The following is a 114,756-nucleotide window of genomic DNA, read 5'->3' as shown; positions in this document are numbered from 1 at the left end:
GGCGGAGATCAGCGACCTGTCGTAGTCGTCCCACGAGGACCGGGGCAGCGCGAAGAGCCGGGCCCGCTCCTCGAACGACGTCGCGGCGTCAGGGTCAGGGTCGACGAAGATGTGCCGGTGGTCGAACGCGGCCACGAGCCGGATGTGCCGCGACAGCAGCATCCCGTTGCCGAACACGTCGCCGGACATGTCACCGACCCCGACCACCGTGAAGTCGGTGGTCTGGGTGTCGACGCCGAGCTCGCGGAAGTGCCGCTTGACCGACTCCCAGGCGCCCCGGGCGGTGATGCCCATCTTCTTGTGGTCATAGCCGGCGGAGCCGCCCGAGGCGAACGCGTCGCCCAGCCAGAACCCGTACTTCACCGAGATCTCGTTGGCGATGTCGGAGAACGTGGCGGTGCCCTTGTCCGCGGCGACCACGAGATACGGGTCGTCGGGGTCGTGGCGGACCACCTCGGCCGGGGCGACGACCTTGCCGCCGTCGAGGTTGTCGGTGACGTCGAGCAGGGCGGAGATGAACAGCTGGTAGCAGGCGACGGCCTCGTCGCGGTCCCCCGGGTTCTGCTTCAGAACGAAGCCGCCCTTGGCGCCGGTCGGCACGATGACCGCGTTCTTCACCATCTGGGCCTTGACCAGGCCGAGGATCTCGGTGCGGAAGTCCTCGCGCCGGTCGGACCAGCGCAGGCCACCGCGGGCGACCGAGCCGAAGCGCAGGTGCACACCCTCGAACCTGGGCGAGTAGACGAAGATCTCGAACTTCGGCCGGGGCGCCGGCAGGTCGGGGATCGACTGCGGGTCGAGCTTGAACGCCGTGTAGGACTTCGGCCGGCCCGCCTCGCCGCGCTGGAAGAACGACGTGCGCAGCGTCGCCTGGATCAGGGTCAGGAACGAGCGCAGGATGCGGTCCTGGTCGAGGCTGGTCACCTCGTCGAGGTCGGCGTGGATCGCCGAGACCAGCTCCTTGGACTGCACGGCGCGGCTCTCCTCCGACAGCTGCAGCCGCGGGTCGAAGCGGGCCGCGAAAAGCGCCACGAGCTTCGAGGCGATCGCCGGGTACTGCAGCAGCGTGGTCTCCATGTAGTCCTGCGAGAAGACCGTGCCGGCCTGGCGCAGGTACTTGGCGTAGGCGCGGAGGACGACGACCTCGCGCCAGGTGAGGCCGGCCTTGATGACGAGGGTGTTGAAGTTGTCGACCTCGGCCTCGCCCCGCCAGGTGGCGGAGAACGCGTTCTCCAGGTGGGGCCGCACCTCGGCGATCGCCCGCGAGTCGGCGGGCAGCTGCAGGCCGAAGTCGTAGAGGTAGATGGTGCCGTCGGAGCGGACGATCTCGTAGGGCCGCTCGTCGGTGACCCGCACGCCGAGGGAGTGCAGCACCGGCAGGACGGCGGACAGGATCATGGGCTCGCCGTAGCGGTACACCTTGAACCGGATGTCGCTCTCGTCCTGGCGGCGGCGGTAGACGTGCATGACGAGCTGGCCCGGCTCGTCGAGCAGCTCCAGCTTCGCGACGTCCTTCACCGCCTCATACGGCGTGTGCTCGTCCTTGTAGGTCTCCGAGATCGCCGTGCCGTAGCGCTGGTAGAGCTCCTTCGCCTGGTGCTCGTCGTCGAGCTTGCGCTCCAGCACGAGCCGGAAGTCGTCGTCCCACAGGCGGGTCGCCTCCGACAGCCGCTCGGTCAGGTCGTCGACGTCGATGTCGCCGGGCGGGTTGCCGGGCTCGGTGCGCACGATGAAGTGGACCCGCGCGAACTTCGACTCGCCGACCCGGGTGGCGTAGTCGACGCCGATGCCGTTGAGCTCGGCGAGCAGGATCTGCTGGATGCGCAGCCGGTTGGCGGTGGTGAACCGGTCCCGGGGCAGGTAGACCAGGCAGGAGATGAACCGGCCGTAGGCGTCGCGGCGCAGGAACAGCCGCAACTGCCGCCGGCCGGCGAGGCGCAGCACGCTCATCGCGGAGCGGTAGAGCTCGTCGGTGGTGATCTGGAACAGCTCGTCGCGCGGGTAGGTCTCCAGCGTCTCCATGAGGTCCTTGCCGGAGTGGGAACGCGGCGAGAGGCCCGAACGCTCCACCACCTCGGCGACCTTGCGCCTGACCACCGGCAGGTCCCGCACGCTGGTGCGGTACGCCGCGGAGGAGAACAGCCCCAGGAAGCGCTTCTCGCCGGTCACGTTGCCGTCAGCGTCGAAGATCTTGAAGCCGACGTAGTCCAGATACGCCGAGCGGTGCACGGTCGCCCTGGAGTTGGCCTTGGTGATGATCAGCAGGCGCTTCTCCAGGGCCTTGGCGTAGGCCTCGGCGGTCATGGAGCTCAGCACCCGCGGGTGCGGCTGGTCGGCGCGCAGGATGCCCAGGCCGGAGCCGAGGACGGCCTGCAGCAGGTCCTCCCCGTGCTCGCCCTTCACCAGCTTGTACTGCCGGAAGCCCAGGAACGTGAAGTGGTCGTCGGCGAGCCAGCGCAGCAGCTCCACCGAGTCGGTGATGTCCTTGTCGGGCACCGGCAGCTGCGCGCTGCCGAGCTCGTCGGCGAGCGTGAGCGCCTGGGTGCGCATCTTCGGCCAGTCCTCGACCGCTTCGCGCACGTCGTTGAGCACGCGGGCCAGGTCTGTGCGCACGATCTCGAGGTCTTGCTCGTCGCGGATACGGTCGATCTCGATGCGGATCCAGCTCTCGACGATGTCGCCGGGGGCGGCGTCCTCGGGCTCCACCCCGCCCCGGATCTCCTCCAGGGCGCCCAGCGGCTGGCGGTGCACCACGACAAGCGGGTGGACGAGCAGGTTGACGTCGAGGTTGCGGGCCGACAGCGCGCTGGTGACTGAGTCGACCAGGAACGGCATGTCGTCGGTCACGATCTCCAGCGATGTGCCGCCGGTCACACTGAGCCCAAGACGGAGCTTCAGCTCGCCGGGCACCCGCTGCTGGGCGAGCTCGAGGTGCGACCGGGTGGCCGCCACCATCTTCGTCACCTGGCAGCTGGCCAGCTCCTCGTCGGGGACGAGTCGCCAGTAGTGCGCGACGAGTGTGGGATCGGTGTCCTGCGCTGCTGCGAGGACCACCGCCTCGGCGACGAGGTGCTCAGCGTTGGGCACTGGCTGCTCTAACTCGTCGTCCTCGATGGTTGGCTCGGCGACCGCAGTGCGCACCGTTGCCGTGGGCCGGTTCATTGGTCTGTTCTCCCCTCACCCACGACGCTGTGGGTTGTCCCGAACAGCGTAAGACGTACCCCCGACAATTCTGATCGGCCCAGCGTCGGTTAGCCGATCGACCAGTACGCCCCATACCAATTGTCCAACTTTTCCGATCTTGGGGCGTGCGGATCGTGGCTTTCATGACGCAGAATCGCCCCCATGGCCGTTTCATTTCGTCGCATGATCGCCCTCCTCGCCGGGCTGGCGATGCTCGGCGCCCTGCCCGCCTGCTCCAGCAAGCCGCCGGACGACGCGCTGAAGACGTTCCTCGCGGCGTGGGAGAAGGGCAACATCGCCGGGATGAAGTTCGTGGGCACGGACGGCAAAGCGCTCAGCGGTGACGCGGCGCAGAAGCTGTGGACCACCGTCGCCGGCGACCTCGCCGCCACCCCGCCCAAGCTGACGATCAAGGGTGCGCCCGCGGTCAAGAAGGACGAGGCCAGCGCCGTCGTGACGGTGAAGTGGCCGGTCGCCGAGTCGACGTGGGAGTACGACACCACCGTCCAGGCCAAGCGCGTCGACAAGCAGTGGACCGTGGTCTGGGGCGCCAAGACCATCAACCCGGAGCTGGAGCCCACCGACAAGCTCACCGTGAAGAAGTCGGCCGGCCCGCGCGGCAGCATCCTCGACGGCTCCGGCCAGCCGATCGTGAGCAGCAAGCCCGTGGTCATCATCGGTGTCCAGCCACGCTCCGTCACCGACATCAACATCGTGACGAAGAACCTCACCGACGCGTTCGCCGCGGCCAAGGTGCAGGTCGACCTGTCGACCCTGCCCAACAAGGTGAAGAACGCCAAGCCCGACGCGTTCGTCGAGGTCGTGACGCTCCGCAAGGAGGTCTACGACACGATCTCCAACAGGCTCAACTCGACGCCGGGCATCGTCACCCGCAACTCGACGCAGACCCTGGGGCCCTCGGCGCAGTTCGCCCGCGCGCTGATCGGCACGTCCGGCGAGGTGACCAAGGAGATCATGGACAAGAACCCGGGCAAGTACAAAGTCGGCGACGTCGTCGGACTGTCCGGGATCCAACAGAAGTACGACACGGCGCTGCAGGGCAAGCCCGGCGTCTCCGTCATCGTCCCGATGCCGACCGGCACCCCGGACAAGAAGCTCTTCACCACCGAAGCGTCGCCCGGGGCCGCGATCAAGCTCACCCTCGACGTCAACATGCAGAACGCGGCCGAGGCGGCCCTCGCCCTCGACTCCCGCCGGTCCGCCCTCGTCGCGATCCGCATCAGCGACAACTCGATCGTCGCGGTCGCCAACGGCCCCGGCGCGGCCGGCAACAACTTCGCGCTCGTCGGGCAGACCCCGCCCGGCTCGACGTTCAAGACGATCACCGCGCTCGGCGTACTGAACAAGGGCACGACCGGCGAGACGGTGGTCCCGTGCCCGAAGACCCTCACCGTCGACGGCCGCACGTTCAAGAACTCCCACGACATGGAGCTCGGCAACGTGCCGCTGCGGACCGACTTCGCGAAGTCGTGCAACACCGCGTTCGCGTCGCTCGCGCCGCAGCTCGCGCCCGACGGCCTCGCGCAGACCGCGCAGAGCGTCGGCATCGGCATCCCGTGGGACCTGGGCGTCGACGTCTTCACCGGCAAGGTCTCCGCCAACGGCTCCAAGTCCGAGCAGGCCGCGGCCGCGTTCGGGCAGGGCACCACGCTGTCCTCGCCGGTCGCGCTGGCCGGCGCGGCCGCCGCCATCGCCCGCGGCCAGTGGAAGCAGCCGCAGCTCGTGCTCGACCCCGCGCCGAAGAACCCCGCACAGGACGGCCCGCAGCTCAGCCAGGCCGCGCTGGACCCGCTGCGGCAGATGATGCGTGAGGTCGTCACCGTCGGCACCGCCGACCAGCTCAAGAACCTGCCCGGCGACCTGCGGGGCAAGACCGGCACCGCGGAGTACGACAACGACCCCGCCCACACGCACTCGTGGTTCATGGGGTACCGCGGCGACATCGCCTTCTGCGTCTTCGTGGAGAACGGTGGCGCGAGCACCGCGGCGGCCGTCCCGATCGCCGGGAAGTTCTTCCAGACCATCGGCTGACACCCGACCGGCCCCACTCGCCACCGCGGGTGGGGCCGCGTCGTGTCAATGCTGCTTCGGTGTCGGTTCTTCCTCGGGTGTACGAGCGGCAGGCACCACATCGGTCAGCGGCCCTTCGGGCCCCTCGACGGGCGTCCTGGACTGCGCCGGCACGAACGGCACGACGGCGCCATGGCCGGCGGCCGCGGCGTCATCCTCGGGCTGGTCGGCACGCCGGGCGAGCCGCCCCGACGCGGGCGGCGCGGAGATCGGCGCGAGGGTCAGGGCCAGCCGGGGAGCCCGGCGCCCCTTGCGCCCCGGACGCCCGAACGGCAGCGCACCGCCCTGCTCGGCCGGCTCCTCGGCGGGCCGCTCGACGAGCTCGCCCGCGACCTCGGTGACCTCGACGACCTCCGCCGCTTCGGCCGCACCGCCGACAGCCACCCAGCCGCCGTCCACCTCGCCGGACGCCGCCTCGGCATCCACGTCGATCGGCTTGCGGGTGGTGATCCCGATCACGGCGCCGCGACTGTACGCCGGAAGCAACGGCACGTCGGCCTTCCCCTCCTCCGTGCGCCCGGTTCTCCGGCCCGCGGCCAGGTCGACCACCGCCCCGGTCCGCACGTCCACCCAGCCGAGGGGCGGCAGCTCCGCCCCTGCCACCTCGGAACCGCCGGACGTATTGACCAACGTCTGCGCGGGGGCGGGAGGGGCGGCATCTGCCACTTCAGGCCCGTCCGTCGCCTCAGGGCCGTCCGTCACCTCAGGCTCGTCTGCCGCCTCAGGCTCGTCTGCCGCCTCAGGCTCGTCCGCTGCATTGACCAACGTCTGTGTCGGGTGGGCGGAGCCGACGTCCGCGGCATCGGCGTCGACATCGACATCGGCGGCGGCGGACTCTGAGGAAGCTGGCTGCGCCACCTCGGCGTCCACCAGTTCGACGTCCTCGTTCGCTGCATTGACCAACGTCTGTTCGAGATCCGAGGGGGCCGGCTCTGCCCCGTCCTCGGCGACGTCGTGAGGCAGCTCGTCGCCGACCGGCTCGACATCCAGGCCCGGCTCCGAGCCCGCGTCCAGACCCGGCTCCAAATCCGCGCCCAGACCCGGCTCCGAACCCCGGCCCAGACCCGGCTCCACGTCCACGTCCAGGTTCGGGTCCAGGTTCGGGTCCAGGTCCTCGTCCAGGTCTGGCTCCTGAGCCGGTTCCGGGGCGGCGGGCGGCGGTGGGGTGGGGAGCGGCGGGGTGGGGAGCGGCGGGGTGGGGAGCGGTGGGGTGGGGAGCGGCGGGGTGAGCAGGTCCGCGTTCAGCGGCGGGGCCGACACCACCGGGGTGAGATCGGTGGCGGCCAGGGCCGACGACGTGACGAGGGGCTCCAGGCCGGCGACGAGGACGTCGGTGACCTCGCGGGCGTACTGGCCGTCGGGGTCGTAGTCCGGGTCGAAGACGGTGACCTGCACGCCCACGCAGCGCGGGTCGGAGACCAGGCCGCTGAGCAGGATCTCCAGCTCCCGGTAGGCGATCCCGCCCACGTCGGGCGCGTCGACGGCCGGCATCACCGCTGGGTCCAGGACGTCGACGTCGACGTGCACCCAGAAGCCCGCGCAGTCGCGCAGCTGGTCGCGGGCCCACTGGGCGGAGCGGGCCGCGCCGTGCGAGCGCAGCTCCGGCACCGCCCGGGCGACGATCCCCGCGGCCTGCAGATCCAGGCGGTACTCGTCGTGGGTGCGGATGCCCAGCAGGACGACGTCGACGTCGCGGAAGTACGGCCGGCGCTGCTCGATCGAGGCGAGGTTGCTCTGCCCGCGGCCGGTCGCCAGGGCGAGCGCCTCACCCGCGGCGGCGCCGACGTAGGAGGCGTTGCCCTCGTGGCGGAAGTCGGAGTGGCCGTCGACGTAGACCAGGCCGATCCGGCCGGCGAGGTCGGCCGAGTATCGCCGCATCGCCAGCCCCGCGCCGAGCAGGATCGAGCAGTCGCCGCCGAGGACGACCGGGAAGTCGCCGGAGGCGAGGATGGCGCCGATCCGGTCGGCCAGCCGGCGGACGAAGACGGCGATCTCGTCGGCCTGCGCGACGCCGTCGCCGGGCTGCCAGCCGGCCGGGTCATACCGCGAGGGGGTGATGCACCCCGCGTCGCGGGCGCCCAGCCGGGCCAGCAGGCCGCTGTCGCGCAGCGCGCCGGGAGCTTTCGCGCAGCCGGGGACCGAGGTTGCGGTCGGTGGCCGCAACCCCAGGTTGCTCGGTGCGTCGACGACGGCGATCCGGCGCATCCCGCCCCGGCTCAGAACAGCGCGCTCGCCAGCGCCCGGCGGGCTTTGGCGACCGCGGGGTCGTCGGGCCCCGCGACGGTGAACAGCGAGACGAGGTGCTTGCGCACCGTCTCGCGGTCGTCGCCGGGGGTGCGGCGGACAAGGTCGATGAGGCGCTTGTAGGCCAGGTCGGCCTGGCCGGTGAGCACCTCGATGTCGGCGGCGAGCAGCTGGGAGGGGATGTCCTCACCCGCCGCCGCCAGGACCGCCGCCGGGTCGAGCCCGGAGGTGCGGCGCAGCAGGGCGACCTGGGCCAGGCCGGACTCGGCGATCGGGTCGGCCGGCGTGTCGGCGAGGATGGCGCGGTAGGCCCCCTCGGCACCGTCGAGGTCGCCGTCCATGAGGGCGTCGTCGGCGGCGAGCAGGCGCGGGTCGTCGCCGCGCTGGACCTCGATGCCGGCGGCCTTGAGCACCGCGTCGATCCACTGGCGGAGGTGGGTCTCGGGCAGCATCTGGTTGAACGCGTCGACGGGCTGCCCGCCGACGATCGCGACGACGAACGGGATGCCCTGGATGCGGAACATCTGGGCGAGCCGCGGGTTGGCCTCGATGTCGACGCGGCCGAGCAGCCAGGTGCCATCACCTTCGGCGGCGAGCTTCTCCAGCAGCGGGGAGAACTGCTGGTGCGGCTGGCTGCCGGCGACGTAGAAGTCCAGGACGACCGGGGTCGTGACCGAACGCTGCAGGGCGGCGTCCTGGAAGTTGGCCTCGGTGACGTCGAACACGAACGCCGAGCTCGGCGCGGCGGAGGGTTGGGCAGATCGCTGCGCCGCGGCCTGATTGCTCCGGGCCAGGGCTCCGAGGTCCACCGCCCCGCGGGTGAAGATCGACTGGGTCTGCCTTGGGTCGCTCATGGAGCTAGTTTTGCACGTGCCCCAAGTGGTCCGCCGCAAGTGACCGGTCGGATCCCCCTGCCACCAGTGTGACGGCGCCGTCGATGTGCTCCACCGTGAAGAGCGTGCCGGGCGGGAAATCGCCGAGGACCTCCGGCGGCAGCTGGACGGTGCCGTCCCCGGCGACGACGGCGAAGTCCTGCCCGTCGCGGCCTTCGGCGCCGACGCGGCCGTCGCGGATGGTGACGGCGCGGCCGAGGCGGGTGCCCACGTCACCGTCGTGGGTGACGACGACGATGGTCGTGTTGCGCTCCTGGTTGACGGTCTCCAGGGCCTCGAGGACCTCGTCGCGGCCGGCGGTGTCGAGCTGGCTGGTGGGCTCGTCGACGAGCAGGAGGCCGGGCCCGGCGGCGATGCCGACGGCGAGCGCCGCGCGCTGGCGGGCGCCGGGCGCGAGCTCGTCGATGCGGGCGCGGCCGAGGCCGGGCAGGCCGACGAGGTCCAGGATGCGGTCCGGGTCGTCGAGCTTGATGCCCTCGGTGCGGGCCGCGCGGCGCTGGGCGAGCCAGATGTTGCGGTGCAGCGTCGCGTAGGGCAGCAGGTTGCGGGCGGCGCCCTGCAGCACCACGCCGATCTCGGTGCCGCGGAGGCGGGCGATCTCGCCGTCGGAGAGCTTGCCCATGTCGTACGTGCCGATGTTGACCCTGCCGGCGGAGGGCCGCATGAGCCCGGCGAGCAGCGCGATCAGCGTCGACTTGCCGGAGCCGGACGGCCCGACGAGGGCGAGGGTCTCCCCCGGCCCGATCGACAGGTCGACGCCGGCGAGTGCCACGACGTCGCCCGCCTCGGCCCGGTAGATGTGCACGACCCGCCGGCAGGCCACCGCCAACCCGTTCATGAGCAGTCCCCTTATCGCTGTCTGGTCGCGGCACGGAGCCGGGCACCGGCGAGGAGCGCCACGCCGGCGAGGATGAGCACGGCCGCCGCCCAGGCGACGGCGACCGGAAGTGGTGACGGCCAGATCGGCACCGGGAAGGTGCCGGGGTCGTCGGTGAACACCGGAAGATGTTCGCGCACCAGCAGCCAGCTTGCCAGAGCGGCGAACGGCCCGATGACCGCCGCGGTGCCGACCAGCGTCAGGTAGCCGTTGGCGGACGCGTCGCGGCGGGCGACGCCCTGCGCCCGCAGCGCCCGCAGCTCGCCTCGGCGGCGCTGCCGGTCCAGGGCGGTGACGAGCCAGAGCGCACCGCCGGCCAGGACGACGGCGAGGCCGGCGGCGAGCTCGTGGAAGCGCAGCGCGACGGCCGGCCCCTGCTCGTCGAGGGCGTCCCGCAGCGGGCCGATGCGCTGGTCCTTCATCACCTTCAGGCCCTGCGCCTGCACCCGGTCGAGGACGTCGGCCGGGGCGTTGGCGTTGAGCCAGACCTGCGGGGTGATGGTGTCGACGGGCTCGGTGGAGAGCCGCTCGGCGTAGTCGAGGTCGACGATGCCGCCGCGCGAGCCGAGGCGGGGCACCTGGACGACCTCGCCGGCGACCTGCACGGCGGTCTGGGACCCGTCGAAGGTCGCCATGTGATCGCCCATGCCCGCGGTGCGGGCCATCACGACCGGCATCGGCGACGGCACGTCCGCCGGCATGAGCCGGTAGGCGACGTCGGCGCCCTTGTAGTTGGCCACCTCCAGGCGCAGCCCGCCGTCGGCGAGGGACACCTGCGGCACGAGCAGCTTCGGGCCGGGGGTCTCCGGGACCCGCCACTCGTCGGCCTGGCTGAAGTCGGTGACGGTCTGGCCGCGCTGGGCCATGGAGTGCAGGGTGATCGTGGCGTCGAAGCCGCGATCCTCCGGCTGGTCGATGCGCAGCGCGGCGAGGCGGCACTTGTTGACGCACATCGGGAGGTTCTTGACGTACGTGTGGCGCCCCAGCTGCGGCGCGCCGAAGTCGACGGCGCCGGCGGCACCCCCGTCCAGGGGCACCACGGCCAGGATGAACCTGACCCGGAACGCGTCGGCGAGCTTGTCGACGGTGATGTCGAGGCTCACGTCCTTGTTGTCCAGGATGATGCTCTCCCGCGGGACGTCGGGGCGCAGCACGGCGGCGGCCTCGGCGGCGGTGAGGTGGGCGTCGTTCCACAGCGCGACCTTGGCGAGGCGGGTGGAGTCGACGGCGAGCACCGGCGGGACCGCCGAGTCCTCCGACTTCGGCAGCATCGCCGCCGCCATCGCGAAGTCGCCGGCCGGGTCCAGCGCCCGGACCTTCGTGAGCAGCTCGGTGCGGCTGACGGGCTCGACGGTGATCACCCGGTCGGCGCCCTGCTCGACCCTGATCCGCAGGTCACGGTTGTCGTCGGAGGCGGTCGCCGCGGTCGCCGCGAAGCAGGCCAGAGCGATCGCGACCACGAACAGGGCGAGGATGCGCTGGCTGCCGGGGCGGCGGGCCATCGCGTACGCGGCGAGGGTCGGGCCGATCCTGCCGCGGCGCAGGGCGCGCCGGCCGCTGCGCTCGGCGAGGGGCAGCACGCCGCGGGCGGCGAGCAGGCCCGCCGCGATGACGACCAGCGAGGGGCCGAACGTCGCGAAGCCGGTCAGGCCGTTGTCGCCCTCGCGCAGCTGCAGCACGGCGACGACGGCGAGCACCACCACCGCGACCTCGAAGACCGGCGCGCCCCAGCGCGACAGCCGGCTCGGCACGTTGCGCAGCAGGTCGATGGTCTTCTTGGCCAGCTCCGCCCGCTGGGCGAGCACCGCCGCGAACAGGGCGCCGACGAGGGCCATGAGCGCCCACGCGCTGGCGCCCTCGGACAACGGCACGTCGCCGCTGGCGCCCAGCAGCAGCCAGGCGGCGAGCCGGACGAGGTAGTTACCGGCGATGAAGCCGGCGGCGGCGCCGAACAGGATCGGCACGATGCTCTCGCCGGCGGCGAGCCACCAGCGGCGCGGGAAGGTGACCCCGCGCAGGGCCATCAGGCCGAGCTCGAGCCGGCGTTCGGCGGTCGCGGACGCGACGGCGACGAAGAGCACGAACCAGCACAGCAGCACGAGCGGCACCGCGGCGACCGGCACGACCTGGGCGACCAGGCCGCGGTCGCGCTCGATCCTGGTCAGCAGGTGCGGCAGGTCCGCCTTGACCGTCGGCGACCCGGACAGGCCCTGCAGCTGGGACCGGCCGCTCTCGACGGCGCCGTTGACCGCGGCGAGGCTCTCGCCGGTGATCGCGTCGTGGTCGATGACGACGTCGAGGGCCTGCCGCTCGGTCACGCGCTCGATCGACTCCAGCGAGAGCCGGCTGGCGAAGATCGGTGCGGTGACGCGCCGGGCGGACTCCCGGCTGTCGAAGTAGCCGAAGTCGGCCCAGTACTGCTCGGTCACGTCGATCGGCTCGTACGCGCCGACGACCGACATGGCCGTGGGCTTGCCGGACGGCACCCACTCCTGGCCCTCGGCGTCGAACGTGGACCAGTCGACGTCCAGCACCGTCCCGATGCCGACCTTGAGCAGGTCGAGCGTCGGCTTGCTGAGGATGATCTCGCTCGGGCTGATGAAGCAGCGACCCTCGACGATCCGCACGTGCTCGCAGGTGCCGTCGCGGTACACGAACCGGGGCGCGACCGGCTCGACGCCGGGCACGGGGCCGGTCACGTACGTGTTGGTCTCGGCGCTGAACACGGTCGAGAACCCGGGGAAGACGAAGACCTTGGGCGCGAGGTCCTCGAAGGCGCGGTCACCGGCCTTCGTCTCCCGGCGGGCCTGCACGACCAGCTCGTTGACGGGCGCGGCGGCGACCTCGCTCGCCACCACCGCCCGGTCGGCGGTGGTGATGTAGACCGGCGCGCTCACCGCGGCCGCCATGGCGAACATGGCCATCACGAACGCGGTCACCGCCTGCCCCGGCCGCGCCCTGATCATCGACAGCACAAGCCCGATCACGCCGCCACCTCCGCTTCGCTCCGGCGTCGGCCTGATCCAGACACTGCGCCCATGGTTCGCGACCCTCCGCTGCGCTCCGGCTCGGTCATGCCGCCGCCTCCGCTTCGCTGCGGCGCCGGCCTGACTCAAGCGCTGCACCCATGGTTCGCGACCCTCCGCTGCGCTCCGGCTCGCTCACGGATTGCTCCATCCGTCGGCGAAGTAGGGCAGGACGTCACCGATGTAGGTGCGGATGAGCACGACGAGCAGCAATCCGGTGAGGAGGGAGGCGCCGACGAGGATCAGGTAGCCCTCGACGGCGACGCGCTGCACGAGCCGGGCCGGTGCGCCCTGGTGGCGCAGCGCGCTGAGCTCCGCGGACCGCGGCCGGCGCTCGACCGCGGCGACGACGGTGGCCGAGCCGATCGCCAGCGCGACCCCGACGATCGCCGACAGCAGCATGAACTGCAGGGTCAGCGGCGGGCCGAAGGATGCGTAGCGGGCGGCGGTGCCGTCGATCGTCTCCTCGCCCTGCACGATCAGCCCCTGCGCCTCGAGCCGCTTCACGACGTCGCGCGGCGCGTCGGGGGCGAGCCAGACCTGCATCGACTCGCCGGCGCCGAAGTCGGCACCGAGCCGGTCGGCGTATTCGAGGTCGACGAGCACGCCCTGGTCGCCGATGCGCGGCAGCCGGGTCGCGGAGCCGGCGATCCGCTCGGAGATGGACGCCGAGCCGTACGTGACCCGCTGGTCGCCGGCGATGCGCTGCTGGAGCCGCTTGGCCCGGATGGAGGCGATCGGCGCCGGCGTGTCGATCGGGTAGACGCCGGGGTCGGTCGCCGGACCGGGCCTGATCGGTGCCACCCGCAGCAGCAGGCCGGCGGTGGCCGGCGCGACGATCAGGTTGGGCGGCGCCGGCGAGACGGACAGGCGCCATCGGGTCCGGTCACTCAGGGTCTCCTTGCCGAGCACGGGCGACCCGGCCGACAGGCCGCGGACGGTGACCTCGATGCCGGGGCGGGCGGCGAAGAACACCTTCTGGTCGAGGGTGCTCTGGGTGATCGCCAGCGAGCTCAGCCGGCAGCCCGGCGCCTTGGCGCAGGCGGGCACCTGGGCCTTCAGCGTCGCGGGGCCCGCCACGAGCGGGCCGACCCTGGCGACCAGCCGGGCGCCGTCCGGGTCGGCGAGCACGGCCTCGAAGAAGAGCGTCCGGCCCCGCTCGGGGGCGGTCATGGCAACGTCCAGGTCGAACGTCAGCTCCCCGCCGGTGACCATGACGGGGTCGGGCGCCTGCGGGTGCAGGGTGGCCGCGGCCTGCTCGGCGGTCATCCCGTATTCGGGGCGCCAGGCCGCCACGGCCGGCAGCCGCGGGCTGTCCACGAGCAGGACCCGGTCCTGGGCCGAGCGCAGCGACTGCACGACCGCCATCGCCTGCTTGCCCGACGGGTCGGCGGCGCGGACCGCGTGGAGCAGGGCGAGCCGGTTCTCGGCGCGGACGATGAGCACGCGGTCGGCGCCGACCTCCAGCTCGGCCCGGTCGCGCCCGGCATCGACGCCCGCGCTCCAGGTGATGTACGAGGTGCCGAGCAGCGCGACCGTGACGATCATGAGCGCGGCGAGCCGGTGGACGCCGGGCCGGCGCGCCAGGTAGATGGCGGTGAGCGCGCGGGCCGGGCGGCCGTGCCGCAGCGCGCCCTCGACCATCCGGCCGGCGATCGCCGTGATCGCGCGGGACGCGACCAGGGCGCAGGCGAGGGCGGCGAGGCCGGGCGCCAGCAACGCGAGCCCCGCGGCGTCCCCGGAGGCGCGGTGCTTCACCTGGTACACGGCGATCCCGGCGACGATGACCAGCACCAGGTCGAACAGGTCCCGCCAGGCGCGGGCCCGGCCCGGGGCCTGGCGCAGCAGCTCGGCGACGGTCGAGCCGAGCGCGCGGCGCTCCGCGAGCAGCGCGGCCAGCAGCGCGCCGAGGACGGCGACGACCACCGCGCCGACGGACAGCGAAGCGGCCTGCGAGACGACCGCGGGCTCCTGGATCGCGCCGGTGACGGCGGTGGCCACCAGATACCCCAGCGGCAGCCCGATCAGCGCCCCGGCGATCATCGGCACCGCGCTCTGCCCGCCGACGAGGGCCCAGGTGCGGCCGCGGGTGGCGCCGCGCAGCTTGACCAGGCCGACGTCGGGGCGGCGCTCCTCGCCGGTGTACTTGACCGCCAGGTACAGGGCGAACCAGCAGAGCAGGAGCAGCTGGAACGCGCCGACGGGGACGCCGAGGCTGAGCAGCTGCCGGTCCCGCTCGACCCGGTCGGCCGTGACGGTGAGGCTGGTGTACATGCTGAGCCGGTTGTTGGCCGCCTTGACCGTCGCCGCGGCGAGGAACGCGCGGACCTCCGACGGGGTGTTCTCGACGAAGAGCTTCGGCTCGGCGACCATGTCGACGATGAACCGCACCTTGTCCGGTTGCAGCTTGTCGAGCACGGCCGGGCCGGCGAGGACCGCGTCGTCGACCGGCTCCGTGATCTCCGGCGGCGCGCCGGCGGGCAGGTCGACCGCGATCAGCTGGGCGTTGCTGCTCCAGAACGGGTCGGCCGGGTCGACCGGCCGGTAGATCCCGGTGACGGTGAACTGCTGCGCGCCGAGGACGCTGGTCGCCTCGTAGCTGACCTGGTCGCCGGGCTTGACGCCCAGCCAGTGGGCGGTGCGGTAGCTGAGCATCACCTCGCCCGCGCCGGTGGCGCACCGGCCGTCGATGGTGGCCTGATCGCACGCGCCGGTGCGCAGCATCAGCGGCGAGTCGGTCTCGCGCTTCACACCGAGGGCGCTGCCGCCGTCCTGGGGCGCGGCGGAGATCAGCGAACCCGTCAGGTAGGCGCCGGTGTAGGTGGTGAACCCGCCCAGCTCCACGACCGACTGCGTCAGCTGCGCGTTGGCCTCCAGGTGCGCCGCGACGGAGCCGCCCTCGATCTTCCCCTCACCGACGGTTTCGAGGGACCGCTCGGTGATCGGCGCCGACTCGACGTGACGGGTCGCGATGCGCTCCGTGGACGCGAGGACATACCAGGGTGCGGCCGCCGCGGCGGCCGCGGCGAGCGTGCTCAGCAGGAGCAGCGTCAGCGCCTGTGTCCGCCTGGCCCGCAACGCTGCGAGCACGAGTGCCAGCAAGGCCCCTCCCCCGTCGGTCAAGGTCGTTCGTAAGAAGACCAACCGGGAGAGGGACCGGTTGCATTGCGATTAGGTAACTGCCAGCTCAGAACCGTGCGGGCTCGCGGTAGATGCCCCATTCGTCCTTGAGCGCCCCGCAGATCTCGCCGAGGGTCGCCTCGGCACGGCACGCGTCCAGCATCGCCGGGATCATGTTCCCGCCGGTGCGTGCCACCGCCACCATCTCCTGGATCCGCCGCTCCACGAGGGCGTTGTCGCGCTCGGCCCGGCGGGCGCCGAGGAGCTTGTTCTGCTCGGTCTCGACCTCGTGCGAGACCCGCAGGATGTCCAGGTCCCGGGTCAGCGAGCCGGTGTGCACGTTGACGCCGACGACCCGCTTGTCGCCCTTCTCGAGGGCCTGCTGGTAGACGAAGGCGCTGTCGGCGATCTCCGACATGAACCAGCCGTCCTCGATGCCGCGCAGGATGCCGGCGGTGATGGTGCCGTCGCCGCCCATGTCGCGGATGCGCTGGAAGATCGCCTCCGCCTCGGCCTCGATGCGGTCGGTCAGCGCCTCGACATACCAGGAGCCGCCGAGCGGGTCGGCGACGTTGGTGATGCCGGTCTCCTCCATCAGCACCTGCTGGGTGCGCAGGGCGATCTCGGCGGCCTCGTCGGTGGGCAGCGCCAGGGTCTCGTCCAGCGCGTTGGTGTGCAGCGACTGGGTGCCGCCGAGAACCGCGCTGAGCGCCTCGACCGCCGTGCGCACGACGTTGTTGTACGGCTGCTGGGCGGTCAGCGAGACGCCGGCGGTCTGCGTGTGGAACTTGAGCCACAGGGCCTTCTCGCTGGTGGCGCCATACACGTCGCGCAGCCACCGGGCCCAGATCCGCCGGGCGGCGCGGAACTTCGCGATCTCCTCGAAGAAGTCGATGTGCGCGTCGAAGAAGAAGCTCAGCCCGGGCGCGAACCTGTTGACGTCCAGGCCCCGGGACTGGCCGAGCTCCACGTACCCGAAGCCGTCGGCGAGGGTGTACGCCAGCTCCTGCGCGGCCGTCGAGCCGGCCTCACGGATGTGGTAGCCGGAGACGGACAGCGGCTTGTAGCGCGGGATCTCCTTGCCGCAGAACTCCATCAGGTCGCCGATGAGGCGCAGGTGCGGCTCGGGCGGGAAGAGCCACTCCTTCTGCGCGATGTACTCCTTGAAGATGTCGGTCTGCAGGGTGCCGTCGAGCCCGCCGAGGTCGGCGCCCTGCCGCTCGGCCGCCACCAGGTACATGCAGAAGACGGGCACCGCCGGCCCGGAGATGGTCATGCTGGTGGTGACGTCGGCGAGGGGGATGCCGTCGAAGAGCACGTCCATGTCGGCGGCGGAGTCGATCGCGACCCCGCAGTGGCCGACCTCGCCGAGCGACTGCGGGTCGTCGGAGTCGCGCCCCATCAGCGTCGGCATGTCGAAGGCGACGGAGAGCCCGCCGCCGCCCGCGCCGAGCAGCATCTTGTAGCGGGCGTTGGTCTGCTGCGCGTTGCCGAAGCCGGAGAACTGCCGGATGGTCCACGTGCGGCCGCGATACCCCGTGGGGTGCAGCCCGCGCGTGTACGGATACTCACCGGGCCAGCCGATGCGCTCGAAGCCGGGGACGTCGGCACCCTCCGGCGGCCCGTAGACCGGGTCGACCCGGGTCCCGGACAGGGTGGTGAAGTCGGCGTCGCGCTTGCGGGCCTCGTCGTAACGGCGCTGCCAGCGGGCGCGGCCATCGGCGATGTCGTGGGCGTCCATGGGGTGTCGGCGCTCCTCGAGAAACTCGGCGTGATCGGGTTGTCCGTCTCACCGTCGATGGTATGCGCTCCCTGAACGATCGCTAAGGAGGGTGGGACAACTCCCACCCTCCGTTCACGACGACGTTACGCGGCGGAGGCGGCGGCCGACTCCGGAAGCGTGTCGCTCACGTGGACGTCGTCCACGACGATGTCGACGGAGGTGACCTCGAGCCCGAGCAGGTTCTCGATCGCGCCGATGACGTTGGCGCGGACCTTCTCGGCGACGGAGTAGAGCACGAAGCCGTACTCGATCACGAGCGTGACCCGCACGGCGGCGCTGCGGCCCTCCAGGCGGACGTGCACGCCACGGTTGCCGTTCTCCCGCTCCTCGCCGTCGCCGAGGCCAATGCGGTCGCGGACCGAGGCGAACACCCGGGCGACGTCGCCGCCGAGGTCGTACACGCCGGGGACCTCACGGGTGGCGATGCCGGCGATCTTCTCGACCACCTCGTCGGCGATGGTCGTGGTGCCCCGCTCGGCGGCGAGCTCGGCGGAGTTGCGCAGCCGGTCGACGACCTGCGAGGCGATCCGCCCCGACGCGGCGGCGGTCGTGGTGGCGAGCTCACCGACCCGGTCGGCGGTGGTGGCGGCGAACTCGCCGACCCGGTCGGCGGCGTCGGACGCGAAGGCGCTGACCCGCTCGCCGGTGGAGGCGGCGGTGCCCGCGACAGAGCCCGGAGCCGCCGGCTCGATGGAGAGCGCGTCGCCGGTCATGTCGGGATCGTCCACGTCGTTGCGCTGCGCGGGGATGCCCGCGGTCACCTCGGTCATTGCTGCTCCTCCCCTGGGTCCGTCGGCCGAGCGCGAGCGTACTCGCGCCCGGCGAACGCGGACAGGGCCTAGCGGACCAGCTGGGCGACTCCGTCGGACAGGTGGAGCTCGCGGTCGCAGGCGGCCGCGGCCTCCGGGTCGTGGGTGGCGAAGACGACCGCCGCGCCGCGGCGGGCCTCCTCCTGCAGGAGCTCCATGACCTTCTGCCGGTTGGTGGAGTCCAGCTCGCTGGTCACCTCGTCGGCGAGCACCACGGCGCCGTGCAGGGCCAGGCCCCGGGCGATCGCGGTGCGCTGCTGCTGGCCGCCGGAGAGCTCCTCGACCAGCTGGTCGGCCTGGCTGCCGAGGCCCAGGCGCTCCAGCGACGCCACGGTCGCCCGCCGGGCGTCGGCCGGTGCCGCACCGCCGGCGATCATCGCCACCTGGATGTTCTCCTGCGCGGTGAGGATCGCGGCGAGGCCGTTGTCCTGCGGGATCAGCACGACCTTCTCGGACACGGCGTGGTCGCGGTCGCGCAGCGGCGTGCTGTCGACGGCCACCGTCCCGGCCGCCGGCTTCAGCAGCCCGGCCATCGCCCACAGCAGCGTCGTCTTGCCGGCCCCGGACGGCCCGGTCACGGCCAGGATCTGCCCCGGTGAGACGACCACGGACACGTCGCGCAGCACGGGGTGGTCGCGCTCGTACGCGACCGTGACACCGTCGACCGTCAACGTCTTCACTGCATGTCCTCCAACAACGTGTGAGACCGGGCGGGCACCAGCAGCACCGTGCCGTCGGGCTGCGGCTCCACCCCGACCAGGGTGCCGGGCGGCAGCATGCGCAGCACCTCCTGCGGCAGGTGCACCGTACCGTCGCGACCGACCACCGCGTAGTCCTCTCCGCGACGTCCCTCGGCGCCGACCCGCCCGTCGCGGATCGTGACGGTGCGGCCCATCCGCAGGCCGACGTCCGGGTCGTGCGTCACGACGACGACGGTCGTGCCGGCCCGGCGGACCGCGTCCAGGGCGAGGAGCACCTCGTCGCGGGCGTGGGTGTCGAGCTGGCTGGTCGGCTCGTCGGCGAGCAGCAGTCCCGGCCGGGCGGCCAGCCCGACGGCGAGCGCCAACCGTTGACGCTCACCAGGAGAGAGTCGCTGCGGCAGCTGCCGGTTGCGTCCCCGCCCGCTGAGGCCGACCATCGCGAGCACCTCGCGGGGATCGGCCAGCTGCCGGGAGCTGCCGGAAAGGCGTGACACCCGGCGCCGGTCACCGGGGACGCCGCGCTGGGCGAAGCGCACGTTCTGCTCCGCGGTCAGGTACGGCAGCAGGTTGCGCGACGCGCCCTGCAGCACGACGCCGACGTCGGTGGCCCGCAGCTGCTGCAGCTCGGCGGGCGTGGCACGGGCGAGGTCGTGCTCGCCGACGCTGACCCGGCCCGCCGACGGTGGCAGGAGCCCGGCGAGCAGCGACAGCAGGGTCGACTTGCCCGACCCGGACGGCCCGAGCAGCGCGACCGACTCCCCGGCGGAGATGTCGAGGTCGACCCCCGACAACGCCACGACGTCGTAGCCCTCGAGGCGGTAGATGTAGACCAGCCCCCGGCAGGTCACAGAGAGCCCGCTCATGCCGTCGCCTCCGCTACGCTCCGGCGCCGGCCTGACCCAAGCACTGCACCCATGGTTCGCAGCCCTCCGCTCCGCTCCGGCCCGCTCACGCCGCACCGTCCCGGAGGCGTTCGGGCGTGGCGCGACCCATCAGCCGCAGCGCCATCAGTACAGCGGCCGCCAACGCCGACACGATGGCGGCGACGGCAACCGGCAGGGCCCCCATGCCGAGCTCCCACGTGATCGGCGACGCGACCCCGACGGTCACGAGCGGGATCCCGGGCAGCATCACCATCGCGCCGAGCAGTCCGGCGCCGAGACCGACGACGAGCGGGACGCCGAGCAGCGCCCGGTACTCCCGGAACACCGCCCTGCGCAGCTGCCCCGACCGCACCCCGGCGACCCGCAGCGCGGCGAGCTCGTAGAGGCGGGCGCGGACCCCGACGTAGGCGGTCAGCAGCACCACGCCGATCGCGAGGAGGATCGCGACCCCGCCGGCCAGCAGGTAGAGCCACAGCCCGAGCGCCGGCGCGCGACGGGCGAGCTGCTCCAGCTGCCCGTCGATCGTCTCCGTCCGCAGCACCTGCACCCCGGCGGACGCGAGCCGCCGGTCGAGGTCCGCGGGCGCGGCCGAGGAGGCCCACACCTCGTAGCGCAGGGTCGCGTTGTCGGCGAGGCTCGCGCCGCGCTCGGCCATCCGCGTCGCGTAGTCGAGGTCGAACAGCACCCCGCGCCGGCCGGCCCTGGGCAGGCTGCCGGCGTGCGCCGCGACCGTGAACGGCTGCGGCTGGTCGGAGAAGCCGGGCAGCTTGAACGTCGCCGCCGCCGCGTCGTCGGTGGGCGCACCACCGGCGAGGACGGCGGGCAGCGCCTCCGGGGTGTCGAAGTGCTCGACGACGGCGTCGGAGGGGTCGCTGCCGGAGACGTCGACGCCGAGCGCCACGCCCGTCCGGACGACGACCTGTGCGGCGCCCGGCCGGGGCCGCCAGCGCCCGGGGAGGTCGAAGCTGGGCGCGAGGGGGGCGCCGTCGCTGCTCAGGCCGCGGACGGCGACGCTGACGGCGAAGGGCTCGCTGCCGCCGGCCGCGCGGCCGATCGCGAGGCCGACGAGCCGGCAGCCGCTCCCGCAGCCGGGGAGGCTCGCATGATACGAACGGGTCCCCTTCGCCAGCCCGCCGAGCCCGATGGTGCGGGGCGGCTGGCCGGGCGCGGCGACGACCGCGGCGACCCGCAGCGCCGGCTTGGCCGGCAGCGTGTCGACGGAGATCTCCGCGGTGACGTCCTTGCCGAGCCGCAGCGGCGCGGCGACGTCCGGGTGCAGGCGTGCGGCGATGTCGCTGACGTCGGCGCGGGAGTGCCCGCGCCACACCGCGACCTCCGCCAGCCGGCCGGACTGCACCCCGAGCAGCTCGACGGGGGCGTTGTCGAAGCGCTGGCTGGCCCGCACGACGGCCATCGAGTGCCCGCCCGGGTCGGCCTTGTCGACCGCGGCCTCCAGGGCCGACGGGTGGTCGGCGGCGACGGTGAGGACCCGCTGCGCGCCGACGGTGTCGTCGGCGGTGTCGCGGCGGGCCCGCCCGGCCGCGTCCCACGCGGTCGCGGCGAAGGTCAGCAGCGCCACCGCGACCGTCACCACGACCACGAGCCGCCGGCCGCCGGGGCGACGGGACAGCTGCGCGGCCGACAGCAGCGGCACGATCCGGCCGCGGCGGCGGGCGATCCGCAGCCGCGCCTGCGACCACAGGCCGAGCAGCCGGGCCGCGGCGACGCCGACGACGACCGCGAGCAGCGGCGGCGCGAGCAGCGCCAGGGGCGAGCCGCGGTCGTTGGCGGCGGCGGCGAGGCTGGCCGCGGCGAGGGCGACGACGACGCCGTCCGCGACGCCGGCCCGCCGGCCGCCCCGCTCCGGCACGCGCCGCAGCAGGCCGAGGACCGGCCGGGCGAGGGTCTGCCGGCCGGCGAGCACCGCGGCGGCGATCCCGGCGGCCAGGGCGAGAGCGGCGCCGGCGAACACCGGCCAGCGCACCTCCACCCCGACCCCCTCGGCCAGCATCGCCCCGGCGGCGACCTGCACGAGCAGCAGCCCGGCGGCGATCCCGGCGGGGACCGCGGCGACGATCAGCAGCAGCACCTCGCCGAGGCCGAACCCGGTGGCCCGTCCGGACGGGTAGCCGCGCAGCTTCGCCAGGGCGATCTCCGGCGCGCGCTCCTCGGTCAGCGAGGCGACGAGCAGGAACAGCACGAACCAGCACAGCAGCAGCAGCGGCACCGCGATGACCGGCGCCGTCCGTCCGATACTGGCCTGGTCGGCGTCGATGTCGCGCAGGACCGCCGGGAGGGTGGTGGTCAGCTCCAGCTCCTCCCCGCGCAGCCGGTCACCCAGGGTCTGGATGCCGTCGCGGAGCCCGGCGACGTCGTCGAGCCTGACCCGGTCCGCGCGCAGCGGGTACTCCAGGCGGGTCACGAGCGTCGCGGTGCGCTCCAGCCGCAGGTCGTCCTCGGTCATCGAGAACAGGGCGTCGGCCGTGCTGTCGCTGGCGCTGAAGTAGGAGGTGCGGCCCCAGTACGCGGCGTCGGCGTCGGTCGGGGTGTAGAGGCCGCTGATCGTGAACGTCTTGTCGTGCCCGCCGGTCGCCGGCCCGAGGTGGACAGTGAGGTGGTCCCCGGTCTTCAGGTCCCGGGCGGCGGCGGTGCGCTTGCTGACCACGATCTGGCCCGGGTCGTCCGGGCAGGAGCCGTCGATCGTCAGGTGGTAGCAGGCGTTGTCGCGGTACGCGAGTTTGGCGTTGGTGTCGCCGAACGAGATCTCGGTGTCGATGGCCGCGACCGGCAGGTCGAGCCGGTCGGCGAGCAGTTGGTCCTTGGCGAGCGCGGTGTTCATGGCCAGCCGGATCTCGGCGAGGTCCTTGAACGCGGCGCTGTCTGCGGTGCCCTTTGCCCCGGCGGTCAGCCCGGTCGCGTCGGTGGACGCGGCGGACAGGCCGTCGGTGAGCACGGACTGCTGCGCGGCACGGCTGTACGCGGGTGCGAGCACGGCCGCCGTGGTCGCCGTCACGGCGAGGAGGAAGACCACGAACGACCGGCCGGCCCGGTACCTGATGCCACGCAGCATGACGGTCCAGGCCGTCAAGATGTGCCCCCTGTGCTGGTCGAGCTGAAGGTTGACCCGCAGACCTTAGCGGTCGTTCCGCCGCTCGGTCATGGTCACCAGCTCGCTCGCGGCGGTGTGTGGATCCAGGTCACCGTCCGCCACCTGCCTCGCCAGGCCGGCGAGCACGGCGCCGTCCCGCAGGGCTTCCATCCGGCCACGCAGCGTGCCCAGCGCGATCGCCTCGATCTCGGCCGCGGCCCGCCGCTCGCGACGCCGGCGCAGCTCGCCGGTGTCGTGCAGGTGCTCGCGGTGCTCGGCGATCGTCGCCACGATCTCGTCGATGCCCTCGCCCCGCGCCGCGACGGCCCGCAGCACCTTGGGCCGCCACTGGCCGGGCGCGCGCTCGCCGAGCCCGATCATGCCCTGGATGTCGCGGTACGTGGCGTCGGCGCCGTCCCGGTCCGCCTTGTTGACCACGAAGATGTCGGCGATCTCCAGCACGCCCGCCTTCGCCGCCTGGATCGAGTCGCCCATGCCCGGGGCGAGCAGGACCAGCGTCGTGTCGGCGAGCCCCGCGATCTCGACCTCGGCCTGGCCGACGCCGACGGTCTCCACGACGACGGGGTCGCAGCCGGCACCGTCGAGCACCCGCACCGCCTGCGGGGTCGCCGCCGACAGCCCGCCGAGGTGCCCGCGGCTGGACATCGAGCGGATGTAGACGCCCGGGTCGGTCGCGTGGTCCTGCATCCGGACGCGGTCGCCGAGGATCGCCCCGCCGGTGAACGGGCTGGACGGGTCGACGGCGAGCACACCCACCCGCCTGTCCTGCTTGCGGAACGCGCGGACCAGCTCGTTGGTGGTGGTGGACTTGCCGACGCCGGGCGAGCCGGTCAGCCCCACGACGTGGGCGTCGCCGGCGTGCGGCGCGAGGGCGGCGGCCACCTGCGGTAGCAGCTCGTCACCGTCCTCCACCAGCGACACCAGGCGGGCGACGGCGCGGGGGTCACCCTCCCGCGCCTTCGCCACGAGGTCCGGCACATCCCGCGATCGCCGGACGCTCACCGCTGCGGCTCCTTGCCGCCGTTTTCGCTCATGTACGGCATGATCGCCGCTCCAGGCGCTCCGCGCCCCGGGGTGGCCCCCGTTCCCGCCCCTCGACCGGGCCGACCGTCCGCCCCGAGCACCGCTCGGTATGCGGAGCGGCGGCTGGTGATCGCCGTTGCGGGCGTCCGACCGGCCGCCGTGACCGCTGGCGCGGACCGCCGCAGGGTCACTGCTTGGGGACGCGGAGCAGGAGCGCGTCTCCCTGGCCGCCACCGCCGCACAGGGCCGCGGCGCCGAGCCCGCCACCGCGGCGGCGCAGCTCCAGCGCGAGGGTCAGGGCGAGCCTGGCGCCGGACATGCCGATCGGGTGGCCGAGCGCGATCGCGCCCCCGTTGACGTTGACGATCGCCGGGTCGATGCCCAGGTCGGCGGTCGACTGCACGCCGACGGCCGCGAACGCCTCGTTGATCTCCACGAGGTCGAGGTCGGCGGCGGTCAGGCCGGCCTTGCCGAGCGCGTGCTTGATCGCGTTGGACGGCTGGCTGGTCAGCGAGTTGTCGGGGCCCGCGACGTTGCCGTGCGCGCCGATCTCGGCGAGCCAGGTCAGCCCGAGCTCCTCCGCCTTCGCCTTGCTCATGACGACGACCGCGCAGGCGCCGTCGGAGATCGGCGAGGACGTCGCGGCGGTGATGGTGCCGTCCTTGCTGAACGCGGGCCGCAGCTTCGCGAGCGTCTCGACCGTGGTCTCGGGCCGGATCTGCTCGTCGTCGGTGACCAGCAGCGGGTCGCCCTTCCTCTGCGGGATCTCCACCGGCACGATCTCCTCGGCGAGGCGCCCCTCCTTCTGCGCGGCGGCGGCCCGCTGGTGGCTCGCCGCGCCGAACGCGTCCTGCGCCTCTCGGGAGATGCCGAGCCGGGCCACGTGCCGCTCGGTCGACTCGCCCATCGACACCTGGTCCCAGGCGTCGGTGAGGCCGTCGAGGGCCATGTGGTCGCGGATGACGACGTCGCCGTACTTGTAGCCCTGGCGCTGCCCGGCGAGCAGGTGCGGGGCGTTGGTCATCGACTCCATGCCGCCGGCGACCACGATCTCGAACTCGCCGGCCCGGATGAGCTGGTCGGCCAGGGCGATCGCGTCGAGGCCGGAGAGGCAGACCTTGTTGATGGTCAGGGCGGGCACCGACATCGGGATGCCGGCCTCGACCGCGGCCTGCCGGGCGGGCATCTGGCCGGCGCCGGCGGTCAGCACCTGGCCCATGATCACGTACTGCACCTGCTCGGGCGCCACGCCCGAACGCTCGAGTGCCGCCTTGATGGCGACACTCCCGAGCCTGGTGGCGGGAAAGTCTTTGAGGGCGCCGAGCAGCCGCCCCATCGGCGTGCGGGCGCCGCTGACGATCACCGCTTGAGTCATCGTGAGGCCTTTCGAGAGATGTTCCACATCGCGCCGTCGCGACTGAACGATTACTAGGGTTCAGACTATCGCCATGACGACCTCGGACCCGAAGTTGGATATCTCACCCGTCGGCATTCTCCGCATCGATCACGTCGGTATCGCCGTCGCGGATCTCGACGAGGCGATCGCGTTCTACGCGCGCGTGTTCGGCATGCGCTGCGTGCACGAGGAGACGAATGAGGAGCAGGGGGTGCGCGAGGCGATGCTCTCGGTCGGGCCCACCCCCGAGGGGGGTTGCCTGCAGCTGCTCGCGCCGCTGAGCCCGGCCTCGACGATCGCGAAGTTCCTGGACCGCAGCGGTCCGGGCATGCAGCAGCTCGCCTACACGGTGAGCGACATCGATGCGACCTGCGCCGAGCTGCGGTCCCGTGGCGTCCGGCTGCTCTACGAGACGCCCCGCCGCGGCACCTCCGATTCGCGCATCAACTTCGTGCATCCGAAAGACGCCGGAGGCGTACTCGTGGAGCTGGTGGAGCCGTTCCGAGCAGCTTCGAGCAACCACTCCTGAGGAGGTCAGTGGACTTCTTCACAGGCCGGTTCCCGATTTAGCTACCGTTCAGTAACGTCCGCTTCAGGGCATCGAGATGTGTTGCCGATCCCCATAGGCACCCCGCATTCCGGGGTCCCACGCTTTATGCCTTCATCCCGGACGTTAGGAGCCAGCGGTGCAGCAGATCCTCGACGCGATCATGCAGGCGGAGCGGGCGGCGGACCCCGCGGCCGAGCTCCGCGCCGTGGCCGGCCTGCCGGTGCCCTCGTCGTACCGCGGCGTGGTCGTCCGCGCCGACGAGACCGACATGTTCGACGGCCTCGCCACCCGGGACAAGGACCCCCGCAAGTCCCTGCACGTGCAGGAGGTCCCCACCCCCGAGGTCGGTCCGGGCGAGGCCCTGATCGCCGTGATGGGCAGCGCCGTCAACTACAACACCGTCTGGACGTCGATCTTCGAGCCGGTCTCGACGTTCGGCTTCCTTCAGCGGTACGGCCGCCTCAACGACCTCTCGAAGCGCCACGACCTGCCCTATCACGTGGTCGGCTCGGACGCCGCCGGCGTGGTCCTGAAGGTCGGCCCGGGGGTGAGCAAGTGGAAGCCCGGCGACGAGGTGGTCGCGCACTGCCTCAGCGTCGAGCTGGAGGACGCCACCGGGCACGACGACACGATGCTCGACCCGCAGCAGCGGATCTGGGGCTTCGAGACCAACTTCGGCGGCCTCGCCGAGCTGGCCCTGGTCAAGGCCAACCAGCTCATGCCGAAGCCCACCCACCTGTCGTGGGAGGAGGCGGCCTGCCCCGGGCTGGTCAACTCCACCGCCTACCGGCAGCTCGTCTCCCACCACGGCGCGCAGATGAAGCAGGGCGACACCGTCCTCATCTGGGGCGCGTCCGGCGGCCTCGGCTCCTACGCGACGCAGTTCGCCCTCAACGGCGGGGCCACCCCCGTCTGCGTCGTGTCCAGCCCGCAGAAGGCCGACCTGTGCCGGGCCATGGGCGCGGAGCTGGTGATCGACCGCTCGTCGTTCACCTTCTGGAAGGACGAGCACACGCAGGACACCGCCGAGTGGCGCCGCTTCGGGGCGGAGATCCGCGCCCTGACCGGCGGCGACGACCCGGACATCGTGTTCGAGCACCCGGGCCGCGAGACCTTCGGCGTCAGCGTCTACGTCGCCAAGCGCGGCGGCACCATCGTCACCTGCGCGTCGACGTCGGGCTTCATGCACCAGTACGACAACCGGTACCTCTGGATGAACCTCAAACGCATCATCGGCAGCCACTTCGCCAACTACCGCGAGGCGTGGGAGGCCAACCGGCTCATCGCCCTCGGCAAGATCCACCCGACGCTGTCGCGCACCTACTCCCTGGACCAGACCGGCCAGGCCGCACACGACGTGCACCGCAACGCGCACCAGGGCAAGGTCGGCGTGCTGTGCCTGGCCCCCACCGAGGGCCTCGGCGTCCGCGACCCCGAGCTGCGCGCGAAGCACGAGACCGCGATCAACCGCTTCCGCAACCAGTAGCCGGCCGACACCCGCCGCACCCAGCCGCGGCGGTTACCACCCCTCAAGCCGGGTACGCACCAGACCCCGCGACGGGACGCCACAGCGTCGTGGCTCCCGCCGCGGCCCCCACTCCTGCCACGCATGGCACAAAGGCCACAAACCCGGGCATTGATCAATGTCATCGAGCGGCGCCGGCGGACCGCGGCCGGCCTCCGTCACGGCCACACCGAAGCACTCCCCGACGAAGGCCGACAAACCACACCGCCTCCCCACGCGGCCCGCCTCCCCCGCACCCGCGCCACCACCCAGGCCGCAGGCGGACAGGTCCGCGCGCGCGATCGCCACCGCCGCAGACGGCCACGCCCCCGCACGCGGCGCCACCCCGGCGGACGGCCACTCCCCCCACACGCGGCGCCACCCCGGCGGACGGCCACTCCCCCTACACGCGGACCACTCATACACATATCGCCACCCCCACAGCGGCCGGCGCCCCTACAGGCGGCCACCTCCCCTCGTGGCCGTCCGTTCCCACGGCCACGCTGCTTGCCGGCGGTGGCGGGACACGGTCGGCACCACAGACGTTGATCAATGCCCTGAGACGTCCCATTCCGGATGGGGGGCGAATAGAGGGTGCGCGATGTGGACCCGAATCAGAGATCATCTTGTGGGTGGATCGCGCGGGGTCTATGGAACGAAAGCCGCGAACCGGGGCATTGATCAACGTCGTCAATGGGGTGGGGGCGGATGTGGTTGAGTTCAGTGAGCAAGAAGACCCGCCGGGGTGGCGGGGCGGCGGGGCAGGTGGCGGCGGGGGTGTGTCATCCGAGGTGAGGGGCGGTATGGACGTTGTCTCGGTGGGTGCACTTTTCGGTGATTGCGACCTGGCCGTACGGTCACTCGACACGCCGACAAAGCATGACAAAAACGTGGCGTGTCCTGGTCCGGTGAAGTTGACCTTGCGACCATCTCGGAAGAGTGCCGTTGCACCCTTGCGAAAGCCCCCCGGTGGTCTGCAAGTATGTGCCAATGCCCCAGCAGCAGTCCTCGGTTGACTTCTTTCAGAACGGCTCGGATCACGAAGAGCTGAGTGTGGTCCTGCGCGGTTACGACCGTGCCCAGGTCGACGCCAAGCTGCAGCGGATCAACGCGCAGCTCCAGCAGGCCAACCAGGCTCGCGAAGAGGCCGAGAGCCGGCTCGCCGAGTCCCAGCGGCGCATCCGTCAGACCGAGCAGCGGCTCGGCACGATGGAGCAGAAGCTGAGCGACACCAACAAGCAGCTGGAGGAGAACAACCGGCCGACGCTGTCGGGGCTGGGCACGCGGGTCGAGCAGATCCTGCGGCTCGCCGAGGAGCAGGCCAACGACCACCGGGGCGAGGCCAAGCGGGAGTCCGAGGGCATCATCTCCGCCGCGCGTCTCGAGGCTCGCGAGATCACCGACAAGGCGCGGGCCGAGTCCGCCGCCATGAAGGCGACCGCTGAGCGCGAGGCGGGCAACCTGCGCACCGCCGCCGAGCGGGAGGCCGCCGAGGTCCGGGTGCAGGCCCGGCGCGAGGCCGACACGCTGCGCGCCGACGCGGAGCGCGAGACCAAGCAGCTGCGCACGGCCACGGCACACGAGGTCGCCGAGCTGAAGGCCACGGTCGAGCGCGAGGTGGCGACGCTGCGGGCCACCGCCGAGCGGGAGATCACCCAGCTGCGCGCCAAGGCCGCCCGCGAGGCGGAGGAGAAGCGTGCCGAGGCGACGAAGCTGCTGACCGACGCGCGGGACAAGCGCGACAAGGACCTGCAGTCCCTCGCGCTGGAGATCGCCGAGCGGCAGGAGAAGGCGGAGCGCGACGAGTCGGCCCGTCACCAGTCCGCGGTCGCCGCGACCCAGAAGCTCGTCAACGAGGCCGAGAGCCGCGCCCGGGCCGCCGAGGACCGCGCGAAGGAGATCGAGCAGCGGGCCGAGGCGCGCCGGGTCGAGTCCGAGCGCAGCGCCGCCGAGACGGTCGAGAAGGCCAAGAACCTGGCCGAGAAGACGGTCAACGAGGCCCGCGCCGAGGCGCACCGCCAGCTCAGCGAGGCGCGTGCCGAGGCCGAGGAGACCACGCAGCGGGCCCGGCGCGAGGTCGAGGACCTCACCCGCCAGAAGGACGCGGTCACGTCGCAGCTGGGTCAGATGCTCTCCGGCCTCGCCGGGATCATGCCGACGGTCCAGCCGCCGCAGCAGGCCGGCCCGGCCGACGCCAAGAAGGGCAAGTCCGGAGACGGCGAGAAGGTCTCCGCCTGACGCTCGCGGGGCGCGGCGATCCGGCCGCTTCTCGATCATTCACGGGGAGTTCGATCGCACGTCCCGTCATGCGCGGTGTGTAATTGCGCGTGGCGGGACGTTGCGTGTGAGGATGGGTGTATGTCAGACCGCGACCTCTTCGACACGGGCCCGGGCGGCGTCTCTTCAGAGCCCGACTTCGAGACCGCACTGCGTGGGTACAACCGCAGCCAGGTCGACAAGTACTGGACTCAGTCGGAGAACGAGATCCATGCCCTGAAGCTGGAGAACGAAGAGGTCTGGAGCCAGGTCCAGGCGCTCGCCTCCCAGGTCCAGGAGCTGCAGATGGAGCTCGCCGACCTGCGTCGGCGCGGTCCTGTGGGCGAGGTCTCGTTCCGTCATCTGGGCGCCCGCGTCGAGCAGATCCTGGGGCTCGCCGAGGACCAGGCGGAGTCGATCCGCGCCAATGCCGTGCAGGACATCGCGGGCCTGCGCGCCGAGGCCGAGCGGCTCCTCGCCGACGCCCGTGGCCGGGCCGCCAAGGCCAACGAGGACTTCGAGCTCGCCCTCGCCGCCCGCCGTGCGGAGGAGGAGCGGGCGGTTACGGAGCGTCGCGCCGCGCTCGAGGCCGAGGCCCGGGCGATCGAGGAGCGGGCCGCCGCTTCGCGGGCCGAGGCCGACCGGATCGTCGCGCACGCGCACGCCGAGGCGCAGCGCATCACCGCCGAGGTCACCGCCCAGCTCGAGCAGGCCCGCTTCCAGGCGGAGCGGGAGCTGCAGGCGCTGCGCGCGTCGGCCGAGCAGCACTCGGCGCAGGTCCGCGCCCAGGCCGACCAGCACGCCACCGCCGCCCAGCAGCACGCGGCGACCGTGACGAGCGAGGCCGAGCAGCAGGCCGCCGCGATCGTCGCCCAGGCGCAGCAGCAGGCCGCCGCGGTCACCACCGAGGCACAGCAGAAGGCGTCCGCGGTCACGGCCGAGGCACAGGCGCAGGCGACCGCGCTGACCACCCAGGCCCAGGAGACCGCCGCGACCGTCGCGGCGAAGGCGCAGGAGGCCGCGGCCGCCGTGGCCGCGCAGGCCGAGGAGCACGCCGCGGCCGTCACCGCCCAGGCGCAGGAGACGGCCGCCGCCGTCGCCGCGCAGGCCGAGCAGGCCGCGACTGCCGTCACCGAGCAGGCCGCCGCGCAGGCGAAGGCCATCGCCGACAGCGCCGTGGCGAAGGCCGAGGCCGCGGCCGCCGAGGCGCACGCCGTCGCGACCGAGGCCCACCGCAAGAGCACCGACGAGGCGACCCGGAAGGCCGACGCCGAGGCCGTGCAGCGGGCCGACGCGGCCCGCGCCGCGCTCGAGCAGGAGCTGCGCGACCTGCGCGCCACCCACGACGCCGAGGTCGCCGAGCTGCGCACGACGGCCGACCGCGAGCTCGCCGAGGCCCGCGCCGCGGCCAAGGCCGAGACCGACCAGCTCCGCGCCACCGCCGAGTCGGAGGCCGAGACGCTGCGGACCACGGTGCGGACCGAGGTGGACGAGCTGCGGGCCGCCGCGAGGACCGAGGCCGACACCCTCACCACCGCCGCGTCAGCGGAGGCGGACCAGCTCCTCACCGCCGCCAGCACCGAGGCCGAGACGCTGCGGAGCACGGCGCAGACCGAAGCCGAGACGCTGCGCACCACGGCGCAGACCGAGGCCGAGACGCTGCGCACCGAGGCCGCGGCCGTCCTGACCGCCGCCCAGGCGGAGGCCGCGACCAAGGCCGAGGCCGCCACGAAGGCGGAGGCGGAGGCGATCGCCAAGGCCGACGCCGCCACGAAGGCCGGCGCCGAGGCCACCGCCAAGGCCCAGGCCACGGCGAAGGCGGAAGCGGAAGCCTCCGCGAAGCAGGCGGCCACCGCGAAGGCCCAGCTCGAGGCCGTCACCGCGGAGCTCACCGCGGTGGAGGGCCGGCTGGCCGAGGCCCGGGCGCAGGAAGCCGCCGCCCGCGAGCGGCTCGAGGAGGTCGCCGGCGCCGAGACCCGCCTCGCCGACCTGCGCGAGCAGGAGACCGCGCTCACCAGCAAGGTCTCCCAGGCCGAGACGGCGCTCAGCGGCGAGCTGGCCGGCCTGCGGGCGCAGGAGACCGAGCTGACCACCCAGGTCGCGGCCGCGGAGGCCCGCCTGGCCGAGCTGCGGCAGCAGACCGCCGACGCCGAGAAGCTGAGCGAGCAGGCGCAGCAGGCGACCGACAAGGCGAAGCAGGCCGACGACAAGGCCAAGCAGGCCGAGGAGCAGGCGAAGGCGGCCGCCGAGAAGGCGAAGCAGGCCCAGCAGCAGGCGAAGCAGGCCGGCGAGAAGGCCAAGCAGGCCGAGGAGCAGGCGAAGCTCGCCGAGGAGCGGGTCGAGGCCGCGCAGCGGCGGGCCGAGGAGATCGAACAGCTCGCCACCGCCGCCGGCACCGAGGCCGCCGAGCGCGCCGCCCAGACCCTGGCCGAGGCCGAGCAGGCCGCCGAGGCGATCCGCGAGGCCGCCCGCCTCGAAACGGCGACCCCAGCGGCAACGAACGGCAACGGCAAGGTGAAGGTCGCGGCCGAGTAAGGGCCGAACTGGCGAAACACCCCGTGCATCAGGTGCGGAAAGCCGACACTCAAGTTGAGGACGTGATGGCGAATCACGTATCGTCCGCGGGTCTGCGCGCCTAGTCACTCAGGGGGAAAGAGCGTGAGCAGTACGGAGCAGGTCGAGCGCCCCGGACGCCACTCCGTTCCACCCCAGAAGCCACGCGTGTCCGCGCGCACCGTCGCGATCGGCGTCGCCATCGTCGTGGTGGTCGCCGCGGGCGGGATCGCGGCCGCGGCGTACACCAGCGGCGGCTCCGAGAGCCAGTCGAGCAGCGCCGACGAGAAGGCCACCGTCATCAGCACCGACGGCGCCGTCGTCGACGGCAAGCAGCTCACCACGGCGCTGCACATCAAGGCCAACAACGTCAAGGTGGTCAACACGACCGTGCGGCACCGGGGCGCGGCGGCGATCCGGATCTTCCCGGGCGTGCACGGCACCGTCGTGGAGAACACCGAGGTGTTCTGCGACGGCAAGGACATGGTCGGCGTCGGCAACGGCGGCTACACGGCCACGAAGGTCAAGGTGCACGGCTGCGCGGTTGGCTTCCAGCACTACGCCGGCGCCCCGGCCACGGTCACCGACTCGACGGTCGACGACAAGCCGTACAAGGCGAGCTACGCCTTCACGGAGCAGGGCAAGAAGCACCCGACCACCGGCACGGGACTCGTCGCCGGGCCGGTCGCGGCCGCGAAGCCCTGGCCCGGCCCCGACAACACGGGCGTGCCGGCGGGGACGACGCTCACCCCGTACACCGGCCCGTACGCGATCACGCAGGAGAACACCGTCATCGACGGGAAGATCCTCACCGACTGCGTCGAGATCAAGGCGAAGAACGTCACGATCAAGCGGTCGAAGATCAACTGCAAGAACAAGGGCGGCATGATCATCCGGGTGTTCGACGAGCTCGTGCCCGACGCGAGCCTGCTCGTCGAGGACACCGAGATCACCGGTGACGGCGAAGGGCTCGGCGTCGGCTTCGGCCACTACACGCTGCGCCGCGTCAACATGCACAACCTCAACGAGGGGCCCCGGGTCTCCGACGGCGCGGTGATCGAGGACAGCTGGATCCACGGCCTGGTCTTCACCGACGAGAAGGACCACCAGGACATCCTGCAGACGACCGGCGGCACCGGCATGATCGTGCGGCACAACACGCTCGAGGCGTTCAACCCGGCCACCAACGACCCGTTCAACGCGGGCTTCCAGCTCGGCTCGGAGACCGCCCCGAAGCTGAGCGACCTGCTGGTGGAGAACAACCTGTTCAGCGGCGGGAACTACACGGTGAACCTGCGGCCGGACACGAAGACCGAGAAGGTCGTGTTCCGCAACAACGTGTTCGTGCAGAACAGCCGCTACGGCGCCGCCTCCAACGAGGACCTCCCAGGCGTCACCTGGGAGGCCACCAACGTCTTCCTCGACGGAGGCAAGCCCGTCACGCACGGGCCGTAGAGCAGACCCGACTCGCACGGGCCCAAGAGCAGGCCCAACACGCACGGTCCCTAGAGCAGACCCGACACGCACGGACCCAAGAGCAGGCCCGGACCCTAGAAGGTCACGACCGACTTCGTGACGGTGTACGCCTCGGCGTAGTGCGACCGGCACTCCATCCCACGGATGCGGGCGAGGCCGAGGAACACCTCGTCGTCCCACCAGTCGCGGGCCTTCTGCGACGGGAAGTGCTCGTGCAGCAGCGCGACCTTGCGCCGGCCCTGCTCGACGGTGAGCGGCACGTACACGTTGCGCCGGGACAGGTCGCCGTCCCACTTCGGGATCTCGTAGTGCATGACGAGCGAGTTCCGGAAGGCGGTCGAGGCGAGCGAGCCGAGCAGCCGGTGGTCCTGGTGCGCGTCGTCGGTCGACGGCGCCAGGACCAGGTCCGGGGTGCCGAGCCGGGCCGCGGCCTCGACGATCTCCTTCGTCGCGTCCCAGTGCGCCGGGAGCCGGCCGTCGGGCAGGTCACCCAGCGAGAACCGCACCGTGCCCTGGGACAGGAACGCCGTCGCGGCCGCCCGGGCCTCCGCCTGCCGGGCGGGCACACCCGTCGCGAGGACGTAGTGGACCGAAACCCCGGCAGGCAGGGAGAGCAGCAGCCCGCCGGCGGCGATCTCGATGTCGTCCGGGTGTGCACCCAGGGCGACCACGGACCGCACGCCGGCGAGGGAGAAGCCGATCATGCGGACGGGCGGCGGGACGCGTCCCACAGCATCCACGGGCAGTTGCCGTGGTTGTAGGCCTCTTCCATCTCCGCCCGGTCCTTGAACGTGTCGACCGCGCGCCAGAACCCGTCGTACTGCTGAGCCAGCAGCTTCCGGTCCGGGATGAGCCGGTCGAAGGCGTGCGGCACCATGTCCTCGCCGTCGCGCAGGACGTCGAAGATCTCCGGCCGCATGATGAAGTAGCCGCCGTTCTCCCAGGTCATCAGGTCGCGGAAGTCCCGGACCCGCGACACCGACCCGTCGTCTGACATCTCCAGGATGTGGTGCGTGGAGACCGGCGGCACGGCGAGCATGCTGACCGCCGCCGTGGACGCCCGGAAACGCTCCACCATCTCCGGCAGCGGCGCGTCGGTCAGCGTGTCGGCGTAGTTGGCCAGGAACATCGGCTCGTCCTCGACGTACTTGCGCACGCGCATGAGCCGCTCGCCGATCGTGGCCTTGAGGCCCGTGTCGATGAACGTGATGTTCCAGTCGGTGATGTCGGTCGAGAAGAGCTGCACGTCACCGTTGCCGCCGACGAGGGTGAAGTCGTTGGACAGCGTCTCGTCGTAGTGCAGGAAGTAGTCCTTGACCACGGCGGCGCCGTAGCCGAGGGCGAGCACGAAGTCGGTGTGCCCGAAGTGGGCGTAGTAGCGCATGACGTGCCACAGCAGCGGCCGGTCGCCGATCATCGCCATCGGCTTCGGGACGTTGCTCGTGCCCTCGCGCATCCGCATGCCGAGACCACCGCAGAACAGGACGACCTTCACGACAAACTACTCCTCGACGTCGAGAGCCGGGATCGGGTAGACTAGCTTGCCGCCCCAGTCGCGCACGTACGACAGCTGCGCGCTGATCTCGGTGCGCAGGTTCCACGGCAGGACCAGGACGTAGTCGGGCCGGTCCGCGGCGATGCGCTCCGGCGCGTGGATCGGGATGTGCGTGCCCGGCAGGAACATGCCCTGCTTGTGCGGCGACCGGTCGACCGTGTACTCGAGCAGGTCCTCGCGGATGCCGCAGTGGTTGAGCAGCGTGTTGCCCTTGCCCGGGGCGCCGTAGCCGACGACCCGCTTGCCCTCGGCGCGCGCCTTCATGAGGAAGTCGAGCAGGTCGCGCTTGATGGTGAAGACCTCGCCGGCGAAGCCCTTGTGCCCCTCGAAGGTGTGCAGGCCGGCCGCGGCCTCGGCGTCGAGGACGGCCTTGACGGCCACCGAAGGTTCACCCGCTGTTTCACTTCGCTGTGCGTGCACGCGCAGCGACCCGCCGTGGGTCGGCAGCTCCTCCACGTCGACGACGGTGAGGCCGCCCTTGGCGAGCGCCCGCGACGCGGTGAGCAGCGACAGGTACTGGTAGTGCTCGTGGTAGATCGTGTCGAACTGCCGGCGCTCGATCAGGCGCAGCAGGTGCGGGAACTCCAGCGTGACCAATCCGTCCGATTTGACCAGATTGGCGAGTCCCTGACTGAAACCAATGATGTCCGGAATATGGGCATAGACGTTATTTGCGGCAACCAGATCCGCGCGACCGTACTGCGCCGCGACCGATTCGCCGGTTTCCGGCCCGAGAAAGCACACCTCTGTCCGGATCCCCTTTTCGCGGGCGACCGCGGCGACATTTCCGGCTGGCTCAACGCCGATCACGGGAATACCCGCGGCCACAAAGTGCTGCAGAAGGTACCCGTCATTACTGGCCACTTCGGCGACCAGGCTGTCGGCCGTTAGGTTGAGCTTCTCGATCATAGCGACGGAGTACTGCCGCGCATGCTCCACCCAGGATGATGAATAGGAGGAGAAGTAGAGGTAGTCGGAGAAGATCTCCTCACCCGCCACGTAGGCCGGGAGCTGCACCAACAGGCACTCAGAGCAGGTGCGCACGTGCAGCGGGTAGAACGTCTCCGGTGCGTCGACCTTCTCTGCGGGCACGTAGCTCTCACATAGTGGCGACATACCGAGGTCGACGAAGGTCTCGGTGAGCTCGGCACCACAGAGCCGGCACGAGACAACGGGCATGCGTCCCCCCAAAATAATCGTTGGCGCTAGGCTCCTGTGTACATGGCGAAGCTATACGCCAGGAGCATGATGTGGACGCGTCAGCCTAAGGCAGAATCCAAGCCAAGAAGCTAGCGGTCACGGAACACTGCTGTTCAACGTCAGAGTAAGAAGTCCGACACACCACCGAGGGCACTTTCGGTCCCTCTTAGACTCGCCTTCCACCCGCCGAGCGTTCGGGAGCTTTGCCATGCGCGTACTCGTCACCGGTCACGACGGATACATCGGCAGTGTGCTGGTGCCGATACTCCGGCAGGCCGGGCACGAGGTCGTCGGTCTCGACACCGGGCTGTTCGCGGACTGCGTCCTCGGGCCGGCGCCGGAGGAGGTCAAGACGCTGCGCGTCGACCTCCGCGACGTCGAGCCGTCGCACGTCACCGGGTTCGACGCGGTCATGCACCTGGCGGCCCTGTGCAACGACCCGCTGGGCAACCTCAACCCCGACCTGACGTATGACGTCAACCACCGCTCGACGATCCGCCTGGCGAAGGCCGCCAAGGCCGCCGGGGTCCAGCGGTTCCTCTTCTCGTCGTCCTGCTCGCTGTACGGCAAGGGCGCCGACGACACCCCGCTGGACGAGACGGCCGGCTTCCAGCCCGTGACGCCCTACGGCGAGTCGAAGATCCTCTCGGAGCATGGCCTGCTGGAGCTCGCCGACGACGACTTCTCGCCGGTGTTCCTGCGCAACTCCACGGCCTACGGCTTCTCCCCCCGCCTGCGCGGCGACCTGGTCGTCAACGACCTCGCCGCGCACGCGCTGCTCACCGGGCAGGTCCGGCTGCTGTCGGACGGCAAGGCGTGGCGGCCGCTGGTCCACATCGAGGACATCTCCGCCGCGTTCCTGGCGCTGCTGGAGGTCGACCGCGGGCGCGTGCACGCCAAGGCGTACAACATCGGCAAGAGCAGCGAGAACTACCTGATCCGCGACGTGGCCAACCTCGTCGCCGAGGTGGTGCCGGGCAGCGAGGTGACGTTCGCCGAGGGCGCCGGCACCGACCTGCGCAACTACCGGGTCACCTGCGACCTGATCGCCGCCGAGGTCCCCGAGTTCCAGCCGAGGTGGACGGTCAAGCTGGGCGTCGAGCAGCTGATCGAGCAGTACCAGCGGCACGGCCTGACGATCGAGCAGTTCGGCAGCCAGACCCACCAGCGCATCAAGCGGATCAAGGCGCTGATGGAGGCCGGCAAGCTCGACAACGACCTGCGGTGGACGGCATGACGAGCGACCGGATCTGTGACGCCTGCGGCGAGGAGCGGCTGGTCCCGTTCGCCGACCTCGGTGACATCCCGGTCCTGTGCGGGGTGCACTGGGAGGCGCACGGCGACGCGGTCGCGTCCCCCGTCGGCCGGATGGAGCTGGCGCACTGCCCGCGCTGCGCCTACGTGCGCAACGTCGCGTTCGAGCAGGACAAGCTCGTCTACGACACGACGATGGACACCAACCTGCACTTCTCCCCCGCGTTCCAGCGGTTCTCCGCGGACCTGGTGCAGAGCCTCAGCGAGCGGTACGACCTGAGCGGCAAGCTCGTGCTCGACGTCGGCTGCGGCCAGGGCGAGTTCCTCAAGGAGCTCACCCACGTCAGCGGCGCCAGCGGCGTGGGCTACGACGCGATGTACGCGGGCGAGGTCGGCACCAACGGCCTGACCACGTTCCACAGCGGGCTCGCCCCGCGCGGGTCCGGCCTGCCGAAGTACGACTTCTTCACCTCGCGGCACTGGTTCGAGCACCTCGACGACCCGTTCGAGTTCCTGGTCGACCTGCGGGAGCAGGCGAAGGGCCGCGAGGTCTTCGGCTACGTCGAGGTCCCCGACGCGGTGTACGACCTCGCCACCGCCGGCTGGGAGGTCATCTACCCGCACGTGTCGTACTTCGACGCCTACTCCCTGGCGAGCATCTTCGGCCGGGCCGGCTGGACGGTCGAGTCGACGGGCACGCTGTTCTCGGGCATGTTCCGCTACATCGAGGTGTCGGCCAACCGCCCCCGCGCCGGCGGTCACGTCGCGCACACCGGCGAGCTGCCGTCGATGCGGGCCCGCGACAAGCAGCTCGCGGCGATCGCCGGCTTCGCCGAGCGGCACCACGCCGAGCGGGAGCGCTGGCGGAGCACGATCGCGAAGCTCAACGCCGACGGCGCGCGGCCGGTGCTGTGGGGTGCGGGCTCCCGCGGCGTGCAGTTCCTGACCCTCGCCGACCGCGAGCTGGGCCTGCACGGCGTCGTGGACCTCAACCCGCGCAAGTGGGGCCGCTTCCTGCCGGTCACCGGGCACCGGGTCGACCCGCCGTCGACCCTCACGACCCTGCAGCCGAAGGCCGTCGTGATCACCAACCCGGCGTACAAGGACGAGATCGCCAAGTCCCTCGCCGACCTCGGCGTCACCGCAGAGATCCTGGTGGCCTAGATGCCCAGAGTTTCGATCGGGATGACGACGTACAACGTCGAGAAGTACCTGCCGCTCGCGATCGAGTCGATGCTGGCGCAGGACTACCCGGACTTCGAGATCGTCGTGTGCGACAACCTGTCCACCGACAGCACCTGGGAGATCCTGGAGCGCTACGCCGCCAAGGACGAGCGGGTCCGGGTGTACCGCAACCCGGAGAACCTCGGCGAGGCCGGCAACTTCCGGCGGGTCGTGCAGCTGGCCCGCGGCGAGCTGTTCCGGCTCGCCGCGCACGACGACCTCGCCGCGCCGACGCTGATCAGCCGGTGCGTGGAGGCGCTCGACGCGCATCCCGAGGCGATCCTGGCCTTCCCGCAGACGATGCTGATCGACAGCGACGGCAACGAGATCGGCCCGTGGGACGACGCCATGGACACCCAGACCCTGCGCTCGCGGGGCCGGGTCAGCTGGTACGCACGGAAGTGGAACCTCTGCAACGAGGTCTTCGGCGTGGTCCGCACCGACGTGCTGCGCAAGACGCGGCTGCTCGGGCCGTTCCTGTCCAGCGACGTGCGGATGCTGCACGAGCTGGCGCTGCGCGGGGAGTTCATCCAGGTGCCGCAGCGGCTGTTCTACCGCAGGATGCACGCGACCAACACGTTCGGCGCGCAGCGCGACACCGACGAGGTGCTCGAGTGGCTGGAGCCGGGCGCGGCGAAGGGCAAGAACCGCAAGCGCAAGCCCGCCTCGGACCAGAGCCACCACACCAGGATGACCTGGGAGATCACGAAGGCGCTCATGAGCAACGAGCTGCCGGTGACGGAGCGGGCGGTCGCCACCGGGGCGTTCCTGACCTCGTGGGGCACCCGCCGCGGCCGGGCCAAGCTGGGCCGGATCCGGCGCTCGATCACCCGCACGCCGATCGCGCCGCCGGTCTGGGAGCAGCCCGATCAGCAGTCGTCTGACCAGCAGCCGCAGGCCTAGGAGTCCGCATGAGTCAGAGCGTCGACAGCAGCGTCGACCCGCTCGACCGCACCGTCGATCTTGACCGTACCGCCGAGATCAGCGCTCTGACACCACCGGCGACAACGACGACGCTGGACGCACCGGAGGAGGAGGCGCCGCGCAAGCGCCTCAAGTCCGCGATCTTCTGGTCGTACGCGCTGACCGCGGGCCGCCTGGGCACCACGACCGTCGTCACGTTCGTGCTGGCGGGCATGCTGGGACCGCACGCGTTCGGCGTCGTGGGCACCGCGCTGCTGTTCGTGATGATCACGCAGATGCTGCTCCAGCAGACGCTGCTCACCACGATCATCCAGCGCGAGAAGCTCGAAGGCGACCACCTGGACGCCGGGTTCTGGCTCGTCATCATCGGCAGCCTGGTGCTGACCGCGGTGGCCGCCGCCGCGGCACCGCTGTGGGCGGCGTTCAACGACCAGCCCGAGGTCACCATGATCTGCGTGGCGCTGACCCCCATGATCCTGCTGCAGGGGCTGACCGTGGTCCCCGAGGCGATCATGCGGCGGAGGATGACGTTCCGGCCGCTGGCCATCCGGACGCTGATCGCGAACGTCATCGGCGGCGTGGTCGGCATCGCCATGGCGCTCGCCGGCTACCAGGCCTGGGCGCTGGTGGGGCAGCAGCTGGTGGTGGGCGGCGTCGGCGCCGTCGTGCTGTGGACCGTCACCGACTGGCGCCCCCGCTGGCGGCTGCCCCGGCAGGCGATCAAGGACCTGTGGGGGTTCTCCGCCCAGTCCGCGCTCGGCGGCATCGGCGTCTTCCTGGCCATCCGCATCGACCTGCTGGTCCTGGCCAAGTTCTTCGGGCCGGTGGCGGTCGGTCTGTACCGCATCGCGCAGCGCCTGCCCGACATGCTGACCGAGGTGACCAGCCGGTCGCTGCAGCAGGTGTCGCTGCCGGAGCTGGCCCGCCTGCAGCGCAAGCCGGCCGAGCTCGGTGACCGGCTCGCCAAGATGCTGCACGTGTCCGCCGTCGCCGGACTGCCCGCGCTGGGCATCCTCGCGGCCGTCGCGAAGCCCCTGGTCGCGCTGCTCGGTCCCGAGTGGTCGCCGGCCGGCACCGGCATGCAGCTGCTGTGCATCGTCGGCATCGTCAACGTGTACGGGGTGCTGCTCGGCCCCGCCCTGCAGGCCGTCGGGCGGCCGGGCATCAACACGGCGCTGTCCTGGTTCCAGCTCGCGGTCGGGGTCGGCACCTTCTACCTCATCGGGCAGTGGCTCAACGGCTCCACCGACGACCGCGCGCAGGTCGCCGCGATCGCGCTGGGCATGTCGGCGGTCGAGCTGTCGATCACGATCCTGATGATGTACATCACTTTCGTGCGGGTGCTGAAGGTCAGCACCTGGCAGATCCTCGGCCCGACGGTGCCGGCGTTCCTCGCGGGCTCGGCGGGCTTCCTCGTGCCGTTCCTGGTCGACCGGTTCGGCCTGGTCAGCGGGCCGTGGGTGCTGAAGCTCCTGGTCTACGGCGTGCTCGCCACCGGCATCGCCGGCGGCCTGCTGCTCGCGCTGGACACCCGTACCCGCGGGATGGTCATGCGCAAGGTTCAACCATTGCTCGGAAAGAAGCTCGGAAAGAAGTAGGAGCGGGTCTTTGCTGTTCGACGAGTCCAACCGCCTGCGGCCCCTGGCCCACGCGGTGATCCCCGGTGGCGCGCACACGTATGCGAAGGGGGACGACCAGTTCCCCGAGGAGGCGCCGGGCTTCATCGTCCGGGGCAGCGGCTGTCACGTCTGGGACGCCGACGGCAACGAGTTCGTCGAGTACGGCATGGGGCTGCGCTCGGTCACGCTCGGTCACGGCTACGCGCCGGTGGTCGAGGCCGCGGCCCGGCAGATGGCGGAGGGGCTCAACTTCAGCCGCCCGGCGACGATCGAGCTGACCGCCGCGGAGCGGCTGCGCGGCGCGCTCGGCGTGCCCGACCGGATGGTGAAGTTCGCGAAGAACGGCTCCGACGTGACGAGCGCCGCGGTGAAGCTCGCCCGCGCGTTCACCGGCCGGGACCTCGTCGCGATCTGCGCCGACCACCCGTTCTTCTCCACCGACGACTGGTTCATCGGCACGACCGGCATGCCGGGCGGCATCCCCGGCGCGGTCCGTGACCTGACCGTCCGGTACCGCTACAACGACCTGGCCGGCGTCGAGGCGCTGATCGCCGAGCACCCCGGGAAGATCGCCTGTCTGGTGCAGGAGGTCGAGACGACCGAGCCGCCCGCGCCGGGCTTCCTCGAGGGCCTGCGGGCGCTGTGTGACCGGCATGGCATCGTGCTGATCTTCGACGAGATCATCACCGGGTTCCGCTGGCACGTGCGCGGCGCCTCCCACGTGCACGGCGTGCGGGCCGACCTGACCAGCTACGGCAAGGCGCTCGGCAACGGCTTCGCGGTGGCCGCGCTCGTCGGCCGGCCCGACATCATGGAGCTCGGCGGCCTGCGCACCGACCGGGAGCGGGTGTTCCTGCTGTCCACCACCTACGGCGCCGACACGCACACCCTCGCCGCGACGATGGCCGTCCTCGACGTGTACGAGCGCGAACCGGTCATCGAGCACCTGCACCGCCAGGGCCGGCGGCTGGCGGAGGGCGTGACGGCGGCCGCGGCGGCGCACGGCGTCCAGGACTTCGTGGGCGTGGCCGGCCGCGACAGCAACCTCATCTACATGACCAAGGACGGCGAGGGCGAGCGCTCGCAGGCGTTCCGGACGCTGTTCCTGCAGGAGCTGGTCCGCCGCGGCGTGATCGCCCCGTCGTTCGTCGTCAGCTACTCCCACACCGACGCGGACATCGACCGCACGATCGAGGCGGTCGACGGCGCCCTCGCGGTCTACGCGAAGGCCCTGAGCGACGGCGTCGACGCCTACCTGGTCGGTCGCGCCGTGAAGCCCGTCTTCCGCCCTTACGTCTAGGGGAGCCACCGTGGTCGCAGTCCTCGAGCGGGAGCAGGTCCGGCGCGGCACCCGTACACCGGTGAAGGCCGCCCTGGTCGTCGGCGCCCTCGTGGCCGGGACGGTGGCCTCGATCCTGCGGCAGCCCGGGCCCGGGGCGCTGGACACGATCTGGGCCGAGGACGGCGAGATCTTCCTGACCCAGGCGGCGCGCGACGGCGCCGGGGCGTTCACCACGTCCTACGCCGGCTACTACCACCTCGTCGCCCGGCTCGTCGCCGGCGTCGCGGCGCTGCTGCCGGCGTCCCAGGCCGCCGCGGCGCTCGCGATCGGCGCGGCGCTGGTCACGACCGTCTTCGCGATCGCCGCGTATGCCCTGAGCGGGGAGTACCTGTCCTCGACCGTGGCCCGGCTGGTGGTGTCGGTGCCGGTCGCGGTGCTGCCGATGGCGCAGGGCGACGTGCTGAACTCCCCGGCGAACCTGCACTGGACCGGTCTCTACGTCCTGTTCTGGTTCCTGCTGTGCCGGCCCGCCTCGGTCGCGGGGAAGGTGCTGGCGTGCGCGGGCATCGTGCTCGTCGTCGGCAGCGACATCCTGACCGGCGTCTACCTGCCGCTCGTCGCGTTCGTGCTGTGGTTCCACCGGGACCGGTACGCGGTGGCGAAGGCCGTGGCGTTCGTGGTGCCCTTCGCCGTGCAGGTGCTCGGCCTGCTCACCGGGGCGAGCGAGCGGGAGGGCCTGGCGCCGGACCCGGTCCGGGCGGTGACCGGCTTCGTGCTCCGCGCGGTGCCGACGGCGCTGTTCGGCGAGCGCTGGGTCGGCCAGACGGTCAACGCCCGCAGCCTGATCTTCGCCGCACTCGCGTGGCTGATCCTCGGCGCCGTGCTGGTCCTGGGGCTGCGCAAGGTCGTCCGTCCACGGTGGACACTGGTGATCGCGGCGGGCGTGCACAGCGCGCTGGTCTACCTCGCGCCGGTCGCGCTCAGCGGCATCGCCACCCCGCGGTACAACGTGGCGCCGGCCCTGCTGGTGCTCGTCACGCTCGTCGCCCTGCTCAACGACGTGACCGGGGTCCGGATCCTCGCGGCGCTGGTGCTGGTGGTCTGCGCGGTCAACTTCCGGGTGGACAACGCCCGGGCCGACGGGCCGGCCTGGCACACGGGCCTGCGGGGCGCCGAGACGGCCTGCGCCGCCGATCCGGCGACCACGGTGAGTATTGAGGTGACTCCGCTCGCGGCACCTGGGTGGCATGTCGCACTGCCGTGTGACTATGTCGACAAAAAATAACCCTCTGGCATTGGGGCCATCGTCGGACAAGCAATTATCAGGCGAACTATGATCCACTCCAGAGTTAAAGCATGAATTTCCTCGACCGTTCGGGCAGGGTTGCCTGGCGGAACGACGGAGCCCTCGACACCCCGGAACGAGATTCACCTTCTGCGGCCCACATGTACGCTGAGCTGCGAAACAGAAGATCAATCTTGTCCGTTTAGCCGCATTCGTACAGAATGCGCAAATTAGGTTTTTTGTTCATTTTAACGAGTCAAGCGGCATTTCATGTTTCGTTAAAAGCGGCATGTAAAGAATGCGACACGGCGAGTTTGCCAGTGCCCACTTGCCCCGCTGACGCGTTATCCGCCAGTGTCGCTAGGCGACTGCCCGTGGGGGGCGCCGCGACCTATTTTCTTGGGGAGCAGGGTCGGTCATGAAGGTTGGCGTCATCGGCTGTGGTTACTGGGGGGCGAAGCACGTGCGCGTGCTGTCATCACTCCCCGAGGTGTCACTGGTCGTCGCGATCGACGCACAGACGGAGCGGATCGATCCACTGCGCCGGATGTATCCGAGCGCACTGTGCGTCACCAGCCTGGACGAGGTGATCGACCTCATCGACGCCGCGATCATCGCCACGCCGCCGCGCTCGCACGCGCCGCTGGCGAAGCGGCTGCTCGCCGCCGGCAAGCACGTCATGGTCGAGAAGCCGATGACCGCCTCGACCGCGGAGGCCCGCGAGCTCGTCGCGATGGCCGACGAGGCCGGCCTCACCCTCGCCACCGGGCACACGTTCGAGCACAACGCGGTGGTCAAGCACCTGCGCGACATGGTCGCCGCCGAGGAGCTCGGCAAGATCTACTACATCGACACCGCGCGGCTGAACCTCGGGCTCTACCAGCCCGACGTCAACGTCGTCTGGGACCTCGCGCCGCACGACATCTCGATCATCAACATGGTGCTGGGCAGCACGCCGACCGCGGTCAGCGCGTGGGGCACCAGCCACGCCGGCACGCCCTTCGAGGACGTCGCCTACCTGCGCCTGGAGTACGGCGCGATCGGCGCGACCGCCAACATCCACGTCAGCTGGCTCGACCCGTCGAAGGTGCGACGCGTGACGGTCGTCGGCAGCCAGCGCATGGCGGTCTACGACGACATGCTCGACGAGGGCCGGCTGCGCATCTACGACAAGGGCGTCCAGGGCGCCCCGCTGGACGGCACCGTGCCGATGTCGTACCGCTACGGCGGCATCACCTCGCCGCACATCCCGATGACCGAGCCGCTCGGCGAGGTCGACCGGGACTTCGTGCAGTCGGCGATCACCGGGCGCACCCCTGCCGTCGACGGCCGGCGCGGGCTCGCCGTGGTGGAGGTCCTGGAGGCCGCCGCCGAGTCGATGGCCACCGGCCGCACCGTCAACATCTCCCAGCCCGCAACCGTCTGACTCGAGAGGAACACCACGTCCCGTGCGCATCCCGTTCAATGACCTCGCGACGCCGCACGCGTCGATCGTCGAGGACGTCGTCGCAGAGGTGCGGGCGCTGGCCGGCAACTCCCGCTTCATCGGCGGGCCGGCCGTCGAGTCCTTCGAGCAGGACTTCGCGGCGTACTGCGGCACCACGCACGCCGTGGGCGTCGCCAACGGCACCGACGCGATCGAGCTGACCCTGCGGGCGCTCGGCATCGGTGGCGGCGACGAGGTCCTGGTGCCGGCCAACACGTTCATCGCGACCGCCTCGGCCGTCGCGGCGACCGGCGCCACCCCCGTCTTCGTCGACGTCGACCCGGTGAGCCTGCTCGTCACGCCCGCCACCCTGGAGGCCGGCAAGACCGAGCGGACCGCCGCGGTGATCCCGGTGCACCTGTACGGGCACATGGTGCCGCCGGCGGACGTGCTGCCGTTCGCGGCGAAGCACGGCCTGGCGGTGCTCGAGGACTCCGCGCAGGCGCACGGGGCGGACGCTCCGGCGCAGCATGACGGCCTGGGTGAGAAGGTGCGGGCCGGGTCCTACGGTGTCGCCGGAACCTTTAGTTTTTACCCAGGCAAGAACCTCGGTGCCTGGGGAGACGGTGGCGCGGTCGTGACCGACGACGCCCAGCTCGCCTCGCGGATCCGGTCACTGGCCAACCACGGCCGGTCCGAGGGCACCGACCACTACGAACACCGCTACATCGGGCGCAACAGCCGGCTCGACGCGTTGCAGGCGACAGTCCTGCGCCGCAAGCTAGCCGACCTGGACGCGGCCACCGCTCAGCGCCGTCGCGTCGCGTCGGTCTACGCGGAGGCACTCGCCGCCCACGGAATCCCGATGGTGGCACCGCTGCCCGGCGTGGACAGCGCGTGGCACCTGCTCGTCGCCCGGGTCCCGGGACGGGAGCAGGTGCGCCGCCTGCTCGACGAGGCCGGGATCGGCACCGGGGTCCATTACCCGGTTCCGTGTCACCGCCAGCACGCCTACGCTACCGACCAGACCGTCAGCCTCCCGGCGGCCGAACAGGCCGCCACCGAGATCGTCTCACTTCCCTTCTTCCCCCACCTGCGGGACGAAGAGGTCGCCTTTGTCGCGGACCACCTCGCCAAGGCGATCGCCGCGCTCTGATTTCCGTCAGCTCGCTCGTTCGTTGTCGCACCAACGCACAGTGAGGAGGTGTCGCCGTTGACCGCGCCACAGGCCGTCGACGCCGCACTGAACACCACGCCGCCCGTTTCCGCCCAGGAGGACGAGACCGACGACGCCACCGTCGTCATCTCGTCCCTGCCCCAGCCCACCGCGCCCGCCGAGCCGTCCGTGTCCGACGACGCCACGGTCGAGATCCCGATGCCGCAGCGCGTGCTGCGCAAGGTCGGCAGCGGCTGGGGCCTGATCCAGGGGCACCGCGAAGGCCGGTCACTGATCCCGAAGCGGTCCCTGCGGCAGCTCGTGGAGGGGCTCGTGGCGCTGGGGATCCTGGCCGCCCTGTCGCCGGTCCTGCTCGTCGTCGCGCTCGCGGTGAAGTGGACCAGCGAGGGCCCGATGCTGTTCCGGCAGGAGCGGCTCGGCCTGCACCGCAGCACGTTCAAGATCATCAAGTTTCGCACGATGAGCAACAAGAACAGCGACGCGCAGCACCGCGAGTTCGTCAAGAAGATGCTCACCTCTGACGACGACGTCGACGGTGGCGAGCAGGGCGTCTACAAGCTGGTCAACGACCCGCGGATCACGCCCATCGGCGGCTTCCTGCGGCGCACCAGCATCGACGAGCTGCCCCAGCTGTGGAACGTCGTGCGCGGCGAGATGTCGCTCGTCGGCCCGCGCCCCGTCCTGGCGTGGGAGGCGGACCTGTTCCCGCCGGAGGCGGAGCGGCGCTTCGCGGCCCGGCCCGGCATGACCGGCCTGTGGCAGGTGTCCGGCCGCAGCACCCTGGACTTCAAGGCCGCCCTCGAGCTCGACGTCGTCTACGTCGAGAAGAAGTCGGTCTGGTACGACATCACGATCCTCTGGCGGACCGTCGGAGTGGTCTTCAACCGATCGGTGGCACGGTGAGAATTCCGGAGCGTAGCGGGGCATTCGCTCACCGCGAGGGCAGGGTGGCTCGGTGAAGGATCCACGACTCCACGTCGTGATTGCGGTGGCGAATCTGCCGGTCGAGCGCGACCGGCGGGTCATCCGTGAGGTGAAGGCCCTCGAAGCGGCCGGATACCGCGTGACGGTGATCTGCCCCCGCGGCGCCTCCAAGATCAGCCGCGTCCCCGGTACCGTCGACGCCAAGGTCCGCTCGTACAAGATGTACGAGTCGTCCGGCGGCGCGGTGTCCTTCGCGATCGAGTTCGCCTGGTCCTTCGTGTGCATCGGCTGGCATCTGATGGCCGCCGTGCTCCGCGACCGGGCCGCCGCCGCGCAGGTGTGCAACCCGCCGGACGTGTTCTTCCCCCTCGCGCTGCTCATGCGGATGCTGGGCCGCCCGTGGGTGTTCGACCACCACGACCTCTCCCCCGAGGTGTACCAGGCCCGCGGCGGCCGGCCCGGCTCGCCGCTGGACCGCATCCTGCTGCGCTTCGAGAAGTGGTCGCAGCGCGCCGCCTCGGCGGTCGTGTCGACCAACGAGTCCTACCGGGAGCTCGCGATCAGCCGCGGTGGCTGCGACCCGTCGCGGGTCGTCGTGGTCCGCAACGGCCCGTCGGCCGCCGAGGTCAAGCCGGTCGCGGCGGCACAGCTCGACGTCGACGACCACACGATCGTCTACCTCGGCGTGCTCGGCGCGCAGGACGGCGTCGACAACGCGATCCTCGCCGCAGAACGCCTGGTCGACCTGCGCGGCCGGCTCGGCTGGCGCCTCGTCGTCGCCGGCGACGGCGAGTGCCTGGAGAGCCTCAAGGCGCTGACGGTCGAGCGCAAGCTCGAGGACGTCGTGGAGTTCACCGGCTGGCTCGGCGTCGAGGAGATCGACCGGCTGCTGCGCACCGCTTCCGTCGGATTGCAGCCAGATCCTCGCAGCGCGCACGCCGAGGTGTCGACAATGGCCAAGACTGTCGAATACCTCGCCCGGGGGCTGCCCGTCGTCGGCGTGGACATGCGGGAGACCCGGCGCAGCGCCGGCGACGCCGGTGTCTACGTCCCGAACGGCACCCCTGAGGAGTTCGCCGTCGCCCTGCACCGCCTGCTCGACGACCCGGTGGCACGCGCGTCGATGCGCAATGTCGCGCTCGCGCGGTTCCGTAATACCTTGGCCTGGGAACACCAGGCGACGGCGTATGTCCGGCTATGGGATGAGTTGCTGTCAACCCGCCGGGAGAGGTACAAAGCGGGATCGGCGATCGTTCGGCAAGCCGCACCTGCGGACGTCAGTCAGGCAGAACAACGACAGTGATAAGCGCAATTACATACCGCCCGCCCGGCGACCGCGCTTGTGTGAGGGGATGACGTGGACCTCTGGGATCTCGCCAAGCTGATGGGTCGCCGCTGGTACCTGATGGCGCCGATGATCATCTTGACCCTCGCCGCCACCAGCTGGGCGTTGCTGACGATCAAACCCGACTACACCTCGACCGGCCAGATCATGCTGATCCCGCCGGCCGACCGCACGCCGCTCACGCCGGCCGAGCTCCAGTCGACCAACACCTGGGTCGAGGTCGGTGAGGACATCATGGCGAAGGCCCTGTCGATCTCGCTGAACACCACCGCGACCCACAAGGAGATCTCCGGCGAGGGCTTCTCGGACGCGTTCGAGGTGGCCGCCGAGGACCGCTCCAGCATCCTCACCGTGACCGCGACCGCCACGACGCCCGAGGCGGCGCAGGCGACCGTGCAGCGGCTGGAGAAGCAGATCACCCGCGAGGTCGAGGAGATGCAGGCGCGCTACAAGCCCAAGGCGGGCCGCGCGATCAGCACCCAGGTCCTCGACGCCGGCGACACCATCGAGGTCGTCTCCTCGAAGGTCAAGCGCGCCGCGGTCGTCATCATCGGCGTCGGTCTGCTGCTCACCGCCGCGGTGACCATCGTCGGCGACAACATCCTGCGCCGCCGCGCCCGCAACCAGCGCCGCCGACAGCAGGGTGACGACCTCGAGCCCGGCAGCGACACCGACGTCATCTCCGACGGCGACCGGCAACAGCCGTCCGTCCGGGCCAACGGCGCCGGCGGGGATGCCGTCGCGAAGCAGGACGAGACGGCCGTGATCAACCTCGGCAGGATCAAGAGCACCGTCGCATCCGGCAACAACGGTGGCGGCAACAGCGGCAACGCCGCCGGTCCGGGCCTCACCGTCGCGTACCGGCAGGCCGAGAACGCCCCCGACGACGACCGCCGCGGGGTCGAGACCGACGACGCGACGATCATCCTGCCCCTGGGCAACACGCCGTGGGCCGGCCGGGAGGGGCGCGACAAGGACGCTGAGGCGCGCGGCCGTTGACCTCCAGCACCGTCGCCGGCGAGAGCCGCACACGTCAGGCGCCACCCGATGCGGTGGCGCCCGACGACCTGCGGATCTTCAAGGGGAAACCGAAGCGGAAGCGGCCCCAGGGCTACCGGCCGTCGCCCGACCTGCTGCCGGTCCTCGTCGACGAGCGGACCTACGCGTCCCGCCGCCGGCGCAGCCACATCGACGCCGCGTCGCTGCTCGTGCTGGTCGTGGTGCTGATCCAGCTGCTCCCGTCGCGCCTCGTCGTCCCGGACCTCACCTCGGTCGGCCGGCCCGGCCTGCTGATCGGCCTCCTGCTCGCCCTCTGGTGGCTGCTGTCGAAGCTGCACCCGCGCCTGGCGATGACGGGTCCGCAGCCGATGCGCTGGGCGTTCGTGGTCTACGCGCTGACCCTCCTGCTGTCCTACGCCGCCGGTCAGTTCCGCGGCATGCCCGTGCTGGAGGCCAACTCCGCCGACCGCGCCCTGCTCGGTGCGCTCGCGTTCATGGGTATCGTGTTCATGACCGCCGACGGCGTGCCGACCCGTGACCGCCTCGACGACGTGCAACGCGTCCTGGTGTACTGCACCGCCATCAACGCGCTGCTCGGCATCATGCAGTTCATCACCAAGAAGGACCTGACCCAGAGCATCGTCATCCCCGGCCTGACCCTGCAGGGCGAGCTGGTCGGCCTCGCCGACCGCGGCGGCGGCGGCCTCATCCGGGTCGCCGGCACCACCGGGCACTTCATCGAGTTCAGCGTGGTCATGGCGTTCGCGGTGCCGCTCGGCATCCACTACGCCCGCTACGCGCGGACCAAGCTCGAGCGCCGGATCTTCCTCGTCGCGACGCTGGTCATCGCGGGCTCCATCCCGCTGGCGCTGTCGCGCACCGGCATCCTCGCCGTCGGCATCGCGCTGCTGTGCATGTGGCCCGCGTGGAACTGGCGCTTCCGCTTCAACGTCCTGGTCATCAGCGTCGGCCTGCTCGCCCTGCTCTCCGTGGTCCGGCCCGGCCTGCTCGGCACGCTGCGCTCCCTGTTCAGCAACGCCGAGGACGACCCCAGCATCAAGGGCCGCACCGACGACTACGCCATCGTCTTCCAGTACGCCTCCGAGCGCCCCTGGCTGGGCCGCGGCACCGGCACGTTCATCCCCGAGCTCTACCGCTACCTGGACAACCAGTGGCTGATGACGCTCATGAACAACGGCTACCTCGGCATCGCCGGGATGGTGGTGCTGCACTTCTCCGGCGTGTTCCTCGCGATCATCGCGTTCCGCCGGGCGGAGAACGAGGTCGACCGCCACCTGTGCGCGGCGATCTCGGCGGTGCCGCTCATCGCGGCGCTCACCGGCCTGACGTTCGACTCGTTCTCGTTCAGCACCTTCGTGGTCGTGCTCGCCCTGCAGCTCGGTGCCGCCGGCGCGATGTGGCGCTTCACGCACCCGGCCCGCACCACCCGCAGCGCCGCCGTCGGCGCTCTCCAACGCTGAATTCCTGGAGTTCCGGTGATCTCTGTCGTCATCGCCGCCCACAACGAGGCGGCGGTCATCGGTCGCTGCCTCGACGGCCTCATCGCCCCCGACATCGACATCACGGTGGTCGCCAACGGCTGCAGTGACGACACCGCCGCGGTCGCCGCGAGCCGTCCCGGGGTGCGGGTCATCGACCGCCCGGAGCCGGGCAAGTCGGGCGCGCTGAACGCCGGCGACGCCGTCGCGGTCGGCTTCCCCCGCGTCTACCTCGACGCCGACATCCCGCTGACCGCCGCGGACGTGCGGTCCCTGGCGGCGTTCCTGGCGGCGACGCCCGGGCTGCTCGCCGCGACCGCGCACCGGACCCTCGACACCCGCCGCCGGCCGCTGCTGGTGAAGGCGCACAGCGCGATCAACGGCCGGCTCCCCGCGTACCGCGACGCCCTCTACGGCCGCGGCGTCATCGTGCTGTCGGCCGAGGGCCGCGCCCGGTTCGACACGTTCCCCGAGGTCGTCGCCGACGACCTGTTCCTCGACGGCCTCTTCGGCCCCGGCGAGAAGGCCGAGACGCCCGCGGTCGTCGCCGTCGTCGAGACCCCCCGCCGCACTTCGGACCTCGTGAAGCGTTTGGCCAGGGTCCGAGCGGGTAACGCCGCCCTGCGCGCCGCGGGTGCCGCCCGTCCAGCGGCGCGCTCCTCGTGGTTGCGCGACGTCGTGCTCCCCAGGCCCTGGCTTCTGCCGGCAGCGGTGGGCTACGTTGCGCTGACCGTCGCCGCGTCGCGCGCCGCCCGCCGTCGCGACGTCGGATGGGGCCACGACACGTCCACCCGCGGAGCAGTCGGAGCGCAGCAGTGAGCCTTGATCCACTCGTCAGCGTCGTCCTCGTCTCGTACAACACCCGTGAGCTGACGCTCAAGAACCTCGCGGGGCTGCAGGCGGGCACCGCCGTGCCGATCGAGATCATCGTGGTCGACAACGCCTCGACCGACAACTCGGCGGCCGCGATCGGTCACGCCTACCCCGAGGTCCGCGTGCTGCACCAGCCCGTGAACCTCGGCTTCGGCAACGCCGTCAACCTCGGCGCCGCGCACGCCAAAGGCCGCTGGATCCTGCTCATCAACCCCGACACCGAGCCGGTCGGCGACGTGATCCGCACCCTCGTCGAGTACGCGGGCAGCCACCCCGAGTACCGCATCTACACCGGTCGCACGCTCCGCGCCGACCACACCGACGACGGCCACTCGGTGCACGCGCTGCCGAGCCTGTGGGGGTACGTCTGCTTCGCGACCGGCCTGTCGTCGCTGCGCCGACACTCGCAGCTGTTCAACCCCGACGAGCTGCCCGGCCTCGACCGCGTCATCGGCGGCGAGGTGCCGGCCGTGTCCGGCTGCCTGCTGCTGATCGACCGGCCGCTGTGGGAGCAGCTCGGCGGCTTCACCCCCGACTACTTCATGTACAGCGAGGACATCGACCTCTCCGCCCGCGCCCGCGACCTGGGCGCCCGCCCCGTCCTCGTCCCGGAGGCCCAGCTCCTGCACGTCGGCGGCGCCGCCTCGAGCACCGTCAACAAGCGGATCATGGTCCTGCGCGGCAAGACCACGTTCGTCCGCCTGCGCTGGTCCCCCGGCCGCGCCAAGCTTGCCCGTCTCCTCATGTCCGCCGGTGTACTGGTGCGCTCCGCCGCCGGCGCAGGCTGGCGCGACGTCTGGCGCCAGCGAGCGACGTGGCTGTCCGGCTGGCCCGCTCCGACCGCCCCCGCGGCCGTCCCCACCCAGCCGCTGCCCGCCCCGATCTCGGCCGTGCCGTCACCGGACCCCGCCGCGGCGCGACCTCACCCGTAGCGGGGCGCGCTCCGGGACCGCTGGATGTTGGGCGTCCGCCGCTCACGGGCCCGCCAGCAGCCCGTGTGCCAGTGCCGCCGGTCCGCGAGATCCCCGCGCCCGTCCGCCGGCCACGCCACGAGATGCGGCACCCCCGGCGCGATCTCCTGGTCACACCCCGGGCACCGGTACGCCTTCACCGCCGCACCCGACGGAATGTTGCGCACCTGCCACTCCCCGTCGCTCCACGCCTGCACCCCTTCAACGCCACGCTTGACCCGCTCCAGATCGATCGGCTCAGGCACAGCGTCGCGCCGGGCATGGTTGCGACGGGGACTCACCATTCCAGCGTACCGACGCCCACCACCCACCAATGATCACGGCCCCACCACACCCAGCCGCCACCCCGGTCGTGCCACCCCCCGCCACGCCATCGCCAGCCACGCCATCGCCCGCCACGCCATCGCCAGCCACGCCATCGCCAGCCACGCCATCGCCAGCCACGCCATCGCCAGCCACGCCATCGCCAGCCACGACCGCCGCCTTGCCGTGACTGTCGTCCTGCCGTATCCACAGTCGTGCCGCGACCACCGCCGCGATTGTCGCCGCGCCGTGCTCGCAGTTGGGCCGCAACCGTCCACCGTGCACCATCGCCACACCACTGCGATCACACCACCGCGATCAGCACCGAGCAGCACCACCGTCTTGCAGTCCGGATCGCCGCGCCGCAAGCACCGCCTCGCAGTGACCGCCGTGCGTGCTGCGATCACTACCCCGCCGCACGACCACCGCCTCACCACACGACCACCGCCACACGACGAGCACCGCCGCGCCGCAAGCACCGCCACACGGCGAGCACCGCCACGCCGCAAGCACCGCCTTGCAGTGACCGCCGCGCGTGCTGCGATCACTACCCCGCCGCACGACCACCGTCTCACCACACGAGCACTGCCGCGCCGCGAGCACTGCCGCGCCGCGAGCACCGCCGCGCCGCAAGCACCGCCGCGCCGCAAGCACCGCCGCGCCGTGAGCACCGCGCCACACGGCGAGCACCGCCGCGCCGCGAAGGGCTGTCTTGCCGCGGGCACTGACGCGGCGGGGCGGCGGTCGTGTTGTGGTCAGTGGTGGTGGGTTGGCGCTTGGGTGGTCAACGCTTCGAGTAGTCGCGGAAGCCGCGGCTGACCTTGCGGCCCAGGTAGCCGGCGGTCACCAGGTGCTCCAGCAGCGGGGCGGGGGCGAAGCCGGGCTCGCGCAGCTCCAGGTACAGCTCCCGCTGGATCGCCAGGGACACGTCCAGGCCGACGACGTCGAGCAGCTCGAACGGGCCCATCGGGTAGCCGCAGCCGAGCTTCATCGCGTAGTCGATGTCGTCCGCCGTCGAATACGAGGCCTCGACCATCTTGACCGCGTCGTTGAGGTACGGGAACAGCAGCGCGTTGACCACGAAGCCGGACCGGTCGGCGCACACCACCGCGTGCTTGGCCAGCGCCCGGCACACGGCGGCGGCGGTCTGGACCGTCGCATCGGAGGTGCGGATCGTCCTGACCACCTCGACCAGCCCCATGACCGGCGCTGGGTTGAAGAAGTGCAGGCCGACCACGTCGGCGGGCCGCTCGGTCGCCACCGCGCACTCGATGACCGGCAGGCTCGACGTCGTCGTGGCGAGCACGACCCCCGGCTTGCAGATCTCGTCGAGCGACGCGAACAGCGCCTTCTTCACCGACAGCTCCTCGACCACCGCCTCGACCACCAGGTCGACGTCGGACAGGTGGTCGAGGCTCGCCGACCAGGTGACCCGCCCGATCGCGGCGTCGCGGTCCTGCTCGGTCAGCTTGCCGCGCACGACCCCCTTGTTGAGCGACGTCTTCAGCCGCTCGCAGACCTTGGCCGACTTCTCGGCGCCGCGCGTCACCGACACGACCTCGAACCCGGCCTTCGCGAACACCTCGATGATGCCCGTCGCCATCGTCCCCGACCCGACGACGCCCACCTTCGCGATGTTCGTCGGCCTGCCGTGCTCGGCGGTGCTGGACGGCGTCAGCTCGTCGGCGACGACGACCGGCGACCCGGGCTTCTCGTACGTGTAGAACCCCCGCCCGGACTTCCGCCCGAGCAGACCCGCCGTCACCATCTGCTTGATCAGCGGCACCGGCGCGTGCCGCCGGTCGCGACCGCCCCGGCGGTACATCGTGTCGAGGATCTCGTACGCGGTGTCGAGCCCGATCAGGTCCATCAGCGCCAGCGGCCCCATCGGCAGCCCGCACCCGAGCTTCATCGCCGCGTCGATGTCCTCGCGGGTCGCGTACTTCGCCTCGACCATGGACACGGCCTGGTTGAGATATCCGAACAGCAGCGCGTTGGCGATGAAGCCGGCCCGGTCCGTGATCGTCACGTCCACCTTGCCGAGCCGCTCGCACAGCGCCTCGATGTCCGTGACCACGTCCTGCGACGTGACGACCGTCCGCACCACCTCGACCAGCTTCATGATCGGCGCGGGGTTGAAGAAGTGCATGCCGATGACCTGGTTCGGCCGGCCCGTCGCCACCGAGATCTCGGTGACCGACAGGCTGGACGTGTTGGTGGCGAGGATGGCCTCGGGCTTGCACACCTTGTCGAGCTCGGCGAAGATCCGCTGCTTGAGGTCCAGGTGCTCGGGCACGGCCTCGATGACCAGGTCCACGTCGCCCAGCGCGTCCAGCCCGACCGCGAACGTCACCCGCTCCAGCAGCGCGTCGCGGCCCTCCGCGGACAGCTTGCCCTTGGCGACCGCCCGGTCCAGCGACCCGCGCATCGTCGACTCGCCCCGGTGCAGCGCCGCGTCGCTGATCTCGACCGCGGTCACCGAGAGCCCGCTGCGCGCGAACACCTCCACGATGCCGGCGCCCATGGTGCCCAGCCCGACCACGCCCACGGAACCAAACTCGCGCGCCATCGCACGACCTCCCTAACGACCGATCAGGTTACTGGCGAGTCTCCCACGCCACCCGGCTCCCGCGCCCTGTGGGATATCTTGCTGCGCCGCACTCCCGCCCCGCCGCCAGCGGCGGGCACTGCCAGCGCCGATGCGCGGCGACTTCCCTCCGAGCCGACCGCACCGCCGTCCGGTCGGATTGCGGAATTGGTCACTCCCCCGGGCGCGGCTCGCCACCGCAGCGGGCGGTCAGGTCCAGCGGATGGTGGCGCTGGAGCGCCAGAGCGACAGGACGGCGGGGTCACCGTTGACGTGGAGGTCGGCGGTGGTCCGACGGTTCCACAGGGCTAAGTACAGATCGCTGGCGGGACCGCGGAGGGTGCAGTCGGCGGCGGTGTCGGTGCCGCGGGTGATGTCGGCGCCGGTGGGGCCCATGCGGACGGTCCAGGAGCTGGGGGCGTCGGAGGCCTCGACGGCGAGGGCGGCCGGGGCGTCGCAGCGCAGACGGCTGCCACGGGCGGCATAGAAGGTCATGAGCAGCTCGTCGATGCCGTCGACACCGAGGTCGCGGGCGACGCCGTCGGACTGGCCGACGGCGGCGTGGAGGTCGGCGCGATGAATGATCGTCTCGTGGGCCTGGCGGCGCGCCCAGAAGGCGAGGGGCGAGTCGGCGGGGAGGAAGTGCCAGCAGGTCAGGTCGCCGGGGGCGGCGCGGAGCCGGTCGACGAGGGCGAGGTGGCCGGCCTGGAACCACGGGACGAGGTCGGCGTCGGCCGGCATGGGGCCGACCGCCTGCTCCTCCTCGTCGTCGGTGAGGACGGCGGCGCGGGCGTCGCGGACATAGGCCGTCGCCCAGCGGTGCACATAACCCACATGCTGGACGAGGTCGCGGACCGTCCAGTCGGGGCAGGTCGGCACGGGGGCGTCGAGGCCCGCCTTCTCGGCGGCGTCGACGAAGTCGAGCCCGGCACGCTCCAACGCATCGATGTGCTGCCCGATTTCCATGCCGTCATGCTAAGCCGACCCCCCGACAAAAAACGCCGGCGGAAAGTCACACCGAGGCTCAGGCGGCCAGCAGGCCACCCACCCAGATGCCGGCGATGATCAGGGCGGTGGCGAGCTCGATGAGCATCGACACGCCGGCGGCCTTGAGGGCGTGCTTGGTGGACTGCCAGGCGAGGCTGGTGTCCTTCTGGCGGATGCGCTCGACGATGAAGACGCCCAGGACGAAGCCGATGACGAGGCCGATCACCGGGATGAGGAAGAAGCCGACGATGCCCAGCAGGCCGCCGAGGAACAGGGTCAGGTTGGGCACGCCGGCGCGCTTGAGATTGCGGCCGGGGACGAGGTACTTGGCGGCGAACCCGAGGCCGAGCACGATCGTGGCCGCGACCGCGACGGTCCAGCCGACGGCGCCGTGACCGCCGAAGACCGCCCACACCATGACCCCGGCCCAGCACAGGACCAGGCCGGGGAGCATGGGAATGACGACGCCGATGGTCCCGATCAGCACCGCGGCACCCGAGATGAAGGCCACGAGGCCGGAGCTGTCGGTCACATCCACGCCGATCAGGCTAAGCGGAGGCGACGACACCCGCCAGTGCGGCGGCGAAGTCCGCGGCCCGCTCCACGTGCGGGGAGTGGCCGCACCCTTCGTAGACGATCTCGGTGTACGGGCCGTACGCGGTCAGCACCGCCCGGGTCTGCCCGATCATCGGCTGGGGCGGGCACTCCTCCTCGCCGGGCCAGCCGGGGACGAGGCCGAGCTTGCCGAGCTGCGCGAGGTCGAAGAACGACGCGTCGGACACGATCGCGTCCTGGTCGCCGCGGATCCACGTGATCGGGGGCTTGACCGGCAGGTCGACGATGCCCGAGAGGTTGAGCCAGCGCGGTGACAGCGTGTTGAGCACCCCGCGGTCGCCGGGGCCGACGCCGGGCCAGTTGTCGCTGGCCGATCCGGTGCCGGGGTAGTTGTCGTCGCCGACGTACGTGCTGAGCATGGTGTCCAGCAGCAGCTCCTCGTCGTCGCCGAACGAGTCCGGCGACGCGACGTAGAAGGCGCGCATGACGTTGCGCGGCGAGGCCTGCTCCTCGGTGCCACGGTCCGCGGCACCGAGGAGCCGCACGAAGTCGGGGTTGGCCGATCCGCCGCCGGTGCCGGCGAAGTCGGGCGTGGTCGGGGTGCCAGACAGGTCCCGGGTGCCGCCGAACCCGTACGGCGAGACGGGCGCCTCCAGCACCAGCGCCGCGATGGCATCAGGGTGGTCGAGCAGCAGCTGCAGCGCGACACCACCGCCGAGCGAGTGCCCGACGACCACCGGCGGCCGGTCGAACCCCAGCAGCAGCGGGACGAGATCGTCGGCGAAGTCGCGCACCCCCCGGGTGGCGTCGACGGGGAGGGCGGGGCTGGCGCCGTACCCGCGCAGGTCTGGCGCGACGATGCGCCAGTCCTGCGGCAGGTGGCGCAGCAGGGGCTCCCAGTATCCGGATGACGAGCAGTTTCCGTGGATGAGCAGGACCGGAGGACCGTCGACCGGACCGCGAGTGGTGACGTGCATCACCGCATCGTGACACTCCGGCCGACCGCCTCACATGGTGCCGGCCCACATGTTCCGGTCGTTTTTCGTGAGGGCCCAGATGACTGCGACGTCGGCCGCGATGATGAGCATCGACCACAGCGGGTAGTACGGCAGGAACAGGAAGTTGGCGATCGCGCTGATCGCGGCCAGGATGATGCCGAGCACGCGCGCCCAGACCTGGCCGGCGAGCACCCCCACGCCGCCTGCGGCGACCACCACGCCGAGCGCCAGGTGGATCCAGCCCCAGGTCTCCACGTCGAAGCCGAACAGATAGTTGTCGGTGAGCACGTAGAAGGTGTCTTCGAAGATCGCCGTCAGGCCGACCACGATCTGGAAGATGCCGATGACGACCATCATGCTGCCGCCGAAGACGGCGAAGCCGGTGACCCAGCCGGATTGGCGGTCCGTTGTCGATGTCGTACTCATGCGGCCCACCGTGGGCCGCCCAGAGGTGAACCAGGCTCACCCTTCCCGGATGCACGGCGATGAGAACTTGACGCTTCAAGTACACGTGTCGCACCATCTACTTGAAGCTTGAACTAATTAGGGAGACATCGCCATGAACGTCGTTCTCTGGGTCCTGCAGGGCCTGCTCGGCGCCGCCTTCATCGGTGCCGGCCTGATGAAGGCGACCCAGCCGAAGGAGAAGCTGCCCGCCGCCATGACGTGGACCCAGCGGCGCAGCGCCGGGACCATCAAGTTCATCGGCGTGATGGAGCTGCTCGGCGGCCTCGGCCTGATCCTGCCGTGGGCGACCGACATCGCACCCGTGCTGACCCCGCTCGCCGCCGTGGGCCTGCTCGTCGTCATGCTGCTCGCGATCGTCGACCACGTCCGTGCCAAGGAGTACTCCGTCATCCCGGTCAACCTGGTGCTCGGCGCGCTCGCGCTGGTGATCGCGATCGGCCGGTTCTGACGCGAATCGGACGTCGCACCGGCCGCGGCGGACGGCAGGTGGACACCGCAAGCAGCACCGGACGAGGCACCATGGATGACATGAACGACGAGACACGATGGCTGGACGACACCGAGCGACGCGCTTGGCTGTCGCTGCTGGCCGTCGTGCTCGTCGGCTTCCCGGAGCTGGAGCGCACGTTCCGTCCGTACGGTCTGGTGCACGTGGAGTACGGGCTCCTCGCGGCCCTCAGCGGCGAGGACGAAGGGCTGCGCCTGTCGGAGCTCGCGGCGCAGATGAACATGTCGCAGAGCCGCCTCAGCCACCGCATGCGCAAGCTGATCGACCTCGGCTACGTGGAGGTGTCCGGCGACGCGTGCGACGGGCGGGTCAGCATCGCCAAGGTCACCGAGGCCGGGCGGCGCTTCGCCGAGCAGGTCTCCCCCGCCCACGTCGCCGACGTCCGGCGGCTCATCTTCGACCACCTCGACGACGCCCAGACCGCGGCCCTCGCCGACGCGCTCGGTGCCGTCGCCGACCGGCTCGGCTCCAGTTGCCCCGGCGCGCCCAAGGGTCCACCCGTGCCGAAGGCCCGCGCCTGACTCCCGTTCCGCTGCTCTTCGCCGGTACGTGGCCCTCGCCGTACACCTGCCGCAGACGCGACATCGAGGGCCTGTGCGGGACAGCCGGAAAGCCGTCACCGCATCGGGACCACAGAGCCTGTCGGCGCGTGGTCCGACAGGAATAGAGTGACCGCATGCGTGCGGTCGTGATCACCGGAGTGTCCCGCGGCCTGGGCGCCGCCCTCTTCGACGTGTGCAACGCGCGCGGTGACCGGATCCTCGCGGTCGGCCGGCACTTCACCCCCGAACAGCACCAGAGCCGCGACGACCGGCCCGGCGACATCACGCTCTTCTCGACCGACGTCGCCGACGCGCACTGGCTGCCCGACCACGACACGCTGCGACCGTTCCTGCGCGACGCTGACGAGGCCGTGCTGCTGCACAACGCCGCCGTCGTCGAGCCGATCGGCGCCGTCGGCAAGCTCAGCACCGAGGCGATCACGCGCGCGATCGCGGTCAACCTGACCGCGCCCGTGGTGCTCACCAACAGTTTCCTGCGCGCGGCGCCCCGCGAGGCCCGGCTGCGGGTGTTGTTCATCTCCTCGGGCGCCGCGCACCGGATCATCGACGGCTGGTCGCTGTACTGCACCACGAAGGCCGGCGGCGAGACGTTCTTCGAGGCGGTCGCGTCGCAGGTCGCCGACGACGAACGGGTCACGGTCGCCAGCGTCGACCCCGGCCAGATGGACACCGGCATGCAGGACGCCATCCGCCGCGCGGCCGCCTCCGGCACCTACTTCCCAGGCCAGCAGCGCTGGCTCGACGCCCACGCCGAGGGTCGCCTCGCCGACCCCCTCACCGTCGCCGAGCGCATCATCAAGGAGCACGCCCCCTAACCCGGCATCGGACGGTCCACCACTGCAACCCACCCCCGGATAAGTCCGGCGCAAGCGCCAGACTTATCCGACATTTCGTATTTGTCCGAAGGGGAGGGTCGGAACTCAGTTTCGCCCGAGAGGGTCGGAACTCGGTTTGCCCGAGAGGGTCGGAACTCGGTTTGCCCGAGAGGGTCGGAACTCGGTTGCCCGACGGGGAAGGGTCGAAGTTCGGCTTGCTCGACGGGAAGCGATCGAAGCTCGATTCCCGTCGGACATGGCTGGCGCTCGGCGCCGCCATGGGACCGGCCTCGGCAATCTTGTCCGGTGGAAGGGCTGAAGCTCGGCGCCGCTATGGGACTGGCAGCTTCGTCCGGCGAAGAGGGCTGGAGCGCGACCCCGTCGCGCGGGCCAGGCCGACGGCGCGGGCCAGGCCGACGGCGCGGGCGCGGCCGACAGGGCACTCTTCGGAACCGCAGCCGGACAATTACGAAATGTCGGATAAGTGCGGCGCTTGCGCCGTACTTATCCGGGGAGGGTGCGGCACCACCGGCGCGATCGGCCATGATCGAAGGACAACCGTGGCCGCCCGGGCGACCACCACGCGACTTCGATCACGCCCGCCCGGACCTCGATCGCTCCGGAGGCGACCAAGGACCTCCCGCGCGAGCGCCGAACCGCGCGAACGCTGAACCGCGCGAGCGCTGAACCGCGTGAGGACCACGGCTCAGAGCAGCACTTCGCGCAGGCGCGGGGCGAAAACGGCCGGATCGCCGTGGCCGCCGTGACCGCCGGGGAACTCGACGACGTCGACGCCCAGACGGTCCGCGAGCTCCACCCCCACCCGGTGCGGCGCCTCCCCCGCGCTCGCCGCGCCAACCGCCGGCACGATCCGGGCCGTCCCCGCGCGCAGCGAGTCGAGGTCCGGCACCCAGACGCCGAAGGCCGGCACCTCGTAGCCGATGAAGAACGGCAGGTTGCCCTGCATCCGCGCCATGAAGTCCGGTGACGCCGCGGCGCCCTTCTCGTCGGCCATCTCCAGGCCCGCGCCGAAGACGTGCATCGCCGCGCCCCAGCCGTCGCGGTGGAAGGTCGCCTCGACCTCGCGCATCAGGTCGCGCCAGTGCGTGGCGTCGCTGAGCAGCTCGAAGGCGGGCGGCTCGTGCGCCACCACCGTGCGGACCAGCTCCGGGTGCCGGGCGGCGAGCTCCAGGGCGATCTCCGCGCCCGAGCTGTTGCCGAACACGTCCGCCGGCTCGTCCTCGGTCACCCCGACCGCGCCGAGCAGCCGGTACGCGTCGTCGCCGTGCTCTTCGATCGACTGCACGGCCGGCGGGCCGTCCAACGGGCTGCGCGAGTTGCCCCGGCGGTCGTAGGTGACGACGGTCCGCTCGTCGGCGAGCGCCTCGGCGAGGCCGTCGAAGCCTTCCGCGTCGTACACGCCGCCGCAGATCAGCAGCAGGACGGGCCCGCTGCCACGGATCTCGTAGCGCAGCGTCGCCCCGGGCACCTCGAGCGTTTCGACCTTCATGACTCCTCCTCGGTGGTTTCGACCGTCGGTCGTTGCGGGCGTGGCGCGCTCGACACGGTTTTCGGGGCTACTCGTGAGTAATTTCCGGGTTTACACTCGGCGCCATGACCGCCACGCGAACTCCCGGCGTCCCCGCCATCGACGAGGGCTCGCTGATCTCGACCAGCCCGGCCAGCGGCGAAGAGGTCGGCCGCTTCCCCGTGGCCTCCCCCGATCATGTCACCGAGTCGGTCCGGCGGGCCCGGGACGCGGCGGGTTGGTGGGCCGGACTCGGCTTCGCCGGCCGCCGCAAGCGGCTGCTGACGTTCCGCAGCCTGATCGCCAACCGCCTGGAGGAGCTCGCCGAGCTGATGCACCGCGAGGGCGGCAAGCCCACCGCGGACGCGCTCGTCGAGGCGATCGCCGCGGTCGACCACATCGCCTGGGCCGCGAACCACGCCCGCAAGGTGCTCGGGCGGCGCCGGGTCGGCTCCTCCATCCTGCTCACGGAGCACAGCTCCTACCTGGAGTATCTGCCGTTCGGCGTCATCGGGGTCATCGGACCCTGGAACTACCCGGTGCTCACGCCGATGGGCTCCATCGCGTACGCGCTGGCCGCCGGCAACGCCGTGGTGTTCAAGCCCAGCGAATACACGCCGGCGGTGGGCCAGTGGGTGGTCGACCGGTTCGCCGAGGTGGTGCCCGAGCAGCCGGTGCTGCAGATCGTGCACGGCATGGGCGACGTCGGCGGCGCGCTGTGCCGCTCCGGGGTGGACAAGATCGCGTTCACCGGCTCGACCGCGACGGGCAAGAAGGTCATGGCGGCCGCCGCCGAGTCGCTGACCCCCGTGCTGCTGGAGTGCGGCGGCAAGGACGCCATGATCGTCGCCGCCGACGCCGACCTGGACGCCGCCGCCGAGGCCTGCGTCTGGGGCGGCCTCACCAACGCGGGTCAGACCTGCGTCGGCATCGAGCGGGTGTACGTGGCGGACCGCGTCTACGACGAGTTCCTCGGCCGCGTGGTGGCCCGCGCGGCGAAGCTCACGGTCGGCGAGGAGGGCACGGCCGACATCGGCCCGATCACGATGCCCTCGCAGATCGACATCATCCGCCGGCACATCGAGGACGCGCTGACCCGCGGCGGCCGCGCGGTCCTGGGCGGCGCCGAGGCGGTCCGGCCACCGTTCGTCAGCCCGACGATCCTGGTCGACGTGCCGGAGGACGCGGCCGCCGTGCAGGAGGAGACCTTCGGCCCGACGCTCACGATCGCCCGCGTCGCGAACGCCGAGGAGGCCGTCGAGCGCGCCAACGGCACCGGGTACGGCCTGGGTGGCGCGATCTTCTCCAAGTCCCGCGGCCTGGAGCTGGCCCGCGGCATCCGCTCCGGCATGACGTCGGTCAACTCGGCCCTGACCTTCGCCGGCATGCCGTCGCTGCCCTTCGGCGGCGTGGGCGGCTCGGGCTTCGGCCGCATCCACGGCGAGGACGGCCTGCGCGAGTTCACCCGGCCGAAGGCGATCGTGAAGCGCCGCGGCCCGACCCTGCTGCCCCTGACGACGTTCGACCGCACCCAGAAGTCGATGCTGCAGGCCCTGAAGCTCGTCAAGCTCATCCACGGCCGCACCAAGTAGCCGGCGTGAAGATCGAATGACGGATCCGGCTGTGATGACGACCGGATCCGTCATTCGGTCACGGTAGGCCTGAACGTGCGCCGGTCAGAACAGCGTCAGCTCGTCCTTCACCACGCCGCGGAGGGCGTTGTAGTCGAGGACGACGCAGCGGATGCCGCGGTCCTCGGCGAGGACCCGGGCCTGGGGCTTGATCTCCTGGGCGGCGAAGATGCCGCGGACGGGGGCCAGCAGCGGGTCGCGGCCGAGGAGCTCCAGGTAGCGGGTCAGCTGCTCCACCCCGTCGATCTCGCCGCGGCGCTTGATCTCGACGGCGACGGAGGCGCCCTCGGCGTCCTTGCACAGCAGGTCGACGGGGCCGATCGCGGTCATGTACTCGCGGCGCACCAGCGTGTAGCCCTCGCCGAGGGTGTGCGGGGCGGCCGCGAGCAGCACCTGCAGGTGCGCCTCGACGCCGTCCTTGACCAGGCCGGGATCGATGCCGAGCATGTGGTCGGTGTCGTGCAGGATCTCCTCGACGGTGATCTGCAGCTCCTCGCCGCCCTTGTTCACCACGCTCCACAGGCCGTCGGTCTGCGAAAGGCGGCAGGGCGGCGTCATCCACATCAGTGGCTTGTAGCCACCGGTGTCGGAGTGCACCAGGACCGAGCCGTCGGACTTGACCATGATGAGGCGGATGGCGGGCGGCAGGTGGGCCGTGAGCCGGCCGATGTAGTCGACCGAGCACTTGGCGATGACGAGACGCACGCGCGACAGCCTAGCCCGGCCCCGACCACAGCGCCGAAGTGGCGGGTCGATGTCATGCTAGGGGCGTGCTTGAGTCATTGACGGGGCTCGGCCTGGCCACGTCGGCCGGGCTCAACGCCTACATCCCGTTGCTCGCCATCGGCGTGCTCGCGAGATACACCGATCTCATCACGCTGCCCGACAACTGGGCGTGGATGGAGAACGGCTGGACCCTCACGATCGTCGCGGCGCTGCTGGCGATCGAGTTCGTCGCCGACAAGGTGCCAGTGGTGGACCATGTCAACGACGTGCTGCAGACGTTCGTGCGGCCGACCGCCGGCGGCCTCGCGTTCGGCGCGGCGTCGAGCTCCGAGACGGTGACGGTGACGGATCCCGGCTCGTTCTTCAGCAGCCATCAGTGGGTTCCGCTGGTGGTGGGCGGGGCGATCTCGCTCGGCGTGCACGGCATGAAGGCCGCGTCCAGGCCGGTGATCAACGCCAGCACGGCGGGCTTCGGCGCGCCGGTGGTGAGCACGATCGAGGACATCGCGAGCGTGGCGATGTCGCTCGTCGCGATCATCCTGCCGGTGCTGGTGCTGCTGTTCATCGTGCTGCTGTTCGTGGCGTTCTGGTGGCTGATGCGACGCCGCAAGCGGCGCAAGGAGGAGAAGGCCGCGGCCAGGTGGGCCCAGTCCCAGGGATACCGGCCGACCTGACCGCGAGCCGCGTCACGGGAGTTTGTGCGCCTCCCGGACGACGGTGACCAGCTCGTCGACCACGTCGGTGATCGCGAAGTCCTTCGGGGTGAAGACCCTGGCCACCCCGGAGGCGAGCAACGTGGCGGCGTCGGACGGCGGGATGATGCCGCCGACCACGACCGGAAGGTCGTCGAGGCCTTCGGCGCGCAGGCCCTCCAACACCGACGCGACCGCCGCCAGATGTGAACCTGACAGGACCGAGAGGCCGACGAGGTCGACGTCCTCCTCGACGGCCGCCGCGACGATCTGCGCCGGCGTGAGGCGGATGCCCTGGTAGACCACCTCGAAGCCGGCGTCGCGGGCGCGGACGGCGATCTGCTCGGCCCCGTTGGAGTGCCCGTCGAGGCCGGGCTTGCCGACCAGCATCCGCAGCCTGCCCGCGCCGAGCTCCTCCGCGGTGCGCCGGACCCGCTCGCGGACCGCCACCAGCGCGGAGCCGGGCGCGGCGGAGATGGCGCCGGTCAGCCCGGTGGGGGCGCGGTACTCACCGAACACGTCCCGCAGCACCGACGCCCACTCGCCGGTGGTGACGCCGGCACGGACGCAGTCCAGGGTGGCCTCCATGAGGTTCCCGGTGCCGCCCGCGACCTGCCGCAGCCGCTCGAGCGCGTTGTCGACGTCGGCCGGTGTACGAGCGGCGCGCCAGGCGAGCAGCGACTCCACCGCGGCGCTCTCCACCGCGGGGTCGATCTGCTCGATCGCGGCGGCACCGGCGGCGACCAGCGGCGACGGCTCGGTCTCGGGGAAGCGGTTGACGCCGACCACGACGTCCTCGCCGCGCTCCATCCGGCCACGCCGCTCGGCGAGCGACGCGACGAGGGCGCTCTTGAGATAGCCGGACTCCACGGCGGCGACGACCCCGCCCATCTCCAGCACCCGGTCGAGCTCCGCGGTCGCGCCGGCGACCAGGTCGTCGACGAGGGCAGTCATGACGTGCGAGCCCTCGAACAGGTCCGGGTACTCCAGCAGGTCGGACTCGAACGCGAGGACCTGCTGCATGCGCAGCGACCACTGCTGGTCCCACGGGCGGGGCAGGCCGAGGGCCTCGTTCCACGCCGGCAGCTGCACGGCGCGGGCCCGGGCGTCGCGCGACAGCGTCACGCCGAGCATCTCCAGCACGATGCGCTGCACGTTGTTCTCGGGCTGCGACTCGGTGAGGCCCAGGCTGTTGACCTGCACGCCGTACCGGAACCGCTTCGCCGACTTGTCGGAGATTTCATACCTGTCGGTCAGGATCCGGTCCCACAGCAGGCCGAAGGCGCGCATCTTCGCGGTCTCCTCGACGAAGCGGACGGAGGCGTTGACGAAGAAGGAGATCCGGGCCGCGACGGCGGCGAAGTCGGCCACCTGACCCGAGTCGCGGACCGCGTCGAGCACGGCGATCGCGGTGGCGAGGGCGAACGCGACCTCCTGCACGGGCGTCGCGCCGGCCTCCTGCAGGTGGTACGAGCAGATGTTGACCGGGTTCCACTTCGGGCAGTTCGCCACGGTCCACGCGATGGTGTCGGTGGTCAGGCGCAGCGACGGCCCCGGCGGGAAGATGTGCGTGCCGCGGGACAGGTACTCCTTGACGATGTCGTTCTGGGTCGTGCCCGCGAGCGAGGCGAGCGGCGCCCCCTGCTCGCGCGCCACCGTCACGTACAGGCTGAGCAGCCACATCGCGGTGGCGTTGATGGTCATCGAGGTGTTCGCGAGACCGAGGTCGATGCCGTCGAAGAGCGTGCGCATGTCGCCGAGGTGCGCGACCGGCACGCCGACCCGGCCGACCTCGCCACGCGCCAGTTCGGCGTCGGGGTCGTAGCCGGTCTGTGTGGGCAGGTCGAACGCGACCGACAGGCCCGTCTGTCCCTTGCCGAGGTTGCGCCGGAACAGCGCGTTGGAAGCGGCCGCTGACGAGTGGCCGGCATAGGTGCGCATGACCCACGGGCGGTCGCGCTCGGGGAGCTTCGCCATACAAGCACCTTACTGAACGGTAATTTGGTGAGGCCGGTGAAAATCCTCACCGGAGCCCTCGTGCCTATAGTGAACGCCGTGACGGATGCGATCACCGTGCGTGGGCTACACAAGCGGTACCGGGGACATGTCGCCGTCGACGGCGTCGACCTCGACGTGCACCGCGGTGAGGTCTTCGCGCTGCTGGGCCCCAACGGCGCGGGCAAGACGACGACGGTCGAGATTCTCGAGGGGTTCCGCCGGCGTACGAGTGGCGAGGCGACCGTGCTGGGCGTCGACCCGCACGACGGCGACGCGGCGTGGCGGCAGCGGGTGGGCATCGTGCTGCAGAGCACCGGCGAGTTCGACGACCTGACCGTGCGCGAGGTCGTGCACCACTTCGCGCTGTACTACCGCAACGCCGACGACCCGGACGCCGTCATCGAGCGGGTCGGGCTCGCCGACAAGCGCGGCGCACGGACGCGGATCCTGTCCGGCGGGCAGAAGCGCCGCCTCGACGTGGCGCTCGGCATCATCGGCCGGCCCGAGCTGCTGTTCCTCGACGAGCCGACCACCGGCTTCGACCCCGAGGCACGGCGCGAGTTCTGGGGGCTGATCCGCGCGCTCGCCGCGGCCGGCACCACGATCCTGCTCACCACCCACTACCTGGACGAGGCCGAGAACCTCGCCGACCGGGTCGGCGTGCTCGTCGGCGGCAAGCTCATCGCCGTCGACACCCCCGCCCGGCTCGGCAACCGCGGCAACTCCGCCACGACCGTCACCTGGGACGAGCCGGACGGCCCGCGCCAGGAGCAGACCGACACCCCGACCGCGGTCGTGACCCGGCTCGCCGCGCGGTTCGGCGGCGAGGTCCCCGGCCTGACCGTGACCAGACCCAGCCTCGAGGACGTGTACCTGCGGATGATCGGCGCCGGCGAATGACCACGTTGCGGCTCGGACTGGCCCGCGGCGGGCTGGAGATCAAGCAGTTCCTGCGCAGCCGGGAGTCGGTGATCTTCACGCTCTTCTTCCCGCTGCTGCTCCTCGTCATCTTCGGCTCGGTCTTCGACGCCGAGATCGCCCCGGGCGTGTCGTTCACGCAGTACTTCGCCGCCGGCATGATCGCCGCCGGGCTGCTGACCACCGGGTTCCAGTCCCTCGCCATCCAGATCCCGATGGAGCGCGAGAAGGGGATCCTCAAGCGGCTGCGGGGCACGCCGATGCCGCGGACCGCGTACTTCATCGGCAAGGTCGTCATGGTCCTGGCGATCGGCGCGGCCGAGACCGTGGTGCTGCTCGTGACCGCGGCGGCCTTCTACGACCTGCCGCTGCCCGCGACGACGGCGAAGTGGGCGACGTTCGCCTGGGTCGCGGTGCTCGGCATCAGCGCGTGCACGCTGTGCGGGATCGCGTTCTCCTCGCTCGCCCGCTCCGGACGCGGCGCGCCGGCGATCGTGACCCCCGTCGCGTTGGTACTGCAGTTCATCTCCGGCGTGTTCTTCCAGTACACGAGCCTCCCCGACTGGATGCGCTCCATCGCGTCGCTGTTCCCGCTGAAGTGGATGACCCAGGGCATGCGCTCGGTCTTCCTGCCGGACTCGTTCGCGGCGCGGGAGGTCGGCGGGTCCTGGGCACTCGGGCACGTGGCCGTGGCGCTCGGCGCCTGGGTCGTGATCGGGCTGGCGCTGTGCATCTTCACGTTCCGCTGGACCGACCGGGGATAGTTTCACTCAGGGTTGCAACCCGGTTGCCGATCAGTGCGGGGTGATGGGTCGGCTGGGCACGGCGGTCCGGCATGCCGGCGCTGCCGGCATCCTGGCGATCCTGCTGGTCCTCGCCCTCGGGCTGGCGGCGTCCTGGAACGCGGCCGCCTCCCTGCGGAGCAACCAGCAGGCCCGGGCCAACGCCGTCATGGACCGCGACACGTCGCTCGCCGAGGCGGCCGTGCGCACCGAGGTTCACCGGTACCTCGACACGCTGCGCACCGTCGCCGCGGCCGTCGGGTCGCACGAGACGCTGACCTTCGACGACTTCGCCACGACCACCGCCCCGCTGCGCGACGCCGGACTGCCCGGGGCCACCTCGCTGGTCTTCGTCGTGGCCGCCGAGGACTCCCAGTTGGAGCAGGTCCAGGCGTACTGGCGGGACCGCGGCGTCTCGGGACTCGACCTGACCGCCAAGGGCAGCGGGCGGGAGCACCTGTTCGTCATCTTCTCCCGGCCGCTGGACGGGGCGCCCGCGACCCTCCCCGGCACCGACCTGTCGCAGTCCGCCGAGCCGACCGCCGCCCTCAACGAGTCCCGCCGCGCCGGCGCGCCCGCCGTGTCCGACACGTACATCCTGCTGCGCGACCGCTCCCTGCCCGTCGCGCAGCAGCAGCGCTCGTTCGCGATCGCCGCGCCCGTGTACGGCAACCCGACGCCCGTCGGCACGAAGACGTTCAAGGGCTGGGTCGTGTTCGGCCTGCGCGGGCAGGACTTCGTCGGCGGTGTGCTGGACGCCGCCACGCAGGGCAAGGTCGACGCGGACCTGTGGGCCGCCAACGGCGTCGGCCAGGACACCCGGGTCGCGTTCCTGCACCGCATCCCCGGCACCGACCTGCGCCGCGAGGTGGCGATCCCGGTCGGGAACCGGCACTGGCGGCTCGTCCTGGCCGCCGACTCCCGCCGGCTCGCCGGGCTGACCGGCCCGGCCGACACCGCCCCGCTCGCGATCGGCGCCGGCGGCACGGCGCTGACCCTGCTGGTCGTGGTCATGCTGTGGGCCCTCGCCGGCGGCCGGGCCCGCGCCGAGGCCAGGGTCGTGTCCGCCACCGCCGGGCTGCGCGAGGCCGAATGCACCGCCCGCCGGCAGGTCGCGCTGCTCAACGGCATTCTCGACCGGATCAGCGACGGCGTCGGCGTGGTCGACGAGCACGGCACCTTCCTGGTCCACAACCCGGCCGCCAAGGCGATCCTCGGCATGGACGCGGACGCCGCCGGGATGGATTCCTGGCAGGCGCACTACGGCATCTTCCGGCCTGACGGCCGGACCGAGTTCCCGACCGCGGAGCTGCCGCTGGTGCGCGCCCTCGACGGCGAGTCGACCGACGGCATCGAGATGGTCATCCGCAACGCCGGCCGGCCGGAGGGCACGCTGCTGTCCGTCAGCGGGCGGCCCCTCGACGTGGACGGGCGGCGCGGTGCCATCGCCGTCTTCCACGACATCACGGAGGTACGGGAGCGCGAGGGCGACCTGACCGCCTTCGCGGGCATCGTCGCCCACGACCTGAAGAACCCGCTGACCGTCATCGCCGCCCACGCCGAGATGGCGCACGACGCGCTGCTGTCCTCGTCCTGGGCCCTGCTCGGCGACGGCGCCCGGGACACGCTGGCCGCGGGTTCCCACGACGCGGTTTTTCGCGACGCGGTTTTTCGCGACGCCGGCGCTCGGGACGCGATCGTCGCGGGTCTTCGCGACGCCGGCGCTCGGGACGCGATCGTCGCGGGTCTTCGTGACGCCGGTGCGAGCGTCGAGCGGGTCAGCGCCGGGGTGGTGCGGATGCGGCGGCTGATCGACGACCTGCTCGCCTACACCACGGCCCGCGACGCGGCCCTGAAGCCGCGGCCGCTCGACCTGGGCGGGCTCGTCGCCGAGGTCGTCGCCGAACGGGTCAACCACCTCGCCGTCCGCCCGGACATCTACGTCGGACCGCTGCCATGGGTCGAGGCCGACCCGCCGATGCTGCGGCAGGTGCTGGACAACCTGATCGGTAACGCCCTCAAGTACGTCCAACCCGACCGCAGCCCGAAGGTCGACGTCAGCGCGTCACCGGCCGGACCGGGCTGGGTCAGGGTCGAGGTCGCGGACCGGGGCATCGGCGTGCCCGACGCCGACAAGCCCTACGTCTTCGAGTCCTTCCACCGGGCGCACACCGGCCAGTCGTACGGCGGCACCGGCCTCGGACTGGCCATCTGCCGCCGCGTGATCGACCGGCACGGCGGCTCGATCACCGTGGTGGACAACCCCGGCGGCGGCAGCCGCTTCAGCTTCACCCTGCCGGGGGCTCCCGTCGCGCTGGAAGCCCCGGCGGAGCTCGCTCAGGCGTACTTGTAGAAGCCCTGCCCGGTCTTGCGCCCCAAATCCCCGGCGACGACCATCCGCGCCAGCAGCTCCGGCGGGAAGAACTTCGGGTCGGCGGTGTCGGTGTGGATGTTCTTCGCCGCGTGGTACAGCACGTCGACGCCGGTCAGGTCGGTCGTCGCCAGCGGCCCCATCGCGTGGCCGAAGCCGAGCCTGCACGCCAGGTCGAGGTCCTCGGCGCTCACCACGCCGCTCTCGACCAGCTGCACCGCCTCGACCACCAGCGCGGCGATCAGCCGCGTGGTGACGAACCCGGCGACGTCCCGGTTGACCACGATGCACGTCTTGCCGATCTCCTCGGCGAACGCCCGCGCCGTCGCCAGCGTCTCGTCGCTGGTCTTGTAGCCGCGCACCAGCTCGCACAGCTTCATGACCGGCACCGGGCTGAAGAAGTGCGTCCCGACGACCTGCTCGGGCCGCTGCGTCGCGGTCGCGATCTGCGTCACCGGGATCGCGGACGTGTTCGTCGCCAGCACCGCGTCCGCCCGGCAGATCTTGTCCAGCGTGCCGAACAGCTCCTGCTTCACGTCCAGCCGCTCGAACACCGCCTCCACGACGATGTCCGCCTCCGCCGCCGCGTCCAGGTCGGTGGTGGTGGTGATCCTGGCGAGGGCCTGCTGCACATCGCCCTCGGCGATCACGCCCTTGCTCGCGAACTTCGTCAGCGACTTCTCGATGCCGTCCACACCGCGCCGTGTCGCCTCATCGGTCAGGTCCCGCAGCGTCACCTCCCACCCGGCCTGCGCTGCGACCTGGGCGATGCCAGACCCCATCAGCCCCGCCCCGATGACCGCCAGTCGACCCGCCATGTGACTCCCTCTCGCATCGTCGTTGACCTGCTGACCTTATCCGGCTCCGAAGGGTGATCATCTAGTGGCAGACTGTCAGTGTGCCCCTCATGTACCTCGCAGGATGGGCGGCGTCCGCCGGCGCACTCGCCACCCTGATCCTGATCATCCGCCTGCTCCGCCTCGGCGAACGGCGCCCGAGCCAGTCCGGCGTCCGCCTGCCGGAGCCCGGCAGCGCCCCCGACTACGGCCTGCTCCGCTCGGTCTCGCTCATCGGCGACCTGGCCTTCGCCCGCGACGTCCGCGACCGCCTCCGCCGCAACGGCCTGCGCGCCACCCTCGCCACCGGCCCCGACGGCATGGTCCGCGTCCTCGTCTTCGCCGACGAGTACGACCGCGCCCGCCTACTCCTGGCGCAGTAATCCCCGCTGCGCTTCCGCGGCGGCGGCCCGGCGGAGATCCTCACCCGCACCGCAAGCAGCTACGCCACCCCAGCCCGGCCACCCTCCGCCCACTCCTCATGATCCGGAAGAGTTTGTGTCGTCATAGCAGCACAAACTCTTCCGGATCACGGAAACCGGCGGCCCGCCGTGATCCCGAAGGGTTGTAGTAGCTCTGGCTACCGGAACCACACGGGATCATGAGGCTTCCACGGCGCCCGGCACCCGGATGCGGCGCGCATGCGCCGCTTGCCCTGCCTCGCGTCTCGGCGCGGGCAGTGCGTCGCGGAGCGACGCATTGGGGTGCGGGTGAGCATCCCCGCCGGGCCCCGCCGCGGCAGCGGTGGGGGGAATTACAGCAGCTCAGAAGTCGAACTGGTCGGGGGGTGCGACGGCGCGTTCGACCTCGACGCCCAGGCCGCGCAGGTCCGACTCGAAGCTCGGGTAGCCGCGGTCGATGTGGTGCACGTGGCGGATCTCGGTGACGCCGTCGGCGCAGAGGCCGGCGATGGCCAGGCCCGCGCCGGCGCGGATGTCGGTGGCGGTGACCGGGGCGCCGGAGAGGCGTTCGACGCCGCGGACCACCGCGTGGTGGCCGTCGGTGCGGATGTCGGCGCCGAGGCGGGACATCTCGTTGATGAACATGAAGCGGCCGTCGAAGATGTTCTCCGTGATGAGGGACGAGCCCTCGCTGACGGAGGCCAGGCCGACCGCCATGGGCAGCAGGTCGGTGGCGAAGCCGGGGAACGGCAGGGTGACCACGTCGACGGCGCGGGGGCGGTCGGCCATCCGGACGCGGAAGGAGTCCGGGGCGGTGTCGACCTGGCCGCCCGCGGTGGCGACCTTGTCCAGCGCGATCTCCAGGAAGCTCGGGTCGATGCCGTGCACGGTCACGTCGCCGCGGGTCATGGCGGCAGCGAAGGCCCAGGTGCCGGCGACGATGCGGTCGCCGACGGTGCGGTGCGAGACGGGGCGCAGCTCGGGGACGCCCTCGATGACGAGGCGGGAGGAGCCGGCGCCGGAGATGTCGGCGCCCATGTCGGTGAGCATGCGGCAGATGTCGACGATCTCCGGCTCGCGGGCCGCGTTGTCGATCTCGGTGCGGCCGTTCGCCAGTACCGCGGCCATGAGCAGGTTCTCGGTGGCGCCGACGCTCGGGAAGTCGAGCCAGATGGTGGCGCCGTGCAGCTTGGGGGCGGTGGCGATGACGAAGCCGTGCTCGCCGGAGATGTCCGCGCCCATCCGGCGCAGGCCCTCGACGTGCATGTCGAGGCCGCGCGAGCCGATCGCGTCGCCGCCGGGGTGCGCGACGCGGACGTGGCCGCAGCGCGCCAGCAGCGGGCCGAGGACGCAGATCGAGGCGCGCAGCCGGCGCACGAGGTCGTAGTCGGCCTCGGTGCCGAGCCGCTCGGGCACGTCGATGATGACGCGGTCCTCGTCCTGCTCGACCTCGCAGCCGAGGCGGCGCAGCACCTCCGCCATGATGGCGATGTCGGTGATGCGGGGCACGTTGGTGAGCACCGAACGCCCGGTCGCCAGCAGCGCGGCGGCCATGAGCTTCAAGGCGGAATTCTTGGCGCCGACCACCGACACGTCACCGGCGAGCCTGGCGCCGCCCTTCACACGGATCACGTCCACGACCGCCATCGTAGGTGCATTCCGTACGGTGAAGCCCATGGCCATTCATCTCACCCGCATCTACACGAAGACCGGTGACACCGGCACGACCGGATTGGGCGACTTCTCCCGCGTGCCGAAGACCCATCCACGCATCGGCGCGTATGCCGACGTCGACGAGGCCAACGCCGCACTCGGGGTCGCGGTCGCGATGGGTGAGCTGGCCGAGGAACTGCGGGCGGTGCTGACCGTCGTGCAGAACGATCTCTTCGACGTGGGCGCGGACCTGTGCAACCCGATCACGGCGGAGCCCGAGTATCCGCCGCTGCGGGTCACCGAGGAGTACCTGACCCGGCTGGAGACGTGGTGCGACGAGTTCAACGAGCGCCTGCCGAAGCTCGACTCGTTCATCCTCCCCGGCGGCACACCCGGCGCGGCGCTGCTCAACGTGGCGAGGACGGTGACGCGCCGGGCCGAGCGCAGCGCGTGGGCGCTGATGGAGCTCGACCCGGAGCACACGAACGAGCTGGCGGTGAAGTACCTGAACCGGCTGTCGGACCTGCTGTTCATCCTCGGCCGCATCGCGAACCCGGACGGCGACGTGAAGTGGGTGCCGGGGGCCAACCGTCAGGTGCCGTAGACGTCCGCGCCGGTCGCCGGGTCGATCGCGTGCAGGACCGGCGGGGTGGCCAGGTCGACGCTGTAGAGGGTCGTGTCCTGCACAGCGGGGAAGCCGAAGGTGCCCGGGCGGGTCCACAGCGTCCGTCCGGTGGCTCCGTCGTAGGCGACCAGCCCGTTGAAGCCGAGGTCGACCCGGCCCGAGGCGGCCACCGGCGTCAACATCGACTGGCTGGCGGGCACCGACCACAGCACCGCGCCCGTGGTCGCGTCGATGGCGGTCAGCGTCTGGACGTTGCCGCCGGCGACGTAGAGCCGGCCGCTGTCGTACGCCACCGTCGCCGTCGTGTAGCCGGTGAGCTCACGGGTCCAGCGCACCGCGCCGGTCGCGGCGTCGAAGGCGTACACGAGCGTGTTGTCGCCCGGCGCGTCACCCTTGGCGTAGAGGGTGCCACCGACCAGGATCGGCGCGTTGAAGAGCTGGTTGCCGTCGATGCGGAAGTTCCACCGCTCGACCCCGGTCATGGCGTCGAACGCGTGGATGAAGCCGATCTGCGTCCCGGCGTAGGCGAGGCCGTTGCCGACGGTCCCGCCGGTGGTGTAGCGCAGCGCGGGCTCGGTCGCTGGCGGCGTGGTCCAGCGCACCGCGCCGGACGCCGGGTCGGTGGCGGCGAACTGCAAGGTGTTCGCCTGACCGTAGGCGATGCCGTTGGCGACGACGGGCGCCTCGATGTCGGCGCCGGCCAGCCGCAGCCGGTGCAGGGTCCCCACGTTGGCGGCGCCGAGTGTCCGCTCCCCCAGGTTGACGCCCGCGTGTCCGGCGCCGCCGCCCCAGGTGGGCCACGCCGCCGAAGCGGTCGGGGGCACCACCGCCGGGTACACCTCGACCTCGAACAACGAGTAGCCGTAGCGGGTGGCGCGGGTGAGGCCGGTCAGGCGGACGTGCCGGGCGGCCGACGTGGCGGCGACGGACAGGGTCTGCGTCCCGCCGGTGCCGGTGGCCGCCGGCACGAGGTCGAACCACGGCGTGCCGTCCGGCGAGCCCTGCAGCGTGAACGTGCGGGCGTAGGCGGCCTCCCACCGCAGCACGACCCGGCACAGCAGTTGGGCGCCGCCGAGGTCGACCTGGAGCCACTGCGGGTCGCTGAAGGCGCTCGACCAGCGGGTGGCGGGATTGCCGTCGAACGCCTTCGCCGGCAGCAGGCTGTCGTTCTCCGACGACGATGCGGTGGCGGGCCGGTTGAGCGCGATGTCGGTGGTGCCGCAGGTCGCGGCCGCAGAGGCGGGCGCGGGCACCGCGAACAGCACTGCCGCGGAAATCACCACGGCAGCGAGCAATCTGGACATACGTGGTTCTCCTAGGGGTGACGGCCACTGGGAGAGCGCTCTCAGACGGCGTCAGTGCCCACCAGGAGAAAGATAAACGTCAATTTCTGCTTAGTTTGTGCGATACCTGTACGGCCGGGTCTCCGGGGTCGACTCACCCGGAGGGGCCGCCTCGACCCAGGACAGGAACCCGGTCAGCGCCCGCTCCGCCATCGCGATCTCGACCGGCGACTGCCGGCTGACGCACCGCACGATCACCCAGTCCGGCGGAAGCACCAGCAGCTCGGCCGGGTCGGGGGTGCGACGACGGTCGACGGAGAGCCCACGCCGGGAAAGCACCCGGCGCGGGCCGGGCCAGAAACTGAAGATGCGATACCACTTCAGCTCGTCGCCGGCGAAGCGGGCCAGGCCAGCGGACCAGCCCCGGCCGGGCACCATGGTGCTCAGCCGGACACCCAGCTCGATCGTGCCGCCCTGCCGGGCGATGACCACGCGGCGCAGGAAGAGCAGCGCCAGAGCGGCGAGCAGGATGAGGACCCCGATGCCGATTCCCTCGACGATCCTCACCAACGCCGCCCGCCGGTCAGTGCGCGGCTTGCGCGGAGGCGGGGGTGCAGCTCTCGGCCAGCACCGTCACCCCGGTCGCCGTGACGGAGAGGAACCCGCCCGAGACGTCGAAGGCGATCTCCTGCCCACCGGAGTGCTTGATGCGCACCTGGCCGGGCTCGGCCAACTGACCGAGGAGCGGCGCGTGACCGGGAAGCACACCGAGCTCGCCCTCCGTCGTGCGCGCCATGACCATGTCGGCGTCACCGGACCAGACTTTTTCCTCGACGGCTACGAGCTCGACGTGCAGCTGCCTCGCCACGCTAGTTACTCCTCGTGTGCGCGATTCGGTTTTGCCGAGTGTAGTCAATGATCCGACGCGGCGAGCAGTGGGCCTCGCCACGTTGGCACAACTCCTGAAATGCCGGTGGAGCGGCGATCCGCAATCGTGCTGCAGATGACCACTCAACACTTCAGAGCGTGACGTATGTCACGCCGTCATGGTGGCGTTTTCCTGAAAACCAAGCAGAAAAGGGCGCCCCCCGAAGCGGGAGACGCCCTTTGCCGTACGGCTATATGTCAGTCCTTCATGAGCTCGTGCGCGTTGCGCTCGAGGTCCTCGAGACCGCCACACATGAAGAAGGCCTGCTCGGGGAAGTGATCGTACTCACCCTCGGAGATCTTCTTGAACGACTCGATCGTCTCCTTGAGCGGGACGGTCGAACCGGGGACGTTGGTGAACTGCTCCGCCGCGTAGGTGTTCTGCGACAGGAACCGCTCGATGCGCCGGGCACGGCCGACCGTGACCTTGTCCTCTTCGGACAGCTCGTCCATACCGAGGATGGCGATGATGTCCTGCAGGTCCTTGTACTTCTGCAGGATCCGCTGCACCTCGCGGGCGACCGTGTAGTGCTCGATGCCGACGTACTCAGGCGCGAGGATGCGCGAGGAGGACGCCAGCGGGTCGACGGCCGGGTAGATGCCCTTGTCCGAGATCGACCGCTCGAGGTTGGTCGTCGCGTCCAGGTGGGCGAACGTGGTGGCCGGCGCCGGGTCGGTGTAGTCGTCGGCGGGCACGTAGATCGCCTGGAGCGAGGTGATGGCCTTGCCCCGGACGGAGGTGATGCGCTCCTGCAGCTGACCCATCTCGTCGGCCAGGGTCGGCTGGTAGCCGACGGCGCTCGGCATACGGCCGAGCAGCGTCGAGACCTCCGAGCCGGCCTGCGTGAACCGGAAGATGTTGTCGATGAAGAGCAGCACCTCCTGGTTCTGCACGTCACGGAAGTACTCCGCCATGGTCAGCGCGGACAGCGCGACCCGCAGACGGGTGCCGGGCGGCTCGTCCATCTGGCCGAAGACCAGGGCGGTCTTGTCCAGGACGTTGCCCTCGGCCATCTCCAGGATGAGGTCGTTGCCCTCACGGGTGCGCTCGCCGACGCCGGCGAACACCGAGGTGCCACCGAAGTTCCGGGCGACCCGGATGATCATCTCCTGGATCAGAACGGTCTTGCCGACGCCGGCACCACCGAACAGGCCGATCTTGCCACCACGCACGTACGGCGCGAGCAGGTCGAGGACCTTGATGCCGGTCTCCAGCATCTCGGTCTTCGGCTCGAGCTCGGCGTACGCGGGAGCCTTGCGGTGGATCTCCCAGCGCTCGTTGATCTCGAGCTTCGACTCGTCGGCGTTGAGCACCTCGCCGAGGGCGTTGAACACGTGGCCCTTGGTGACGTCGCCGACCGGCACCGAGATGCCCGCGCCGGTGTCGTGCACCTCGGCGCCGCGGACGAGGCCGTCCGTCGGCTGCATGGAGATGGCGCGCACCAGGTTGTCACCGAGGTGCTGCGCGACCTCGAGCGTCAGCTTCTTGGTGCCCTCGGACAGGGTCACCTCGACGTGCAACGCGTTGTAGATGTCGGGCATGGCGTCGCGCGGGAACTCGGCGTCGACGACCGGGCCGATGACCCGGACGACGCGGCCGACCGCGGTCTTCGCTGGTGCAGTCATCACACATCACTTCCCGCCGCCGCCAGCGCGTTGGCGCCGCCGACGATCTCACTGATCTCCTGGGTGATCGCCGCCTGCCGCGCGGAGTTCATCTCCCGCGTGTACCGCTTCAGCAGGTCGTCGGCGTTGTCTGAGGCGCTCTTCATGGCACGCCGGCGGGCCGCCGACTCACTCGCCGCCGAGTCCAGCAACGCCGCGAAGATCCGCGTGTTGATGTACTTCGGCAGGAGCGCCTCAAGCAGCTCCTCGGCCTCCGGCTCGAACTCGTACGCCGGCAGCGGCCCGGAGACCTGCTGCTCCTCGACCTCCATCGGAGCGACGATGCGCGCGACGGGGGTCTGCGTCATGAGCGAGCGGAACTGGGTGTGGACCATGTACAGCTCGTCGACACCGTAGATGCCGTCCGGGCCGGGGCCGTCCACCGTGTCGTCGGCGCCGTTGACGAAGGCCTGGATCAGGGTCTCGCCGATCTCCCGCGCGTTCTCGAACCGCGGCTGCTCGGAGAAACCGGTCCAGCTGCCCGCGATCTCGCGACCGCGGAACCGGTAGTACGCCACGCCCTTGCGCCCGGAGACGTAGAGCGCGACCTGCTTGCCGTCGGCGCGCAAGCGGGCGATGAGCTGCTCGGCCTGGCGGATCGCGTTGGCGTTGTAGCCGCCGCAGAGGCCCCGGTCGCTGGTGACCAGCAGCACCCCGGCCCGGCGGACCGGGGTGCGCGGCACCAGCAGCGGGTGGTCGACGTTGGTGTTGGTCGCCAGTGCCGTCAGCACGCCCGTGATCGCCTCGGCGTAGGGCAGCGACGCGGCGACCCGCTCCTGTGCCTTACCGATGCGGCTCGTGGCGACGAGCTCCTGCGCCTTGGTGATCTTCTTGGTCGACTTGACCGTGCGGATCCTCCGGCGCAGTGCCTGTACCTGACCGGCCATGGCTCAGCCCGACTTCCGGACCTGGCGGGTGACGGTCTCGCGAGCCTGCTCACCCTGCAGCGCCTTGGCCGGAGCCTCGTTGAGCGGCGCGTCGGAACCCTTCGCCGTGAACGTCTTCTTGAAGTGGGCGATCGCGTCGGTCAGGCCGTCGATCGTCTCCTGCGGCAGCTTCTTCGACTCCGCGATGGCGGCGATGAGCTCCTTGCGGTTGCTGCGGAGGTACTGCAGGAACTCGCCCTCGAAGCGGCGGATCTCGCTGACCGGCACGTCGTCGAGCTTGCCGGTGGTGCCGGCCCACACCGAGACGATCTGGTCCTCGACCGCGAACGGGGAGAACTGCGGCTGCTTGAGCAGCTCGACCAGGCGGGCGCCCTTGTCCAGCTGGGCCCGCGACGCCTTGTCCAGGTCGGACGCGAACGCCGAGAAGGCCTCCAGCTCGCGGTACTGCGCGAGGTCCAGCCGCAGGCGGCCGGCGACGTCCTTCATGCCCTTGACCTGGGCGGAACCGCCGACGCGGGACACCGAGGTGCCGACGTTGATGGCGGGGCGCACGCCCTGGTTGAACAGGTCGGACTCGAGGAAGACCTGACCGTCGGTGATCGAGATGACGTTGGTCGGGATGTACGCCGAGATGTCGTTGGCCTTGGTCTCGATGATCGGCAGACCGGTCATCGAGCCGCCACCGAGCTCCTCGGACAGCTTCGCGCAGCGCTCCAGGAGCCGGGAGTGCAAGTAGAAGACGTCGCCCGGGTAGGCCTCGCGGCCCGGCGGGCGGCGCAGCAGCAGCGAAACGGCGCGGTAGGCCTCGGCCTGCTTCGTCAGGTCGTCGAAGACGATCAGGACGTGCTTGCCGCCGTACATCCAGTGCTGGCCGATGGCCGAGCCGGCGTAGGGGGCCAGGTACTTGAAGCCCGCCGGGTCGGACGCCGGGGAGGCGACGATGGTGGTGTACTCCATCGCGCCCTGCTCCTCGAGGATGCCCTGGGTCGCGGCGATCGTCGAGGCCTTCTGACCGATGGCGACGTAGATGCAGCGGACCTGCTTCTTCGGGTCGCCGGACTTCCAGTTGTCGCGCTGGTTGATGATCGTGTCGAGCGCGACCGTGGTCTTGCCCGTCTTACGGTCACCGATGATCAGCTGGCGCTGGCCCCGGCCGATGGCGGTCATGGCGTCGATCGCCTTGATGCCGGTCTGCAGGGGCTCCTTGACGGGCTGGCGGGCCATGACGTTGGGCGCCTGGAGCTCGAGCTCACGGAAGCCCTCGTTGGCGATCTCGCCACGGTCGTCGATCGGCTCGCCGAGCGGGTTGACCACGCGGCCGAGGAAGGCGTCGCCGACCGGGACCGAGAGCACGCGGCCGGTCCGCTTGACCTGCTGACCTTCCTCGATGCGCTCGAAGTCGCCGAGGACGACGACACCGATCTCGCGCACGTCAAGGTTGAGCGAGACGCCGAGCGTGCCGTCCTCGAACTCGAGCAGCTCGTTGGCCATCGTCGAGGGCAGACCCTCGACCTGGGCGATACCGTCGCCGGCGTACGAGACGACGCCGACCTCCTCGCGGGAGATCCGTGAATCAACGGACGACACGTAGCGCTCGAGTGCGCCCCGAATGTCGTCCGAGGAGATGGTCAGCTCGGCCATTCCTCAACCTTCTATCTGGAAGTGAATCAAGCTTCGGGGATTAGTTGGCGAGTGCCGTCTTCGCCTCGGCGAGACGCCGCGACACCGTGCCGTCATACAGGTCCGACCCGACCTTGACCCGCACACCACCGAGGATGCGAGGATCGACGTCGATCTTCAGGGAGACCTCTCGACCGTACAGCTCGGCGAGACGACCGGCCAGGCGCTGCTCGTCAGCCTCGGTCAGGGGGACCGCGGTCGTGACGTAGGCCACCGAGTGGTCGCGCTGCTTCGCGGCCAGCTCGATGAGGCGGGTCAACGAGCTCTCGAAGCCCCGGCCGCCGAATCCGGCGGCCGCCAGCTCCGCGAGCCGGGCGGTGGCCGGCTTGACCTTGCCACCGAGCAGGTCCTGGATCAGCTGGACCCGCGCCGGCAGCGGCGACGTGGAGTCGGCGAGCGCCGTGGCGAGACGGGTGTCGCCGGAGACGACCTGCCCGAACCGGAAGAGCTCGTCCTCGACGTCGCCGAGGTCGCCGGCGCGGTCGACGCCGGACAGCACCGCGGTGACCCCGAGCAGCTCGACGCCGTCCAGGAGCGCACCGGGGCCGGACCAGCGGCCCGTGACCAGGGTCGCGAGGATGTCGACGGCCTCGGCGCTGACCTTGCCCGAAAGGACCGAGCGAAGGAGCGCGGCGTGGTCGTCGCCGGAGCGACCCGGGTCGGCCAGGGCCCGGCGCAGCCGCCGCTCACGCCCCAGCAGCCCGGCCACCGCGAGGATCTCCTCGCCGACGGCACCGATCCGCTGAACGTCAGCGCTCGCCGCGAATGCGGCGAGCTGGTCGGCAGCGGCTCCGTAGGACTCCCGGTTGATGGTGTCCATCAACGCCGCCCTGCGGTGCCGGCAGGACTGTCACCGATCTCGTCGAGGAACCGCTCGACCGTGCCACGGCGGCGGGCCTCTTCCTCCAGCGACTCCCCGACGATCCGGCCGGCGAGGTCGACCGCGAGCGAGCCGATCTCGGCACGCAGCTGACGGACGATGGTCTGCCGCTCGGTCTGCAGGGCCTCGCGGCCGGCCGCGATGATGCGGTCGCTCTCCTCACGGGCCTTCGCGAGGATGTCCTCACGGATGCCCGTGGCGTCGGCGCGCGCCTCGTCACGGATGCTGGCCGCCTCGGTGCGAGCCTCGGCGAGCTGCTGCTTGTACTGCTCCAGCAGCCGGTTGGCCTCGGCCTGCGCCTCCTCGGCGCGCTTGATGCCACCCTCGATCGCGTCGACCCGTGCGCGGAAGGTCTCCTCCATGCGCGGGAAGACGAACTTCATCAGCACGAAGCACAGGATGCCGAAGGCGATCAGGCCGACGACGATCTCCTGCCAGATCGGGATGATCGGGTTGTGTCCAGCTCCCTCTTCAGCCAGGAACTGCAGCATGGGAAACCTCCCGCTCTAAATGTTGGTGGAGGCGGGTGGCTTACTTGAAGACGAAGCCGAAGGCGATGCCGAGGAGGGCGAGCGCCTCGACCACGGCGAAGCCGAGGAACATGTACGTACGGGTCAGACCGGCCGACTCGGGCTGGCGAGCCGTGGACTGGATGTACGACGCGAAGATGATGCCGACGCCGATACCGGGGCCGATGGCGGCAAGGCCGTAGCCGATGGCGCTGAGGCTGCCGTTGACTGCTGCCAGGTGGTCCATGTGGAATTCCTCCTGAGATCTCGCGTGACGTTCACGCGGGACAACTGAAAAAAGGTGGTGCGTTTCGCTTTCGAATTCGAAGCGGGGGTGCGCTCAGTGCTCGTCGGCGAGAACGCCGGCCAGGTAGTTGGCGGTCAGCAGCGTGAAGACATAGGCCTGCAGCGCCGCGATCAGCAGCTCGAAGAAGGTGAGCCCGATGGTCATCGCCCACGAGACCAGCGAGATGGGCTTGAGGAAGAAGCTCTCCGCGTTGAGCAGCGCGAAGCCGCCGAGCGTGAAGACCAGCAGCAGCATGTGCCCGGCGAACATGTTGGCGAACAGACGCAGGGCGAGCGTGACCGGCTGGAGGATGAAGGCCTGCAGGAACTCGATCGGGATCAGCAGGAACTGCATGTACCACGGGGCGGGCAGGTAGACGGCGTGCTTGATGTAGCCGGCGAAGCCGTGCTTCTTGATGCCCTGGAACAGGTACAGCACATACGTGCAGATCGCCAGGCCGGCCGGGAACGCGATGTGCGCCATCGGCGAGACCTGGATGAACGGGATGATCGAGAAGATGTTGCCGACCAGGATGAAGACGAACAGCGACGCGAGGTATGGCGCGAACCGCAGCCCCTCGTGGCCGATGACGTCCTTCGCGACGCCTTCCCGCACGAAGCCGTAGATCGACTCGGCGAGCCACTGCTTCTTGGTCGGGACGATCTTGGGGTCGCGGTAGGAGACCAGGAAGTAGATGAGCACCAGCGCCACGGCCAGCCACAGGAACAGGCTGAACTTGGTCAGCCACTCCACACCGAACAGGTGGGGAGGGAAGATGTCTTCCACGCTGGGCGGGAAAGGCGTCTCCGCCAGAACCAGACCGCTCACCACGTCCCTCTCGTTTATCAATACAACCGGTGCGTCAGGCGCCGAGGCGCTTGACGACCAGGTAGATGCCACCAGCGGCGCCGAGCACACACCCGATCGCCGTGACGATTCCTCCGGCGTTGAGCCACTCGTCGATCAGCCAGCCGACGAAGCCCCACACGGCGATGCCCGAGATGAGGTATCCGACGGCGGCCCAACCTTCGTTGGCACCACTCGATCCGGACTGCTTGGGTGTCTGGTTACCGGCCATGACGCGGTGACCATATCAGCCTGCCGGGAGCACCCGTGCATCGACCCCCGCGTGCTCGTCGCGCGGGGGTTGCTCTAGGGGCCGGGTGCCATCAACCGACGGCCGTCAACGTTACTACGCCTAACGCCAGGCGAACGTCAACTACACGACTGATGCGTGAGTGAATGTTGCGCACGGTCACTCCCAGGGGGTTAGCTGAAGGTCAAGGATAACAATGCGTATGGGGGTGATGACCTTGCGCAACGCCGTCATCGCGTTTTTCGTCATTCTGACCGCCATCGTGATCACCAAGACCGACCCCGGCGACAGGTCGCGGACGGCGTCGAGCGGCGGCGGCCAGCGGGTCGTGTGTTCGGTTTCACCGCAGCGACCCGCGGAGAAGGGCGGCAGGATCGTCGCCGCCGCGCAGTTCCGCTGCGACTCCCCCGGTCCCGACGGGCTGACCGTCACCATCCGCCTGCAGCGCAACGACGGCGGCACCTGGGTCACGGTGGCCCAGGACACGTTCGTCACCAACGCGGCTTACACGACCCGCGAGCAGTCCGCGGCGGCCAGGACCCGGCAGGTCGGCACCGCCTGCGCGGCCGGCACCTTCCGCACCCACGTGGAGGCCAACGTGTACGACAACCGGCGCAACTCCGGGCTGTCGAACGCCAGCGGAGAGCGCCGCAATCCCTGCTGACGGCGCCGCTAGGAGGGCTCGATCTCCACGTAGGGGATCTTCGCCCGCCACACCCAGACCGCCTGGGCGGCGACCCAGATCAGCGTCCCGGCGATCACCAGCGCGCCCAGCCACGGCAGGCCGCCCCAGCCGGTCTCCGCCACGATCCACATGACGACGCCGATGATCGCGAACTTCAGGATGTACGTGCCGAGCGCCACCGGCATCAGCAGGTGCCGGGCCCGCAGGTCGGTCACCGCGATGATCAGGCTCGACACGGTGTAGCTCAGCATGACGAGCGCCACACCGGCGAGGGCGCCGAGCGCGCCGGTGCCGCCGTCACGCCACCAGGCGAGCGGCACGGCGGCCACGAGCAGGCCGCCCATCGCGATCAACGCGGTCGGCAGGTGCTGCAGTCGCTTCCTCACAGTGGAGCAGGATACGCCGGGAACCGCCCGACCAGCTCGGTCACCCGGTCGCCGACCTGCTCACCGCGGATCGCGCCGCCGATCAGCTCAGCGATCTCGGCCATCTCCGCCTCGCCCATCCCCTGCGTCGTCACCGAAGGCGTGCCGACCCGCACCCCGGAGGCGGTCATCGGCTTCTCCGGGTCGTACGGGATGGCGTTCTTGTTCAGGGTGATCCCCGCGGCGTCGCAGCGCTCCTCGGCGTCGCGCCCGGTGATCCCGAGCCCGCGCAGGTCGATGAGGGCCAGGTGGGTGTCGGTGCCGCCGGACACCGGCCGCATCCCCTGCGCCTCGAGCCCGGCGGCGAGCGCCCGCGCGTTGCGCACGACCTGGGCCGCGTAGTCCACGAACGCCGGCTGCGCCGCCTCGTGCAGCGCGACCGCCTTCGCCGCGACCGCGTGCATGAGCGGCCCGCCCTGCGTGAACGGGAAGACCGCCTTGTCGATGCGCTGCGCGAGGGACTCCCGGCACAGCAGCATGCCGCCGCGCGGGCCGCGCAGCACCTTGTGCGTCGTGCAGCTGACCACGTCGGCGTGCTCGACCGGCGACGGGATCGCCTTGCCGGCGACGAGGCCGATGAAGTGCGCCGCGTCGACCATCAGGTAGGCGCCGACCTCGTCGGCGATCGCGCGGAAGCGGGCGAAGTCGATCAGCCGCGGATAGGCGGTGGCCCCGCAGATGATCATCGCGGGACGATGGCTGAGGGCGAGGTCGCGCACCTCGTCGTAGTCGATCAGCTCGTCCTCGCGGCGCACCGGGTACCCGACCGTGTTGAACCACTTGCCGGAGAAGTTGACCTTGCTGCCGTGGGTGAGGTGCCCGCCGTGCGGCAGCTCTATCGCCAGAACGGTGTCGCCGGGCATGAGCAGCGCCGCGTACGCCGCGAGGTTGGCGCTCGCGCCGCTGTGCGGCTGGACGTTGGCGTGCTCGGCGCCGAACAGCGCCTTGGCCCGCTCGATCGCGAGCTCCTCGGCCCGGTCGACGGCCGCGCAGCCGCCGTAGTAGCGGCGGCCCGGGTAGCCCTCCGCGTACTTGTTGGTCAGCGTCGAACCCAGCGCGGCCAGGACCGCGGGCGAGGTGAAGTTTTCGCTCGCGATGAGCTGCAGGCCGCCGCGCAGGCGTTGCAGCTCGTCGAGGACGACGTCGGCGATCTGCGGGTCCGTCTCGCGGAGCGCGTCGAAGTCCGGCCCCCAGTAGGTGTCGCCCATGAAAACGAGTCTAGGGGGCATGAGCGCAGGGTAAGCATGAAGTCATGCGATGCCTCGTGACCGGCGCGACCGGGTATGTCGGCGGCCGGCTGGTCCCCCGTCTCCTCGCCGCGGGCCACGAGGTCCGCTGCCTGACCCGCGACCCGCGGCGGCTGCGGGACGTGCCGTGGGCCGGCCGCGTCGAGATCGTGCAGGGCGACCTCGTGGAGGAGCAGGACGAGCGCCTCACCGACGCCATGCGCGACGTCGACGTCGTCTACTACCTGGTCCACGCGCTCGGGCAGGCGGCGTTCGAGGACGTCGACCGGCTCAGCGCGCTCAACCTCGCCGTCGCCGCGGTCGACGCCGGCGTGCAGCGGATCGTCTATCTGGGCGGGCCGTCGCCGAGCGAGAAGACCGCCTCGCCGCATCTGCGCTCGCGCGGCGAGGTCGCCGACATCTTCCTGCGCAGCGGCGTGCCGACCGTCGTGCTGCGCGCGGCCGTCATCATCGGCTCCGGCTCGGCGTCGTTCGAGATGCTGCGGTACCTCACCGAGCGACTGCCCGTCATGATCACCCCCCGCTGGGTGCACAACCGGATCCAGCCGATCGCGATCCGCGACGTCCTGCGCTACCTCGTCGCCGCCGCGACCGTCTTCCCCGTGCCGCTCAACCGGGCGTTCGACATCGGCGGTCCCGACGTGCTCACGTACGCCGAGATGATGCGGCGGTACGCCGTCGTCGCGGGCCTCCCGCGGCGGACCGTGCTGCCGGTCCGGGCGCTCACCCCGTGGCTGTCGTCGCACTGGGTCGGCCTGGTCACACCGGTGCCCAACCGGATCGCCCGCCCGCTCGTCGGCAGCCTCATCCACGAGGCGGTCTGCCGCGAGCACGACATCGCCGCGTTCGTGCCCGACCCGCACGACGGGCTCACCGGCTTCGACCTCGCCGTCCGGCTCGCGCTGCGCAGGATCCGCGACGCGGACGTGGAGACCCGCTGGGCCAACGCGGCGCTCCCGGGCGCGCCGAGCGACCCGCTGCCGTCGGATCCCGCGTGGTCCGGCGGCACGGTGTACCGCGACGAACGCAGCCGGACCGTCGAGGCCGCGCCGGACCAGCTGTGGCGCGTCATCGAGGCGATCGGCGGGCAGAACGGCTGGCACTCCTTCCCGCTCGCCTGGTCGGTCCGCGGCTGGCTGGACCGGCTCGTGGGCGGGGTCGGGCTGCGCCGCGGCCGCCGCGACCCGCACCGCCTCTACGTCGGCGAGGCGCTGGACTTCTGGCGCGTCGAGGAGATCGTGCCGGGCGAGCTGCTGCGGCTGCGCGCCGAGATGAAGCTTCCGGGTCAGGCCTGGCTCGAGATGCGCGTGGCACTCGATCAGCGGGGGCGGCTGGTGTACGAGCAGCGCGCCGTCTTCCTGCCGCGCGGACTGGCCGGCCACCTGTACTGGCTCGCCGTCGCGCCCTTCCACGCGGTCATCTTCGGCGGCATGGCGCGCGACATCGCCCGCTCGGCCGAGCGCCTGCCCTTGACCGAGACCGCGGACGTCAGCGGCTGACCGTCTTCCCCGTGCGCCGGCACGCGGTCTTCCCCGTGCGTCGGCGCGCGGTCTTCTCGTGCGTCGGCGCGCGGTCAGCGGTTGAGCAGCGCCGCCGCGAGGGGGCGGGTCAGCGCCTGGACCTGGTCGGCGACGATGCCGAAGAAGTCGTCGGGGCGGCCCCACGGATCGGCCAGGTCGTCCTCGTCACGCACCTCGTCGCGGGCCTTGTCCACCAGGTCGACGAGCGCCACGCCACGGTCGTACACGTCGGCGGTCGCGGGCAGGTCCGCCGCCACCGACGGCAGCAGGCGCGCGAACTGCCCCCACACGAACGTCCGGCTCGCCGCGTCCGGTCGCAGGGACACCACGAAGTCGACCTGTTCGGCCGTCGCGGTCAGCACCAGATCCGAGGCGTCGACGTGCTCGGCCAGCAGCTTGCGGGCGCGGAAGCCCGCGGTGTCGCCACCCCGGGCGAGCACCTGCCGGGCCGCCTGCGGGTCCATCGGCTCCCCCGCGTGCCATCCGCCGGTGCCGGCGCCGTGGACATAGACCAGGTCAGGCGGCGCGCCGAGGGCGGCGAGGTCGGCGACGAGCAGCCGCTCGGCCATCGGCGACCGGCAGATGTTGCCCATGCACACGCACAGGACGCTGAACGGCGCCATGCGGCCTCAGTCCTCCAGGCCGATCAGGGTCGGCACGACCTCGCGCAGCTTCTCGATCGGGATCGCGCCGGCCCGCAGCACCCGGTGCTCGCTGTTGGTCACCGAGATGATCGTGCTGGCGACCGGCTCGGGGCACGGGCCACCCTCCAGGTAGACGCTCACCGAATAGCCCAGCTGGTCGCGGGCCTCGGCCGCGGTCTCCGCCGCCGGCTGGCCCTGCTTGTTGGCCGACGAGACCGCCATCGGTCCGGTCTCGCGCAGCACCTCCAGCGCGATCGGGTGCAGCGGCATGCGCACCGCGACCGTGCCGTCGCCGCCGCCGAGGTCCCACTGCAGGCTCGGCGCGTGCTCGACGACGATCGTGAGCGCGCCCGGCCAGAACGCGTCGACGAGGTCGCGCGCCGCCTGCGGCAGCCCGAAGACGAGCCCGTCGAGGGTGTGCCGGGAGCCGACGAGCACCGGCACCGGCGCGGAGCTGCCCTTGGCGTTGTTGAGCGCGGTGACCGACCAGGACTTGAACGCGTCGGCGCCGATGCCGTAAACCGTGTCGGTCGGCATGACGACCAGGTCGCCGCGGCCCACCGCCTCGATCGCGGCGGCGATCCCACGGTCGCGCTCGGCAAGCTGGCTGCAGTCGTAGAGCATCACGCGGCTAGTCTGCCACCCGCCGGGCGGTGACGAAGCGCGGGCGTCCGGCGAGATCGCGGTGGTCCGTCACCTCGTCGAAGCGCCCGGTCGCGCGGATCAGCGCCGGCAGCGTCTCGCCGTGGCTGTCGTCGTGCTCGATCCCCAGCCGCCCGCCGGGCCGCAGCAGCCCGGCCGCCCGGTCGACGAGCCCCGGCATGAGCGCCAGGCCGTCGCCGCCCGCGAACACGGCGTCGTGCGGGTCGTACACCGAAACCTCCACATCGACCGGCGCGCCTTCCGGGACGTAGGGCGGGTTGCTCAGCACCAGGTCGACCGTGCCGTCGAGCTCGCGCAGGGTGGCCGGGTCGGTCACGTCGCCCTCGACCACGTGGACGTCCGGCGCCAGGCCCGCCACGTTGCGCCGCAGCCACCGCAGCGCGGCGGGGCTCCGCTCCACGCACCACACGTCGGTGCCCGCGTCTTGCATCGCGATGGCGATGGCTCCCGACCCGCCACAGAGGTCCACGATTGTCGTTTTCGGCGTCTGTACGAGCTGCCGCCGCGCCTTCTGCGCCCACTCCACCAGCAGCTCCGTCTCGAACCGTGGGATGAAGACGCCCTCGCCGACCGCGAGCTCGTGCCCGTAGAACGGCGCCGTGCCGGTCAGGTGCTGCAACGGAACCCGCGCGCTTCTCCGGCCGACGAGGTCGCTGATCCGCGCCCGTTGTCCCGCGTCCGGCAAGGGTGCGGTCAGCAGCCGCGACCTGGAGATTCCCAGCACGTGGGCGGCGATCAGCTCCGCGTCGACCCGCGGCGACGCCACCCCCGCGAGGTCCAGCGCGCGGGTGGCGGTCGCGATCACCATGGAAAGCGTGGCGGTTTCGCCGTCCGGCATGTCATCTTCGGTGCTGTGCACCCCATAATCATGGGGCGCGCGAAAGGAGGGCCCGATGGCGGTGGCAGACCGCACGTCGGAGCTGACCCGCGCCCGGCGCCTGATCTTCGACGACCACCTCGGCGAGGCGATGACGGTCATCGACCGCATCCTGGCCGGCGACCAGCCCCCGCACGACCGCGTCGAGGCGCTCACCCTGCGGCTCATCGCCCTGATCAACATGGGCCGCGCCGAGGACTACCCGGCCGCCCTCGACGCCGGCCTCGCCGCCGCCCGCCAGGTGCAGGACCCGGCGCAGTACGGTGAGCTGCAGGCCCTCGCCGCGATCGTCGCCCTGCGGGCGGGCTCGCTGGACCGCTGCGTCCGCGCGCTCGTGCACGGCTCGCGGGCCCTCGGCGCCGTCGAGCTCACCGACGAGACCACCGCGTGGGGCTGGCACAACCTGGCGATGGCCTACTCCTACACCGGCTTCCACGAGCACGCGAACGCCGCCATGGAGAAGGCTCGCGAGGTCGCCGCCGAGGTCGGGGTCGCCACCGCCAACACGGACTTCGCCACCCCGCAGATCCGCCTCCTGCACGCCGTCGAGCTGGACCACCTCGGCGACAGCGAGGGCTGCCAGCGCATACTGCGCGACGTCGTGAGCGACCTCGAGCGCAAGCACAAGGACAACGACCTCGACAAGCTGCGCCCCATCGCACGCGGCGCGCTCGGCTACGCGGTCCTGCGCCTGGGCACCCTCGGCATCCAGGGCCTCGTCACCGACGTCGACCCGTGGCCGCTGCTGGAGTCCGCCGGCATGTCCACCCGCGCCCGCGACCTGCGCACCCTCGGCGCCGTCTGCAAGGCCATCGCCGAGCGCCGCCCGATCGAGGCCGTCGCCCGCCTGGAGACCGCCCACGTCAGCGACGAGTCCCTGGGCGCCGCCGAGCAGCACCGCCTCCGCGCCCTGGCCCATCTGGGCACCGGCGACTACCGCTCGGCGTACCACGCCGACCGCCATGCCTTCCACGTCGCCAACGTGCAGCCCGACCGGCTCCGCGACCTCTTCGTGGAAGGCATCGCCGCGCTCCTGGACCACGAGGACCTGGTCCGCCGCGTCGACTTCCACCGCGGCGAGGCCCAGACCGACCCCCTCACCGGCCTGCCCAACCGCCGCTACCTCGAGGAGCACGTCACCAAGCTCGTCGCCACCGGCGGCCACGCCGTCCTGGGCGTCTGCGACCTGGACGGCTTCAAACAGGTCAACACCCGCCACGGCCACCTCTCCGGCGACCTCGTCCTGCAACGCGTCGCCGGCGTGCTCAACCGCGTCATGCGCAAGGGCGACTTCGTGGCCCGCTACGGCGGCGACGAGTTCGTCGTCGTCCTGCCCACCACCTCGGCCGCCGAGGCCCGCGAGATCCAGCGCCGCATCGTCGCCGCCGTCGCCGCCGAGGACTGGCACGCCCTCGTCCCGGGCACCCCCGTCGGCGTCACCATCGGCTGGGCCGGCCTGTCGGGCGAGGACTTCGAGTCGGTCGCCGAAGCCTTCGAAGCCGCCGACCACGCCATGCTGCGCGCCAAAACCCCCCGCCCCCGCGCCGCCAGCTGAGCTGTGCTTCCGCCCCACCGCTGCGCGGCGGGTCCCGGCGGGGATTCTCACCCGCACCCCAATGCGCCGCTCCGCGACGCACTGCCCGCGCCGAGACGCGAGCCAGGCCAAGCGCCGCCTGCGCGCCGCATCCGGTGGCCACCCACCGCGGTGGCCGGGGCCTGCTCTCTCACGATTCGAATGGTTTCGGTAGTCCTGGCTACCAGAACCACACGGGATCACGAGGCAGTGACAAACATCGCTCGCCAGACCGGGCGGTACCAGACCAACCCCCATGATCCGGAAGACCTTATGCACCCCTGACCACACAATCTCTACCGGATCACGGAAACTCCGGGCAGTCCCAAATCAGCTCGGCAGTCCCGACCACCAGAACCGCACGGGATCACGAGGTAGTGGCGAACATCGCTCGATAGACCGGGCGGTACCAGGCCAATCCCCATGATCCGGAAGACCTTGTGCACCCCTGACTACACAATCTCTACCGGATCACGGAAGCTCCGGGCGGTCCTGAATCAGTTCCGCAGTCCTGGCTACCGGAAACCGCACGGGATCATCAGGTAGTGGCGAACATCGCTTGCTTGACCGGGCGGTGCCGGAGCGGTTCCACATGATCCGGAAGATGCGCTGCGCGAGAGGCCAGGTGGGATGCTGGCGAGGTGTCGGGGTGGCGACAGTGCTCCCAAGGTGCCGGATATTTCGGAATTGGGAGGGGGTCGCAGCGTGAGGAAAGAGTCGTGAGGAAAGAGCTGGGGGCGGGTCAGCGGACGGCGTGCAGGATGCGGGCGTTCTCCTCGCGGATGCGGGCGCGCTCCTGGTCGGCGCAGACGGCGGCCCAGGCGTTGGCCTTGGCGGTGGGCATGCGGTCGGCGCCGAGCATCGACAGACCCACCTTGTAGATCAGGTCGGCGGCGGTGCCGACCACTACGCGTGGGGCTGTGGACAGGTCGACGGGCGACGATGGCATGGCGTCCCTCCGGAGGCTCGGCTCGGCAGCGTGATCACGATCGGTAAGGTCATCCGGCTCGAAACGCTACCTGACTCCAGGCTGCCCCTGCACCGTTTCCGCTATGTGACGTCTGCGTTAGACCCGCATCACCCTCGGCTGAGCTGGTCGTCACCCGCGAGGCGGGCCTTGCGGTCGGCGTCGGCCAGGGCGTCCAGGACGCCGTCGAGGTCGCCGGCCATGGCCAGGTCCAGGTTGTACGCCGTGTAACCGATGCGGTGGTCGGAGATACGGTTCTGCGGGTAGTTGTAGGTGCGGATGCGCTCGGAGCGGTCGACGGTGCGCACCTGGGAGCGGCGGGCGTCGCCTGCCGCGGCGGCGGCCTGCTCCTCGGCGAGGGCGGCCAGCTTGACCTTGAGCATGCGCATCGCGCGGTCCTTGTTCTGCAGCTGGGAGCGCTCGTTCTGGCAGGAGACGACGATGCCGGTCGGAAGGTGCGTGATGCGGACGGCGGAGTCAGTGGTGTTGACGCTCTGGCCGCCGGGGCCCGAGGAGCGGAAGACGTCGATGCGCAGGTCGTTGGCGTCGACCTCGATCTCGCCCGCCTCCTCGATCTCGGGGGTGACGAGGACACCGGCGGCGCTGGTGTGGATGCGGCCCTGCGACTCGGTGGCCGGCACGCGCTGGACGCGGTGGACGCCGCCCTCCCACTTGAGCCTGGACCAGACGCCGTTGCCGGCCTCGGGGATGCCACGGGTCTTGATGGACACGGCGACGTCCTTGAAGCCGCCCAGGTCGGACTCCTGCGAGTCGAGGACCTCGGTCTGCCAGCCGTGGCGCTCGGCGTAGCGCATGTACATCCGCAGCAGGTCGCCGGCGAACAGGGCGGACTCCTCGCCGCCCTCGCCCGCCTTGACCTCCAGGATGATGTCCTTGGCGTCGTTGGGGTCGCGCGGGGCGAGCAGCTCGGCCAGGCGCTCCTCGATGTGCGGGATGCGCGCCTCCAGCTCGTCGGCCTCGCCGCCGAACGCCGGGTCCTCGGCGGCCAGCTCGCGGGCCGCCGCGAGGTCCTCGCGGGCCGCGTCGAGCTCGCCGGAGGTCTTCGCGATCGGCGACAGCTCGGCGAAGCGCCGGCCGGTCTTGCGAGCCAGGCCCTGGTCGGCGTGGATGCTCGGGTCGGCGAGCTTCTGCTCGAGCTCCTGATATTCGGCGAGAAGCGCCTGCAGTCGCTGGCCTGAGGAGGTGTCGGTGCTCATGGAGAACCCCATTGCGGGAGAAAACGGCCAAGGACGAAGTCGGCGCCCGCACCGACCCCCGTGCCAGGACGGAGGTGGTGCGGGCGCCGGAGGCGCAGCTAGGCCTTCTTGGCCTGGACCTTCGCGTACTTCTGCTGGAACTTCGCGACCCGGCCGGCCGTGTCGAGCACACGCTGCTTGCCCGTGTAGAACGGGTGGCAGACGGAGCACGTCTCCACATGGATCGTGCCGCCCTTGGCGGTGCTGCGGGTGGTGAAAGCGTTGCCGCAGGAACAGGTGACCTCGGTGGTCGCATACTGCGGGTGGATGTCCGGCTTCATGGCCGCCGTCCTTTCGTCGTGGTCGCCGGGTCGCCGTGTGGCGTGAACCGGAACCTGGTCTGGCCGTCGGTCAAGTCTGCCATGACCGGGTCACGGCACCTCAACCGGTGTCTGTAACGCCACTCCCCCCCGCCGGCATTCCCGCCGCCGAAGCAAGCGAAGCATGGTAACCGCGCCGCACCCAAGTACACGCGAATAAGGCGAGCACGGCTCACCTACCCTGACCCGTGCTATGAGCCTTCACATCGACGCACTGTGTGACCCGGCGCTGCTGGCCGAGATGGTCGGCGGCGGCTTCGTGCGCACCCAGCGCCACCCCTCGCTGCCCCTGCTGATCCACAACTACACCGAGAAGGCGCAGTACGAGAACGTCTGGAACGCGGCCACGCTCGCGTGCCGAGGGCTCGTCGCGCACGCCGAGACCGGCATGGTGCTGGCGCGGCCGTTCACGAAGTTCTTCAACCACGGCCAGCCGGGCGTGCCCGAGATGGACTTCGACGGTCCGGTGCGCGTCACCGACAAGGCCGACGGCTCGCTGGGCATCATGTACCCGACGCCGGACGGCTGGGCGTTCGCGACCCGCGGCTCGTTCGACTCGGAGCAGGCGCGGCACGCGACGGCGCTGTTCCGCGAGCGGTACGCCGGCCGGTTCACGCCGCCGGAGGGCCTCACGGTGCTGGTGGAGATCATCTACCCGGCGAACCGGATCGTGCTCGACTACGACGGCCTCGACGACCTCGTGCTCCTCGGCGCGGTCGAGATCGCCACGGGCCGCAGCCACGGCCCGGAGGCGGTGCCCGGCTGGCCGGGCCCGGTCGTCGACACGTTCGACCACGCGACGCTCGCCGACGCGCTCGCCGCGCCGCCGCGTGACAACCGCGAGGGCCTCGTCGTGCACTTCACCGGCACCGACACCAGACTGAAGATCAAGTATTCGGAGTACGTGCGGCTGCACCGCATCGTGACCGGGCTCAACGCGCGGGTCGTGTGGGAGGCCGCCGGCGCCGGCACGCTCGACGCGCTGCTGGAGCCGCTGCCCGACGAGTTCCACGTGTGGGCCACGAGGATCGCCGACGGGCTGCGCGAGGAGGCGGCGGCGCTCGCGGCCGAGGTCGAGTCGGCGTACGAGGCGACCGTCGCTACGCTGCCCGACGGCTGGGGGCGCAAGGAGTTCGCGCTCGCGGTCGCGAAGCACCCGGCGCGCAGCTGCCTGTTCCTGCGCCTCGACGACAAGGACTACCGGGGCCTGCTCTGGCAGCGGGTCCGGCCCATGGTGACGGAGGAGAGCTGATGGCGTCGCTGACCATCACCCGGGGGCTGCCCGCCTCGGGCAAGACCACCTGGGCGCGTGAGCAGGCGGGGCTGGTCCGCGTGAACCGCGACGACCTCCGCGCGATGATGCACGGCGGCCGGGTCGCCGACGACGCGCTGCGCGGCCGGGCCGAGAAGGAGGTCACGCAGGCGCACCACGCCGCGATCGACGCGCTGCTGCTCGGCGGCGCCGATGTCGTGTGCGACGACACCAACCTGCGGTCCCGGGTCGTGCGCGAGCTGGCGGAGCTGGCGGCGAAGCACGGCGCGGCCTTCACCGTGCGCGACTTCACCGACGTGCCCGTCGACGAGTGCGTCCGGCGCGACGCGCTGCGCGAGGGCCCCGGTCACGTCGGTGAGGAGGCGATCCGGTCCATGCATCAGCGGTACCTGGCGGGCCGCGCCCTGCCCTTGTCGCTGCCGGTGCTCGACACCGACCCCGGTGTGACGTACGAGCCGCCGCCGGACGCGCCGCGGGTGGTGCTGGTCGACATCGACGGCACGGTCGCGCTGATCGGGGACCGCAGCCCGTACGACGTCAGCCGGGTCCGCACCGACCTGCCCAACGCGCCCGTGATCGCGGCGGTCCGGGCGATGCACGCGGCGGGGCACGAGATCGTGTACTGCAGCGGCCGCACCGACGACTGCCGCGACGACACGGCGGCGTGGCTGGACGAGCACGTCGGCGTCCCGTACGCGGGCCTGTTCATGCGCGTCACCGGCGACCAGCGCCGCGACAGCATCGTGAAGCAGGAGATCTTCGACAAGGAGATCCGCAGCCGGTATCACGTGGTCGGCGTCTTCGACGACCGTCAGCAGGTGGTCCGGATGTGGCGGGCCCTGGGCCTGACCGTCTTCCAGGTCGCGGAAGGCAACTTCTAGTTCAGCGCTTCCGGCTTGTGTACGGCCTCGCGCCCGGTCTTGTCGCTCCGCACCACGAACTGCGGCTCGCGCCCGGAAGCGGCGACGGTCCGGCCGGCGGCCTGCGTGCGGCCGGTGATCCTGCGGATGACGGTGCCGTTGACGGTCTTGCCGTGCGACCGCCAGCGCACCTTGTCGCCTCGTTTCATGGAGTACAGGTACCCGAAAGCCCCCGTGGATCACGTCCACGGGGGCTTTCGCATGGTCGCTTTACTCGCCCGGTGTGGTCTGGGCGATCTGCATGAGGAACTCGACGTTGGTCCGGGTCTTCTTCAGCCGGTCCAGCAGCAGGTTGAGCGCCTCCTGCGAGTCGAGCGCGTGCAGCACCTTGCGCAGCTTGATGACGATCGCGAGCTCGTCAGGCGCCAGCAGGATCTCTTCCTTGCGGGTGCCGGACGGGTCGATGTCGATCGCCGGGAAGATGCGCCGGTCGGCGATCTTCCGGTCGAGCTTGAGCTCGGCGTTGCCCGTGCCCTTGAACTCCTCGAAGATGACCGTGTCACCGGTCGAGCCGGTCTCCACCAGCGCGGTGGCGATGATCGTCAGCGAGCCGCCGTTCTCGATGTTGCGGGCCGCGCCGAGGAACCGCTTCGGCGGGTAGAGCGCCGTCGAGTCGATACCACCGGACAGGATGCGGCCGCTCGCCGGCGACGCGTTGTTGTACGCGCGGCCGAGCCGGGTGATCGAGTCGAGCAGCACGACGACGTCGTGGCCCAGCTCGACGAGGCGCTTCGCCCGCTCGATCGACAGCTCGGCGACCGTGGCGTGGTCCGTCGGCGGCCGGTCGAACGTCGAGGCGATGACCTCGCCCTTCACCGACCGCTGCATGTCGGTGACCTCTTCGGGCCGCTCGTCGACCAGGACCACCATCAGGTGGCACTCCGGGTTGTTGCGGGTGATCGCGTTGGCGATCGACTGCAGCACCATCGTCTTGCCTGCCTTCGGCGGCGACACGATGAGCGCCCGCTGACCCTTGCCGATCGGCATGACGAGGTCGATGACGCGGGTGGTGAGGATGTGCGGCTCGGTCTCCAGCCGCAGGCGGTCCTGCGGGTAGAGCGGGGTCAGCTTGTAGAACTCGGGGCGGCGCTTGGCCTCCTCCGGGTCCATCCCGTTGACCGTGTCGAGGCGCACGAGCGGGTTGTACTTGTCGCGCCGCTGCTCGCCGTCGCGGGGCTGGCGCACGGCACCGGTCACGGCGTCGCCGCGGCGCAGCCCGTAGCGCTTGACCTGCGACATCGCGACATACACGTCGTTGGAGCCCGACAGGTAGCCGGTGGTCCGCACGAACGCGTAGTTGTCGAGCACGTCGAGGATGCCGGCGACCGGCACGAGCACGTCGTCGTCGCTGACCTGCGGCTCGTTGCCACCGCGGGCGCCCGCGGCGCCGGTCGGCTGCACCTCGCCGTCGCGGTCACGGCCGCGGCGGCGGTCCCGGAAGCGGCTGCGGCGGCCGCGGCGGCCGGTGCCGTCGTCGTCGCCGTCCTCGTCGTTGAAGCTGCCGCGCTGGTTGCGGTCGCCGCCGGCGCGGTCGCCGCGCTCGCCACCGCTGCGGTCGGCGCCGCTGTTGCGGTCACCGCGCTCGGTGCGGTCGCCGCGGTCGTTGCGCTCGGCCCGCTCGGTGCGCTCGCCGCGCTCGGTCCGCTCACCCCGCTCCGTCCGGTCGCCGCGCTCGGCACGGTCGGTGCGCTCGCCCCGCTCCGTCCGCTCGGCCCGCTCGGCGCGGTCCGTGCGCTCGGCGCGCTCGGTCCGGTCGCCGCGCTCGGCCCGCTCGGTGCGGTCGGCCCGCTCCGTGCGCTCCGTGCGCTCCGCGCGCTCGGCGGCCGGGGCAGAAGCGGCGGCACGCGAACGGGTGCGGGTCGGACGCTCGGTGGTCTCGGCTGCCGGCTCGGCGGCCTTCTCCACCGCGGCCGGGGCCTGCTCGGCGGGGGCCTCGGTGGCGGCGGTCGCGCGCGGCTCCGGCGGGCCGGCGGCCCGGGTGGCCCGGCGAGGGGAACGCGTGACGGGTGCCTCGGCCGCGCCCTGGGTGGCGGACGGCCAGTCCTGCTCCGACGGCTCGGCGGCGCGCGCCTCGGCACGCGCTCCGGCGCGGACCCGACCGGTGACGGCGGGAGCGGCCTGCTCCGCAGCCGCGGCGGCGGGCGCCGGGCGGGACTCGCCGGACTGACGCTCCTGGATGGCCGTCACCAGCTCACCCTTGCGCATCCGCGCGGTGCCGGAGATGCCCAACGAGGCGGCCAGGCTCTGCAGCTCAGGCAGCAGCATGCCGGACAACCCGGTGCCAGAGCGGCGCCGACGCGTCGCCCCGGTCTCGGCGCCGTCGGTCTCGACCGCGGCGCGGTCGCTCGAGACATCCGACGTGACGTCGGTGGTGTCGCTCAATGGATTCCTTCCCTCGTTAGGCCGGGATACCCGGAGACGAGACACGGTGGCCGGGCGGCCCGGGGGCTCCCACCTCGCTGCCTGGCAGCGGTGCGGGAGGTGTTGCAGCGCTGTGCGGTGAGCCGGGCGCCACCATCTGCGGCCTGGCCCAGCCGTGCGCGCGCGATCACTGGAAACGCGGGTTGGCGGCCGGGCGTGCGCAAAGGGGTGCCACGGAAATCGGAGCACGCCGCCCCGCATGAGATCGCCGCACGGAGCGGCTGCTGTAGGACTAGAGAGTAAACAACTCGCCTAGCCAGCGGCAACAGGGTCCCGATCGGCGTGTTCCAGCGTACCCCACACCAGGTCAACACCGACGAGGGCACCCACCAGATCGACGTCGAGCGGCAACACCCGCCAGCCGGGCACCGCGGACGGCGTCCAGTCGTCGCCGGTCAGCGCCAGGACGCTCGGCCCCGCGCCCGAGATGACGGCCGCGACGCCCTCGGCCCGCAGCGACGCGACCAGGTCCGCACTGCCGGGCATGGACGGCGCCCGATATCCCTGGTGCAGCCGGTCCTCCGTGGCCGCGAACAGGTGCGACGGATCGACGGTGATCGCATGAACGAGCAGCGCGGCCCGTCCGGCGTTGAGCGCGGCGTCGGCGTGCGGCACGGTCGCCGGCAGCGCGGCCCGGGCCACCTCGGTCAGCCCGCGCGACTCCGGCACGAAGACGAACGGCCGGACCGGCGCGGCGGGATCCACCCGTACGGCGGCGGCACCGGCATCCTCGGTCCAGGCGATCGTCACCCCGCCGAGCAGGCACGGCGCCACGTTGTCCGGGTGCCCTTCGAGCTCGGCGGCGATGCGCAGCAGGCCCTGCTCGTCGAGCCGCTCCGCGCCGTCGCTGACCAACGCCCGGGCAAGAACCACCCCGGCCACGATCGCGGCCGACGACGAGCCCATGCCGCGGGCCTGCGGGATGCGGTTGTTGCAGCGCAGCGCCAGCCCGGCCGGCCGCTCCCCCAGCTCGTCGAACACGCGCCGCATGGCCCGCACGACCAGGTGCGTCTCGTCGCCGGGCAGCTCACCGGCGCCCTCGCCGATCACCTCGACGGTCACCCCGTGGCTGGTCACCCGCGCCTCGACCTCGTCGTGCAGCGACAGGGCCAACCCGAGCGCGTCGAAGCCGGGTCCCAGGTTCGCGCTCGTCGCGGGCACGCGGACGGTGACCGGAGTGGACAGCAGGGCCATACCAATAATGAGATCACGCCCGTCGCGGCACCCCCTAGGGTGGGCCGGTGCCGCCCACATTGTCGATCCTGGTCCGCAACCGCGACTTCCGCCGCCTGTTCACGGCAGACCTGATCGGCCTCGGCGCCGACTGGTTCGTGCAGATCCCGCTGCTCACCCTGCTGCTGCAGCTGACCGGCTCCGGGCTGTGGGGTGCGCTCGTGCTGGCCGCCGACGTCGGCGTGATCGCGCTGCTGCAGCCGTACGCGGGGGTCATCGCCGACCGGTTCGACCGCCGCAGGATCCTCATCGCCGCGGAGATCGCGATGGCCGTCGCCACGCTCGCGCTGCTGCTGGTGCGCACCGCGGCGGCGGCGTGGCTGGCGGTGCTGTTCATCGGCGTCATCGCGGTGGCGAAGGCGTTCTTCGTCCCGGCCGCCTCGGCCGCCCTGCCCAACGTCGTCGACGCCGACGACCTGCCCACCGCCAACGCGCTGTCCGGCGCCGCCTGGGGCACCACGCTCGTCGTCGGCGCGTCGCTGGGCGGCATCGCGTCGGCCGTCGTCGGCCCGTACTGGTGCTTCGCCCTCTCCAGCGCCCTGTGCTTCCTGTCGGCCGTCCAGATCGTCCGCGTCCGCCGGCCGCTGCAGGTCACCGTCGCGACGGCGAAGCCGGAGATCGGGGAGGCGCTGCGGTACATCCGCAAACGCCCGCGGGTGGCCTCGCTGGTGACGGTCAAGGCGGCGGCCGGCCTCGGCAACGGCGTGCTGACCACCTTCCCGCTGCTCGCCGCGGCGCACGGGTTCGGCTCGACGGGCGTGGGGCTGCTCTTCGCGGCGCGCGGCCTCGGCGCGCTCGTCGGCCCGTTCGTGCTGCGGCGGGTGCTCAGCCACCCCTCATGGCTGCTGCCGGGCATGGCGGTGTCGATGTCGCTCTTCGGGCTGATGTACCTCGCCGTCGGCGCCGCACCCTGGTTCGCGCTGGTCCTCGCCTGCGTCTGCCTCGCGCACCTGGCCGGCGGCGGCAACTGGACGATGTCCAACTTCGCGCTGCAGGCCGAGATCCCCGACGCGCTGCGGGGCCGCATCTTCGCCACCGACGTCATGCTCGCGCTGCTGTCGGTCGCGGCGTCGCAGTTGATCGTCGGCGCGTTCATCGACCGGGCCGATCCTCGCCTGCTCGCCGCGATCTGCGGCGCCGTGACGCTCATCTACGCGGCCGGCTGGACGGTGGTCACCAGGCGGCTCCGCTTTGCGGTATCGTAGTGATATCACTTCGATAGCTGGAGGCTGTCATGGAGCGACGTGCGTTCCGCGTGTCCGGGTTCCTCATCCTGCTCGTGCTGGTCGCCGCGGTCGGCGGGGCCGCCGCGGTCGACCACACCGGCGTGCTCGTCGCCGTCGCCGCCACGGTCGCCGTGCTGCTCATGACGGGCTTCACCGTCGTCAACCCGAACCAGTCGCGGGTCGTGCAGTTCTTCGGCCGCTACGTCGGCACGATCCACGCCGCCGGCTTCCACTGGACCGTCCCGCTGAGCTCGAAGCGCAGCGTCTCGCTCCGGGTGCGCAACTTCGAGACCGCCCGCCTGAAGGTCTCCGACGCCGACGGCAACCCCGTCGAGATCGCCGCCGTCGTCGTCTGGCGCGTCGTCGACACGTTCAAGGCGTCCTTCGGCGTCGACGACCACATCTCGTACGTCGCCGTCCAGGCCGAGGCCGCCGTCCGGCATCTGGCGACGAGCTACCCGTACGAGACGCACGACGACGGCCGCACCAGCCTCCGCGAGGGCACCGCGGTCAGCGAGGAGCTCACGGTCGAGCTGAGCGAGCGGGCCGCCCTCGCCGGCGTCGAGGTGCTCGAGTCGCGCATCACCCACCTGGCGTACGCCCCGGAGATCGCCCAGGCCATGCTCGCCCGCCAGCAGGCCAGCGCCATCGTCGGCGCCCGCTACAAGATCGTCGAGGGCGCGGTCGGCATGGTGCAGAGCGCCCTGGAGCGCCTGAAGGAGCTGGAGGTCGTCGAGCTGGACGAGGAGCGCAAGGCCCAGATGGTGGCCAACCTGCTCGTCGTCCTCTGCGGCGACCGCAACGTCCAGCCGGTCGTGAACACCGGCTCGCTGTACAGCTGAGGTCCCCGCTCGTGGCCGAACGCAAGAAGCTGCTCCTGCGCCTCGACCCGCAGGTCTACGACGCCGTGGCCCGCTGGGCGTCGGACGATCTGCGCAGCGTCAACGCGCAGATCGAGTTCGCCCTGCGCCTGGCCCTGCGCCAGGCCGGCCGCACACCCCGCCCCTCCCCCGCTCCCGGCGACGACACCGACGCCGTTTCCCATGATCCGGAAGAGTCCGTGTAGCCAGGAATGCACAAGGTCTTCCGGATCACGGGGGCGTGGACGTGGACGGAGAGGGCCAGGGCCCGGCGCAAGCTGGGCCCCGGCCCGGAGGCCGCGGGAGCAACGGTCCGCACCACCGCGGACCTTGGCCATGAAGAAGGATCAGGCGAGGTCGAGCGCCTTCGCGGCGGCGAGGGCGTCGGCGGGGATCGTCGTGGGGGCCGGGGCGGTCGAGATGGCCCACTCGGGGTCCTTCAGGCCGTGGCCGGTGACGGTGCAGACGATCGTCTGGCCCTGCTCGATCAGGCCCTGGGCGCTGGCCTGGAGCAGGCCCGCCACGGAAGCGGCGCTGCCGAGCTCGACGAAGACGCCGACCGAGCGGGCCAGCAGGCGGTAGGCCTGCAGGATGTCGCGGTCGGTGACGGCCTGGATGACGCCGTTGGACTCGTCGCGGGCGTCGACGGCCTTGGTCCAGGAGGCGGGGTTGCCGATGCGGATCGCGGTGGCGATCGTCGACGGCTCGCGGACGACGGCGCCGTTGACGATCGGGGCGGCGCCGGAGGCCTGGAAGCCGAACATGCGCGGGCGGCGGGTGGCGTTGCCGGCCGCGAAGTCCTCCTGGTAGCCCATCCAGTACGCGCTGATGTTGCCGGCGTTGCCGACGGGCAGGCAGTGGATGTGCGGGGCGTCGCCCAGGCCGGCGACGATCTCGAAGGCCGCGGTCTTCTGGCCCTGGAGGCGGTCCGGGTTGACCGAGTTGACCAGGGAGACCGGGAAGTCGAGGGAGAGCTTCGAGGCGAGCGCCAGGCAGTCGTCGAAGTTGCCGGAGACCTGCAGGAGGCGGGCGCCGTGCACGAGGGCCTGGGCCAGCTTGCCGAGGGCGATCTTGCCGGTCGGGACGAGGACGGCGCAGGTGATGCCGGCGCGGGCGGCGTACGCGGCGGCGGAGGCCGACGTGTTGCCGGTGGAGGCGCAGATGATCGCCTTCGCGCCCTCCTCGACGGCCTTCGAGACCGCGACGGTCATGCCGCGGTCCTTGAAGGAGCCGGTCGGGTTGGCACCCTCGACCTTCAGGTACACGTCGCACCCGGTGCGGGCGGACAACTCGGGCGCCGGCAGCAGGGGCGTGTTGCCCTCGTGCAGGGTCACCACCGGAGTCTGTGGTCCGACCGGTAACCGGTCGCGGAACTCTTCGATCAATCCACGCCACATGGCGCTACTCCCCTTCGACACGCAGGACGCTCGCCACGGCGCGAACGATGTCCAGGGCCCGCAGCTCGGCGACGGTGGCCGCGAGGGCGCGGTCCGCGGCGGCGTGCGTGACGATGACCAGCACGGCCTGGTTGCCGCGGCCCGACTGGTTGACGGTCGCGATGCTGACCCCGTGTTTGGCGAAGACGCCCGCGACGGCGGCGAGGACGCCTGCCTTGTCCGCGACGTCCAGCGAGATGTGATACCTGGTGAGCGCGTCGCCGATCGGACGGACCGGAAGGTCGGCATACGCGCTTTCGGAGGCGGCGTGGGTACCGGCGAGCCGGTTGCGCGACACGGCCACCAGGTCGCCGAGGACGGCGCTCGCGGTGGGCGCGCCGCCGGCGCCGCGGCCGTAGAACATGAGCTGGCCGGCGGCCTCGGCCTCGACGAAGACGGCGTTGAACGCGTCGCCGACGCCGGCGAGGGGGTGGGTCCGCGGGATCATCGCCGGGTGGACGCGCACGGAGACGGCGTCGTCGAGCTTGGTGGCGATGCACAGCAGCTTGATCGTGCAGCCCATCGCCTTCGCGCTGGCCATGTCGGCGGCGGTGACCTCGGTGATGCCCTCGCGGTGCACGTCGGCGGCGGTGACCCGGGTGTGGAACGCCATCGACGCGAGGATCGCGGCCTTCGCGGCGGCGTCGAAGCCTTCGACGTCGGCGGTCGGGTCGGCCTCGGCGTACCCGAGCGCGGTCGCTTCCTCGAGGGCCTCGGCGAAGCCGGCACCGGTGCTGTCCATGGAGGACAGGATGAAGTTGGTGGTGCCGTTGACGATGCCGGTGACGCGGGTGATGCGGTCGCCGTGCAGCGAGTCGCGCAGCGGGCGCAGCAGCGGGATCGCGCCGGCGACGGACGCCTCGTAGTACAGGTCGGTGCCGGCCTCGGCGGCCGCCTTGTGCAGGGTCGCGCCGTCCTCGCCGAGCAGCGCCTTGTTGGCCGTCACGACGCTCTTGCCGCCGTGCAGCGCCTCCAGCAGCCAGGTGCGGGCCGGCTCGATGCCGCCGACGACCTCGACGACCACGTCGACGTCGTCGCGCTTCACCAGGCCGAGCGCGTCGGTGGTGAACAGCGACGGGTCGATCGGCAGGTCGCGGGCCCGGCCGGCGCGCCGCACGGCGACCCCGACGAGCTCCAGCGGCGCGCCGATGCGGGCCGTCAGGTCCCGCTCGTGCTCGTGGAGGAGCCGGACGACCTCCGCGCCGACCGTCCCGCAGCCAAGCAGCGCCACCTTCACACTCATGGTCACCCCACGTCCAAGTTGAGCAGGTCGTCCTCGGTCTCCCGGCGGACGATCACCCGCGATTCCCCGCCAACCACCGCCACGACCGGTGGACGGGGGACGTGGTTGTAGTTGCTCGCCATGCTGCGGCAGTAGGCCCCTGTGCCCGGCACCGCAAGAAGATCTCCGGCCTGAACGTCGGCCGGCAGGAACTCATCCTTCACGATGATGTCCCCGGACTCGCAATGTTTTCCCACCACGCGGGCGAGAATCGGCGGCTCGGCCGATGCGCGGCCCGCGACCGTCGCGGAGTAGGCCGCGTCGTAGAGCGCGGTGCGGATGTTGTCGCTCATGCCGCCGTCGACGCTCACGTACGTGCGGATCCCGTCGACGTCCTTGACCGTGCCGACCTCGTAGAGGGTGAACATCGCCGGTCCGACGATCGCCCGGCCCGGCTCGATCGACAGGTGCGGCACGCTGAGGTGCAGCGCCGCGCACTCCTGCTTGATGATGCGCATCAGGTTCGTCGCGAGGTCGACGGGCTCCGCCGGCGTGTCCTGGGTGGTGTACGCGATGCCGAACCCTCCCCCGAGGTCCAGCTCGGGGAGTTCGACGCCGTGCCGCTCGTTGATCTGGGCCTGCAGCGACAGCAGCCGGCGGGCGGAGACCTCGAAGCCGGACGTGTCGAAGATCTGCGAGCCGATGTGGGAGTGCAGTCCCCGCAGGTCCAGGCTGTTCTCAGAAAGGATCTTGTCAACGGCGGCCGCGGCGGCGCCGCCGGACAGCGAGAAGCCGAACTTCTGGTCCTCGTGGGCGGTGGCGATGAACTCGTGTGTGTGCGCCTCGACGCCGACCGTGACGCGGACCATCACCTTCGGCCGGGTGTTCGTGCTCTTCGCGATGGCACTCAGGCGCTCGATCTCGTCGAACGAGTCGACGATGATGCGGCCGACGCCGGCCTCGACGGCCCTGGTGAGCTCGGCGACGGACTTGTTGTTGCCGTGCAGGCCGATGCGCTCGGGGGGCATTCCGCCCCGGAGCGCCACCGCGAGCTCGCCGCCGGTGCAGACGTCCAGCGACAGGCCCTCCTCGACGAGGATCCTGACGATGTGGGTGGCGATGAACGCCTTGCCGGCGTAGAAGACCTCGGCGCCGCCGAAGGCCTCCTTGAACCTGCGGCAGCGTTCGCGGAAGTCGGCTTCGTCGAAGATGTACGCGGGCGTGCCGTGCTCGTCAGCGATCTTTCGGATATTTACTGATCCGACCTCGATTGCGCCGTCCTGTGCGCGCTTGACCGTTTTGGGCCAGAGCTGCGGGACGAGAGCGTTGACGTCGTCGGGGGTACGCAGCCAGGACGGGCCGCTGAAGCCCAGCTCCCCGTGCAGCGCTCCGGCTTCATGTGCGCGCATTGGCTTACATCCGTTCCGGTGCAGAGACGCCGAGCAGGTCGAGCCCGTTGACGATGACCTGACGCGTCGCGTCGTTGAGCCACAACCGGGCCCGGTTGGTCTCGGTGATCGGCTCGTCGCCCTGCGGCAGCACCCGGCAGTTGTCGTAGAAGCGGTGGTAGGCGCCCGCGAGCTCCTCCAAATAGCGTGCCACGCGGTGCGGCTCCCGCAGCTCGGCCGCGGTCGCGACCACGGCCGGGAAGTCGCCGAGCGCCTTGAGCAGGTCGAGCTCCTTCTCGTGCACGAGCAGCGCCGGGTCGTAGGTGTCGGTCCGGTGCAGCCCGAGGTCAGCGGCGTTGCGGGCGACGGAGGCGGTGCGGGCTCCGACGTACTGGACGTAGAAGACCGGGTTGTCGTTCTTCTGCCGCGTGATGACCTCGATGTCCAGGGTCAGCGGCGAGTCGGTCGAGGAGCGCGCGAGGGAGTACCGCGCGGCGTCGACGCCCACGACCTCGATCAGCTCGTCGAGCGTGATCAGCGTCCCGGCGCGCTTGCTCAGGCGCACCGGCTCACCGCCGCGCAGCAGGCTGACCAGCTGGCCGATCAGCACCTCGATGTTGCGCTCCGGGTCGTCGCCGGCGCACGCCGCGATCGCCTTGAGCCGCCCGATGTACCCGTGGTGGTCCGCACCCAGCATGTAGATGCAGCGGTCGAAGCCCCGCTCGCGCTTGTTGATGTAGTACGCGGCGTCGGCGGCGAAGTAGGTCTTCTCACCGTTGGACCGGATGAGCACCCGGTCCTTGTCGTCGCCGAAGTCCGTGGTGCGCAGCCAGATCGCGCCGTCGGCCTCGAAGATGTGCCCCTGCTTGCGCAGCTCGTCGAGGGCGTGCTCGACCGCGCCGCCGTCGTGCAGGGTCTTCTCGGAGAACCAGACGTCGAAGTGCACGCCGAAGCGCTCCAGGCTGTCCTGCATCTCCTTGAGCATCGCCGTGTAGCCCTCCTGCTGGAAGGCTGCGGCCTGCTCCGCCTGGTCTTTGTCGAGGATGTCCGGATTATCCCGGACGATTTGCCGTGCGATGTCCTGAATGTACTCGCCGGGGTAGCCGTCGGGCGGCGTCGGCTGGCCGTTGGCCGCAGCCTGCACCGACTCGCCGAACCTCGCCATCTGCACGCCCGCGTCGTTGATGTAGTGCTCGCGGGTCACGTCCGCGCCGGCCGCGGACAGGATCCTGCCGAGCGCGTCGCCGACCGCGGCCCAGCGGGTGTGGCCCAGGTGGACCGGCCCGGTGGGGTTCGCCGACACGAACTCGAGATTGATCTTCTCCTTCGTGAGGGTCTCGCCGCGCCCGTACGAGCGGCCCGCCTCCACCACGATCCGCGCCAGCTCACCGGCGGCGGCCGCCGACAACCGGATGTTGAGAAAACCCGGTCCGGCGATCTCCACGGCATCGATCCCGGGAGTTTCCTGCAAGTTTTTCGCGACGGCGGCGGCCAGGTCGCGCGGGCTCAGCCCGACCTTCTTGCCCAACTGCAGGGCGATATTCGACGCATAGTCACCATGCTCCGGGTTTCGCGGTCGCTCCACGCTGGTCGTCGCAGGAAGAACGGACGCGTCGAGGTCACGCTCGGTAAGCGCCGCCCTGGCGGCTTCGAGGACTGCTACGGCGAGTTCAGCGGGAGTCACCGACAAATGCTATCGGGGGTAGACTCCGGTACTTGGCGGAGGCCCGTTCTGCTGGTCACAATGCGGGACGGCCGCTCCGGCGGTATTGACCGACCGCGCGTCCCGCCCGACCCCCGACCGTTGACCAGACGAGGCCCGATGAGCGAGCACCACGCTGAGCGTTGCGAGGCGACGACATGAGCATGAGCACCCAGCACGGCGGCGGCAACCGCAAGCCGTCGACCAAGCCCGTTGCCGGCGCCAAGCCGAAGCAGGGCGGCGACGAGGCCATCGAGGACGACCTCGACGAGGCGGCCGCCGCCGCTTCGGAGGAGGACGCGCCGGTCTCGCTCGGCAAGGAGTCGACGACCACGTCGGCTTCCGGCAAGCAGAAGGCGAGCCCACGCAAGTCCGCCCCGCCGCGCAAGACGGCCCCCGCCGGCAAGCGCCCGGCGGCCAAGAAGGTCGCCCCGGTGAAGGTGAAGCAGGGTGCCGCCTGGGGCCCGATCATCCTCTTCTCCGTGGTCGGCCTGCTGGCCCTCGGCATCGTGGGCTTCGCCGTCTACCAGGTCAATGAGAACGGGCTGACCGTCCGCGAGCGCGCCGACCGGATCGACGGCATCAAGGACTACTTCAAGATCAACAAGGAGTACACCGAGCAGCGGAACCACGTGTGGGGCCCGCAGAAGTACGACCTGTCGATCGCGAACCCCCCGGTCTCCGGCAACCACAACCAGAACTGGCAGCGCTGCCTCGGCGACGTCTACGCGGCACCGATCGCCACCGAGCACGCCCTGCACGCCCTGGAGCACGGCGCCGTCTGGATCACGTACCAGCCGAACCTGCCGGCCGACCAGGTCGAAGCCCTGGCCAAGAAGGTCAAGGGCAAGGACTACCTGCTCATGAGCCCCTACGAGGGCCAGGCCAAGCCGATCTCCCTGCAGGCGTGGGGCTTCCAGCTCCAGGTCGACAAGGCCAGCGACGGCCGCATCGACGAGTTCATCAAGGCCCTGCGGCAGAACGCCAGCCTCGAGCCCGGCACCCCGTGCTCCCAGGGCGACATCATCACCGAGACCGGCACCGTCCCGCGCGACCTTGGCAAAGACGGCGGCGGCACCGGCATGACCTCGGGCGGCTGACCTGTTCGCACAACTCCCGGCCCGAGCCCGCCTCACCATGGGCGTGCTCGGCGCCGTTCTCCTCCTCGTCGTGGGCGTCAGCGTCGGGTTCCTCATCCCGACGCTGCGCGCCCCCGGCGACGACTCAGTGGACGCCGGCTTCGCCCGCGACATGAGCCTCCACCACACCCAGGCCGTCGAGATGGCGATGTTCGCGTATCGCCTCGGCTCCACCGACGACATCCGCACCCTCGGCTACGACATGGCCCTCAGCCAGCAGTGGCAGATCGGCCAGATGCAGACCTGGCTCAACGAGTGGCACCTGTCCACCAACAGCGACAAGGCCCCCATGGCCTGGATGCCCGACGGCAAGAACGCCCTCCAGCCGGACGGCCGCATGCCCGGCATGGCCTCCGACGACGAGCTCAAGAAGCTCAAGTCCTCCACCGGCAAGGACTTCGACACCCTCTGGTGCCAGCTCATGCTCCGCCACCACCTGGGCGGCATCCACATGTCCGAAACCGCCGCCAAGAAGGCCTCCACCACCGAGGTCCGCGACGCCGCCGAGAAGATCCGCGTCTCTCAGCAGTACGACATCACCGCCCTCACCGAAAAACTCCAAGACCTGGGAGCGCAACCCCTCCCCTCCTGACTCAGGAGCCACAGGCGGTCTGTTATCCTTTGCGAGGCCGCAAGGCCCCCGTAGCTCAGGGGATAGAGCACCGCCCTCCGGAGGCGGGGGCGCAGGTTCGAATCCTGCCGGGGGCACACAGCGCAAAGCGCGAGTGACCAGCCAAAACGAAGCCCTTGACCAGCGTGTACGCGGTCAAGGGCTTCGCTCGTATGTCCGGCTGTCACTGGCTGGATCTGGCCCTGATCGGCCAGCCACGGTAAATACGCGGCGAAGTTTTCCGGGGCTAGTGACCCAGCGCCGCTGACATCCGTTGGCGCAGCTCGTGCGCCCCGCCGTCGAGGCACTTGGCGTAGATCTTCAGCAGCACCTCGACGGAGTGCCCGGCCCACTCAGCGACCTGCGTTGCAGGTACTCCCCCGTTGAGCCACGTCGACACTGCCGCGTGCCGCAGGTCGTACGGCGTCGCGGCCAGCGGCGAAGCGACAACCTCTGGCGTGAAGGCGTCCTTACGCGCCCTGCGCCACATGCGGTTGATGGTGCCCCTCGGCAACTCGCCCTCGTTGCGTTCCCCCGTGAACAGCCGGCCGTCCGGCGCGGTGCCGAACTCCTCCAGGTGCCAGTTCAGGAGGGCGGTCAATTCCGGCGGGCAGGGCACGGTGCGAACTTCGCCGCGCGCCCGCTGCTTGAGCTGGCGCCGGTCGCGATTCTGGCCGCTGTCGGTCCACTCCTTTCCGGCATGCGGCTCGGCGACATTGAGATTGAACTCGCCCCACCCGTCGGCGGGGAGAACCAGGTGGTGCTTGGCGAGCGCGACCGCCTCCTCCGGTCGCATCGCTGCGAAGTACAGGCACCCGAAGAACGCCACGAAGCGTGGGCCGCTGCGTTTCTGTGCGCGTACCGCGTCGAGCAGGGTCCGTACCTGAACGGGATTCGCCACGGAACGGCGATCCACCGAATGCGTCGTCCTAGGCGGCGTCCACTTCAGGGCGGGGATCGGGTTGGTCGGCAGCAGCTTGCGCTCCACCGCGTACTCGACCGCCGTATTGAGAATCTTCCGGCGTCGGCTGACCACGCTCGGGGCGGCTGGCTTGCCGTCGAGCCGGACCGTGAGGCCGTCGAGCATGGGGCGGAGCACCTCGGGCTTTGCCAGGGTCGACACCGATCGCGTGTGGTTCTCGATCCATCGCAGGGCCGCTTTCACGTCGGCCGGGCAATCCTCTGCGTTGCGCCGCGCCGTGTTGAACGCCCACCGGCCGAGCGCCAACCTGATCAGCTTGTCGTCCGGCTTGCCTCGGTCGGTGGTGAACAGCGATGTGGTCACCGCCGTTAGTGCCTCCGCATGAGTGCGCCGGGTCGTCGCCGCGACCCGCGGCCATTTCATGTCCGCGAACGCGCAGGCGAATTCGTACCAAGACATTTCTTGGCTCGCGCGGCGCATCGACACGGGCAGGCCGGTCTCGACGTCGAACGCCTCACCCTTCCGGGCGGCGGCGACCAGGTCGGCGAGGAAGCCGTCCGAGAGCGCCTTTCCCTTGAATGGCTCGGTGAATTCCTTACCGGCAACGATCCATCGGACGTAGTAGGTGGTCCCCCGCGCGCCTTTGTAGATCCTCGTTTTCCAGATCCGCACGTCGTACGTCGTTTCCATTTACGCGGCCTTCTCTTCGAGCCGATCGAGCCAGGATTCGTAATCCGCCCGGCGAATTCGCAGATCGCCGTTTGGCAACTTGAAGCACGGCGGCGCTTTCCGCTTGGCGCGCCAGTCGTAGAAGGTCGAGCGGGAAATGCCGAGGTCTGCGCAGACCTCAGGGATGGTGAGGTGTCTCCCGGACACCGCGCGGCGTTCAGTCATCGGGTCTCGCCGACGACGCGCAGCCCGGGGGAATCCGTACCATCCGTACCAAGCTCGTTTTCGCTGCTCAGGGCTGGTACGGATTGTTTTGGCGGTACGCTTCGATCCGTACCGGGGATGTGATCCGTACCAGGGCTGACCTGGGAAAACGACGTTGGTACGTTTGGTACGGGTGCCTCCTGCTTGGGTGCCGGGCAGTAGCGTTGCCACGCGTCGAGGAACGCGTCGCGGACATAGCCCTTGGCCTGCCCGACGGGGAAGCGGATGGTGCTGGAGCTGATGCCGAATTCCCGCAGCAGGTCGCCGAGGCGCTTGCCGGTCAGTCCGGCCGGGCCGAACCCCTGCCAGGGCGCTTCCGGGTCGTCGTTGAGGGCGGCGAGCAGGTCGGCGGTGGTCGCGGCGGCCGGGTCGCCGAGGGTGGTGAACGCGGCGCGGATGTCGGTCAGAAGCCGAATGCGGGTCGACACCTGCCCGGAGTCCTCCGCCTCGGCGGTAAGGACGGTCGCGGCGGTCCGTGCGCGTGCCGGCCACTCCCCGCCCGCCAGGTCAGCCACCGCGATCAGCGGCTCCCACGTGTCGGCGGCGCGATCCTCGAGGGGCATCTCAGGCTCCGCGCGCTCCAGCTCAGCGAGGTGGCCACGCAGCCACCGGGTCAGCTCCGCGGCGACCTTGCGCAGGACTGGCCCGTCGCGGCGGTGCCGGTACGGCGCTACCGTCTCGCCCGCCATCCGGCGGCGCATCCGCACGACCACGGCGCGGTCCTCGATGGTGTCGGGCATGGCGCCGATCCCGGCGAGCGCCGCCATAGCGAACGTGGGGATCTTCTCCAGCCGGTGCGTGTTGTTGTCCCAGCGGATCGCGGGCCGGTTGCGCTGGTGACCAGCGTTGAGCAGGCCTCGGAGATCCTCGTTCGCCTCGGCGTTCTTCCCGCCGAAGATGGTGTCCGCCTCGTCGACGAGCAGCGTGGGCGGCTCGTCGGTGCCGATGGCGCGGTACACGGCGGCCGGGGAGGCGTTGACCGTGATGAGCGGGTTGAAGCAGCAGCCCTCGACCACGTCGAGGAGCCGGGACTTCCCGCAGCGCTTCTCCGGAGCGCGGATGACCAGCCGGGCCGCGTGCGCCCACGCGGCCACGGCGTGCGTCGCGGCGATCCACAGCACGACCGCGTCCACGGCCTCAGGCGACGGAAGCACCACGTACCGGGTGATGGTGGCGTGCAGGCGGTCGAGGATCGCGGCGCCGTCGGGCGTTTCGGGTGAGGTGGTCATGCGGCGATCCCTTTCGTAGCAACGTGTTCATCGCGGAACCCGCCCGCGATGGCGGCGCGTGTCTCGCGTTCGGACTGTCCGGCGGCGTATCCGGCGTCGGTGAGCGCGGCCAGGGCGTCGGCCTCGGTGAGTGCTCCGGCGGCCACCATCCGGGCGACGCCCCGTGCGGCGCCGTAGAGGGTGGTGCGGCGCTTGCCCTTCGGCGCCTTGGCGATCGCGTCGAGGTGCGACCGGAGCAGCGCTTCAGGCGATGAGATGCCCCCGCCGCTGCGCATCGGGGCGAGGCTGATCGGGGCGGCCGTCGCGGGTGCCTCGTTCTGCCGGCACGCCTCGACCAGCGCGGGGGGCATCTCAATCAGGGACCGGCCACCGGTCCACCGGTACGGGCGGCCGGTGCGCGGGTGGATCGATGGCGGCGCCACGACGTACCCGCCGTCTCCGCGAACGTCCACGCCGTCGGCGACGCGGCCCTGACTGCACAGGACGGGCGTTCCGGGGTGGAGGTAGTACAGGTGCCACCCGCCGCTTCCTGTGGCGACACAGGCCGTCTCAGGCATGAGCGCGGGATCCACGCGACCGCCGTGCGCGGGGTCGATGTCGATAACGACCGTTCCGGACGGCGCGCCAGTGCGGATGGCGATCATGCCGCCCGGATTGGCGGTGACCATCGCGGTGACGCGGTCGGTGTCGGTGGTCGCGGCGTAGAAGCCGTGGCAGGTGAGGCAATCACAGGCGGCCGGGTCGTGGTTGCTGCCCGCTGCTCGGCACGGGTCACAGTTGGCCAGGGGCCGCTTGGTGCGGCCGAGCAGGAAGACCGGCCAGCCGTGCTGCGCGTAGCGGATCGCGTTGCGCAGCAACGCTTGTGAGGCAGTGCGAAGCTCCGTCATCAGGCGGCCCGCCGGAGGCTGGTGCGGGTGGCCCGGTTCATGACGGCGGCCAGGTCGCGGGCGAGGCCGAGCAGCTGCCAGCGGGCGACCGGTTCGACGGCGGCGAGTGCCACGGTCAACGTGACCTCGGCGTGCTCGCGGCCGTCGGCGGCGCGGACGCGGGTGAGCAGGGCGCGACCGAGGCCGGGGACGTCGATGGTGAGGGGGTCGGCGCGGTGTTCGCCGAGGTTGCAGCGGTGGCCTCCGGCGCACCAGTCGGGGTGTCTGCGGTTCATCGGTTGGTGTCCTTGCTGTGCAGGGTGCGGAGGTAGTTGAGGGCGCGGCGGCCGGGGCGCAGTTGGCGGCCGGTGCCGTCGCAGCGGCGGCAGATGCCGAACGCGCGGCCGATGAGGGCGCGGCGTTTGCCGGTGCCGGAGCAGCGGCGGCAGGCGACGAACGGCCAGAGCCAGCACGCGGCGAGGTAACTGAGCGTCAGGACGGTCAGGGCGAGGAACAGCAGGCCGGTTGCGGCGGCGTTGTCGGTAGCGGTAGCGGCGAGCGTGGGCATGGAAGATGCCTCCAGGGCCGGTTTTTGGGTGCAAGGGGTCGCTGGCGCTACCCGCTACCTCGGTGGGTAGCGGCTGGCCAGGTTGGTAGCGGGGTGGGTAGCGGCGGCGCTACCGGGTAGCAGCGCCGCCGCTACCGGTCAGGCCGACTTGCGGCGGTCGATCGCACCGTCCACATCGGACATGCGGGCGCCCTTGAGGACCTCACCGCGCACCTTGACGTTCACACTCGGTACACGGTCGCGGAGCTGTGCGGAGATCGCGTCCGGGGTGATGTCGGCGTAGTGCTCCGGCAGGGCGTCGGCGAGGCGGGCGGCGATGGTGGCCCAGTGCAGGCCCTTCTCTCCGGCGAGGAACACCGACCGGACGTCGGCGAGGGTGTCGCGCAGGTCGCGGGTGATGGTCTCGCCGATCGCGGCGCCGGACAGGGTGCCGGCGGC

General features: G+C 71.2%; 100 protein-coding genes, 1 tRNA gene and 1 pseudogene (1 of these 102 only partly in view). 41 read left to right on the top strand and 61 right to left on the bottom strand.

The features are described from left to right. A protein-coding gene (locus tag AB0I21_RS11975) for an NAD-glutamate dehydrogenase (RefSeq protein ID WP_360560447.1) crosses the window boundary here: on the bottom strand, positions 1-3,162 show its 5' portion. 1,698 nt of this gene lie to the left of the window's left edge; only the first 3,162 of its 4,860 coding nucleotides appear in the window; its start codon is at positions 3,160-3,162; its stop codon lies beyond the left edge, outside the window. 204 nt (positions 3,163-3,366) lie between these two features. Here AB0I21_RS11975 and AB0I21_RS11970 point away from each other — a divergent pair, with 204 nt between their 5' ends. After that, a complete protein-coding gene (locus AB0I21_RS11970) occupies positions 3,367-5,235 on the top strand; it encodes a penicillin-binding transpeptidase domain-containing protein (RefSeq protein ID WP_360560445.1) in 1,869 nt (622 codons plus the stop codon). 45 nt (positions 5,236-5,280) lie between these two features. On the opposite strand, the gene AB0I21_RS11965 is transcribed toward AB0I21_RS11970, so the two are convergent. The 12 genes from AB0I21_RS11965 to AB0I21_RS11910 all read right to left on the bottom strand — a co-directional run bounded on the left by AB0I21_RS11965 (position 5,281) and on the right by AB0I21_RS11910 (position 25,118). After that, positions 5,281-7,479, bottom strand: coding sequence for an arginase family protein (locus tag AB0I21_RS11965; protein ID WP_360560443.1), 2,199 nt, complete (start codon positions 7,477-7,479; stop codon positions 5,281-5,283). Positions 7,480-7,490: 11 nt separating this feature from the next. Further along, the gene (locus AB0I21_RS11960) at positions 7,491-8,372 is read right to left on the bottom strand and encodes a tetratricopeptide repeat protein (RefSeq protein WP_354888928.1); all 882 of its coding nucleotides are present in this window, start codon (positions 8,370-8,372) and stop codon (positions 7,491-7,493) included. A gap of 4 nt (positions 8,373-8,376) precedes the next feature. Next, entirely contained in the window at positions 8,377-9,249 is an 873-nt protein-coding gene (locus tag AB0I21_RS11955; RefSeq protein WP_052387520.1) for an ATP-binding cassette domain-containing protein, read from the bottom strand. An 11-nt stretch (positions 9,250-9,260) separates the two neighbouring features. Next, positions 9,261-12,275: an FtsX-like permease family protein gene (locus AB0I21_RS11950; protein ID WP_360560440.1), complete on the bottom strand. Its 3,015-nt coding sequence runs from the start codon at positions 12,273-12,275 to the stop codon at positions 9,261-9,263. Positions 12,276-12,449: 174 nt separating this feature from the next. After that, the gene (locus AB0I21_RS11945) at positions 12,450-15,416 is read right to left on the bottom strand and encodes an FtsX-like permease family protein (protein ID WP_360560439.1); all 2,967 of its coding nucleotides are present in this window, start codon (positions 15,414-15,416) and stop codon (positions 12,450-12,452) included. 85 nt (positions 15,417-15,501) lie between these two features. Then, entirely contained in the window at positions 15,502-17,175 is a 1,674-nt protein-coding gene (locus tag AB0I21_RS11940; RefSeq protein ID WP_360560438.1) for a methylmalonyl-CoA mutase family protein, read from the bottom strand. A gap of 125 nt (positions 17,176-17,300) precedes the next feature. Then, positions 17,301-17,987 carry an Asp23/Gls24 family envelope stress response protein gene (locus AB0I21_RS11935; RefSeq protein ID WP_360560436.1) on the bottom strand — a complete coding sequence of 229 codons (687 nt, stop codon included), beginning with the start codon at positions 17,985-17,987 and terminating at the stop codon, positions 17,301-17,303. Between the two features lie 68 nt (positions 17,988-18,055). After that, positions 18,056-18,706 carry an ATP-binding cassette domain-containing protein gene (locus AB0I21_RS11930; protein WP_360560435.1) on the bottom strand — a complete coding sequence of 217 codons (651 nt, stop codon included), beginning with the start codon at positions 18,704-18,706 and terminating at the stop codon, positions 18,056-18,058. Beyond that, positions 18,703-19,590, bottom strand: coding sequence for an ATP-binding cassette domain-containing protein (locus AB0I21_RS11925; RefSeq protein WP_360560433.1), 888 nt, complete (start codon positions 19,588-19,590; stop codon positions 18,703-18,705). Before AB0I21_RS11925 ends, AB0I21_RS11930 begins: the two co-directional genes overlap by 4 nt. 85 nt (positions 19,591-19,675) lie before the next feature. Then, positions 19,676-22,699, bottom strand: a complete 3,024-nt coding sequence (locus tag AB0I21_RS11920) for an FtsX-like permease family protein (RefSeq protein WP_360560431.1) — start codon at positions 22,697-22,699, stop codon at positions 19,676-19,678. A 45-nt stretch (positions 22,700-22,744) separates the two neighbouring features. Beyond that, on the bottom strand, positions 22,745-23,722 hold the full coding sequence (gene meaB / locus AB0I21_RS11915; RefSeq protein ID WP_360560429.1) for a methylmalonyl Co-A mutase-associated GTPase MeaB: 978 nt from the start codon (positions 23,720-23,722) through the stop codon (positions 22,745-22,747). A gap of 208 nt (positions 23,723-23,930) precedes the next feature. After that, positions 23,931-25,118: an acetyl-CoA C-acetyltransferase gene (locus tag AB0I21_RS11910; RefSeq protein WP_360560427.1), complete on the bottom strand. Its 1,188-nt coding sequence runs from the start codon at positions 25,116-25,118 to the stop codon at positions 23,931-23,933. A 73-nt stretch (positions 25,119-25,191) separates the two neighbouring features. Between AB0I21_RS11910 and mce the strand changes: the two genes are divergently transcribed. The 5 genes from mce to AB0I21_RS11885 all read left to right on the top strand — a co-directional run bounded on the left by mce (position 25,192) and on the right by AB0I21_RS11885 (position 33,457). Further along, a complete protein-coding gene (gene mce, locus AB0I21_RS11905; RefSeq protein ID WP_360560426.1) occupies positions 25,192-25,668 on the top strand; it encodes a methylmalonyl-CoA epimerase in 477 nt (158 codons plus the stop codon). 157 nt (positions 25,669-25,825) lie between these two features. Beyond that, positions 25,826-27,175 carry a crotonyl-CoA carboxylase/reductase gene (gene ccrA / locus AB0I21_RS11900; RefSeq protein ID WP_344510217.1) on the top strand — a complete coding sequence of 450 codons (1,350 nt, stop codon included), beginning with the start codon at positions 25,826-25,828 and terminating at the stop codon, positions 27,173-27,175. A 1,008-nt stretch (positions 27,176-28,183) separates the two neighbouring features. Beyond that, a complete protein-coding gene (locus AB0I21_RS11895; protein WP_360560424.1) occupies positions 28,184-29,431 on the top strand; it encodes a cell division protein DivIVA in 1,248 nt (415 codons plus the stop codon). Positions 29,432-29,551: 120 nt separating this feature from the next. Beyond that, complete coding sequence (locus tag AB0I21_RS11890; protein WP_360560422.1) at positions 29,552-31,984, top strand: hypothetical protein; 2,433 nt, start codon at positions 29,552-29,554, stop codon at positions 31,982-31,984. Between the two features lie 186 nt (positions 31,985-32,170). Next, the gene (locus AB0I21_RS11885; protein WP_360560421.1) at positions 32,171-33,457 is read left to right on the top strand and encodes a hypothetical protein; all 1,287 of its coding nucleotides are present in this window, start codon (positions 32,171-32,173) and stop codon (positions 33,455-33,457) included. Positions 33,458-33,552: 95 nt separating this feature from the next. Here AB0I21_RS11885 and AB0I21_RS11880 read toward each other — a convergent pair whose 3' ends face one another. The 3 genes from AB0I21_RS11880 to AB0I21_RS11870 are packed head-to-tail and all read right to left on the bottom strand — an operon-like array spanning position 33,553 to position 36,212. Next, the gene (locus AB0I21_RS11880) at positions 33,553-34,209 is read right to left on the bottom strand and encodes a PIG-L family deacetylase (RefSeq protein WP_360560419.1); all 657 of its coding nucleotides are present in this window, start codon (positions 34,207-34,209) and stop codon (positions 33,553-33,555) included. Then, complete coding sequence (locus AB0I21_RS11875) at positions 34,179-34,973, bottom strand: glucose-1-phosphate cytidylyltransferase (RefSeq protein ID WP_344510227.1); 795 nt, start codon at positions 34,971-34,973, stop codon at positions 34,179-34,181. The genes AB0I21_RS11880 and AB0I21_RS11875 overlap by 31 nt, the downstream gene beginning before the upstream one ends. Before the next feature lie 6 nt (positions 34,974-34,979). Further along, positions 34,980-36,212 (bottom strand): class I SAM-dependent methyltransferase, encoded by a 1,233-nt coding sequence (locus AB0I21_RS11870; RefSeq protein WP_360560418.1) that lies wholly within the window; start codon positions 36,210-36,212, stop codon positions 34,980-34,982. A gap of 229 nt (positions 36,213-36,441) precedes the next feature. Here AB0I21_RS11870 and AB0I21_RS11865 point away from each other — a divergent pair, with 229 nt between their 5' ends. From AB0I21_RS11865 to AB0I21_RS11800, 14 genes are all read left to right on the top strand, one after another. Continuing rightward, positions 36,442-37,470: an SDR family oxidoreductase gene (locus tag AB0I21_RS11865; protein ID WP_360560416.1), complete on the top strand. Its 1,029-nt coding sequence runs from the start codon at positions 36,442-36,444 to the stop codon at positions 37,468-37,470. Continuing rightward, a complete protein-coding gene (locus AB0I21_RS11860; RefSeq protein WP_344510233.1) occupies positions 37,467-38,651 on the top strand; it encodes a methyltransferase domain-containing protein in 1,185 nt (394 codons plus the stop codon). Before AB0I21_RS11865 ends, AB0I21_RS11860 begins: the two co-directional genes overlap by 4 nt. Then, the gene (locus AB0I21_RS11855; protein WP_360560414.1) at positions 38,652-39,614 is read left to right on the top strand and encodes a glycosyltransferase; all 963 of its coding nucleotides are present in this window, start codon (positions 38,652-38,654) and stop codon (positions 39,612-39,614) included. It abuts the gene before it with no gap. A gap of 8 nt (positions 39,615-39,622) precedes the next feature. Continuing rightward, a complete protein-coding gene (locus AB0I21_RS11850) occupies positions 39,623-41,233 on the top strand; it encodes a lipopolysaccharide biosynthesis protein (RefSeq protein ID WP_360560413.1) in 1,611 nt (536 codons plus the stop codon). A gap of 10 nt (positions 41,234-41,243) precedes the next feature. Then, the gene (locus tag AB0I21_RS11845; protein ID WP_360560411.1) at positions 41,244-42,554 is read left to right on the top strand and encodes a glutamate-1-semialdehyde 2,1-aminomutase; all 1,311 of its coding nucleotides are present in this window, start codon (positions 41,244-41,246) and stop codon (positions 42,552-42,554) included. 10 nt (positions 42,555-42,564) lie between these two features. Further along, on the top strand, positions 42,565-43,821 hold the full coding sequence (locus AB0I21_RS11840; protein ID WP_360560409.1) for a hypothetical protein: 1,257 nt from the start codon (positions 42,565-42,567) through the stop codon (positions 43,819-43,821). Between the two features lie 418 nt (positions 43,822-44,239). Beyond that, the gene (locus AB0I21_RS11835; RefSeq protein ID WP_360560407.1) at positions 44,240-45,247 is read left to right on the top strand and encodes a Gfo/Idh/MocA family oxidoreductase; all 1,008 of its coding nucleotides are present in this window, start codon (positions 44,240-44,242) and stop codon (positions 45,245-45,247) included. A gap of 22 nt (positions 45,248-45,269) precedes the next feature. Next, positions 45,270-46,403 carry a DegT/DnrJ/EryC1/StrS family aminotransferase gene (locus AB0I21_RS11830; RefSeq protein ID WP_360560406.1) on the top strand — a complete coding sequence of 378 codons (1,134 nt, stop codon included), beginning with the start codon at positions 45,270-45,272 and terminating at the stop codon, positions 46,401-46,403. A 57-nt stretch (positions 46,404-46,460) separates the two neighbouring features. Next, the gene (locus AB0I21_RS11825; RefSeq protein ID WP_360560404.1) at positions 46,461-47,327 is read left to right on the top strand and encodes a sugar transferase; all 867 of its coding nucleotides are present in this window, start codon (positions 46,461-46,463) and stop codon (positions 47,325-47,327) included. A 52-nt stretch (positions 47,328-47,379) separates the two neighbouring features. Next, positions 47,380-48,651 carry a glycosyltransferase family 4 protein gene (locus AB0I21_RS11820; RefSeq protein ID WP_360560402.1) on the top strand — a complete coding sequence of 424 codons (1,272 nt, stop codon included), beginning with the start codon at positions 47,380-47,382 and terminating at the stop codon, positions 48,649-48,651. 54 nt (positions 48,652-48,705) lie between these two features. After that, complete coding sequence (locus AB0I21_RS11815; RefSeq protein WP_360560400.1) at positions 48,706-49,692, top strand: hypothetical protein; 987 nt, start codon at positions 48,706-48,708, stop codon at positions 49,690-49,692. Then, positions 49,689-51,173 carry an O-antigen ligase family protein gene (locus tag AB0I21_RS11810; protein ID WP_344510254.1) on the top strand — a complete coding sequence of 495 codons (1,485 nt, stop codon included), beginning with the start codon at positions 49,689-49,691 and terminating at the stop codon, positions 51,171-51,173. Before AB0I21_RS11815 ends, AB0I21_RS11810 begins: the two co-directional genes overlap by 4 nt. A 15-nt stretch (positions 51,174-51,188) precedes the next feature. Next, a complete protein-coding gene (locus tag AB0I21_RS11805; RefSeq protein WP_360560398.1) occupies positions 51,189-52,010 on the top strand; it encodes a glycosyltransferase in 822 nt (273 codons plus the stop codon). Further along, complete coding sequence (locus AB0I21_RS11800) at positions 52,007-52,996, top strand: glycosyltransferase family 2 protein (protein ID WP_360560396.1); 990 nt, start codon at positions 52,007-52,009, stop codon at positions 52,994-52,996. The genes AB0I21_RS11805 and AB0I21_RS11800 overlap by 4 nt, the downstream gene beginning before the upstream one ends. On the opposite strand, the gene AB0I21_RS11795 is transcribed toward AB0I21_RS11800, so the two are convergent. From AB0I21_RS11795 to AB0I21_RS11765, 7 genes are all read right to left on the bottom strand, one after another. Then, positions 52,987-53,319 (bottom strand): hypothetical protein, encoded by a 333-nt coding sequence (locus tag AB0I21_RS11795; protein ID WP_360560394.1) that lies wholly within the window; start codon positions 53,317-53,319, stop codon positions 52,987-52,989. The genes AB0I21_RS11800 and AB0I21_RS11795 overlap by 10 nt on opposite strands. A 33-nt stretch (positions 53,320-53,352) precedes the next feature. Continuing rightward, complete coding sequence (locus tag AB0I21_RS11790; RefSeq protein ID WP_360560392.1) at positions 53,353-53,499, bottom strand: hypothetical protein; 147 nt, start codon at positions 53,497-53,499, stop codon at positions 53,353-53,355. A gap of 623 nt (positions 53,500-54,122) precedes the next feature. Further along, positions 54,123-55,907 carry a 3-hydroxybutyryl-CoA dehydrogenase gene (locus tag AB0I21_RS11785; protein ID WP_344510264.1) on the bottom strand — a complete coding sequence of 595 codons (1,785 nt, stop codon included), beginning with the start codon at positions 55,905-55,907 and terminating at the stop codon, positions 54,123-54,125. Between the two features lie 228 nt (positions 55,908-56,135). Further along, on the bottom strand, positions 56,136-56,891 hold the full coding sequence (locus AB0I21_RS11780; protein WP_360560390.1) for a maleylpyruvate isomerase family mycothiol-dependent enzyme: 756 nt from the start codon (positions 56,889-56,891) through the stop codon (positions 56,136-56,138). Between the two features lie 58 nt (positions 56,892-56,949). Next, positions 56,950-57,450, bottom strand: coding sequence for a DUF456 domain-containing protein (locus AB0I21_RS11775; RefSeq protein WP_360560389.1), 501 nt, complete (start codon positions 57,448-57,450; stop codon positions 56,950-56,952). Positions 57,451-57,460: 10 nt separating this feature from the next. Further along, positions 57,461-58,444, bottom strand: coding sequence for an alpha/beta hydrolase (locus AB0I21_RS11770; RefSeq protein ID WP_360560387.1), 984 nt, complete (start codon positions 58,442-58,444; stop codon positions 57,461-57,463). Between the two features lie 30 nt (positions 58,445-58,474). Beyond that, positions 58,475-58,891: a hypothetical protein gene (locus AB0I21_RS11765; protein WP_354900268.1), complete on the bottom strand. Its 417-nt coding sequence runs from the start codon at positions 58,889-58,891 to the stop codon at positions 58,475-58,477. Positions 58,892-59,024: 133 nt separating this feature from the next. On the opposite strand from AB0I21_RS11765, the gene AB0I21_RS11760 reads away from it, so the two are divergent. From AB0I21_RS11760 to AB0I21_RS11750, 3 genes are all read left to right on the top strand, one after another. Then, positions 59,025-59,381 (top strand): DoxX family protein, encoded by a 357-nt coding sequence (locus AB0I21_RS11760; protein ID WP_360560386.1) that lies wholly within the window; start codon positions 59,025-59,027, stop codon positions 59,379-59,381. 80 nt (positions 59,382-59,461) lie between these two features. After that, positions 59,462-59,962: a MarR family transcriptional regulator gene (locus tag AB0I21_RS11755; protein WP_360560384.1), complete on the top strand. Its 501-nt coding sequence runs from the start codon at positions 59,462-59,464 to the stop codon at positions 59,960-59,962. 155 nt (positions 59,963-60,117) lie between these two features. Then, positions 60,118-60,819 (top strand): SDR family NAD(P)-dependent oxidoreductase, encoded by a 702-nt coding sequence (locus tag AB0I21_RS11750; RefSeq protein WP_344510278.1) that lies wholly within the window; start codon positions 60,118-60,120, stop codon positions 60,817-60,819. Positions 60,820-61,525: 706 nt separating this feature from the next. Here AB0I21_RS11750 and AB0I21_RS11745 read toward each other — a convergent pair. Next, the gene (locus AB0I21_RS11745; protein WP_360560383.1) at positions 61,526-62,329 is read right to left on the bottom strand and encodes an alpha/beta fold hydrolase; all 804 of its coding nucleotides are present in this window, start codon (positions 62,327-62,329) and stop codon (positions 61,526-61,528) included. Between the two features lie 104 nt (positions 62,330-62,433). Here AB0I21_RS11745 and AB0I21_RS11740 point away from each other — a divergent pair, with 104 nt between their 5' ends. Further along, the gene (locus AB0I21_RS11740) at positions 62,434-63,939 is read left to right on the top strand and encodes an aldehyde dehydrogenase family protein (RefSeq protein ID WP_344510282.1); all 1,506 of its coding nucleotides are present in this window, start codon (positions 62,434-62,436) and stop codon (positions 63,937-63,939) included. A gap of 84 nt (positions 63,940-64,023) precedes the next feature. Here the strand turns inward: AB0I21_RS11740 and nucS are convergent, their stop codons facing one another. Further along, on the bottom strand, positions 64,024-64,683 hold the full coding sequence (gene nucS, locus AB0I21_RS11735; protein WP_360560381.1) for an endonuclease NucS: 660 nt from the start codon (positions 64,681-64,683) through the stop codon (positions 64,024-64,026). 65 nt (positions 64,684-64,748) lie between these two features. Here nucS and AB0I21_RS11730 point away from each other — a divergent pair, with 65 nt between their 5' ends. Continuing rightward, positions 64,749-65,378, top strand: a complete 630-nt coding sequence (locus AB0I21_RS11730; RefSeq protein ID WP_344510286.1) for a DUF4126 domain-containing protein — start codon at positions 64,749-64,751, stop codon at positions 65,376-65,378. 12 nt (positions 65,379-65,390) lie between these two features. Here AB0I21_RS11730 and AB0I21_RS11725 read toward each other — a convergent pair whose 3' ends face one another. Beyond that, positions 65,391-67,373: a protein meaA gene (locus AB0I21_RS11725; protein ID WP_360560379.1), complete on the bottom strand. Its 1,983-nt coding sequence runs from the start codon at positions 67,371-67,373 to the stop codon at positions 65,391-65,393. Between the two features lie 78 nt (positions 67,374-67,451). Here AB0I21_RS11725 and AB0I21_RS11720 point away from each other — a divergent pair, with 78 nt between their 5' ends. Genes AB0I21_RS11720 through AB0I21_RS11710 form a run of 3 tightly spaced genes read left to right on the top strand, consistent with a single transcriptional unit; the run spans position 67,452 to position 71,447 of the window. Beyond that, positions 67,452-68,294 (top strand): ABC transporter ATP-binding protein, encoded by an 843-nt coding sequence (locus AB0I21_RS11720; RefSeq protein ID WP_344510290.1) that lies wholly within the window; start codon positions 67,452-67,454, stop codon positions 68,292-68,294. Further along, entirely contained in the window at positions 68,291-69,076 is a 786-nt protein-coding gene (locus AB0I21_RS11715; protein ID WP_360560377.1) for an ABC transporter permease, read from the top strand. The genes AB0I21_RS11720 and AB0I21_RS11715 overlap by 4 nt, the downstream gene beginning before the upstream one ends. A 43-nt stretch (positions 69,077-69,119) precedes the next feature. Continuing rightward, complete coding sequence (locus tag AB0I21_RS11710; protein WP_360560500.1) at positions 69,120-71,447, top strand: ATP-binding protein; 2,328 nt, start codon at positions 69,120-69,122, stop codon at positions 71,445-71,447. Here AB0I21_RS11710 and AB0I21_RS11705 read toward each other — a convergent pair. Continuing rightward, on the bottom strand, positions 71,432-72,283 hold the full coding sequence (locus AB0I21_RS11705; protein WP_360560375.1) for a 3-hydroxyacyl-CoA dehydrogenase family protein: 852 nt from the start codon (positions 72,281-72,283) through the stop codon (positions 71,432-71,434). The two genes, AB0I21_RS11710 and AB0I21_RS11705, sit on opposite strands and share 16 nt — an antisense overlap. 89 nt (positions 72,284-72,372) lie before the next feature. Between AB0I21_RS11705 and AB0I21_RS11700 the strand changes: the two genes are divergently transcribed. After that, entirely contained in the window at positions 72,373-72,684 is a 312-nt protein-coding gene (locus AB0I21_RS11700; RefSeq protein ID WP_344510296.1) for a hypothetical protein, read from the top strand. A 381-nt stretch (positions 72,685-73,065) separates the two neighbouring features. On the opposite strand, the gene murA is transcribed toward AB0I21_RS11700, so the two are convergent. Continuing rightward, the gene (gene murA / locus AB0I21_RS11695; protein ID WP_360560373.1) at positions 73,066-74,349 is read right to left on the bottom strand and encodes a UDP-N-acetylglucosamine 1-carboxyvinyltransferase; all 1,284 of its coding nucleotides are present in this window, start codon (positions 74,347-74,349) and stop codon (positions 73,066-73,068) included. Between the two features lie 28 nt (positions 74,350-74,377). Here murA and AB0I21_RS11690 point away from each other — a divergent pair, with 28 nt between their 5' ends. Then, a complete protein-coding gene (locus tag AB0I21_RS11690) occupies positions 74,378-74,959 on the top strand; it encodes a cob(I)yrinic acid a,c-diamide adenosyltransferase (protein WP_360560371.1) in 582 nt (193 codons plus the stop codon). Here AB0I21_RS11690 and AB0I21_RS11685 read toward each other — a convergent pair. The 11 genes from AB0I21_RS11685 to AB0I21_RS11635 all read right to left on the bottom strand — a co-directional run bounded on the left by AB0I21_RS11685 (position 74,947) and on the right by AB0I21_RS11635 (position 84,175). Further along, a complete protein-coding gene (locus tag AB0I21_RS11685; protein ID WP_360560370.1) occupies positions 74,947-76,284 on the bottom strand; it encodes a PQQ-binding-like beta-propeller repeat protein in 1,338 nt (445 codons plus the stop codon). The genes AB0I21_RS11690 and AB0I21_RS11685 overlap by 13 nt on opposite strands. A 90-nt stretch (positions 76,285-76,374) precedes the next feature. Continuing rightward, complete coding sequence (locus AB0I21_RS11680; RefSeq protein WP_360560368.1) at positions 76,375-76,830, bottom strand: DUF2550 domain-containing protein; 456 nt, start codon at positions 76,828-76,830, stop codon at positions 76,375-76,377. A 16-nt stretch (positions 76,831-76,846) separates the two neighbouring features. Beyond that, complete coding sequence (locus AB0I21_RS11675) at positions 76,847-77,131, bottom strand: F0F1 ATP synthase subunit epsilon (protein ID WP_360560367.1); 285 nt, start codon at positions 77,129-77,131, stop codon at positions 76,847-76,849. Positions 77,132-77,388: 257 nt separating this feature from the next. Then, positions 77,389-78,816: a F0F1 ATP synthase subunit beta gene (gene atpD / locus AB0I21_RS11670; RefSeq protein WP_360560366.1), complete on the bottom strand. Its 1,428-nt coding sequence runs from the start codon at positions 78,814-78,816 to the stop codon at positions 77,389-77,391. Further along, complete coding sequence (locus tag AB0I21_RS11665) at positions 78,816-79,742, bottom strand: F0F1 ATP synthase subunit gamma (RefSeq protein WP_360560365.1); 927 nt, start codon at positions 79,740-79,742, stop codon at positions 78,816-78,818. The genes atpD and AB0I21_RS11665 overlap by 1 nt, the downstream gene beginning before the upstream one ends. Before the next feature lie 3 nt (positions 79,743-79,745). Beyond that, positions 79,746-81,383: a F0F1 ATP synthase subunit alpha gene (gene atpA, locus AB0I21_RS11660; RefSeq protein ID WP_360560364.1), complete on the bottom strand. Its 1,638-nt coding sequence runs from the start codon at positions 81,381-81,383 to the stop codon at positions 79,746-79,748. A gap of 40 nt (positions 81,384-81,423) precedes the next feature. Then, positions 81,424-82,242, bottom strand: coding sequence for a F0F1 ATP synthase subunit delta (locus AB0I21_RS11655; protein WP_360560363.1), 819 nt, complete (start codon positions 82,240-82,242; stop codon positions 81,424-81,426). Then, positions 82,242-82,790, bottom strand: coding sequence for a F0F1 ATP synthase subunit B (locus AB0I21_RS11650; RefSeq protein ID WP_360560498.1), 549 nt, complete (start codon positions 82,788-82,790; stop codon positions 82,242-82,244). Before AB0I21_RS11650 ends, AB0I21_RS11655 begins: the two co-directional genes overlap by 1 nt. A gap of 43 nt (positions 82,791-82,833) precedes the next feature. Then, entirely contained in the window at positions 82,834-83,058 is a 225-nt protein-coding gene (atpE, locus tag AB0I21_RS11645; protein WP_344510314.1) for an ATP synthase F0 subunit C, read from the bottom strand. Between the two features lie 93 nt (positions 83,059-83,151). Next, on the bottom strand, positions 83,152-83,925 hold the full coding sequence (atpB, locus tag AB0I21_RS11640; RefSeq protein WP_360560360.1) for a F0F1 ATP synthase subunit A: 774 nt from the start codon (positions 83,923-83,925) through the stop codon (positions 83,152-83,154). 34 nt (positions 83,926-83,959) lie between these two features. Beyond that, entirely contained in the window at positions 83,960-84,175 is a 216-nt protein-coding gene (locus AB0I21_RS11635) for an AtpZ/AtpI family protein (protein ID WP_360560358.1), read from the bottom strand. Between the two features lie 229 nt (positions 84,176-84,404). Here AB0I21_RS11635 and AB0I21_RS11630 point away from each other — a divergent pair, with 229 nt between their 5' ends. After that, positions 84,405-84,857 carry a hypothetical protein gene (locus AB0I21_RS11630; RefSeq protein ID WP_360560357.1) on the top strand — a complete coding sequence of 151 codons (453 nt, stop codon included), beginning with the start codon at positions 84,405-84,407 and terminating at the stop codon, positions 84,855-84,857. A gap of 8 nt (positions 84,858-84,865) precedes the next feature. On the opposite strand, the gene AB0I21_RS11625 is transcribed toward AB0I21_RS11630, so the two are convergent. Continuing rightward, a complete protein-coding gene (locus AB0I21_RS11625) occupies positions 84,866-85,264 on the bottom strand; it encodes a hypothetical protein (RefSeq protein WP_360560355.1) in 399 nt (132 codons plus the stop codon). Beyond that, positions 85,261-86,511: a serine hydroxymethyltransferase gene (gene glyA / locus AB0I21_RS11620; RefSeq protein ID WP_360560354.1), complete on the bottom strand. Its 1,251-nt coding sequence runs from the start codon at positions 86,509-86,511 to the stop codon at positions 85,261-85,263. The genes AB0I21_RS11625 and glyA overlap by 4 nt, the downstream gene beginning before the upstream one ends. A gap of 44 nt (positions 86,512-86,555) precedes the next feature. On the opposite strand from glyA, the gene AB0I21_RS11615 reads away from it, so the two are divergent. After that, entirely contained in the window at positions 86,556-88,049 is a 1,494-nt protein-coding gene (locus AB0I21_RS11615; RefSeq protein ID WP_360560353.1) for an SDR family oxidoreductase, read from the top strand. Positions 88,050-88,123: 74 nt separating this feature from the next. On the opposite strand, the gene AB0I21_RS11610 is transcribed toward AB0I21_RS11615, so the two are convergent. From AB0I21_RS11610 to prmC, 3 genes are read right to left on the bottom strand one after another with little or no spacing between them, the layout of a single operon-like run. Further along, positions 88,124-88,693 (bottom strand): phosphotyrosine protein phosphatase, encoded by a 570-nt coding sequence (locus AB0I21_RS11610; protein ID WP_360560351.1) that lies wholly within the window; start codon positions 88,691-88,693, stop codon positions 88,124-88,126. Between the two features lie 6 nt (positions 88,694-88,699). Next, positions 88,700-89,338 carry an L-threonylcarbamoyladenylate synthase gene (locus AB0I21_RS11605; protein WP_344510456.1) on the bottom strand — a complete coding sequence of 213 codons (639 nt, stop codon included), beginning with the start codon at positions 89,336-89,338 and terminating at the stop codon, positions 88,700-88,702. 7 nt (positions 89,339-89,345) lie between these two features. Then, the gene (gene prmC, locus AB0I21_RS11600) at positions 89,346-90,236 is read right to left on the bottom strand and encodes a peptide chain release factor N(5)-glutamine methyltransferase (protein WP_360560349.1); all 891 of its coding nucleotides are present in this window, start codon (positions 90,234-90,236) and stop codon (positions 89,346-89,348) included. Between the two features lie 34 nt (positions 90,237-90,270). On the opposite strand from prmC, the gene AB0I21_RS11595 reads away from it, so the two are divergent. Continuing rightward, a complete protein-coding gene (locus AB0I21_RS11595) occupies positions 90,271-91,809 on the top strand; it encodes a GGDEF domain-containing protein (protein WP_360560347.1) in 1,539 nt (512 codons plus the stop codon). 760 nt (positions 91,810-92,569) lie between these two features. Here AB0I21_RS11595 and AB0I21_RS11590 read toward each other — a convergent pair. The 3 genes from AB0I21_RS11590 to rpmE form a co-directional block, all read right to left on the bottom strand. Next, the gene (locus AB0I21_RS11590) at positions 92,570-92,776 is read right to left on the bottom strand and encodes a hypothetical protein (protein WP_344510330.1); all 207 of its coding nucleotides are present in this window, start codon (positions 92,774-92,776) and stop codon (positions 92,570-92,572) included. Between the two features lie 128 nt (positions 92,777-92,904). Next, entirely contained in the window at positions 92,905-94,011 is a 1,107-nt protein-coding gene (gene prfA, locus AB0I21_RS11585; RefSeq protein ID WP_344510460.1) for a peptide chain release factor 1, read from the bottom strand. Positions 94,012-94,109: 98 nt separating this feature from the next. Further along, the gene (gene rpmE, locus AB0I21_RS11580; protein WP_344510332.1) at positions 94,110-94,331 is read right to left on the bottom strand and encodes a 50S ribosomal protein L31; all 222 of its coding nucleotides are present in this window, start codon (positions 94,329-94,331) and stop codon (positions 94,110-94,112) included. A gap of 232 nt (positions 94,332-94,563) precedes the next feature. Between rpmE and AB0I21_RS11575 the strand changes: the two genes are divergently transcribed. Together AB0I21_RS11575 and AB0I21_RS11570 are read left to right on the top strand one after the other, a co-directional pair. Then, positions 94,564-95,622 carry an RNA ligase gene (locus tag AB0I21_RS11575; RefSeq protein WP_360560344.1) on the top strand — a complete coding sequence of 353 codons (1,059 nt, stop codon included), beginning with the start codon at positions 94,564-94,566 and terminating at the stop codon, positions 95,620-95,622. Further along, positions 95,622-96,524 (top strand): AAA family ATPase, encoded by a 903-nt coding sequence (locus tag AB0I21_RS11570; protein ID WP_360560343.1) that lies wholly within the window; start codon positions 95,622-95,624, stop codon positions 96,522-96,524. Before AB0I21_RS11575 ends, AB0I21_RS11570 begins: the two co-directional genes overlap by 1 nt. On the opposite strand, the gene AB0I21_RS11565 is transcribed toward AB0I21_RS11570, so the two are convergent. From AB0I21_RS11565 to thrB, 3 genes are all read right to left on the bottom strand, one after another. After that, on the bottom strand, positions 96,521-96,712 hold the full coding sequence (locus tag AB0I21_RS11565; protein ID WP_360560341.1) for a DUF2945 domain-containing protein: 192 nt from the start codon (positions 96,710-96,712) through the stop codon (positions 96,521-96,523). The genes AB0I21_RS11570 and AB0I21_RS11565 overlap by 4 nt on opposite strands. Before the next feature lie 61 nt (positions 96,713-96,773). Beyond that, the gene (rho, locus tag AB0I21_RS11560; protein ID WP_360560339.1) at positions 96,774-98,945 is read right to left on the bottom strand and encodes a transcription termination factor Rho; all 2,172 of its coding nucleotides are present in this window, start codon (positions 98,943-98,945) and stop codon (positions 96,774-96,776) included. 291 nt (positions 98,946-99,236) lie between these two features. Continuing rightward, positions 99,237-100,178, bottom strand: a complete 942-nt coding sequence (gene thrB, locus AB0I21_RS11555; RefSeq protein WP_360560338.1) for a homoserine kinase — start codon at positions 100,176-100,178, stop codon at positions 99,237-99,239. Between the two features lie 47 nt (positions 100,179-100,225). Here thrB and AB0I21_RS11550 point away from each other — a divergent pair, with 47 nt between their 5' ends. From AB0I21_RS11550 to AB0I21_RS11540, 3 genes are read left to right on the top strand one after another with little or no spacing between them, the layout of a single operon-like run. Next, positions 100,226-101,422 (top strand): MFS transporter, encoded by a 1,197-nt coding sequence (locus tag AB0I21_RS11550; protein ID WP_360560336.1) that lies wholly within the window; start codon positions 100,226-100,228, stop codon positions 101,420-101,422. A gap of 29 nt (positions 101,423-101,451) precedes the next feature. Continuing rightward, positions 101,452-102,285 (top strand): SPFH domain-containing protein, encoded by an 834-nt coding sequence (locus AB0I21_RS11545; protein WP_360560334.1) that lies wholly within the window; start codon positions 101,452-101,454, stop codon positions 102,283-102,285. An 11-nt stretch (positions 102,286-102,296) separates the two neighbouring features. Further along, complete coding sequence (locus tag AB0I21_RS11540; protein WP_360560332.1) at positions 102,297-102,509, top strand: hypothetical protein; 213 nt, start codon at positions 102,297-102,299, stop codon at positions 102,507-102,509. Positions 102,510-102,650: 141 nt separating this feature from the next. Here AB0I21_RS11540 and thrC read toward each other — a convergent pair whose 3' ends face one another. Genes thrC through argS form a run of 4 tightly spaced genes read right to left on the bottom strand, consistent with a single transcriptional unit; the run spans position 102,651 to position 108,033 of the window. After that, positions 102,651-103,700, bottom strand: a complete 1,050-nt coding sequence (thrC, locus tag AB0I21_RS11535) for a threonine synthase (RefSeq protein ID WP_360560330.1) — start codon at positions 103,698-103,700, stop codon at positions 102,651-102,653. A 4-nt stretch (positions 103,701-103,704) separates the two neighbouring features. Next, complete coding sequence (locus tag AB0I21_RS11530) at positions 103,705-104,976, bottom strand: homoserine dehydrogenase (RefSeq protein WP_344510461.1); 1,272 nt, start codon at positions 104,974-104,976, stop codon at positions 103,705-103,707. Positions 104,977-104,984: 8 nt separating this feature from the next. Then, on the bottom strand, positions 104,985-106,370 hold the full coding sequence (gene lysA, locus AB0I21_RS11525; RefSeq protein ID WP_360560328.1) for a diaminopimelate decarboxylase: 1,386 nt from the start codon (positions 106,368-106,370) through the stop codon (positions 104,985-104,987). A gap of 4 nt (positions 106,371-106,374) precedes the next feature. Then, complete coding sequence (gene argS, locus AB0I21_RS11520; protein WP_360560327.1) at positions 106,375-108,033, bottom strand: arginine--tRNA ligase; 1,659 nt, start codon at positions 108,031-108,033, stop codon at positions 106,375-106,377. A gap of 176 nt (positions 108,034-108,209) precedes the next feature. Between argS and AB0I21_RS11515 the strand changes: the two genes are divergently transcribed. From AB0I21_RS11515 to AB0I21_RS11505, 3 genes are all read left to right on the top strand, one after another. After that, positions 108,210-109,151 carry a DUF3105 domain-containing protein gene (locus AB0I21_RS11515; protein WP_360560326.1) on the top strand — a complete coding sequence of 314 codons (942 nt, stop codon included), beginning with the start codon at positions 108,210-108,212 and terminating at the stop codon, positions 109,149-109,151. 43 nt (positions 109,152-109,194) lie between these two features. Continuing rightward, positions 109,195-109,782: a DUF305 domain-containing protein gene (locus AB0I21_RS11510; RefSeq protein ID WP_344510358.1), complete on the top strand. Its 588-nt coding sequence runs from the start codon at positions 109,195-109,197 to the stop codon at positions 109,780-109,782. A gap of 44 nt (positions 109,783-109,826) precedes the next feature. After that, positions 109,827-109,898: transfer RNA gene (locus tag AB0I21_RS11505), tRNA-Arg, on the top strand. Between the two features lie 149 nt (positions 109,899-110,047). Here AB0I21_RS11505 and AB0I21_RS11500 read toward each other — a convergent pair. From AB0I21_RS11500 to AB0I21_RS11470, 7 genes and pseudogenes are all read right to left on the bottom strand, one after another. Next, positions 110,048-111,412: a tyrosine-type recombinase/integrase gene (locus tag AB0I21_RS11500; protein ID WP_360560324.1), complete on the bottom strand. Its 1,365-nt coding sequence runs from the start codon at positions 111,410-111,412 to the stop codon at positions 110,048-110,050. Beyond that, the gene (locus tag AB0I21_RS11495) at positions 111,413-111,616 is read right to left on the bottom strand and encodes a helix-turn-helix domain-containing protein (protein ID WP_360560322.1); all 204 of its coding nucleotides are present in this window, start codon (positions 111,614-111,616) and stop codon (positions 111,413-111,415) included. It lies immediately after the preceding gene. Continuing rightward, the gene (locus AB0I21_RS11490; RefSeq protein WP_360560321.1) at positions 111,613-112,884 is read right to left on the bottom strand and encodes a DUF3631 domain-containing protein; all 1,272 of its coding nucleotides are present in this window, start codon (positions 112,882-112,884) and stop codon (positions 111,613-111,615) included. The genes AB0I21_RS11495 and AB0I21_RS11490 overlap by 4 nt, the downstream gene beginning before the upstream one ends. Beyond that, positions 112,881-113,771, bottom strand: a complete 891-nt coding sequence (locus AB0I21_RS11485) for a bifunctional DNA primase/polymerase (protein WP_360560319.1) — start codon at positions 113,769-113,771, stop codon at positions 112,881-112,883. The genes AB0I21_RS11490 and AB0I21_RS11485 overlap by 4 nt, the downstream gene beginning before the upstream one ends. Continuing rightward, the gene (locus AB0I21_RS11480) at positions 113,771-114,046 is read right to left on the bottom strand and encodes a hypothetical protein (protein ID WP_360560317.1); all 276 of its coding nucleotides are present in this window, start codon (positions 114,044-114,046) and stop codon (positions 113,771-113,773) included. Before AB0I21_RS11480 ends, AB0I21_RS11485 begins: the two co-directional genes overlap by 1 nt. Then, positions 114,043-114,318: a hypothetical protein gene (locus AB0I21_RS11475; RefSeq protein WP_360560316.1), complete on the bottom strand. Its 276-nt coding sequence runs from the start codon at positions 114,316-114,318 to the stop codon at positions 114,043-114,045. The genes AB0I21_RS11480 and AB0I21_RS11475 overlap by 4 nt, the downstream gene beginning before the upstream one ends. A 138-nt stretch (positions 114,319-114,456) precedes the next feature. Continuing rightward, positions 114,457-114,756 (bottom strand): annotated as a pseudogene (locus AB0I21_RS11470) (cell division protein FtsK); the annotation flags it as partial.

Origin of the sequence: Dactylosporangium sp. NPDC050588, assembly GCF_040654975.1 — a bacterium.
Classification (GTDB): Bacteria; Actinomycetota; Actinomycetes; order Mycobacteriales; family Micromonosporaceae; genus Dactylosporangium; species Dactylosporangium maewongense.
The sequence above is the reverse complement of the archived record's forward strand: the minus strand, read 5'-3'. Positions and strand labels throughout refer to the sequence as shown.

Coding starts and splice junctions, on each gene's coding strand:
- AB0I21_RS11970 (WP_360560445.1), top strand. CDS start 3,367: ATGATCGCCCTCCTCGCCGGGCTGGCGATGCTCGGCGCCCTGCCCGCC.
- AB0I21_RS11965 (WP_360560443.1), bottom strand. CDS start 7,479: ATGCGCCGGATCGCCGTCGTCGACGCACCGAGCAACCTGGGGTTGCGG.
- AB0I21_RS11960 (WP_354888928.1), bottom strand. CDS start 8,372: ATGAGCGACCCAAGGCAGACCCAGTCGATCTTCACCCGCGGGGCGGTG.
- AB0I21_RS11955 (WP_052387520.1), bottom strand. CDS start 9,249: ATGAACGGGTTGGCGGTGGCCTGCCGGCGGGTCGTGCACATCTACCGG.
- AB0I21_RS11940 (WP_360560438.1), bottom strand. CDS start 17,175: ATGGACGCCCACGACATCGCCGATGGCCGCGCCCGCTGGCAGCGCCGT.
- AB0I21_RS11935 (WP_360560436.1), bottom strand. CDS start 17,987: ATGACCGAGGTGACCGCGGGCATCCCCGCGCAGCGCAACGACGTGGAC.
- AB0I21_RS11925 (WP_360560433.1), bottom strand. CDS start 19,590: ATGAGCGGGCTCTCTGTGACCTGCCGGGGGCTGGTCTACATCTACCGC.
- AB0I21_RS11910 (WP_360560427.1), bottom strand. CDS start 25,118: ATGACTCAAGCGGTGATCGTCAGCGGCGCCCGCACGCCGATGGGGCGG.
- mce (WP_360560426.1), top strand. CDS start 25,192: ATGACGACCTCGGACCCGAAGTTGGATATCTCACCCGTCGGCATTCTC.
- AB0I21_RS11895 (WP_360560424.1), top strand. CDS start 28,184: ATGCCCCAGCAGCAGTCCTCGGTTGACTTCTTTCAGAACGGCTCGGAT.
- AB0I21_RS11890 (WP_360560422.1), top strand. CDS start 29,552: ATGTCAGACCGCGACCTCTTCGACACGGGCCCGGGCGGCGTCTCTTCA.
- AB0I21_RS11870 (WP_360560418.1), bottom strand. CDS start 36,212: ATGCCCGTTGTCTCGTGCCGGCTCTGTGGTGCCGAGCTCACCGAGACC.
- AB0I21_RS11865 (WP_360560416.1), top strand. CDS start 36,442: ATGCGCGTACTCGTCACCGGTCACGACGGATACATCGGCAGTGTGCTG.
- AB0I21_RS11860 (WP_344510233.1), top strand. CDS start 37,467: ATGACGAGCGACCGGATCTGTGACGCCTGCGGCGAGGAGCGGCTGGTC.
- AB0I21_RS11855 (WP_360560414.1), top strand. CDS start 38,652: ATGCCCAGAGTTTCGATCGGGATGACGACGTACAACGTCGAGAAGTAC.
- AB0I21_RS11850 (WP_360560413.1), top strand. CDS start 39,623: ATGAGTCAGAGCGTCGACAGCAGCGTCGACCCGCTCGACCGCACCGTC.
- AB0I21_RS11835 (WP_360560407.1), top strand. CDS start 44,240: ATGAAGGTTGGCGTCATCGGCTGTGGTTACTGGGGGGCGAAGCACGTG.
- AB0I21_RS11795 (WP_360560394.1), bottom strand. CDS start 53,319: ATGGTGAGTCCCCGTCGCAACCATGCCCGGCGCGACGCTGTGCCTGAG.
- AB0I21_RS11790 (WP_360560392.1), bottom strand. CDS start 53,499: ATGGCGTGGCTGGCGATGGCGTGGCTGGCGATGGCGTGGCTGGCGATG.
- AB0I21_RS11785 (WP_344510264.1), bottom strand. CDS start 55,907: ATGGCGCGCGAGTTTGGTTCCGTGGGCGTGGTCGGGCTGGGCACCATG.
- AB0I21_RS11780 (WP_360560390.1), bottom strand. CDS start 56,891: ATGGAAATCGGGCAGCACATCGATGCGTTGGAGCGTGCCGGGCTCGAC.
- AB0I21_RS11770 (WP_360560387.1), bottom strand. CDS start 58,444: ATGCACGTCACCACTCGCGGTCCGGTCGACGGTCCTCCGGTCCTGCTC.
- AB0I21_RS11765 (WP_354900268.1), bottom strand. CDS start 58,891: ATGAGTACGACATCGACAACGGACCGCCAATCCGGCTGGGTCACCGGC.
- AB0I21_RS11760 (WP_360560386.1), top strand. CDS start 59,025: ATGAACGTCGTTCTCTGGGTCCTGCAGGGCCTGCTCGGCGCCGCCTTC.
- AB0I21_RS11755 (WP_360560384.1), top strand. CDS start 59,462: ATGAACGACGAGACACGATGGCTGGACGACACCGAGCGACGCGCTTGG.
- AB0I21_RS11750 (WP_344510278.1), top strand. CDS start 60,118: ATGCGTGCGGTCGTGATCACCGGAGTGTCCCGCGGCCTGGGCGCCGCC.
- AB0I21_RS11745 (WP_360560383.1), bottom strand. CDS start 62,329: ATGAAGGTCGAAACGCTCGAGGTGCCCGGGGCGACGCTGCGCTACGAG.
- AB0I21_RS11740 (WP_344510282.1), top strand. CDS start 62,434: ATGACCGCCACGCGAACTCCCGGCGTCCCCGCCATCGACGAGGGCTCG.
- AB0I21_RS11725 (WP_360560379.1), bottom strand. CDS start 67,373: ATGGCGAAGCTCCCCGAGCGCGACCGCCCGTGGGTCATGCGCACCTAT.
- AB0I21_RS11715 (WP_360560377.1), top strand. CDS start 68,291: ATGACCACGTTGCGGCTCGGACTGGCCCGCGGCGGGCTGGAGATCAAG.
- AB0I21_RS11710 (WP_360560500.1), top strand. CDS start 69,120: ATGGGTCGGCTGGGCACGGCGGTCCGGCATGCCGGCGCTGCCGGCATC.
- AB0I21_RS11705 (WP_360560375.1), bottom strand. CDS start 72,283: ATGGCGGGTCGACTGGCGGTCATCGGGGCGGGGCTGATGGGGTCTGGC.
- AB0I21_RS11700 (WP_344510296.1), top strand. CDS start 72,373: ATGTACCTCGCAGGATGGGCGGCGTCCGCCGGCGCACTCGCCACCCTG.
- murA (WP_360560373.1), bottom strand. CDS start 74,349: ATGGCGGTCGTGGACGTGATCCGTGTGAAGGGCGGCGCCAGGCTCGCC.
- AB0I21_RS11690 (WP_360560371.1), top strand. CDS start 74,378: ATGGCCATTCATCTCACCCGCATCTACACGAAGACCGGTGACACCGGC.
- AB0I21_RS11685 (WP_360560370.1), bottom strand. CDS start 76,284: ATGTCCAGATTGCTCGCTGCCGTGGTGATTTCCGCGGCAGTGCTGTTC.
- atpD (WP_360560366.1), bottom strand. CDS start 78,816: ATGACTGCACCAGCGAAGACCGCGGTCGGCCGCGTCGTCCGGGTCATC.
- AB0I21_RS11665 (WP_360560365.1), bottom strand. CDS start 79,742: ATGGCCGGTCAGGTACAGGCACTGCGCCGGAGGATCCGCACGGTCAAG.
- atpA (WP_360560364.1), bottom strand. CDS start 81,383: ATGGCCGAGCTGACCATCTCCTCGGACGACATTCGGGGCGCACTCGAG.
- AB0I21_RS11655 (WP_360560363.1), bottom strand. CDS start 82,242: ATGGACACCATCAACCGGGAGTCCTACGGAGCCGCTGCCGACCAGCTC.
- atpE (WP_344510314.1), bottom strand. CDS start 83,058: ATGGACCACCTGGCAGCAGTCAACGGCAGCCTCAGCGCCATCGGCTAC.
- AB0I21_RS11635 (WP_360560358.1), bottom strand. CDS start 84,175: ATGGCCGGTAACCAGACACCCAAGCAGTCCGGATCGAGTGGTGCCAAC.
- AB0I21_RS11630 (WP_360560357.1), top strand. CDS start 84,405: ATGACCTTGCGCAACGCCGTCATCGCGTTTTTCGTCATTCTGACCGCC.
- glyA (WP_360560354.1), bottom strand. CDS start 86,511: ATGGGCGACACCTACTGGGGGCCGGACTTCGACGCGCTCCGCGAGACG.
- AB0I21_RS11615 (WP_360560353.1), top strand. CDS start 86,556: ATGCGATGCCTCGTGACCGGCGCGACCGGGTATGTCGGCGGCCGGCTG.
- AB0I21_RS11610 (WP_360560351.1), bottom strand. CDS start 88,693: ATGGCGCCGTTCAGCGTCCTGTGCGTGTGCATGGGCAACATCTGCCGG.
- AB0I21_RS11605 (WP_344510456.1), bottom strand. CDS start 89,338: ATGCTCTACGACTGCAGCCAGCTTGCCGAGCGCGACCGTGGGATCGCC.
- AB0I21_RS11595 (WP_360560347.1), top strand. CDS start 90,271: ATGGCGGTGGCAGACCGCACGTCGGAGCTGACCCGCGCCCGGCGCCTG.
- AB0I21_RS11590 (WP_344510330.1), bottom strand. CDS start 92,776: ATGCCATCGTCGCCCGTCGACCTGTCCACAGCCCCACGCGTAGTGGTC.
- prfA (WP_344510460.1), bottom strand. CDS start 94,011: ATGAGCACCGACACCTCCTCAGGCCAGCGACTGCAGGCGCTTCTCGCC.
- rpmE (WP_344510332.1), bottom strand. CDS start 94,331: ATGAAGCCGGACATCCACCCGCAGTATGCGACCACCGAGGTCACCTGT.
- AB0I21_RS11575 (WP_360560344.1), top strand. CDS start 94,564: ATGAGCCTTCACATCGACGCACTGTGTGACCCGGCGCTGCTGGCCGAG.
- AB0I21_RS11570 (WP_360560343.1), top strand. CDS start 95,622: ATGGCGTCGCTGACCATCACCCGGGGGCTGCCCGCCTCGGGCAAGACC.
- AB0I21_RS11565 (WP_360560341.1), bottom strand. CDS start 96,712: ATGAAACGAGGCGACAAGGTGCGCTGGCGGTCGCACGGCAAGACCGTC.
- thrB (WP_360560338.1), bottom strand. CDS start 100,178: ATGGCCCTGCTGTCCACTCCGGTCACCGTCCGCGTGCCCGCGACGAGC.
- AB0I21_RS11545 (WP_360560334.1), top strand. CDS start 101,452: ATGGAGCGACGTGCGTTCCGCGTGTCCGGGTTCCTCATCCTGCTCGTG.
- thrC (WP_360560330.1), bottom strand. CDS start 103,700: ATGTGGCGTGGATTGATCGAAGAGTTCCGCGACCGGTTACCGGTCGGA.
- lysA (WP_360560328.1), bottom strand. CDS start 106,370: ATGCGCGCACATGAAGCCGGAGCGCTGCACGGGGAGCTGGGCTTCAGC.
- AB0I21_RS11515 (WP_360560326.1), top strand. CDS start 108,210: ATGAGCATGAGCACCCAGCACGGCGGCGGCAACCGCAAGCCGTCGACC.
- AB0I21_RS11500 (WP_360560324.1), bottom strand. CDS start 111,412: ATGGAAACGACGTACGACGTGCGGATCTGGAAAACGAGGATCTACAAA.
- AB0I21_RS11495 (WP_360560322.1), bottom strand. CDS start 111,616: ATGACTGAACGCCGCGCGGTGTCCGGGAGACACCTCACCATCCCTGAG.
- AB0I21_RS11490 (WP_360560321.1), bottom strand. CDS start 112,884: ATGACCACCTCACCCGAAACGCCCGACGGCGCCGCGATCCTCGACCGC.
- AB0I21_RS11485 (WP_360560319.1), bottom strand. CDS start 113,771: ATGACGGAGCTTCGCACTGCCTCACAAGCGTTGCTGCGCAACGCGATC.
- AB0I21_RS11480 (WP_360560317.1), bottom strand. CDS start 114,046: ATGAACCGCAGACACCCCGACTGGTGCGCCGGAGGCCACCGCTGCAAC.
- AB0I21_RS11475 (WP_360560316.1), bottom strand. CDS start 114,318: ATGCCCACGCTCGCCGCTACCGCTACCGACAACGCCGCCGCAACCGGC.